This is a genomic window from Corynebacterium urinipleomorphum (assembly GCF_900155535.1).
In the GTDB taxonomy this organism is placed as follows: domain Bacteria; phylum Actinomycetota; class Actinomycetes; order Mycobacteriales; family Mycobacteriaceae; genus Corynebacterium; species Corynebacterium urinipleomorphum.
The window spans coordinates 1-111906 of record NZ_LT706961.1 but is presented as its reverse complement, the minus strand read 5'-3'; the positions used below and the strand labels follow the sequence as shown (position 1 = coordinate 111906).

The window sequence follows — 111906 nt, the reverse complement described above, 5'->3', positions numbered from 1 at the left end:
CAGACTGGTCAGACCAGCCAGACTGCTTCGGCACAGCAGGTCCCGCAGACTGCACAGACGGGCCAGCAGCCGGTGTTCGGCGACCAGTACGGACAGCAGCCGTACGGCCAGGCACCGGCGGCAGGTGCTCCGGCGCCGCAGTTCGGTCAGTACGGCCAGGCTCAGGGCTTCGGTGCGCCGGGCTTCCCGCAGGGCGCACCGGCCCAGAAGAAGTCGTTCTTCTCGTCCTTGTTCGACTTCTCCTTCCGCCACTTCATCACCGATGACTTTGCTAAGGCGCTGTACATCATCCACATCGTCACCCAGATCGTCCTTTGGGTGATGGGTCTGCTCGGCGCAATCTTCGGCACGGTCGCAACCTTCGGACTGGGTGTCTTCGCCGTCTTCGCTTGGCTGATCTTTGGCACCCTGTGGACGCTGCTGAACATCATCATCGGTCGTGTGACCCTCGAGTTCGTCATCTCGATCGTCCGCCTGTACCAGAACTCGGACAAGTTGGTTGAGCAGGGCGAAAACAAGTAGCGCCCAATAAGCTCAATTCCGCTCCGTCACCCAGCGAGAAAGCTCTGGGGACGGGGCGGTTTTTGCATGGCGGTCATACTCCCCGGGCGATATCGAGACCGGCTCGGATGAGCGGAATCTGCAGCGGGAGGCGGCCCAGCGAGATGATCTGTTTGTGCCAGGGTTCATCCCGCCACAGGTAGGCCATGTAGAAATTTCCCGGCCAGACGAGCGTGAATAGCGTGGCGGCAGCAAAGCCGCCGGCAGGGCGTGTCTTCGGGGAGGCAAGCAGCGCAGCGGTGGCCAGCTCGGCTGCGCCGGAGACGTAGGTGTAGGTGCGTTGACTGCCGGGCAGCTGCGGCGGCACGATGCCGTCGAAGGGTTCGGGTTTGAGGAAGTGGAGGGCGCCCGCGCCGGCGAGCAAGGGGACGAGCGACTTCTTCACAATGCGATCGAGGCTGTTGGAACTCATAGCACCCAGCGTAGGCGCGCCTAGCGCCACAGGTCCGAAGCATTGATGCCGAAGGAGTACAAAGCCCGGCGCAGCAGAGGTAGAGACAGGCCAATGACGCTGGTCTGGTCGCCTTCGATGGAGTCGATGAACCAGCCGCCCAGGGCCTCGAGGGTGAATGCACCCGCGCATTCAAGCGGTTCGCCGGAACGGGCGTAGGCCTCGATGTCCGCGTCGGTGGCGTCGCCGAAGTGGATGCGGGTGGACACGGTGTCCACCACCCACTGGCCGCGGTAGCCGATCGCGTGGCCGGTGACCAGCTCGGCGGTCTGGCCGCGCTGCGCCTGCCAGCGGCGGATGGTTTCCTCCACAGTGTGAGGCTTGCCCTGCAGTTCGCCGTTCAGCAGCAGCATGGAATCGCAGCCGACCACGATGTCGTCGGGGTAGGAGGGGGCGACGGCGTCGGCTTTCGCGCGGGCGAGGGTGGTCACGACGGTGTGAGGTGCGACGCGGTCAAGCCGTGCAATGATCGCGTCCTCGTCGACGTGCGCGGGGTGCTGGACGGGGTCTACACCGGCGTTGTTCAGGATCATCCGCCGGGACGGGGACTGGGAGGCGAGGATGAGGCGCATGGGGAGTGAACTAGAAGAGCGTCTGAGAGTTGAACGCAGAGGGGTTGAACACCACCGGGCCGTGGTCGCGCGGGGTGGGGCGACCCCACAGGTTGCGGTGGCCGCCGGAGGTGCGCGCTTTCGCCTCTTGCTGCAGGTCGGTGAGCACCTGGGTCAGCGCGGCGAGCTCCGCCTCGGTGGGGTTGCCTTTGACAACGGTGAACAGCGGTTGAGAAGGCTGGGACATTGCGGGGGAGACCTCCTTACACGGGGAAGACACAGGGAAGGAATTAGAACGGGATGTTGCCGTGCTTCTTCGGCAGGGAGTAGACCACCTTGCGCTCCAAGAGACGCAGGGCCTCGAGAATCTGGGTGCGGGTCTGTGACGGCTCGATCACCACGTCAACCAGTCCGCGTTCGGTGGCCACGTACGGGGTGAGGTTGGCGGCGGCGTACTCGTCGGCGTCGATGGAGAGGAGCTCGGCGGCAGTGGCGGCATCTGCCAGTGCGATCTGCGCGGTCGGCCACGCCAGCACGATGTCGGCGCCCAGGTCCTTCGAACCCATGGTCACATACGACGGGCCGATGGCGCGGCGGGTGATCACAGTTACCTTGCCCACCTGCGCCTCGGCGTAGGCGAAGGCGAGGGCGGCACCGTAGTTGGCGCTACCTAGGTGCTCTTCCTCCTCGGAAGGGAAGAAGCCGGGGGAGTCCACGAATTCGACGATCGGGATGTTGAAGGAATCGCAGATCCGGATGAAACGCGCGGCCTTCTTCGCCGCGGCGTGGTCGATGCAGCCGGCGAGAACACTTGGCTGGTTGGCCACAATGCCCACGGCGCGGCCGGAGATGTGCGCAAAACCGGTGACGATGTTGTCGGCGTAGCCCCGGCTCAGCTCGGTGAGTCCCTTGTCGGTGACGCGGGTGATGATCTCGCGGACGTCGTAGGACTCCGCGTCCGAGTTGGGGATGAAGGTGTCCAGGTCGGTGGTTTCGGGCTCGGTGGAGCTCTCGTTGATGGGGGAGGCCGCGCGGTTGTTCTCCGGCAGGAAGGCGATGAGGTCGCGGACTGTCGACATCGCCTCCACGTCAGTCGGGGCGGTCAACTGCGCGATGCCCGTGACCTTGGAGTGCACGTCCGAGCTGCCCAGAGACTTCGCGGTGGCCACGCGGCGGGTCACCTTGGTCACGGCGCTGACGGAGGTCAGGTGCATCGTCGCGTCTTTGACCATCACGGTGATGTCGCTGACGGGGACCAGCAAGGCGGCGAGAGATGCGACTTCACCAGCCACGACGGAGATCTGCGGCACCACGCCGGATGCCTCGGTTGCCTTGCACAGGATGCGCGCGGACATCGCGGCGGTGACCACGCCCTCCTGCAGGCGCCCACCGGTGGAGTCGTGGATGGCAATCACGGGAACGCCGGTCTTGATGGCCAAGTCGTAGATCTTCAGGATCTTCTCCGCGTAGACCTCGCCCATCTGGCCGTCGAAGATGGAGGAGTCGTGGGAGTAGACGGTGACACGTCGGCCGTCGATAAGCCCGTAGCCCGTGACCACACCGTCGGTTGCGGGCTTGGTGCGCCCCATGCCGTGCTCTTCAACGCGGTGGCGTGCGAGCGCGTCCGTTTCCACGAAGCTGTCGTTGTCCAACAATGCCTCGACGCGCTGACGTGCGGTGGAGATTCCCGCTTCGCCCGCCGCCCTCGTGGCTTCGCTGCCCATCGGCTCGCGCGATTCAGCGAGCCTGTTACGCAGGTCCTCGATCTTGCCGGCGGTGGTGGTCAGGTCGGGCTTCTTGTCGGTCATAGCGCTCCACTTTACGGGCTCACAGCCTCTTCATCAGGTTCCACACCGCCTATCGGCCCGCGCGTCCCCGATGTTTCGCGCGCACGCTTATCGACGCCCCATCGTGCGGCCCCGCCCCTAGTCGTAATGGCCGAGCATGTACTCGTCGCGGCTGTGCCAGTACTGGTTGAAAGCATCGACATCCCCGCCGACCGCCTCGATCCGCCCGTTGCTGTAGCTGAGCGTGACCCGGTTCTGCAGCTTCACGCTGCCCATGAGGTCCTGCTGGCGCTCGCTCCATTCGAAGTTGATGGTGTCGCCGTCGAGCGAGACATCGTTGATGCCGCGGAAGGTGCGCATCTCACCGTCCGGTTCGCCGTTGATGTAGAACGCGATGCCGCTGGAAATCGACGCGCCTGTGTTCGCCGGGCCTTCCATTCCGCCGCGTCCGCCGTGGAAAATGATCCAGCTGACCGGCGCGCACGGGTCGTAGTAGTTCTCGATGTCCTCGATCCAGTACTGCGTGTCACTGCCCGTGGTGTTGGGCATCCGTCCCGGCGCACTTCCGTCCGGGTACTGGTCCCGCGGGTCCTTGGGCAGCGACGCGCAGGATTCCTTCTTCTTCGGAGCGTCCTTCCTCGGCTTCTCCTCGGCGGGCGCCTCCTTGGTCACCACCTCGGTGACCACTTCTTCTGCGGCGTCCTCTTGCGTTGGTGCCGCAACGGTGCTCATTGCGGGCTCGTCGAGGCTTTCGGAAGGGGAGCAGCCCGCAGCGAATGCGGCGACAGCGGCCAGGGCAGCGATGACGGGGGCACGGTGGGGTTTCATGGGCTGAAGTGTAGCCCGGCGGTGCGAGCACTTCAGGTCAAAGCTCAGTGTCGTGCCAATCAGCTGGGGCGGGGAGGTGCCACTGAGGACCGGGGACCTGGGGTTCGTGTACCCGCCAGCGGAACGCTATGGCGAAACCTGAATTCGTCATTTGAGAAACCCGACTTATGTCGGGGAAGGGCAACCGCGATTTGAATGGGGTGAACGCACGATTGGGCGGGGTGTGCCCCTAGTGTTTAAACCATTCAGCCATCCACGGCGCTTATCGACGAAAGGTCGCTCATGTCCACTGCCTCCGGCACACCAATTCCGAATACACCTGACAGCAGTGCCGACGACCTGCCGGAGCTGCACAGCGAGGAGCACCTCGAACAGGCCCGCGAGGAATTCGAGCTGGATCACCTTTCGGACGCCGACCGGGAGTACATCGAGGAGCAGGCAGCGAGTAGCGACGTTCCCGACGGCTCCGTGATGTCCTGGGCGTTGACTCTCTTCGGTACCGCCGTCGGCGCGGGCATCCTGTTCCTGCCGTTGGATGCCGGCACGTTCGGCTTCTGGCCGCTCGTTGCTGCCACTTTGTTCATCGGCCCGTTGGTGTTCTTCTCCCACCGCACCTACGCGCGCATCGTGTCTGGCTCGCCTATGCCGGGCATGGATGTGCTGCAGGTGGTCACCGCGCTCACCGGAAGGACGCGGGGACTTCTCACCGCCCTGGTGTACTGGCTGGCTGTTTATCCCACGGTGCTGATCTACGGCGTGTCCATCACCAACACCATCGACAGTTTCATCGCCAACCAGTTCGGCGGACCGGAGATCAGCCGGTGGGTTCTAGCGCCGATCTGTGTGGGCATTCTCACCGGCGCATTCGCATTCGGGCAGAAGGCCACGTTGGCTATGGCGAATTTCCTCGTCTACCCGCTGATCGTGGCGCTGGCGGGAGTGTCGCTGTACCTGATTCCACGGTGGGACATCCAAAGCTTCATGTCGTACGAATCTGACACCCCGATTTGGCAGTCGCTTCTGCTGATCCTGCCGGTCCTGGTGTTCTCCTTCAGCCACATGGCGGCGCTGTCGCAGTTCGTTCTGGACGTGCAGAAGAAGCATGATGGCGACGTGGCCAAGACGGAGAAAGATGTGACCAAGATCGAGCTCATCGCCGCGACCGCGCTGGTGCTGTTCACGATGTTCTTCGTCTGGTCCTGCGCGTTTGCGCTCGGCGCCGACGGCCTCGACGCCGCGGCGGAGCAGAACATCCCGGTGCTGTCCTACCTGGCCAATGAGACCGGCACTCCGATCATGGCGTGGTTGAGCCCCATCGTGGCCATCTGCGCGATCGCGTCCTCCTACTTCGGGCACATGATGGGCACCGAGGAAGGCACGACGTACCTGCTGCGCGTCGCTGCCCCCAACTTCGCGCAGCGCGTCAGTGAGACCACCCTGCGCTGGGTGATCAACATCTTCGTCTTTGTCACCGCCACGCTAGTCGCTGTGTTCAACCCGTCGATCATGACGCTGATCTCTGTCGTCGGTGGCGTCTTCGTCGCGATCCTCGTCTACCTGGTGCCCACGCTGCTGTTCCGCAAAGCCACCGCGTACAAGCACTACGCCAACCGCCCCGACACCATCTTCGTGGGCGTCATGGGTGTGATCATCGTCGGCGTGACCATCTGGGACATGGTGCGGTAGCCCGCGCCCAACCGGAAGAGCCGCTCAACAGGTCACAGCTCCCAGTCGGTAAAGGCTTCCTTCACTGCCGGGTGGCCGGCGAACTCCTGCTTCAACGCGCTGACTTCCGTCTTCCAATCGGTGCGGATGGACGTTGAGCCGGCGGCTTCCTCCGCCTCCTTGCGCAGCACGACGATCTCTTCCATCACCCGCGCCAGCTCCGCTTTCCGTGCGGCCGCGGACTGAATCGTGACTGTCTGCGACAGCTGCTTACGTATCCGCACGAACACCACGCCCATCGCCCACACCGGGTCGTATGCCATGCCGACGGATGAGGCGAAATCTGCTGCCATCCGCGCACTCGGGCTGCCCGTGTTGATCACGTCGAAGCCGATATCGAAACGCTCGAACTCCTTCGCCGCGAGCAACATGTAGTCCGGATCTGAAGCGACGGACTCCACCGACTGAAGCACGAAGACAGCCTCCGCGAAATCGACAGCCGGCACGCGGATGAAGTCCAGGTAATTGGCCAGCGAGGGATCCTTCTGGAACCAGTAGCGGTGGTACATGCGCGGACCATCGTCACCGAAGTACTGGTTGGCCGCCAGGTACAGCATCTCGGAGGAGACCGTCACGGGATCATTGGCATCAAGTGCCGCCGTGACCAGCTTCTCCGCACCGAGATCCATCCCGTTGTGCACGTAGAACATCAGTAGGCCGTCGTGAAGCCCGCGAGCATCGCAAAGACGCTCCAGCTCATGCATGTCGTTGCGGATCAGAGCCACATCGATCTCCAGCGGCAGCACGACTTCCGGGTGCAGCGGTCTGCGTTCGTGGGCGCGCTTGATCAACAGCTCCAGGGCGTCGTCGTCAAGTAAATCCGCGTACTCCTTGATCCGCACGGGCAGGTACCCGCCTGGCGCGAAGTAGGTGTCCAGCAGCCAGTCGATGGTATGGAGTGCACTTGGCTGCTCCCAGTGTGCCATCACCACATGGTGCTGGTGGAGCTGCTCCAGTGCGTGCACGATCGGACCCACGGGAAGAGCAATTGCTTGCGCCCACCTACATGCGTCGAACATCAATTTCTCCAAGGCGACGAGCAGCTGCATATTGAACTGCCCGCCGGCATTGCTGCGAATCAGGTTGCCCGTGTACAGCAGCTGCTCCGCGGCATCTTCGACGAGGCTGTCGGTGTGCGCGATCTCGAACATGATGCGCGTGTTCTCAATTTCGTACTGAACTTGCTCCAATCCCGGGAACGGCTGGGAGGAGAACGGCAGCACGAGCTTGCTCACCTGTGGTTCGATCAACGGCTGCTTCTCCCGCAGCTCGTTGACCACCCGCACCAAGTCCTGCTTGTTCATGATGCCGAGCGTTGAGGTGACCACGTCCTTGGTGCTCACCTCAATATCGCCGTAGCGCCGCACCGGGTCGACATCGTCCACAACCACATCTCCCGTCGGTGCCGATAGTGCCCACTCCGGGTCCTTCATCATCCGCCGCGCGACCGCCACCGCATGCTTGCACCACGCTTCAGGCACCGGGCATGTGCAGTACACATTCAGCCGATCCGCCTCCCTGGCACCGTCATCGAGCACCAGCTCGAACCGCACCACCCACACATCCGTGCCCACCACCTGGGCTGTGAAGGTGTCACCTGTATTCACCAGCGCCGTGAGATCCGAATCCATGATCTCGTCCGCCCGCATGAAGCTCTTCAGATCCGCCCGCGCCGCCACGCCCGCTTTGCCCAGGGCCTGGACGAATTCCACAACGTTGTTGCCCATAGAAACTGCTACAAGCTCCGCACTACATCCGCGAGTTGGTCTTGGCCGCGGTGGCGGAAGACGGCGACGGTGCGGCGACGCGGCGCGTTCCCTTCCAGCCCAAAGGCAACGTTGATGGCGTTGAGCGCCTGCGCCGGATCATCCGCCAGGGCAGGGTCCAGCGCCATGTAGTCGAGGACGTGCGGCAGGTCGAGGGACTCCACCTCGGCATCGCCGTCACTGCGGAACTGCACCGCGGGAGCCCGCCGCACGTCAAAACGGGTCGGTTCGTACCGCAACCACACGCGGTCGCCCTCTTGCACCTCGAGCTCCTGAAGGAACCGTCGGATTGTGGAGGTGGAGCACTGCTTGAGCTTGTTTGCGCGGACGAACTGATCCCCAAGTCGGCTTGGCACTGCCACCTCTCCGCCGACGGGGACACCATAAATTCCGGTGACGCCGCGCGGGATCTGAAATCCAGAGCCGCGGAGGTGGTCGTTCGTTACCGTGACCAGCAACTCCCACGCCCCGTCCCGGTAGTACAGGTCGCGGTAGTCCTGTGGGGCATCGGTGAGGATCTCGCGCTGACCGGAAGAGAGGGTGACGGTGCCGTCGATAAGCTGGAAGTCGCTTCCTGCGGCGTAGGCGCGCACGGAATTCTCGCTGACGTTGAATGCGGGTGCGTCGGCGATGAGCTCGTCGAGCGAGACACTTCCGGTTTCTGATTCCGCGATCCGGCTCGCAATCCACGAGTTGATGGAGGTGAATTCTTCCAGGCCCCACGCGGACAGTGCGTATTTGTTGTTGCCCACCCGGGTGATCCGCTCGTCCACGGCGAGCTGGTTGGCAACGGACCGCGGGTTGGAGTCTACCCCGAGCGCGGCGACGATGTCCTCGACGCTGAGCGGTGCGCCAGCCAAGGAGAGCACACCTACCGCACGGTCCTGGTGGTTGCTCGCGGCAATGATGTGCTCTTCGTCGGGCAGCAGAACGATGCCCGTTCGGTCACGCATCCACTCCACGAGCAGAGCTTCGTCGACACCGAGTTCATTGGAGATCTCGGCGAGCGAAGCCACGTTATACTCGTCCGTGCTCTCCTGAAGTACACGTTGGAACGCATCCGCGAAGTCAGCCGCGGCAAACCATTCCCCGTCTACCTTCCACAGATCCCACATGCCAAAGTACTGCTCATAGGTGCCGGTGAAAGGCTCCGCGGTATGCGTGAGTTGCGGCCACTCTGCCAGCACATCAGCCCGCCGGGCAAGAGGGAGCATCCGTCCGGCGAGCGCATTCACCACTGCCGCGCTCGTTGAGGAGGGCGCGTCAAAGTCCTTCTTCAGCTGAGATTCAAGCTGGCGGACGCGCTCACGGCTGACCCCGTAGACTTGCCCGATCTCATCCAACGTCGCCTTCCCCATGTAGCGCGAAGACACGATCGCCCGCTTACGCTCATCATCGCCGCACGCTGCGGCGAGTTCCCCCACACAGTGCGCGAAGAGCGGCTCGAGGGGATCACTGTTGTCGCACCGCTTGACGACGCCCGGCATTGCCCCCTTCACCCCCTCCGGCACCCCGTTGAACCCGTTGAGGGCTAGCCAGCCACGAAGGATGTCGACTTCTTCGGCGGGTACCGTTTCTGCTGAATCGGGCAGCGGTTCAGCGTTGTAGGGGTCCGTGAAGTCCACCGCGTAGTCCCCGCCCGAGGCTTCGTGCGCGGGTGCGAATTCTGTCTCCTCCATCTCTTCGGCGTCGAGCACCGCGAGGATCACCGCTTCGACCAGATTCTCCAAACGTTTTGCACCCACTCCGGGGAGATCGCGCAGGTCCTCGACGGTGGCGGTGAGCATTGGGTCGAAACGGTCGGCCCACAGCGCACCTGCCTTGCGGGCGCTCGAACCCGCCAAGTCGATCACCACGTCCTGCGCGAGCAGCGGGGAGATCTCCCGCAGCGGTGCAGTGGGGTAGTGGCGGATCCACAGCGAGGCGAGCTCCCCATTTCCCAGACCGGCTTCACTCACACCCGGAGCTACATCGCCGACCCATGTGAACCGTACGACCTGGCCATCGGTGCTCGGAGCGGTGCCGTATTGCTCGTCGCCCGCGGTGCCCGCGACGTCTTTAGCCACCGAAGCCACCGTCTCCATTGCGGAGAGCAGGGTGGCGAAGTGCTTTTCGCTGACAATCGGAATTCCCAACTCGTTGGCCCGGCGCGCCTTGCCGCTGCGCGAATTCGGATCTGCCGCCACAACGAGCACTGTTTTCTTACTCACGCCGCCAGTGAGCAACCCGTAGGACACTGCCCGCTCCTCCCACGTCTCACGCGGCAGGTCCATCGAGCCCGTCAGCGCGATCCGGTCACCCGGCTTGAGCGTGAATGCCTCGTCGAGAGATTCCGCGCCGGGGTCCTGCAGCGCCGCATTGAGCACCACCGGCGCAACGTCGAGCTGATCCGCGAGTGCAACCAACTCATCCTTTTCTTCCCGGGTGAGCACACCGTCCATCCACGCCTCAACGGTGAATTGCCGGAAGAAATCCTCGTGAATCTCGGCGACATCTTCAGCGGTGAGCTCCGACTCTGAGGCGAACTCTGCCAAATGTGCGCGCTCCGCGTCCGTGAGCAGACGGTCCGCCAGCGCTGCACGCAGCATCTCCCTGTAGCGTGCGGATGCTGTCGTGCCGCCCTGCGGCATTCCCTGCGCAACGCGTGCGATCCACTGCGCGACCCCGTCTGTCTCGCCCCGTTTGACCAGACGCGGCCGCTCGCTGCTCTCGCTGCACACTGTGAATACCAGCGGTGCACCCTGGAACCGCGCACCCCAGGTGTCATGCAATTCACGCAACAGCTCCGCCGTTGCCAACGCATCCGGCAGCGCCGCGTGAGGCATGTCGTTGGCAATGCCGGCAACTGCAAGCGCATCCGATAACTTGCCGCGGCCCAAATGGTGCGAAGCGTGCACACGCGTATCCACCCACTGGACGTCGGCGACGTTGTTTCCGATCCCGACGCGTCGGAACTCCTTGGTCAGGAACCGCTGCTCGAACGACGCATTGTGCGCCACTCCGATCCGCCCCTGCAGCAGTCGAGCCACCTCCGGCGCAACCTCTTCCCACGTTGGCGCATCCCGCAGATCCGTCGGCGTCAACTTGTGCACAAAGCTGTTGGACACGTCCCGATTCGGCTGGACCAGCGTCTCCCACGTGCCCTCGAGCTCCAAGCTGGGGCTGAGAAAAGCGATTCCGACCTCGATGATCCGGTCAGCCCCACCGAAGCCGGTGGTCTCCAGATCAATGACTGCATATCCGTTGTGCGGGCTCATGCCGCCCAAGGCTAATTCACGCCCCGGACACCGGCAGGGGTAGCGGTCGAGCGGGTGTGCGAAAGGGCCACCAGGGAAAGCAACTTGGGGTCCTTCTCTAGAGCCCGGGTCCCCTATTTTCTTGGAACAGATTCCGGGGCTTCGATCTCGTGATCGCGGGAAGTAGCCGATTCCACTGGTAAATTGGGCTTTCGTGAAGCTCCAAGGTCGGCCGAAAACAGTCATCGAGTCGTTCCACTACTCCGTCGAGAGTCTGGAGCAGTTCTTGACGGAGGTTGCCCAAGCAGACGATGAGACGTCCAAACTGCTGCTGAAGTACCCGACGGTCTACGTTATCTACCAGGTCGCAGATGGTGGCTACCGCGTGTACGTGGGCGAAACGAACAACATTGCTCAGCGCACTAGGACACATCTTGAAGCGGATCCGGAGAAGATCGACCTCGTTAGCCGGGATCTCGACGCAGTCTTGGACCCGGTTGAAGACAATCCCGGCCTTCAACCGTCGCACTGGAACGTCTTTCGGGACAGTGATTCGACCATTCTCGTCATCGGACATTCACTGTTCAATAAGTCTTTGACGCTCGATATCGAGGACCGTTTGATGCTGTACCTTTCCAGCGCGGACGGGGTGAAAGGGGCCAGTTCAGTTCGCTTGGCTAATGCCCGGCGTAACACACAAACCGATTACTTCACCAAGCAGTACGTCGATGAGACTTTTCAATCGATCTGGCGCGGCCTACGGAAGCACGATCGCATTTTGTTTCCACTCGAGCGACTTATCCGTGAGTCCGCGCTATTCAAGGCATCTCCGTTCCACCAATTGAACGAGCAACAGGTCAGTGCGAAGGACCAAATTCTTCGTGCTGTTGACCGTGCGTTAACACCCGGTGAATTTGACCGTAGGCGCGAACAATCGCAACTCATCTTGGTGCAGGGTGAAGCGTCCTGGTTTTCGTTCCGCTTATTGAACGCCCAACGGCTGGGCGTGTGATTGTTGATAGTAGGCATCTTCCATCTCTTGTGGGGTGATGTATCCCAATGACTCGTGCAGGCGGTGGTTGTTCCACCAGTACACCCAGCGAAGGGTCGCGATTTCGACTTCCCCAACCGACGTCCACGGCCGGTGGGGATAGATCAGCTCGGTCTTGTAGAGACCGTTGACCGTTTCCGCCAACGCGTTGTCGTAGGAATCGCCGACGGTGCCAACGGACGGATCGATCCCAGCTTGAGCGAGTGCCTCACCGTAGCGGATGGACACGTACTGCGAGCCGCGATCGCTGTGGTGGACTAGTCCTGCAGCACGAAGATCACCTGCGTGATAAAGAGCGTGCTCAAAAGCCTCAAGAGGCAGCTCATCGGTGCGCATGCTCGCCCTGGTGGCAACCCCGACAATCTTGCGGGAGTACACATCGGTGATGAACGCGGTGTATGCAAACCCCGACAGGGTACGCACGTAGGTGATGTCAGCGACCCACAGCCGGTGCGGCGCTGACGCGGTGAAGTCACGATTGACCAGATCAGGACGACGATCCGGGACATCAGCCCGAAGCGTTGTGATCGGAGTGCGGCCCCTTCTGCGGCCTTGGATGCCGGCGAGTTTCATCAACCGTGCCGTCTGATCACGACCGATGTCCCAGCCGGCGCGCTGCATGGCCTTCCACATCTTGCGTACCCCGTAGACGCTGAAGTTGTCCTCGAAGACTCTCACCAATTCGGGGATCAGCAGCGCGTCTGACAAGCTCCTGGCCGACGGGGCTCGTGTTTTAGCTGCTCGGTAGCCGCGAGAGGTGATAAACCCACATTCTGTCTGCCTTAACGTGCGACAGATGGCCTCGACCCCGAAGCGATCGCGATACGTGTCGATGTATTCGATCATCTTCTGGTGGGACGGTCGAGTTCCGCTGCGAAAAAAGCTGACGCGGTCTTTAAGATCTCGTTCGCCCTGCGCAGCTCTTTGTTCTCCTGCCGCAGACGCTTCAGTTCGTCGTCAACCGACTCGCCAGTGCTCCGCTGAACGTCGGGGGACGCTTTGACAGGTTTCAACCAGTTGTTGAGCGTGTGCGCCGAGACGCCGAGCTTCTCGCCGATCTCCTCCGCCGCCGCCCACTTCGAACACCCCTCAAGCTCAACGAGCTCCTCGGCTAACCTCACCGCCTTGTCCTTGAACTCGTCACTGAACTTCCTAGGCATGATCCAATCCTCCTCTAGAAACGATCGGAACTAAACCCAGGACGCCTCAGGGCGGGGCAGGAACTGGAAAGACTGTTCTTCTTAGCAGTGTGTTCTATGACTTGATCCAGGACCGGAACGAGGGTTTCGACTTCGGCTCTGAGGTTGATTTCGATGCTTACTTATTGGTCAATCACGATGAGCAGGTGACCGTTTACGAGCAGATCGCAGAGAAGCTCGGGCTTCACGACAAGAAACGACCGCACGTGATGAAGCCGACCAAGTTCATTACGGAGCATCAGGACTCGGGATCAAAAGCAGATGTCGTGCTTATCGACGAAGCCCATCTCCTCTGGACCCAGGGCAAGCAGTCATATAGGGGAAAGAACCAGCTCAAGGACATCCTCGAACTGGCTGAAGTAGTGGTGGCAGTATTTGATCCGCTTCAGGTGCTTGCTGGCAACCAGTACTGGAGCAAAGACCAGCTCCGAGAATTGAAAGAGCGGGCGGGTAAAGAGAATGTCATTAACTTGAGCCAGCAGATGCGCATTGATTCGGATGGTCCTGCTGAGGAATGGATCCGCACACTCGTTGACGAAGGGCGGGTGGATCCGATCCCGTCTAACGACCGGTATTCGATAGATATCTTCGATTCGCCCCAAGCTCTTCATGAGGTCATCCGCTCGAAATCAACCCCTGATGATGATTCCGTAGTGGAGAAGGGGCTGAGTCGCCTCATCGCGACTTACGACTGGAAGTTCTCCTCCGGCAAGACCCGCCCACAGGATAGCGACACATGGGATGTCACTATTGGGGACTTTCGCTTGCCCTGGAACAACCAAGCAAAGTACTCCCGGGCAGAGCGTCACCTGTCCTGGGCGGAAAGAGATTCAACCGTCGATGAGGTCGGGTCTATCTTCACCATCCAGGGATTCGACCTCAACTATGCGGGCGTGATCCTCGGCCCTTCCGTCAAACTGCGCAACGGAAGAATCGTGTTTGATTCCTCAGCGAGCCAGAATCCGAATGTCATCAATAAACGCACCATGATCGTCGATGGCGAGACCGAAAAGATCGACGTTAGCGAGGATCTCCTGCGCAATCAGCTCAACGTCCTACTAACTCGGGGTGTCCGCGGAATGGGTATCTACGCGGTGGACGATGAGCTACGTACGGCACTACGTGAAGCTGCCAGTCAGCGGTAACTCGAAAACTCATGAAACCGAGCTAAGACGAAAAACTGGCTCGAACGACATTGCGAAATAGCAACTATTTGTGGTGGTCGTGTTTTGTAACGTGCATCGTTAAGTCACAACTTTGGATAAAGGAGAACCATGAAACGTGGCATTGGCGCGGCATTGGCTGCCGGAGCACTTTTCCTAGCGGGGTGCTCGAACTCGTCGAATCTGGAAGAGGCGGAAGATACACAGGTAACCACGACTGGGGTTGCGACTGAGGCAACTGAGGCCAAGTTTGCTCAAGTCGGCGACATGATCCCAGTGGATTGCATCGGCAACGAATGCTCGGGAGAGTTCAAAGTCGAGAAGATTCAATTGGGCGGAGAGTGCGAAGTGCCGCTCATCTCAGAGGAAGCACCAGATGGTATGCAGCTGATTCAGCTTAGCGGCGTGCTGACTGCCAGCAAGGAAGTGACCGACAACCAGGGGGCCGAAATCGGTGTTTTTCCGGAGACACCGGTCGCTTGGGACTCAGAAAAGTTCAAGACAACAGGTGAATGGTCTGGATCCTGCGACATCCCCCAGCAGTACGAGCAATGGAGCACTATTCCCGCCAAGATGGGCGAAAAGATTCGTATGTACGGAGCGTATTTGATTCCGAAGGATGCGAAGGAACTAGGAATCGCCAACTCAAAGTTCGACCTTTCGAAGTTGGAGACCTCTTCAGAACAATCACCACCTGAATTGACTGTGAAGAAGCCTGTTGAAGAACAGGAACAACCCGCTCGAATGACGACTATCGAAGAGGTACCCGCCGCTCCCGCTGAACAGGAGGATGAGCCTGTTGTTGGCTACACCGAGGCGCCTGGACAGGAAGCGCCGCATGTGATGGAGAAGCAGATTGCTTCTTGTGGTGACCCGGCCATTCACGAGACCGGAACTACATTCTTTACTGATGGCACAAGCGGTTGGACTCAAAACTGTGCTTCGCAGATGATGTAGCTGACGGCACTAGTGCCAGCGGTGCTGGTGCTCGGCGTGGGTGGACAGGTACGCGCCGGGGTCGAAGATCTCGTTGTAATAATCGGTGTCGAGGTGCTGGGCCTGGAGGTAATTCATGATCCAGACCGTGGGGATGGTGCCGGGGAATTTGCCGAAGGTCTCCCAGATGTAGGTGGCCTGGAGCTTCATCAGTTCGGTAAAGCGTTCGTCGGGTTTGGCGGCCTGGGAGCGGATGGCGCGGCTCTCGGTCCACGGACCCGGGGTGTCCGGGTGGAAGGGGCCGCCGGGGCCGTACTTGCGCTCGAAGAAAGCGTCGACGGCATCTGCCATCGTGTCGTAATAGGGCGGGCGGTAGGTCTCGAAGACGTCCTTCTTGCCGATGGCGTTCGGGAGTGACCAGCGCTCGTCTTCTTCGATGTCGAAGCCGAGGCCGGGGACTTCCTCACGCCCGGAGCCGCCGAGGAATGTGAGGCGGTCGATGCCGTCGAAGCTCCACCCGCCGAGCCCCAGCGCGCCGAGGACGAGGTGGCCGAGCAGGGTAGACGACATGAGCTCAGCGGTGGCCTCGGTCTGCGAGTACTGCTCGAGGAAGGTGAGAGGCAAGGGATCGTCGACACGCGCGATGTCGCCGAATTCCTTGATGCCGGGGATCTCGCGGCCGTTGATGTCGTCGTAAATGACGTATTTGTTGCGGGTGAAGAAGGCGAGGTTGGCCAAGGTGTGCTGCGCCAAGTCGGAGACCGGCGCGATGAGCAATGAGCCGGGGTGGTTGGCGATCCACGTGTTGTGTCCCTCGAGGTAGGGCTCTTCGCGGGGGATCCAGAGGCGGTCGTCGCTAAGCTTTCGCACTCGACGTAGGACGGAGTTGAGACGGGCTTCGGTGAAGCCCTCGTTCTCGTTGAAAGGGACCTCCGGCGTCGCGTCGCGCGTGGACAGAGCGTAGGTGCCGGACTCGTCGGTGAAGAAGAAGTCAGCGATGTGGAAGCCAGCCGCTGACGGGAATGTGCGGCCGGCGGCGCTACCCGAATAGTCCGGCAGTTTCGGCGCGTAGCCCGGGTGGTGCGTGATGCTGTGGTGCCATCCCGTCACGCCAGCGACGGTCGCCAGAACGATTGCTCGCTCGAGATCGCTGAGCGGCTGGATGTCGTGCTTGCTCTGATATGCCAGTGGTCCGGCCGGCACGTGGCCGCCGAGAGGGAAGCGGCGGGAGCGGCGGCCGTTGATGGCGTCTAAAAGAGGGAACTGGGCTAAGCGGTCGAGGTTTTCGCGGTCTTTGTCGGTCAGTGTGATCAGGGGGATGTCAGCCATGAAAGTAGACCTTTCAGTCTGCGTCGGGTTCGGTTGGGTGAATTCCACGCTATGTGCGCTGGTCTTTCATGGCTAGGGTTTAAATTCAGTTGCGGTCTTGGTGTATAGACTGATCGGTCCGCTATGTGATCGGCGGGAATGCGGTGCCCATGCGCAAAACCCCAGGAACTCCGCAGTGCGGAGTCCCCGGGATCGTGGTGGTCCGTGTGGAAGTGGTCGGTCGGGTGGCTGGCTAGTCCATCTGCAGGACCGTTCGGAGCTCGGCGAAGGGTTCGGGGCAGACGATGTGGGTGACGGTTTTCCCGCGGCGGGCTTTGTGGAGGAGGCCGGCGTCGGTGAGCTTTTTCAGGTGGTGGGAGACCGTGGGCTGGCTCAGGCCGGATTGTTCGGCGAGTTCGGACACGCTGATGGGGCCGCATCCGTCCTCAGCGAGTTGGGAGAGTAGGTGCAGGCGTGCGGGGTCGGCGAGGACTTTGAAGAGCTGGGCGTAGCGGTCGGCTTCCTCGCCAGAAAGCACGCCGGCACCGAGGGAGCAGCAGGTGGATGTGTCTGCTGTCGGAGGGGTATTCGGGGCGGCCATGATTCTCACTCTCTCATATTGACAGTGATCAATAAAAGTTCTAGTTTTCATATTGATAGTCGTCGATACGAAAGGTGTCCTATGTCCGAGCCGGTTGCGGAGCAGGAACCTGCGCGCATGTCATTCCTCGACCGCTTTCTGCCCGTGTGGATCATTCTGGCAATGGCGCTGGGGCTCGGATTGGGGAACTGGTTTCCCGATTTGAGCGCCGGGCTGCAGGGCATGGAGGTCGGCGGGATTTCGCTGCCGATCGCGCTGGGCCTGCTGGTGATGATGTACCCGCCGCTGGCGAAAGTCCGGTACGACAAAACCAAGGAAATCGCCACCGATAAACGGCTTATGACGGTCTCAATCCTCCTGAACTGGGTCGTCGGCCCGGCGTTCATGTTTGCGCTCGCCTGGATTTTTCTTGCCGACGAACCCGAGCTCCGCACCGGGCTGATCATCGTGGGGTTGGCGCGCTGCATCGCCATGGTGCTCGTGTGGTCGGACCTGTCGTGCGCGGATCGTGAAGCCACCGCTGTGCTGGTGGCCATCAACTCGGTCTTCCAGGTGCTGATGTTCGGTGTGCTGGGGTGGTTCTACTTGCAGATCCTCCCCAACTGGCTGGGGCTGTCCACCACGTCGGTGAACCTCTCCTTCTGGGCGATAGTGACGTCTGTCTTGGTCTTCCTGGGGATCCCGCTGCTTGCCGGGGTTCTTTCACGGATCATCGGCGAGAAGACCAAGGGGCGGAGCTGGTACGAGGAGAAGTTCCTCCCGGCGATCTCCCCGCTGGCCCTGGTGGGGTTGCTGTACACAATCGTCCTCCTGTTCTCCCTGCAGGGCGAGCAGATCATCGCCCGCCCTTGGACAGTGGCGCGGGTGGCGGTGCCCTTGCTTATCTATTTCGTGGGCATGTTCGCGCTGGGCCTCATCGTGTCCAAGATCTCGGGAATGGGCTACGCGCAGTCCGCGTCGGTGGCGTTCACCGCGGCGGGCAATAACTTCGAGCTGGCTATCGCTGTGGCCATCGGAACATTCGGCGCCGAGTCAGCCGAGGCGCTCGCCGGTACGATCGGGCCGCTCATCGAGATCCCAATCTTGGTGGGCCTTGTCTACGTCATGCGGGGCATCGGCCCGAAACTCTTCCCCGGTGACCCGACCCTGCCTGAGCGGCAGGAGTCGCCCGCACGTGCATCAGTATTGAAGTGATCGGCATAGAAAGGAAGCATGATGTCATCTACTCCCAAGGTCCTGTTCGTCTGCGTCCGCAATGGTGGGAAATCCCAAATGGCTGCTGCTTTGGCGGAAAAGCACGCGGGGGAGCGACTTGAAATCCACTCGGCCGGCACCGAACCGGGAACGTCGATCAACGCGGAATCTGCTGCCTCGCTGGAAGAAGTCGGCGCGGACATGTCCGACGGACACCCGAAGGCGATTGACCCGGAGATCCTCCGCACTGCAGACCGTGTTGTGGTCATCGGTGAGGAAGCGCAGTTGGACCTGCCCGATGATGCCCGCGGGACAATGGAGCGGTGGGTGACGGATGAGCCGTCGATACGCGGAATTGAGGGCATGGAGCGGATGCGGCTGGTTCGCGACGACATTGACGCGAAGGTGCGTGGGCTGATCGCTGATGTGCTCGGAGAGTGACGGAGCTGCCCGTTAGCAGTCCGCTATAGATGCACGACCTCCACCCCGGACCACTTGTCGGCTAGATACTCGGCGGCGACGAGGCGGTGGCAGGTGGAGGGATCGGCCTCGGAGCACAACAGGGCGGCGTGATCGAAGGCGGCCTTGGTGGGCATGTCGCGGCCGTCGAATTGCGCGCGGAGTTTATCGGCGAACTCGTCGAATGGCAGGCCGTCTTTGCGGTAGGCGTGCATGAGCTCTTCGCTTGGGGCGAGTTCCAGTACGTGCTCGTATTCAATGCCGGCGATGACGTCAAGGAACCACGCGAGGTCGTCCTTTTTGGTGAAGCCGGCGAGCTGGTTCGTGTTGTGGCGTCGGATGTCCACGACGCGCTTCACGCCGTTTTCGCGAAGCAGGTTGAAGAATTCCTCGGCGCTCTTCTTTGAATATCCAATGGTGAACAGCTTCAGGTCCGACATGGTGCCCAGTGTAGGTCCCGCGATGAGGTTGCGGAGTGAGAGGAAAACCGCGGGAACTCCGCAGTGCGGAGTGGGTGTAAAACCGCAGGGACTCCGCAGTGCGGAGTCCTGGGGCGGGGTTGGATGGGGCCGGGTGCTGGTTATAGGGCAATGAAGGCGATGACGCAGGCGGCGATGAGCACGGCTGAAACCGCCGACAGCACCAGCAGATGTTTCCGGTCCTTCGGTCCGGCGGCGAAGCAGCTGATGGTGTAGATGGCGGCGAGTAGCGCGAGGAACTTCAGGCCGTACGCCCAGTAGGGGACGTGGTCGTCGCTGAACAGCGCCGGGTCGAGGGTGAAAATCGCTGCGATGAGAATGGACAGGATCCAGCTCATGCCGGTGTGCTCCTGTGCTGAATTGGTGTGTGTTTGTGTCATGTCAGCAGCTCGCAGCCGTAACTAGACCGGAACCGGCGGTGTGGCACGCGGTGGCCGTCACGCCTTGGGCAAGAGGACTTCCCGGGGCAGCGGCAACGGTGGCGGGGAGGCACACCAGCCCGTCCCACGCGCCCTGGATACCCCACTTCACCCACTTGTTATCGGTGCAGCCGCGGAACGCGATGCCGGACTTCACTGCGAAGACTTCGTTGGTCTCCTCGTCGAGCCAGAGGGTCATGTCGCTGGGAAGCTCAGGGGCGACGGTCAGAAGCGTGTCGCCTTTGTCGTCGACAACGTTGACCGTGTCGCCGTCGAGCGCGAGTGCGTCACCGCGCTCGAGCGAGAACGCGAGTCCGTTGGCGTCGGGGATTGCTTCCACCTTGCGTGCGTGCTCGCCCGGTTTGCCGAAGAGCATGGCGTTGGAATCGGAATTGGGCGCGTGCTGCTGTGCGGGTTCCGCATTCGCAACGGGCAGTGCCCCTGACAACGCGATTGCGGCGGCGAGGCCGATCGCGCTGAGACGGCGTGGGGTCATTGTGTTCTCCTTGGATGTGAACGGGTGGAACACTCCGAGAAATTACGACCGATCTGCTGTCGTGTTCGGCCGTTAAAGCAGGCAAGGAACGTTCGTACCGTCATTGGAGACCTTCGTGCACACCCGTGGCAGCGCCCTGTTCGCGGGCGGGCGGATACTCTGGAGCGCATGACAGTTCAGGACATTGCCCGCATTGAATCCGAGGTTGCCGAGTACTGGGGCGACGTGCGCCATGTTGAGTCCGCGTCGTCGACGAATACGGAGCTGCTGGCATCGGGGGAGCCCGGCCATGTGCTCATCGCTGACACGCAGACGAGCGGCAAGGGGCGCCTCGGTCGCGAGTGGGAGGCGCCAGCGGGGGCGAGCCTGCTCATGAGCGTGGCGACGGAGCTGGTGCACACGGACGACCTGGGGCTGGTGTCGCTGGCGGCGGGGCTCGCCGTGACGGACGTGATCCCGAACGCGCAGTTGAAGTGGCCGAACGACGTGCTGCTGAACGGCAAGAAATTCGTGGGCATCTTAGGGGAGATCGACACCACCGCGGACATCCCGCTCATCGTCGTGGGGCTGGGCGTCAACGTGGCATGGCGCGAGGAAGAGCTGCCCACGGACTGGTCGACGGCGCTCAACCTCGAGGGCATCGACATCGACTGGGACGAATTCACCATCGATCTCCTACAGGCGCTCGGCCGCAGGCTCGAGCAGTGGCAAGACAGGGATGAGTCGCTTCTCGACGACTACCGTGCCGTCTCCGCCACCATCGGCCGAACCGTGCGGCTGGACACGGTGGGGGGAGAGGTAGAAGGGGTGGCGGGGGACGTCGATAAGCAAGGCGCGATCGTCGTCGATGGAATCAGTTACTCGACTGGCGACGTGACTCACTTGCGCCCCACCGATTAATCTGAGGCCCTGTGGCAAAGATCAAGCTCGGTAGGGGAGAGGTCGTCCTGGCGGACATGGCGCCGCCCATGCGCGGACTGATCTTCCCGTTCCTTGAGCTGATCATCGCGACTGCCCTGTCCTGGATGCTCGTCGGGTGGATGGATGCTTCCGGCATGGATACCGGAATCCGCAACGCCGTGGTGTGTATCTGGTTCCTGATCGTGCTGTGGCGCTTTGTCCTCCCGCTGATCCGGATGCGGCGGCAGCGGTTCGTGGTGACCAACAAGCGCGTCATCTTCGTGCCCGGCGGACGCGGGCGGACCGAATCGATCCCGCTCATGCAGATCCGCGGTGTGCGCCGGCGGCGCGGCGGGATCGATGTCGGTGTCCTCGGGTACGGCGAGGCCGTGCACTTCCCCGACGTGGGGCGCGCGAAGCGTGTGCAAGCCCTGATCGAGGGACAGCTGCCTTAGAGCTCGAGTATTTTTCGTGCCACCTACCGCTCGGCTGGTGGCACGAAAAATGTCTATTTGATATGTTTTGTGCCATGGAGAGTGGCGAGGCGACTGAACTGTTGGGGGATCTGGCGTCTCAACAGTGGGGGTTGTTTACGTCTGCTCAGGCGCGCGATCTGGACATCAAGACACCGGATTTGCTGCGGCTTGAGAAAGCAGGAGTACTAGAGCGGGTTCGTCACGGCGTCTACGCCATAACGGGCACCGCATTGTCGGCAGTGATTGAACTCAAAGCCCAATGGCTGGCGATCCGGCCCGACATGATGGCAGCCGATCGGTTGCGTGATGAGGCGCTTGCTAAAGAAGCAGTCGTTTCCCACACCACTGCCGCAGATCTTTGGGGGATTGGTGACTTGTGGCCGGACGGGTACCACTTCACGGTTGAGAAAAGGCGTCGTAGCCGCCAGCCGGAGGTTCATTTCCACCGAGCCGATTTAGAGGACGGCGCGTGGGCGATCCATAAAGGAACCGGGCTGCCAATCACTACTGTTCCGCGAACAATCGCCGATCTCGCAGATGCTGGCCACGAAGCGGAGCACTTGACGAGTTTGGTCTCTGATGCGGGGAACAAGAATCTGGTTACTCGCACGGAGCTGTTCGAAGCACTTTACGGAAAAGAGACGGCACTAGGTTTGAACACGGGAGATGAGGACGGTCTGCGCACACTTCTCGCCGACCGTCTTGGCACTTATGACTTCGATCCTCGAATCGCGCAAGCCATTGACCTTAGTCTCCAGCCGATTAGGGAATCGTTCAGTGGAATCGCGCAAGCCATCTGGAGTGACACAATGATGTCTAACGAACTGAAATTGGCTATGAAGCATGCAACAAAAGCAATGAACCAGTCTTTCTCCACGGGGAAAAATGCTGATCAAATCCTCCGTCAGGCGTTGCGGAACACCCCAAGGGCAGCTGAGGAAAATGACTGATCGGCCCGCTAAGGTCAGGCGCACGCACAATCAGATCACCAGCGCGCTGAAGAAAGAGGCGAAGTCAAGGGGGTTACAACCGAACACCGCTTACAACCAGTTCTTTCGGGAGGTCTTTCCCAACGAGCTGATGCAAGCAGAAGCCGGATGGGTGTTGAAGGGCGGGACCAATGTCTATTGCCGAATCCCAGGGGCTCGACAGACGAAGGATCTGGACCTCTATCGACACGTAGATCCGACCTCAGCATTGAGCGCAGCAGAGTTTCTGGTGAAAGTCATGGATGGCCATCAAGCAGGGCCGTACACCTTTGTCTTAGAGCGGACCTTTAGGAAAACGATGGCGGGCCCTGTCGAGAACGAGCGGGTAAAAGTGGCTGTTCGGCTCGGTGCGGGGAACGAATTCGCAGAATTCAATATCGATGTCAGCGGTGACCTTGAAGTCAGCGGCTCTGTTGAAGAGGTGACAGTGAAGTCCAGCTTTCACCTCGTCACTGATTTCTTTCCTATTGCTTTCAAAGTCACTTCTTACCCAGTGGAAAACCAGATCGCGGACAAGGTCGCTGCAATGTATGACCGCTATGGAGAAACACCACCGGGGAAAGCGTCAACCCGCTACCACGATTTCTTCGACATCGCCCTGATGGCATCGAAGCTCTCGGTTGCAGCAGATTCGCTGAGACGCGCGTTGGAACAACAATGCAAACTGCGCGGGGTGGACCTCCCAAACGAAATGAGGGAGCCTGAGCCGGGGTGGGGAGCCGTATACGAGCAAAAGGCGACCGAGCTCGGCTGGGGGAGCGAAGAGCTTTGCGCCTTCGAAGGGGCGCTGGCGGTTTCTGGTCGGCTTCTCAACCCGCTGTTAGCTGCAGACTCGGGCCCTCACAGCGCGACCTGGGATCCCGTTAGCTCATCGTGGAAGGTTGACGGTTAGCTCTTCACTTCCGTGGTGTGGATCTGGTCGTCGATGTCGTCGGGGGACAGGTTGCCGGCAGCGAAGTCCGCGGTGAGCGGCAGGTGCAGCTCCATGTCGGTGCCGGGGCACAGCTCGATCTTCGCGTCGTCCACCGTGTAGTCGAGGACGTGACCGCCAGACGTGCGCTCCTCGTCGATGAAGTGCACGTGGCAGCCCGGGATGCCGATGCCCTTGGCGTACTTCGGCGTGCGGAAGCCGCCGATGATGCCGCGGACGTTCTCGAACGTGATCTCCTTGTCGTCGCCCACCGCATCACGCATCGGCGGGTACGGCTTGGACTGCTTCGTCACCGTGCGCGTGACCACATTGGTGAACGTGCCAGTGATCCGCACCGCGTGGAAATAGTTGCCCGACGGCTCCAGGTCGTCGATGAATTTGGACAGCTCTGCGCGCTTCATGCCCTTCGGCGCGTCGGCGACGATCTTTGGCACGAAGTTGGTCACCTGCGCGAACGGGCTCTTCTGCTCCAGGTCGGCGATGGTGGCGGTGCCGTCGCTACGCAGCTGGTAGCAGGTGCCGTCGAGAATGATCATCTCGCCGTCCAGCCCGTCGAACGTGCCCAAGCCGAAGTTACCCTTGGACAGGATCTGCCCGATGGTCATCTCCCCGTCATAAATCCCGTCGAGGAGCGCGGACATCAGCGAGTTCTGGAAAACAGTGTGGCGGCCAAGAGCAGTCATACGGCCGATGGTAGCTATCTCCGCGGCGGGTGGGGGCTGCGCTGGTTGTGCGGTGCTTGTTTCGCGGATCGGGTGGCCTCTGGTTTCAGTGAGTGCGCCATGGTGGCTGAGGCAGGTTTGCCTTTTGTGGTTTGCCTTTTGCGCTCGCGCACTAAGAAAACCGCAGGTCGCGTTGTGGGGGATTGGCCAAAAGTCAAACCACAAAAGGCAAACCAGGCCCCCTAAGAGGGAGTCGAGCTCGCGGATGAGATCTTCGAGGGGCCTGCCCCAGCGTTGGCCATGATGCACGCCCTACTCCGCCCGACCGGTGATTCGCCGTCTGCGGCGCATGCGTGACCGCTGTTTTCCGCGGAGCTCATATCCGGCGCAGACGGGCAGCTGATGGCATGCGATACCTGCTTGTTCACTACAGTGGGCAAGCGTGAGTAACGCACAAAGAGATGCACAGGGAATGCCGATCATCGCGGTGATCGGGGACGGCCAGTTGGCCCGCATGATGCACACGGAGGCGATCGAGCTGGGGCTCGCGCCGCGGGTGCTGGCCGGCTCGGAGGATGCGTCGGCGGCGCAGGTCTTCGGCGATGTGCGCATCGGGGACTACAAGAACTTGGACGACCTCAAGGCGGTAGTTGACGGTGCCGCTGCTGCCACGTTCGACCACGAGCACGTGCCTAACGAGTACTTGGACGAGCTGATCGCCGCTGGTGTGAGCGTGCAGCCGCAGCCGCGTGCGCTGATCTACGCCCAGGACAAGCTGGAGCAGCGGCGCAAGATGAAGGAGATCGGTGCGCCGGTGCCCGAGTTCGCGCCGATCGAATCAGCGGATGATGCGGGGGCGTTCTTCGATTCTGTCGACGGCGAGATGTGCCTCAAGGCCACCCGCGGCGGTTACGACGGCCACGGTGTCTGGTTCCCCGGCACCCGCGAGGAGGCGGAGAGCCTTGTCGCCGAACTGCTGGAGAAAGGCACGCCGCTCTACGCCGAGCGGAAGGTCGACTTTGACCGGGAGCTGTCCGCCATGGTGGCGCGCACCCCGTCCGGCGAGGTCCGGGCATGGCCGGTGGTGGAGTCCCGCCAGCGCGACGGTATCTGCGTCGAGGCGATCGCTCCCGCGCCGGGCATGACCGACGAGCAGGCGGCGCAGTGCCAGGAGCTGGCCACGAAGATCGCCACGGAGCTGAATGTCACGGGCGTGCTGGCAGTGGAGCTCTTCGCCAAAGACGGTGAGGTCACCGTCAACGAGCTGGCTATGCGCCCGCACAACACCGGGCACTGGACGCAGGACGGCTGCGTGACCAGCCAGTTCGAGCAGCACCTCCGCGCGGTGCTGGACTGGCCGCTCGGTTCCGTGGACACCACCGCGCCCTACACCGTCATGGTGAACACCCTCGGCGCCGACGTCGAGCCGGAGCAGCCGATGGAGGAGCGCGTCGTGGAGGTCATGCGCCAGTACCCGGACGCGAAGGTCCACCTGTACGGCAAGGGCCACCGCCCAGGACGCAAGATGGGGCATGTCAACGTGTCCGGCGCGGACCTGGACACCGTACTAGAGCGGGCGAAGGCCGCGGCGGACATCATCGTCAACGGCACCGGCGCAGGCACTGGCGCCGCGAAGAACTAGGAAACCAAAGGAGCGCACATGGAACCGCAGGTAGGAATCATCATGGGGTCCGACTCGGACTGGGACACTGTCGCACCGGCGGCGGAGATCCTCGCGGAGTTCGGCATCCGCTTCGAAGTCGGGGTTGTCTCCGCGCACCGCACGCCGGAGAAAATGCTGGCCTATGCCAAGGGCGCGCACGAGCGCGGCCTACAGGTCATCATCGCCTGCGCGGGCGGCGCAGCGCACCTGCCGGGAATGGTGGCGGCGGCGACTCCGCTGCCGGTCATCGGCATCCCCCGTGCGCTGAAGGACCTGGACGGCCTGGATTCGCTGCTGTCCATCGTGCAGATGCCGGGCGGCGTCCCCGTGGCCACCGTCTCCATCGGCGGCGCGAAGAACGCGGGCTTGCTCGCCGCGCGCATCCTGGGTGCCTCGGATCCGGCAATCCAGCAAAAAATGGTCGATTACCAGACCAACATGGCCGCAGAGGTCGAGCGTAAGGACGAGGCGCTGCGCCAGCGTCTGCTCGGCGGCGGTGAGTAACAGCCCGGACCCCGTGGTGGTCCTCGGCGCGCGCATCAAGGAGGGCCAACCGTCGCGCATGCTCGAGGCACGCTTATCGACGGCTCTAATCCTCTCCTCCTCCCACCCCGATTCGCCCCTCGTGGTGACGGGGAAGGGGGAGTCCGGCGTCATGGCGCGTTGGTTTGTCGAGCACGGCGTGCCAGCCGAGCGCATTGTGGAGGAGCCGCGCGCCACCTCCACCAACGAGAATCTGGAGAATTCCCGGGCACTGTTCCCGGATGCTTCGCGTCTGGTTGTGGTCACCAACGGTTTTCACGTTGCGCGGACCAGAGTGTGGGCTGCGCACCTCGGAGTGCCTATCACGGTCGTGGCTGCGCCGACCCCGAGGAAGTCGCGGTTGAAGAATTATGCCCGCGAGCTCATCGCAGTCCCGCACTCCGCGGCGCGCGTGGTGTGGCGCAAGCTGGTCCGCCGGTGGTCCAGCCGGTAACGGCTCGCGTGGCCGGGGGCTGCGGCTACGCCAGCCGCCGTGTCACTTTCTCGGCCTCGGCGATCTGCTCGAGGCGCTCGGCGGATGCCATTCCCGCCACGGCCACGACGGAGCCGCCCGCGGCCAAGGGCGACATGACGGAAGCGTCGAATTCCTCGCGGGTGGTCCAGGCGGGAATGAGCANAACCAGCGAGGTGGGTATAAGAGAAGGGGGCGATCTGCGCGGGGCGCTCGGCGGATGCCATCCCCGCCACGGCCACGACGGAGCCGCCCGCGGCCAAGGGCGACATGACGGAAGCGTCGAATTCCTCGCGGGTGGTCCAGGCGGGAATGAGCACACGCTCGGCGCCGGTATCCCCGGCGCGCCACTGCGCCAGGTCGGGGGACGCACCGTAGTACTGGTCGCCGTAGAAGCGGACGGTGGGGCCGAAGTCGACGATGCCGGGCGGCAAAGTTCCACCGGTTTCCGTCACACCGCGGCCGAACGGGTCGTCGGACACCGCGACCACGTCGGTGGATTTCGGCCAGTTCTCCACGGCGGCTGGGGTAGTGAACACCAGCTGGGGGCCGTCCTGGCCCGGGTTCGGCTCGCCGTGCTGCCCGGTGCCAACGGTGAAGGAGAGACCGGCGTTGTAGATGCCGATGGGCAGCACCGCAGCCTGCCAGGACACAGGCAGGTCCACGAGGATGCGGGGTTCGGCGGACGGGTCGTCGAGCTCAAATTCCTCGACGAGCATGTTGGCGATCTTGTTGGCCCAGTTATCCAGAGTCACGCCGGAGAACTCCATGCGCGTGCCGGCCGCTTCGTCGTAGACGGTCAGCCGGGGGCTAGCGGGGTCGGTGGACAGGATCGGGGCGAGCAAGCTCATGCCGTCCCATCGTAGGGAAAACGCGGGGGCCAGGTGAAGGGGAGCCCGGCCCCCGCGAGAATTAGTTCACAGGATCAGTTCACGCAGCGCGGGCCGGTGCCGCCGGCGTTGAACTCGGGAGCGACCTCGGCTGCGCCGAAGTCCTCGCCCGGTGTGCCCACGGTATTCTCCTCGCTGGTGTCCAGAGCCTGGTCGGCTCCGGGGCCGGTGTAATCGTCGGCGGTGACAACGATGAGGGAACCGGGCTCCAAAGACTCATTGACAGTCACAGGCAAGTCGCCGAGCATCTTAGCCAGCTCCTTCGCCGCCGGGTCGTCGGCGCTGGGGGCAACGATTTGCGAGGAATCGTAGATGCCCGGGGTGGCGTTGCCGATGCTCTCAATGGTGAGCTTCTTCTCCTTCAGCACGTCGCCCACTGCGCCCGCCAGACCGGAAGTGTCGCCGGCGTTGAGCAGGGTCACGGACGTGCCCGAAAGCGCATCGGCCTCGGAGGCGGCGCCGGCATCGGTGTCCTGGCCGTCTGCGCTGTCCTCGGCAGTTTGCTCAGCCTCTTCCTGCTCCTTCGCAAGATCCTGCATGAAGTCGCGGACCTGCTGCGGGTCGACGGTGACAATGGACTCGCCGTAATCGCCCACACCGTTGACCGATGTGACCGGGATGGTGGAGAAGGTGACATTACCGGCTGCCAGATCGGACATCTGGCTGGCCAGGGACATGATGTTCCAGCCGGAGTCCACGTTCACCGAGCGCTCCACGGCGTTGGACAGCTCGCGCATTTTCGCCGGGTTCGACAGCGTGCCGGCGGAGATCGCCTCGTTGACCAAGGAAGCCATGAACACTTGCTGGCGGACGATACGGTCCAAGTCGCCGCGGGGGAGGTCGTGGCGCTGGCGGACAAACGCGAGGGCCTGTGCGCCGTCGAGGGTGGAGCGGCCGGCGGGGAATTTCGCACCGGACATCGGCTCGTCCACCGCCTCGTTCAGGCACACTTCCACACCGCCGACAGCGTCGGTGAGAAGCACGAAGCCGAGCAGGCCCACCTGCGCGTAGTGGTCGACTTCGACGCCGGTGAGGTCCGCCACAGCGTCGATAAGCCCCTGTTGCCCTGCTTGCGCTACTTTCTCCTCGAGAGCCTTGCCCTCTTTCTCCCCGTCCTCGAGCAATTCGTCGCGCTTGGCGTTCGCGTACTGGCCGTACACGCCGTTGATCTTGGTGTTGCCGAACGTGGAATCGTGGATATACGTGTCGCGCGGGATGGACACGGCTGTGGCGCGGGAACCGTCGTTGGGCACGCGGATCACCATAATCGTGTCCGTGTTCAGCTCGCCGTCCGCTTCGCCCGCGTTCAGGCGCCGCAACTCGTCCTCGCTCAGCGGGTTGCCCTGCGCGTCGGTGCGGGAATCCGAGCCGACGAGGAGAATGTCCACCGCGCCGTCCTCGCCGTCCAGCTTGTCGTCCGAAAGCGCCAAATCCGTGGAAGAAAGCTTTCCGCCCAGACGGCCCACGGAGTAATAACCCAGCCCAGAGAGGAGAATGATGAGAGCGGACACCGCGGCCAGGGCTGTCTTCAACGCCGGGTGGCCGGACTGGCTGATATCCCGCACGCGCGACGGGGCCGGCTGGATGTCGCGCACCTGCCGGTAGTTCTCGCTCACGAAACGCTGCCCCTTTAATCGTCCACCTGCTGCCCGCCGCACGGTCGAACGAGCTGCGGAGAACAGCCCCGACACCTCCCGCGCGGAGGGTTGATCACAATAGGTGGAAAGTATAGTGCACGCCTCCGCGCGCGCCGGGATCCCGCAGCAGCTGCGGGCGGTAAGCTGCCGGACTGTGAGTACGACTTTCGGACGCGACACCGCCGCCGCTGACCCAGCAGTTCCACTCGCTGTAGTCACTGTGACGTTCTCGCCGGGGCGGCACCTTGCGGGGCTCGCGGATTCGCTTTCGCGCGCGACTGAACGCCCAACGCGGTTGATCTGCGCCGACAACGGCTCCACCGATGGCGTGCCGCAGACCATGGCCGCCGAACGCGAGGACGTGGACTTCCTGCCCACAGGGGGAAACATCGGTTACGGTGCCGCGATCAATGCGGCTGCCAGGCACCTCTCTCCGGCGCGTGAGGCGGGGGAGATTGACGGAGAGTACTTCCTCATTGTCAACCCCGACGTGGAATTCAGCCCCGGCTCCCTCGATGCGCTTCTGACGTGCGCCGCGGATCACCCGCGCGCCGGGGCGGTGGGCCCGCGGATCGAGGAGTTGGACGGATCCGCGTACCCCTCGGCGCGCGAGGTTCCTACCTTGCTCACCGGTATCGGCCACGCCGTGCTGTACCCGGTGTGGCCGGGCAACCCGTTCAGCAAGGCTTACCGGGCGGGGGAGAACCTCAGCGACGTGCGCCCCGCCGGTTGGTTGTCCGGCTCGTGCCTGCTCGTGCGGTGGGACGCTTTCGATGCCATCGGGGGCTTCGACGAGCGCTACTTCATGTACTTCGAGGACATCGATTTCGGCGACCGGCTCTCCCGTGCCGGGTGGGACAATATCTTCTGCCCGGATTCCGTGATCTTCCACGACCAGGGCCATTCCGCCAAGAAGCATTCGCGCGTGACGGTGCCCGCGCACCATGATTCCGCGTACCGCTTCCAGGCGGACCGCCACCCGCACCTGTGGCAGGCGCCGGTGCGCGCCGCGTTGTGGCTCGGGCTCAAAGGTCGAGCCGCGCTGGCACGGGTGCTGGGTTAGATTCCGGCGGCCTCATGCCTTAGGCAGCGGATTTCCGATGAGTTCTACGACACTCTCCAGCCGTGCCTGCCCTGTCAAACCGCGGTTTCCCGTGCGTGAGGGGATAGGTTAAGGCGCACACCCTTTAGCGGGTGCAGGCAATACTGCTTGCGCCGACTAGCTAGAAACCGACAGAAAGGCTGCGCCACCATGGCATCCACGGTAGACCCCGCCCAGATCGACGCAGTTGTGCTCGTGGGAGGCCAGGGGACGCGGCTGCGTCCGCTGACTGTATCCACGCCGAAGCCGATGCTGCCCACCGCTGGCTATCCTTTCCTTGCGCACTTGCTGGCGCGCATTAAGGCAGCGGGCATCCAGCACGTGGTCATGGGTACCTCGTACAAGGCGGAGGTCTTCGAGGAGTACTTCGGCGACGGTTCCGAGATGGGCTTGGACATCGAGTACGTCGTGGAGGAAGAAGCCCTCGGTACAGGCGGGGCGATCCGCAACGTGGAGTCGCACCTGCGCTTTGACACGGCCATGATCTTCAACGGCGACGTGCTCTCCGGCGCGGATCTGAGCGGCATTTTGCAGACGCACGCCGACAATGACGCGGATGTGACGTTGCACCTCGTACGCGTCCCGGACCCTAGCCAGTTCGGTTCCGTGCCCACCGCCGCCGACGGCCGTGTGGAGGCGTTCCTGGAAAAGACGGAAGCTCCACCGACAGATCAGATCAACGCCGGCTGCTATGTCTTCGAACGCGACGTCATCCGTTCCATTCCGGCGGGCCGCGTCGTCTCCGTCGAACGTGAGACGTTCCCGGGCCTGCTCAAGTCCGGCGCGCGAGTCTACGGCCATGTGGACACTACTTATTGGCGGGACATGGGCCGCCCGTCGGACTTCGTGCAGGGCTCGTCGGACCTCGTCCGCGGCATCGCGCCCTCCCCGCTGTTGGAGGGGCGCACGGGAGAGTCGCTTGTCGACGATTCCGTTGGCGTAGCCGGCGGCGCCATCCTGGTCGGCGGCACTTCTGTGGGGAGGGGATCCACCATCGGTGCTGGCTGCCGCTTGGATGACTGCGTTGTCTTCGACGGTGTGACCATTGAGCCGGGCGCCGTGATCCGGGATTCCATCATCGCCTCCGGAACGACCATCGGTGCGAATGCCCGCATCCAGGATTGCGTCATCGGAGACGGCGTGAGCATCGGTGCCCGCTGCGAGCTGCAAGCGGGCATGCGTGTGTGGCCGGGCGTGACTATCCCGGATCTGGGAATCCGTTTTTCGCCGGACGCGTAGCGACACGCCGGGGGAGCAGCCGATTAGTTGTCAGCAGGGGAGCCACCTACTAGATGTAGTGCCCCCGCTATCTACCCCCGGACCGGGTGGCATGTGACTCGTGTGACTGGTGTTGCGCGCCACGGCCCAAACGGGCGCTAATCCCCAGCGGGCGGATAGTTTTGCCGTGCTTCGTGTTGACGCTATTTAGTGCGCGAGGGTCTAATCACATTAGTGTAATCAGCACCCCGCGAGCGGGGCAGTGTTGACGGCATTGCTTCATGGCGGGCTTTGGCTATAGGTGCCACGGCAGCAACACGGCGACAGACGAGACTCAGAAAGGGGACGGCGTGGAAGACATGGTTTCAGGCGCCACTCTCCGCGGCGCGGCCGCGGGCGGAATGACCCTCGACGAACTGTTCGGCACCGTCGAGCAGGAGTGGCAGGACCAAGCCCTGTGCGCTCAGACCGACCCGGAGGCGTTCTTCCCGGAAAAGGGTGGCTCCACACGTGAAGCGAAGCGCATCTGCCAGGCATGCGCCGTGCGCGACGAATGCCTCGAGTATGCGCTCGAGCACGATGAGCGCTTCGGTATCTGGGGCGGGCTCTCCGACCGTGAGCGCCGTCGTCTGCGCAAGCAGATCGGCTAGACGCACCGGCCGCGTTGGGCCGGGGAGATCCACGAGAATTATTGACCGCAGGCGTGCGCCTGTGGTTTTTTCGTTCAGGGGTCAGGCCTGATTGGGGGGCGCCGGCCTTTATCTTTTGGCGGTCAGAGCCACTGGAACCGGGGGTTGATGTCCCGCGGGTCGAGGTTCAAGTAGTGCGCGACGAGCGCGGTGAGGGTGGTGTCTAGTAGTTCGGCGCGCTCAATCGCGTTCGTGGTGCGCTGCTCGATGGGCATGCGGAAAAGCACGATCCGGGCGCGCGTCGGGTTGCCGGCGCGGTCTACACCTGCCTGCAGTACTCGGGCGAGGGGGACGGGTCCGTCGGCGAAGATCTCGTCGGGGATGATCATGTCGGAGCTCAGCCGCATGCGGGGGATCGTGTCCACGGCTAGGTCCACCCCGGTGAGCTGCTCAAAGAACCGGTTTTGCAGCGGGGCGTACGCTTCCAGCACTGCCTGGTCGAAGTCCGTGGAGCGGGTGCGGTAGCGGGGCACTGCGACGGGAAGGATAGGTCCGCGCACGCCGCGCTCGTGGCGGTCGCGCCGTATAGGCAGGCGCGTGGAGTCAGCGCTGGCGGGAGTCATGCCTTCCAATCTAGGGCGGCTCGCGCGGCTGGTGAGGCGGGCGCGCCGCGTGGCACGAGCCAAAATTTAAAGCTTGGGTTTAGACTATGGGCCCGTGAGTACCTTCCGCCGTTGTTGCCGCCCCGGGTGTGGCCGCCCTGCCATCGCCACCCTCGTGTACGCGTACTCCGAGAAAACCGCCATCGTCGGACCGCTCGCTCCGTCGCCGGACCCGCACGCGTGGGACCTGTGCCAGCGGCACTCTGAGCACATCACGGCGCCTGTCGGGTGGGAGATGGTGCGCATCGACAACATCGAGCTTTCGGACGAAGAAGAGATCACCGCGCTGGCCCAAGCCGTCAGCGAGGCCGGTCGCGTCACCACGGGCCTGGTGGACACCACGCAGGACCCGATTGAATTCGACAGCGAGCGAGACTTCACCAACCCCGACACATCCAATCACCCCGTCTACCGCACCAAGCGGGTGGGGGAGCACCTCGCTGAGCATAAGGCGGCTCGCCGCGCGCATCTGACCGTCGTTCCGGACCCAGATGCCGAAGACACCGGTGACCCCGGTAGCCCTGCTGAGCAGGACTGATTCCCCGCCGATCTGCAGCTTCGGCTCTGGCCGGACCTCGATGGTCGCGCACAGGTTTAAGATTGGTTGGCATGACTGAACAACCGTCGAACCCCCGCACCCGCTCCCGCGAGAACGTCGAAGCGGCGATCAAGGCCTATGACATCCGCGGTGTCGTCGAGCCGGCTGACAAAGCCACCGTGGACGAGGACTTCGTCTTCGATGCTGGCGCCGCCTTCGCGTCGATCCTGCGCGGGGAAGGAGAGACCACCGTCGCTGTCGGCCACGACATGCGCCCCTCCTCACCGGCCTTGGCCGCGGCATTCGGCCGCGGTGTGGTCAGCCAGGGGCTCGACGTGCTCGAGCTCGGTCTGACCTCCACCGACGAGCTGTACTTCGCGGCCGGTGTGATTGGTTGCGCCGGAGCAATGTTCACCGCATCCCACAACCCGGCCCAGTACAACGGCATCAAGCTGTGCCGTACCGGTGCAACCCCGGTTTCTCAGGACACGGGTTTGGCTGAAATCACTGACATGCTTGTCGGCGGTGTTCCTGCCTACGACGGCGATGCAGGAACTGTCACCCAGCGCGACATCCTCGGCGACTACGCGGACTTTCTCCGGGACCTCGTGCCGGTGCCGAGCGACCGGAAGCTCGTCGTCGCGGTCGACGCCGCCAACGGCATGGCCGGCCACACCGTCCCGGCGGTGCTGGGCGAAGAAGACAACTTGGATATTCGCCCGCTCTACTTCGAGCTCGACGGCACGTTCCCCAACCACGAGGCCAACCCCCTGGATCCGAAGAATTTGGTGGACTTGCAGGGGTTCGTCGTCAAGCAAGGCGCTGATATCGGCCTGGCCTTCGACGGCGACGCGGACCGCTGCTTTGTCGTGGACGAAAAGGGCGAGCCGGTCTCCCCGTCGGCGATCACGGCGCTGATAGCCGAGCGCACGCTGGAGAAATCCCCCGGAGCGACGATCATCTACAACGCCATCACCTCTCAGGCAGTGCCCGAGCTGATTGAAGCCCAGGGCGGCACCGCTGTGCGCACGCGCGTGGGCCACTCCTACATTAAGGCGCAAATGGCGGACAAGGGCGCGCTGTTCGGTGGTGAGCACTCCGCACACTACTACTTCGCCGAGTTCTTCAACGCGGACTCCGGCATGGTCGCGGCACTCCACGTCTTGGCGGCTCTGGCTGAGCAGGACAAGCCGCTGTCGGAACTGATGGCCAGCTACAACCGTTACGCGGCGTCCGGCGAGATCAACTCCGAGGTCGCTGACCAGCAGGGCACGATGGACAAGGTCGTGGAAGCGTTCGCGGACCGCACCGAGAGCGTCGACCGGCTCGACGGTGTGACTGTCTCTCTGGCTGGCACCAAGGCGTGGTTCAACGTCCGCGCGTCCAACACCGAGCCGCTGCTGCGCCTTAACGTGGAGGCGGAGACCCAAGAAGAGGTCGACGCTCTTGTGGACGAGGTGCTGGGCATCATCCGCGGTTAAGGTGCGGGGTATGAGCCCACAGACGGATCCGGACCGCAGCTACTACGACGGTGCCGCCGAGTACGACCGCGAAACGGTGCGGTTCTTCGACGTCGCGCACGAGGGCGCGCATGTCCGCGCTGTCGCTGAAGCCGCCGGCATGCTGGCCGGGCTACGCGGGTCCTCACCGCGCAGCGTGGTGCTACTGGTCACCGATGCGGTGTCCGAAGCCGCGGCGGAATGCGCAGCCGCGCTCAACGCCTTCGGCCGTGCCCCAGTGATGATAACGCGGACACTGCCGGAATTCGTGGGTGCGCTCGACGTGGTCGTGGTGGTCGGGGACGCCCCAGACGCGGAGACTGTCACCCGGCAGGTGGTTGCGGCTGCCGGCCGCGGCGCCGAGGTGATTCTCGCGGGGCCGGTGGACGGGCCCGTGGTAGAGGGTGCCCCGCGCGGCGTCATTCTTCTTCCGGCCCCGCCGACCGCGGACGGTGCATCCCCCATGCGGACAATCGCCGCTGTCACTGCGGTATGCGCCGAACTGTCTCACTCGCCCTGCGGTCTCAACGTCATGGCTGATGCCGTCGACGAGGAGCTCCGCCAGCTCTCCCCGGAACGCGACACGACTGTGAACCTGGCGCGACAACTGCGCGAGTATGCAGAGGGCGCCCGCATCCTGCACACCGGCTACACCGCCACCGGCGCGGCGGTGGCGCGGCTCGTCGCTGCACTGTGGTCTGCCCGGGGTCTGCCCAGTGGCTTCGTCGGGCAAGAGGATCTGGCCGCGGCGCTGGAATACAGCGGGGAGACGGATGGTTCCGCTCCATCCGGCGGCTCGGGCGGTGTGGACGATATCTTCTACGACCCATTCATCGACGGCCCGCCCGCGCATGTGCCGGTGAAGGTCGTTGTGTGGGCGCAGCGCGAACCGCACCTGCTCGGGGCACGAGCTGAGTACATCGAGGACAGTGCTGATGACGGTGAGATCGTCGGGGCGCTCCGGCTCATCGTGCGGGGGCTGGCGGCCACCGCGATGCAGGCCGCCAGCTGAATGAGAACCTGAAAGGCAAGAAAGTGGAGCTGCTCACCCCAGCGCTGCAGACGTACCCGTGGGGCTCACGCACACTGTTGGCTCAGCTGCGCGGGGAAGACTCACCTGCGGCCTCGCCCCAGGCGGAGCTGTGGTTCGGGGCGCACCCGGCGGCACCCGCCACGGTCGGTGAAGTGGGGCTCGACGACGTCATCGCTGATGATCCGGTGGACGCTCTTGGGCCGGCTGTTCGGGGTGAATTCGGCGACTCTTTGCCGTTCCTGCTCAAAATCCTCGCGGCAGATTCACCTTTGTCCATCCAGGCGCACCCCACTGCGGCTCAAGCGCGCGCAGGCTTCGAAGCGGAAAACGCCGCCGGGATCCCGCTGGACGCACCTCAACGGAATTACAAGGACCCCAACCACAAACCGGAGCTGCTTGTCGCGCTCACGCCGTTCCGCGCCTTAGCTGGGTTGCGGGCGGTGGAGCGAACCCTCGCACTCTTCGATCACCTCGACTGCCCAGAATTGTCCCGCTACTCCGCCATGCTGCACACGGCAGACCAAGAAGAGGGGCTCCGCGCCCTGTTCACCACATGGATCTCCCTGCCGCGGGTGAAGAGGGTGGAGGTGATTGAGGGGGTGAGGGGGTGCGTCGATAAGCGGAGCTTTGCTCATGCTCCGTTGTGGATGCGCGAGGCCGTGCGGTGCTTTGACCAGCTTGCCCATGCATACCCGGGCGATGTCGGAGTGTTGGCGTCGTTGCTGCTCAACTACATCGAGCTCGCGCCGGGCGAGGCACTGTACCTCGGTGCCGGGCGGCTTCACGCTTATGTGGAAGGCATGGCCGTGGAAATCATGGCTAACTCCGATAATGTCCTGCGCGGCGGGCTGACCACGAAGCATGTGGATGTGCCGGAACTAGTGCGCATCACGGACTTCACGCCGTTGGATGACCCACGAGTGGGGGACAGCGCCGCTGGTGGCGCACACGACTTCGATGTACCCGTGCGGGATTTCAGGCTCACGCGTTACGAACTGGCTCCCGGTGACGGCTTCGATGTAGCCACATCCGGTCCCGCGATTGTGCTGTGCACCGGTGGTACCGCGAACTGCGGCCCGTTGGAACTGACGCCGGGCAGCGCGGCATGGATCCCGGCGAGCGACCCGGATGCGCGGGTGACGGCGCGCGGCAATGAGAACGCCGAGGTCTTCTACGCCCGGGTGACGCGCTAGTTATTCGCTTCCGCCCCGTTTTCGGTGCCGGCATTCTCGGCAGGGGCGAGTGGCACGCGCGTGGATGCGGAGAATGGGTCCTCCGGCCGCTTCGGACTGTCTCCGTCCTGATTCCTGGAGCCTACTGCTGCTTGGCCGGCGTTCAGGGCCTTCTCGGCGATCTCGGAGGTGACCTGGGCGCCAGCTGAGTTCTCTTCTTCCTCTGAAGCCTTCTGCGGCTCGGTGTTCGCCGGTGATGTGCCCTCCGCGTCGCCTTCGCTGGGTTGCTGCGGCTCCTCCGGCTGCTCCGGCACGACGGTCGTGGAATTCGGCCGGACAGTGGTCCGCGTCGGTTCTCCCCGCTCCGCCGGGACGTACCCGCCGCTGTTCGGCTGTTGTGTCTGCTCCGGGGCCGACGTGCGCGTGGTCTGCGGGGCCGGTGCCGCATTCGTCGGGCGGTAGTAAGAGATCTCCTCCGAGCCGCCGCGGGCACCATCAAGGTTGGCGTTGCGTGGAGCAAGAGGATCGAAGCCCTCGCCCGCCTGGGTATCTCCGTTGTTTCCGTTTCCGGTGCCAGCGGTGTCGGTGTTGGCGCTTTCGCCGTTCTCGTCGCGGCGGCGGTCCGTCGTGGAGCTCGTTTCCGAGGACACAGCCGTTTTCTTCGTGCTCCGCTCGTCCGCATCAGCGGCTGCGACCGGCTGGCCAGCGATCTCTGTTTGCTGGCCAGTCAGGTTCACACCTGCATCGGAGACCTTCCACACCAAAACACCGACGATGACGGCCAGCGACAGACCGGATGCGAGAAAGATGGCGAAGCGGCGGCTGGTCAGTTCCATGTCCGGCATCTCCTTCCTCTGCGCGAGGCCCCCGCTGGTCCGGGGTGTTCGTGTGTCTTGTTTGTCTCTCGATTTCTCAGCTCGGATAACAACTCGGTAACAAGCTATCAAGGAATCGGCAACGAATCTAGCCCCGCCGCGGAAAATAGTGCGGGGAATTAGCCGCGGTTCATGGTGGACAGACGGTCGAAGAGCCAGTAGAAGTGGACGTGACTGATCAACCCCACTGATACGGACTATTGCGGCGGCGGGGAAACGAGCCGGAAGGAGAGCGGCGTGAGCACTTGGGACTTGGCCATTTTCAACGAGGACGCGAACGTCGACTTTCTCGACGACCTCGCTGACATGGACCACGAGGAGACAGTGGAGGCGGTGCGCGACGCGTGTCTGCTCGCCCTGGACAAGGACAACGCTACGGATGAGGAGCTGCTCAACGGCCAGGCCGCAGCCACCATCGCAGCGATTTGGGCGGGTGCACCGTACAGTGCCGGGGAAATCGCGGACACACATTCTTTCATCCGCGCGTCCTCGGTCGAGCTCGACGAGAAGCTTGTCGACGCAGCAGTGGCCATCCTCGAAGACATCGACTCCGAGCAGGACGTGGACCAGTTCATCGAGGCTCTGTCCTAATCCCCGCGGCGCACGACCTAAGCTAGCCACGGTAGCTAGCCACAGTCAGTAACAAATTCGAAGCGATTCACGCGTTCCAACCAAGGAGAACATGTCAATGAACCAGGATCTCAGCCAGGACTTCAAGGTCGCCGACCTGTCGCTGCACGAGGCGGGCCGCAAGCAGATCGACCTGGCCGAGCACGAAATGCCGGGCCTGATGCAGCTGCGCCGCGAGTATGCGGAGGAGCAGCCGCTCGCTGGTGCCCGCATTGCTGGCGCGATCCACATGACCACCCAGACGGCGGTGCTCATTGAGACGCTGACGGCCCTGGGGGCGGAGGTCCGCTGGGCGTCCTGCAACATCTTCTCCACGGAGGACGCAGCTGCCGCCGCCATCGTTGTGGGCAAGGACGGCACCCCGGAGGATCCGAAGGGCGTGCCCGTCTTCGCGTGGAAGGGCGAGACTCTCGAAGAGTACTGGTGGTGCATGAACCAGATCTTCAGCTGGGGTGAGGGCGTGTACCCGAACATGATTCTCGACGACGGCGGCGACGCCACCATGGCCGTGATCAAGGGCGCCGAATTCGAAAACGCCGGTGCTGTTCCGGCTGCCGCTGGCACCGATTCCGACGAGCAGGTCGCCTTCTTCAACATGCTCCGCGAGACGTTGGCTGACCAGCCGCAGAAGTGGACGGAGACCGCGAAGTCCGTCAAGGGCGTGACGGAGGAGACCACCACCGGTGTCCACCGCCTCTACCACTTCGCCAACGAGGGCACCCTGCCGTTCCCGGCGATGAACGTCAACGACGCGGTGACCAAGTCCAAGTTCGACAACCGCTACGGCACCCGGCACTCCGTCATCGACGGCATCAACCGTGGCACCGACATGCTCATCGGCGGCAAGAAGGCTCTCGTCTGCGGCTACGGCGATGTGGGCAAGGGCGTTGCCGAGGCTCTCGACGGCCAGGGTGCGATCGTGTCGGTCACCGAGGTCGACCCGATCAACGCCCTGCAGGCGCTCATGGACGGCTACCGTGTGGTCACCGTCGACGAAGCCATCGCGGACGCCGACATCATCATCACCGCCACGGGCAACCTCGGCATCATCACATTCGACGACATGCTGAAGATGAAGGACCACGCCGTGTTGGGCAACATCGGCCACTTCGACAACGAGATCGACATGGCTTCCCTGCTGCACCGCGAGGACGTCACCCGCCTGAACATCAAGCCGCAGGTGGACCAGTTCACCCTGCCGTCCGGCAACTCGATCATCGTCCTGTCCGAAGGCCGCCTGCTCAACCTGGGCAACGCCACGGGCCACCCGTCGTTCGTGATGTCCAACTCTTTCGCCGACCAGACCATCGCGCAGATCGAATTGTTCACCAACAACGGCCAGTACGAGAACCAGGTGTACCGCCTGCCCAAGATCCTCGACGAGAAGGTCGCCCGCATCCACGTCGAAGCCCTCGGCGGCACGCTCACCGAGCTGTCCAAAGAGCAGGCCGAATACATCGGTGTCGACGTCGCCGGCCCGTTCAAGCCGGAGCACTACCGCTACTAATGATCATCGCTCTCGAAGGCATTGACGGCGCCGGCAAGAACACGCTCGTTCAAAAACTGATCCGCGAACTCGCGGCCACCGACGGGATCGATAGCGCGGCGACCATGTCGTTCCCGCGCTACAACGAATCTCTCCACGCACAGCTCGCGGCCGACGCGCTGCACGGCAAGATGGGCGACCTCACCGACTCCGCCCACGGTATGGCGACACTGTTCGCCCTCGACCGGTACGGGGTGGTCGGGGAGCTGCGGCAGTGGGCGTCGTCGCCAAGCGATGTGCTCTTGCTCGACCGCTACGTCGCCTCGAATGCGGCGTACACATCGGCGCGCACGGGGCGTATCGACGACCGCGCATGGGTCGCCGAGTTCGAATTCGATCGCCTCGGGCTCCCGCGGCCGGACCTGCAGGTGCTCGTTGGCACCTCGCCGGACACCGCGCGGGAGCGGGCCGCGAAGCGCGAGCAGGAGGACGCGACGCGCACCCGCGACCGCTACGAGCGCGATACGGCGCTCCAAGACGCGACGTACGCCGCATACGTGGAGATGGCGGAGACTGGCTGGGAGGGTCGCTGGATTCGCGCGACAGATGCGGTGCCTATTATTGAAGCGATTGGGCACCTGCGCGTTTAAGGAGTATTGATGACGCCGAAGATTCTCGTTGTCGACGACGACCCCGCCATCTCCGAGATGCTCACCATCGTGCTGGAGGCCGAAGGCTTTGAAGCCAAGCCCGTCACCGACGGGTTGGAGGCCATCCCGGCATTCCACAGCTACCAGCCGGACCTGATCTTGCTGGACCTCATGCTCCCAGGCATGAGCGGCGTGGACATCTGCAAAGAGATCCGCAAGGAATCGGCGGTACCGATTGTCATGCTCACCGCCAAGACCGACACCGTCGACGTGGTGCTGGGCCTCGAATCAGGCGCGGACGATTACATCACCAAACCCTTCAAGCCCCGCGAGCTGGTCGCGCGCATCCGCGCCCGTCTGCGCCAGAACACCGAGGAACCGTCGGAGGTGCTGGAAATCGGGGACTTGACTATCGATGTGCCCCAGCACATCGTCACCCGCGGCGACACCGAGATCAATCTCACCCCGCTGGAATTCGATTTGCTTGTGGAGCTCGCCCGCAAACCGCACCAGGTGCACAGCCGTGAAGAGCTCCTGGAGAGTGTGTGGGGCTACCGCAATGCCTCCGACACCCGTCTGGTCAACGTCCATGTGCAGCGCCTGCGCGCCAAGATCGAGCACGACCCGGAGAACCCCGAGATTGTCCTCACCGTGCGCGGCGTGGGCTACAAGACTGGACGGTCGGGGGTGTAACAGACCCTGGCTACCAATCTGAAACGGGCCAGGGAAAGCCTCGCCCACCGGTGGCGGACCTCGTTGCAGGTCCGGTTTGTGGGCACGGTGCTCATCGTTTCGGCGATTGTCATGGGCGTGCTCGCCCTTGCTCTTGCGTCTGTGGTGACGGAGCGTCTTGTCAGCCTCAAGATCGAGAACGCCCAATACGACTTGGAGCGTGTCCGCGGCACGGTGGAAGAGCAATTGCGCAATACCTCCGCCACGGGCGCATCCACGCAGAGCCGCCTGAACACCGCGCGTGCGGCGCTGGCTCAGCGTTCCCAGCAAGATCAGCCTGCCACCGGTGCGTATGAGCCGGTGTTGGTGGTGCCGCAGAACAACGGCGTGATCACCTCGCCGGAGGATTTCACTGTGCCGGAGCGGTTGATCGACTTCGTCTCCCAAAGCCAGGTGGCCTACCAGTTCAACCCGGTGAATAACGGGGGCCGGCAGTATGACGCCTTGATCATCGGCACCCCCACAGACTCCGATATCCCGGGGCTGCAGCTCTACCTGGTCATGGACATGGCCAGCGAACGCCAGACATTAGCGCTCATGCGCGGTCTGCTCACCTCCGCCGGCATCGTGGTCGTTGTTCTCTTGGTGGGCATTGCCTGGCTGTCGTCCCAACAGCTGGTTGCGCCGGTGCGTTCCGCGTCCCGCATCGCGGAGCGCCTTGCCGGCGGCCACCTGCGCGAGCGCATGGCTGTCGAAGGGGAAGACGAGATGGCCCGCCTGGCGTTGTCGTTCAACGACATGGCCGACAACCTGTCAAGCAAGATCACCCAGCTGGAGGAGTACGGCGACCTGCAGCGGCAGTTCACCTCCGACGTGTCGCACGAGCTCCGCACCCCGCTGACCACGGTGCGCATGGCCGCCGACATGATCGCGGCGGACGAGGAAAGCCTTGAGCCGCACACGCGCCGCGCTTCCCAGCTCATGATCCGCGAGCTGGACCGCTTCGAAGCTCTTCTCGCCGATTTGCTGGAGATTTCGCGTCACGACGCCGGCGTGGCCGACCTCTCCACCGCCACCATCGACGCACGCTCGCCGATCGAGTCCGCGTGGTCCCAGACATCTGTGCTGGCCGAAGAACTCGACGTGGCAGTCGAGTTCGACATCCCCGAAGAGCCTGTGCAGATGGTCGGCGACTCCCGCCGCATCGAACGCATCGTGCGCAACCTGCTCGCGAATGCGATTGACCACTCTGAGGGCAACCCCGTGTGCGTGGAGCTGGCCGCTAACGACGAAGCCGTGGCAATCACCGTCACCGACGGTGGTGTGGGTTTGAAGCCGGGGCAGGAGGAGCTGGTTTTCAACCGCTTCTGGCGCGCGGATTCCTCCCGCAAACGCCACTCCGGCGGTACGGGCCTGGGCCTGGCCATCGCGCGGGAGGATGCCCTGCTACACCACGGGACTCTTGATGCCGCAGGCACCGCCGGTGTGGGGTCCCAGTTCCGTCTTGTGCTGCCGCGCGACCCGGAGGTGGGCTTCACCGATGCGCCGCTGCAGCTGCACGCCCCCGGCGCGCCCGAGAAGAATGACGCGTCCGAGCCTGAGGGCACCGCCCGCGCCGATGCGGGAATTGATTCAGCAGCCCCTGCCGCCACCCCAGTCGAGGAGCGTGAGCAGTGATGGCCGCACACACTCCGCTCAAGAAACCAGCCCTGAAGGCAACCGCGGCAGCCTGCTCCGCTGTAGCTCTCTTCGCGGTCGGAGGGTGCGCGACGCTGCCGACCACCACGGAGCCGCACGTCCTGCACGAGTTTGAGGGGCGCCCGGACCCGCAACTGGAGATGGAGCCGACCAAGAACGCCGAACCGGACCTGCTGCTGCGCGAATTCTTCACCGCTTCCGCCAACCCGTCCGGCCAGTACGAAGCCGCGCGCCGCTATCTGACGGGGCCAATGCAGGAGGTGTGGGAACCCCGCGAGGAGATCCTGATCCTGGACACTTTCGAGCTCACCTCTCGGCCCCTGACGGACCAGACGAAGCGCTCGTATGCGGTGGAGGGCCGCATCGTCGGCTCCCTGGGCCCCGGTGGTGTTTTCCGGCCCCAGAACCAGCAGTACCAGGCCACGATGGAACTGGCGCAGGAAGACGGCGAGTGGCGCATCGCTGGCTTGCCTAACGACGTCGTGGTGGACCGCGTCGAGCTGCGCAACCACTACGAGCCACGCAACGTCTACTTCTACGACTCGACCGATCAAGCGCTCACCCCCGACCGCCGTTGGGTGTATTCCGGATCTGCGTCCCGGGAGGACGCGTTGTTGAACTTGCTTGTGGAGGGCCCCTCGTCCGTGATCGCCCCTGCTGTGTCCACTGCTGCGGCAGATGACGCGGCTTTCACCGGCTCCAACGACGGTGTGTACCGCTTCACGGGGTTGGCTGATGCGGATGAGAAGACTCGTGCCCGTTTTGCCGCGCAGGTGGTGTGGACGCTCGCATCCGCAGGTGTTCCGGGCCCATACCCCGTCACGCTCAACGGCGTGCCCATGGTGGGGGAGACGCAGGAGCTGACCACCGAGCAATTCCGCGAACTCGACCCGATCAAAGAGATCGACGGGGGCCCGGACCTGTACACGTTGCGTGACGGGGGAGTGACCAGTGTGGACAAGCTCGGCGACGGTGAGGAGCCGGTGGTCGAGCCAGTAGAGTCCTTGAACAAGCTGGGCAGCGTGTCCTCCGTGGACATCGGCGATGACGGCAATTACGCCGCGGTGGTGAACGTCAGCGATAACGAGCAGGCGCTTGTCGCCGGCAACGTGGACGGACCCAGCAAAGAGGTTCAGCGCGCCGGGAGCTTCACCCGCCCCACCTTGGAGCCGGGACACAATGCTGCCTGGGTCGTCGCCGACGGTAAAGGCGTCATCCGCGCAGACCGTTCCGCGGCGACGGGGGAGGTGGACGTGTCTAGCGTCCAGGTGCAGCTGCCGCCGAATGTGGATGGTGAAATCACCTTCCTGCGCCTGTCCGACAGCGGTTCGCGCGTGGCCATGATCGTTGACGGGCACCTCATCGTCGGAGTGGTGGAGCGGCGCGAGAACGGGCAGCGAGCGGTGGTCAACACCGCGAAGTACGCCGACGTGGAGCTGGATGGTTCCGCCGTCAGCGTCGACTGGCAGCCAGATGGTTCCCTGCTGGTGGGCACCTCAGCGAACCAGCGCCCTGTGATGCGGGTGGAACAGGACGGGTCCTCCCTCACCGCTCTGCCCTCCGGCAACGTCGGCGGACCTGTTGTCGCAGTTGGCGCAACGGCGGAGACGATGTACATCACCGATTCCAAGGTGCTCATGCGCATGCCGCTGCCCACCAAGGACTCGCTGAACTGGCGCGAAGTGCCCGGCCAGCAGGGCGTGCGTGCTGCCCCGGTGGTGCCGCGGCCGTGATCGGCGAGCTGCTCCTCCCGCGGCGGTGCGCCGGGTGCCGGACACCCGGACACCTGCTCTGCCCGCGGTGCCGGACGCAGCTCGCATCTCCCCCGTTCCGGCATACCCCCGGCGCGCCTGTCCATGTGCCAGTGTTCGCGCTCGGCCCTTACGCGGACCCGCACCGCGGGGTGATCCTGGCCATGAAGGAGCACAACAACATGACCGTGCGGCGGCATGTCGGCGCGGTGCTCGCCGCTGCTCTGCGTCACTTGGAAGCGCAGGGAGAAATCCCATCCGGCGCGCACCTAGTGCCGGCGCCCACTCGCGCCACGTCCGCCCGATCCCGAGGCGGCGACCCGGTCACCGCGATCTGCCGGGCGGCGCAGTACCCGACGCACCCGGTGCTGCGTCTCGCGGAGGACACCCCCGATCAAGGCTCGCTCGATGAATCGGGCAGGCGGCGGAACCTCCAAGGCATGGTGTCCATCTCCGCTGTGCCCACCCGCCCCGTCATCGTGGTGGATGATGTGGTGACAACGGGGGCGACGCTTCAAGCGAGCGTCGAAAAGCTGCTTGCCTGTGGTGGCGATGTACGCGCGTGCCTTGTTCTGGCGGCTGCCTAGAAGCAGCGTTACAAACACGTGAACTCATGGAAACCGCGGGGTGGCGGGCGGTATAATTCTAAGTAGAGCGAGCGATTGCGTTCGACGTTCCCGACCAGAAGGAGGAAAGCAGATGACCTCTGCAAACGAGAACAACAACGAAGCCCTGGCCCCCGAAGCACAGGTGACCATCACGGGCCGAAACGTCGAGGTTCCGGAGCACTTCCAGGAGCGCGTGAACAGCAAGCTGGCCAAGATCGAGAAACTCGATCCGTCCCTGACCTTCTTCCACGTCGAGCTGCAGCACGAGCCCAACCCGCGCCGTGAAGCGCAGGCCAACCGCATCCAGATCACCGCGACCGGCAAAGGGCACCTCGCCCGAGCAGAGGCCAAGGAAGACAGCTTCTACGCCGCGCTCGAGTCCGCTGTGGGCAAGATGGAGCGCTCCCTCCGCAAGGTCAAGGTCCGCCGCGAGATCTCCATGGGCGGCCACCGCGCACCGAAGTCCACCGGCCAGATCGCCGCTGAACTCGCTGCCGAGGCTGAGCAGGCGCGCTCCCAGCAGGAGGAGCAGGCCAATGTCGACCCGTACGCGGTTGAAGAACAGCTGCCCGGCCAGGTCGTGCGCACCAAGGAACACCCGGCCACCCCGATGAGCGTGGACGATGCCCTGTCCGAGATGGAGCTGGTGGGCCACGACTTCTACCTGTTCATCAACTCCGAGACCAACCGCCCGTCCGTGGTGTACCGCCGCCACGCGTACGACTACGGTCTGATCACCCTCGTGCCCGAGGAGGAAGCTGGCGAATAAGCACAGCTGACATGTGACAGGCCCTGCCCGTTTCCTCGCTGCGCGCGCCGGGGGAGCGGGCGGAAGCATTTTCACAGTCGACTACCAGCACTTCGTGTGCGCCTCAGAGTGGTCCGGATTTCGTGCGTGCGTACAATAGCGGTTTGAACAGCGAGCAAGGCCGTCGCGTTTACGGCGCCCTGGTCGCGCAAAATGTATCCAACCCCGAAAAGGAAGCACAACGTGTTCGGACTGTCCAAGCTGTTGCGTGCCGGTGAAGGCCGCACAGTCAAGCGCCTTTCCAAGATCGCGGACGACGTTCTCGCTCTGGAGGACGAATACGCCGCGTTGACCGATGATGAGCTCAAGGCGAAGACCGACGAGTTCAAGGAGGCGCTGGCAAACGGCCAGTCCATGGACGACATTCTGCTGGAGGCTTTCGCCACCGCCCGCGAGGCATCCTGGCGCGTGCTGGGGCAGAAGCACTACAAGGTGCAGATCATGGGTGGCGCCGCCCTGCACTTCGGCTCTGTCGCCGAGATGAAGACCGGTGAAGGCAAGACCCTGACCTCTGTGCTGCCGGCGTACCTCAACGGGCTGGAGGGCAAGGGCGTCCACATTGTCACGGTGAATGATTACTTGGCTAAGCGCGACGCGGAGATGATGGGCCGCGTCCACCGCTTCTTGGGCCTCGAGGTCGGCGTGATCCTTTCCGAGATGCGTCCGCCGGAGCGTAAGCAGGCTTACGCCGCCGACATCACCTACGGCACCAACAACGAATTGGGCTTCGACTACCTGCGCGACAACATGACCAAATCGGTCGACGAGATGGTGCAGCGCGGCCACGACTTCGCCATCGTGGACGAGGTCGACTCGATTCTTATTGACGAAGCTCGTACCCCCCTCATCATTTCCGGCCCCGTCGACGGATCCAGCCAGTTCTACACCGTCTTCGCCCAGCTGGCGCCCCGCATGCGCGAGGGCATCCACTACGAGGTGGACCAGCGCAAGCGCACCGTCGGCGTTTCCGAGGAAGGCGTGGAGTTCGTCGAGGACCAGCTGGGCATCGACAACCTGTACGCCCCCGAGAACTCCCAGCTGGTCAGCTACCTGAACAACGCGCTGAAGGCAAAGGAGCTCTTCGAGCGCGACAAGGACTACATCATCCGCAAGGGCGAGGTTCTCATCGTCGACTCCTTCACCGGCCGTATCCTGCCCGGCCGCCGCTACAACGAGGGCATGCACCAGGCCATCGAGGCCAAAGAGGGCGTGGAGATCAAGAACGAGAACCAGACCCTGGCCACGGTCACGCTGCAGAACTACTTCCGCCTCTACGACAAGCTGGCCGGCATGACCGGTACGGCCGAGACCGAGGCGGCGGAGCTCAACCAGATTTACAAGCTCGGCGTTGTGGCGATCCCGCCGAACAAGCCGAATATCCGCCAGGACAAAGACGACCTGATCTACAAGACGCAGGAAGCCAAGTTCGCCGCGGTCGCCGAGGACATTGCTGAGCACGTGGAGAAAGGCCAGCCTGTGCTGGTGGGCACCACCTCTGTCGAGCGCTCCGAGTACCTATCCCAGCTGCTTGCGCGCAAGGGCGTTAAGCACAATGTGCTCAACGCGAAGCAGCACGAGGAAGAGGGCCGCATCATCGCCGAGGCGGGACTGCCGGGCAACGTCACCGTGTCCACCAACATGGCCGGCCGCGGTACCGACATCGTGCTGGGCGGTAACCCCGAGGTCCTGCTGGACGCCAAGCTCAAGGAGCAGGGCCTGGATCCGTTCGAGGACGAAGAGGCGTACCAGGAAGCATGGGACGAGCAGCTGCCCAAGGCCAAGGAGCGCTCCAAGCAGCTCGGCGACGAAGTGCGCGAGGCCGGCGGCCTCTACGTCATCGGCACTGAGCGCCACGAGTCCCGCCGCATCGACAACCAGCTCCGCGGCCGTTCCGGCCGTCAGGGTGACCCGGGTGAGACCCGCTTCTACCTCTCCATGCGCGACGACCTCATGGTGCGCTTCGTGGGCGCGTCCATGGAGAACATGATGAACCGCCTCAACGTCCCCGATGACGTCCCGATCGAGGCTGGCATGGTCTCCCGCTCCATCAAGGGCGCGCAGTCCCAGGTGGAGAACCAGAACTTCGAGACACGCAAGAACGTGCTCAAGTACGACGAGGTGCTCAACGAGCAGCGCAAGGTCGTCTACCGCGAGCGCCTGGAAATCCTGCAGGCCAAGGACATCAAGGACCAGATCCGCAGCATGATCGATGACACCGTCGGCGCCTACGTCGACGGCGCCACGTACGACGGCTACGTCGAGGACTGGGATCTGGACGAGCTGTGGAATGCGCTCGACTCCCTCTACGGCCCGAATGTCACTCCGCAGGAGCTTATCGACGGCGCTGAGTACGGTTCCCCGGGTGAGCTCACCTCTGCGCAGCTGCGTCAGGCTGTGCTCGATGACGCCCACAAGTCCTACGACGAGCTCGAGGACAAGGTGATTTCCATCGGCGGTGAAGACCAAATGCGCAATGTGGAGCGCATGGTGATTCTGCCGATCATCGACACCAAGTGGCGCGAGCACCTCTACGAGATGGACTACCTCAAGGAAGGCATCGGCCTCCGCGCGATGGCGCAGCGGGATCCTCTGGTGGAGTACCAGAAGGAGGGCGGCGACATGTTCAACGCCATGAACGACGGCGTGAAAGAAGAGACCGTCCGTCAGCTGTTCATGCTGCGTAAGCAGTTCGAGCAGCAGGAGCAGCAGCCGATCGAGCAGGCCTAGGCCGAACCTGGCCTAGAGCACCCGGAAGGACTCGAGCCGGTCCGCTTTGACGCGCGCCACCCAGGCGTAGCGCGTGCCTTCGGACACAGCTGTGCCGAAGAACTCGTGGCCGCGTCGCCGGCTGGTGTCCACGCGCACGTGACCGGGTGGCAGCCCGCCGATCCGCCGCGCCCTCACATAGGTGCGCACCATAGGCGCGAAGGTCCGTTTCTGCAGTGCGCGGATGTCCCGGATGCCGAATGCGGCGTCCAGCGCCACCCGGATCAGCGGGGAGAACGACGGGGACTCGCGCAGGGAAATAGCGGGCCTGCGTAGAGGCGGCGAAGGGTGCGAAGCTGGCGCGGGGAGGAGCACTTTCATGTGCGTGTGGCCAGGAACGGGGTAGTACATTGCTTCAAAACCTCCGTGTGAAGAATGCGGCCGAGAGGTGGTTCTCGGCGCTTCACCCCGGGGGCGGACGCGGCGTGGGCTAGGTAGTATTGTGCCAGGATCCGGGCGGGTTGTCCGGGAAGATCAGCCGCTCAAGGTCTACTGAAGTAGACAATGCGGGGCGGCAGCGAAGCCATTTGAGTCATTAGGACACTACGACACCAGGAAACGGGGACGTTGATGCAGGGTTTGATTGTGGACTACGCCGGAGTGCTCGACGTGGACGGCGAGGACGTGAAACGCTGGCAGGCGCTGCTTGCCGCGCTGAAGGACAACGAGATCAGCACAGCTATTTTGTCCAATGACCCGGGCGGCCCGGAAGCGGACTCCATCCGCGAGTGGGAGTTCCGCGGCCACGTCGACGCTGTGGTGCTCTCCGGCGAGGTCGGGGTGGAAAAGCCGGAGAAGGCTGCGTTCCAGGCCGCAGCCGACGCGATCGGTTTGCCGCTGGAGGAGTGCACGATGATCGACGACGACATTTTGAACGTCCGCGGCGCAGTTGAAGCCGGATTGATCGGCATCCTGCACACCGCATTCGACCGCACGGTTGTGGAAATCCAGTCGCTCTACGGCATTGAGGGCGAGTTCTAGTGCGCGTCTACATTCCCGCCACCTTCGCCATGCTCAAGGAGCTCGACGCGGAGGGCACCGTCCACGCCCGCAGCGGGTGGGGCTTCGCCGCCACGCCGGCGCTGACGGAGTTCTTCACTTCAGGCGACGAAGAGGAGATTGAGGCCGTCGCATTCGATGACGCCGCGCTCGCCTCCCTGCGCCTGTTGGCCATTGGTGACGAGACGGACTTCCCGCACCGCCGCGTGGTCATTTCCGCCGACGTGGATGCCGTGCCTCAGCCCGACATGGGAGAGTCCGTGGTGAAGCTGTCCGTCCCCGTCACCCTCGAGGACGTCGCCGCGATCCACGTGGACATCGCCGACGCGGAGGAAGCAACCAAGCGCGCGACCGAGCTTATCGACGCCGCTGATCTCGGCGACCAAGACGCCGAACTCGCCGTGGGCGATGCCCAGGACAATTACCTGGCCTTCTACGACCCGACTGAGCTGCCCTTCCTCGTCGAACTGCTGTAAGCGCTGTGAGGCGGCCTAGCCGCGACTAGTCGTACGTCGTCTCGTTGATCCGCAGCGCCACCAGCAGGCGCCGCACAGCCTGAACGCGCCGTCCGATGACGGAGTCGGGGTCGAATTCGTCCCACGCGCACTCCGGGTCCGCCGGCGGACCGGCGTGCGTGCAGCCGCGCGGGCAACGCTCCGTCGCCTCAGCCAGATCCGGGAACGGGGCGATCACTTCTTCGGGCGATACGTGAGCCAGGCCGAAGGAGCGGATGCCGGGGGTGTCGATGATCCAACCGCCGCCGGGCAGCTCCAGCGCCACCGACTGGGTGGAGGTGTGGCGGCCCTTGCCCACACCGGAGACCTCCCCGGTCTCGCGGTTGGCGTCAGGCACGATCCGGTTGACCAACGTGGATTTGCCCACGCCGGAGTGGCCGATGACGGCGGAAAGGCGGCCCTCGATACGCTCGAGCAGCGCCGCCACGTCGTCGTCGATGCCAGTGCGCAGGACCTCCACGTCCAAATCCGCGAGCTCCTTTTCGAATTCGCCCGGGTCCGCCAGATCCGACTTGGTCAGGCACACCACGGGGGTGACACCGCCGACGAATGCGGCGACCAGCGCTCGCTCCACGAACCCGGTGCGCGGCGGGGGATCGGCCACAGCGCAGACGATGAGGAGGATCTCCGCGTTGGCCACCACGATGCGCTCGTACGGGTCGGTGTCGTCGGCTGTGCGGCGCAGCTCCGAGGTGCGCTCTTCGCGTTTGACGATGCGCGCCAGCGTGTCCTTGACCCCGCTTGTGTCGCCTACCACCCCGACGCGGTCACCGACCTCGATAGAGGTGCGGCCCAGCTCGCGGGCGCGCATGCACACTACACGCGTGCCGTCTTCCAGCACCACGCCCCAGCGGCCGCGGTCTTTGGTGATCACCAAGCCCACCACCGCATCCTCGTGCTTCGGGCGGTCCTTTGACCGCGGGCGCGAACCCTTGCCCGGCCGGACCTTCACATCCGATTCGTCGTAGCTGGAGAAGTCCCGTCCGCCGCGCCTAGCCATGCAGCATGTCCGTCCACATTGCGTCGAAGCCAGGCAGGGTCTTCGCTGTGGTACCGATGTCCTCGACCTCCACGCCCTCCGTGGTCAGACCGATGATCGCGCCGGCCGTGGCCATGCGGTGGTCGGCGTAGGAGTGCCAGGTGCCGCGGTGCAGGGGAGCGGGGGTGATGCGGAGGCCGTCCGCACGCTCCTCGCATTGGCCGCCGAGCCCTGTGATCTCCGCGGTGAGCGCGGCCAGCCGGTCGGTCTCGTGCCCGCGCAGGTGCGCGATGCCGGTCAGTTCGCTCGGTGTGGACGCCTGCGTGGCCAGCGCCGCGACAGTGGGGGTGAGCTCCCCGATATCGCCCATGTCCAGCTCGATGCCTTTCAGCTCGCCTGGCGCCGGGCCGGTCACGATGAGGGTGCTGTCATCCTCGTCGCCTTCAAAGCGCACCTTACAACCCATGTTTTCGAGGATCTCCCGGATGACGTCGCCGGCCTGCGTCGTCTTCCGCGGCCAGTGGGGGATGCTCACCGTTCCACCCGTCGCGGCTGCGGCCGCGAGGAAGGGTGTGGCATTGGACAGGTCCGGCTCAATCACCCACGTGCCGCCCGCGATGGGGCCCGGGTGCACGGTCCATTCATTGGTACCGGAATCGACCTTCACGCCTGCGGCGCGCACCATATCCACAGTCATTTCGATGTGGGGCGCGGATGGCACACGCTCTCCGGTATGGACGATGTGCAGACCGTCCTTGAAACGCGCACCCGCCAGCAGCAACGCGGAGACGAATTGGGAGCTCTTCGAAGCATCCATTTCAATCCGGCCGCCCTCCGCCACGCCTGTGCCGAGGACAGTGAACGGCAGCGAGTCGCCCTCGATGTCCACGCCAGCATCGCGCAGCGCGTCCAGCACCGTGTCCACGGGACGCACGCGGGCTTGTTCGTCGCCGTCGACATGCACCGAGCCGTCCGCGAATGCGGCGACAGCGGGAACGAAACGCATGACGGTACCCGCCAGACCGCAGTCGATCGTGGCGCCGGTCAGCGTCCCCGGGGTCGCAGTGAGGCGGTCGCCGTCGGCGGTGAACTGGACACCCATCGCCTCAAGTGCGCCCTGCATGAGGTCGGTATCGCGGGAGCGCAGCGCGCCGACGAGAGTGCTCGGTTCGCTCGCGAGAGCAGCGAGCACATACGCCCGGTTCGTGATCGATTTCGAGCCGGGCACCACCACGGTGCTGGTGAACGGCTCAGGATGAAACGGCGCTGGCCACAATTGCGTCATGCGGGCCATCCTACCCAGCCGTCCGCGGGCATAATGGGAAGGCATGTGTGGACGATTCGTTCTCTTCACCACCGGCGATGACCTCATCGACGCTGTCGGCTCATTGCCAGGCATCACGGAGGTCCACGCCCCCGACGGCACCCCGCCGCCGCGCTACAACATCGGGCCCACGCAGCAAGTCCCGCTCATTAGAGTCAACGGCGAGCGAGCGCTTATCGACGCCGCTAGGTGGGGTCTCCTCCCCACCTGGAAGAAAGACGAGACCGGCCCGCCCCTATTCAATGCTCGCGGCGAGACGGTGGCCGAGAAGCCCTCGTTCCGCTCCGCCTTCAAGGACCGCCGCGGCCTGATGGTGCTAGACGGGTATTACGAGTGGAAGCAGGGCGAGTCCACCGCGTCGGGGAAGAAAGAGAAGCAGCCGTATTTCGTGCGCCCGGAACACGGAATGCTGTACGCCGCGGCGCTGTGGGAGACCGGTCTGGACAAACTTTCCACCACGATGGTGACCACCGACGCCGCCGAGAACATGGCGTGGTTGCACCACCGCCTTCCGTTGTTCCTCCGCGAAGATGAGATCGAGCAGTGGGTCCACGGCACGCCGGAGGAAGCCCTCGAGCTCGTGCACCCCTCCCGCGTCGCCGACCAGCTGCAGTGGCGCCCCGCCGCTCAAGAAGTGGGCAATATACGCAACGAGTACGCCGAACTCATCGGCGACGGCTCGATGAGCACGACACCGGTTGGCTGATTACTCAGACGCGATGTCCGCGAACTCTGCACTGCATAGTTCCGCGAGATCCGCTGGCGACATTGCGATGGACAGGCCACGCTGACCCGCGGAGACGGTGATGGTGGGGGAGGGGCGCACCGAGGCGTCGATAAGCGTGGGCAATGCCTGTTTGGTTCCCAGCGGCGAGATGCCTCCCACGATGTACCCGGTGAGGCGCTGCGCGGCCTTCGGGTCCGCCATCTCCGCGTTCTTCCAGCCGAGCGCCTTCGCCGCGTGTTTGAGCGACAAGTGCCCGGCGACCGGGACGCAGCACACCGCATAATCGCGCTCGTGGTGGATGACCAGCGTCTTCAGCGTCTGTGCGGCGTCGAGTCCCAGCTCCTGAACCGCGTGCTCCCCGAAATGGTCCGTGCCCGCGGTGTAGGAGAGGACCTCGTGCTCCACGCCCGCTTCCTGCACTACTTCCAACGCATGAGTCTTCGCTGCCATAGGGCCAAGCCTAGTCCTGCCGCGCGGCCGCTAAGATGGCACCCATGGCCGGAAATGACCTTGAACAGCGCTTCACCGAGGAGGCGATGCCGCTGCTGGACCAGCTCTACGGCGGCGCGCTGCGCATGACGCGCAACCCCCAAGACGCTGAAGACCTGGTGCAGGAGACCTACCTCAAGGCCTTTAACGCGTTCGACTCCTTCAAGGAGGGAACGAACCTCAAGGCATGGCTCTACCGGATCATGACCAACACGTACATCAACTCGTACCGGAAGAAACAGCGCCGCCCGCTAGAGACCTCCGCCGAAGATGTCACCGACCGGCAGCTGTACACCACCAGCTCCCACGACTCGACCGGACTGCAATCCGCCGAGGTCGAAGCGCTGAAGAACCTGCCGGACACCCAGATCGCCGAAGCGATGAACTCGCTCAACGACGACTACCGCATGGTCGTCTACTACGCCGACGTCGAAGGTCTGGCTTATAAAGAAATCGCCGAAGTCATGGACATTCCCCTGGGAACAGTCATGTCGCGCCTCCACCGTGGAAGAAAACAGCTCCGCGAATTGTTGAAGGATGTGGCGAATGAACAAGGCATTGGTCTTTAAGGAGCAGAAATAATGGGCGACTGCAATATCGAGCCAGCACGCGCGCACGCGCTACTCTGCGAATACTTCGACGCAGACACCCCGCAGGTGCGCGTCGCCGAGATCCGCGAGATCATCCAGACCTGCCCCGAGAGCTTCGCGTGGCTCAAGTCCGAGACGGAGATCCGCCAGATGGTTCGCCGCTGCAACTGCCAAGATCAGGCGCCCGAGGCCCTGCGCCAGCGCATCGTGCAGTCTATTTCTATCTCCTACACCCGGTACGAGTAGCTTCCTCTTCCGCCTAGCTCTGGGCTCGTACCAGCGGGTGCTGGCATACGAAACTCCCCTTCACCAGACTAATTCGTGCTGGTGAAGGGGAGTTCCTCATGCTCTCAACGCTCATGCGTTGGGGCGCTTGCCGCGGTTAGCGCTCTTCTTGCGGCGGTCCTTGCGCTTACGACCACGCTTGCTCATAACGACCTCCTTGGGCCAAACATATCGGACTGATCTAACTGTCAGTCCACTTTATCGGGGCCCGCTCCGGTAGCGGTAATTGGTCCACCTTTATACCGGGCAGGGCCGAGCCAGCTCCGGACTGTTCCGGCGCGTTAGGCAGAAATACGCTGACGGTTGCGCTGCTTGTTGCGGCGCTTGAGTGCGCGGCGCTCCTCCTCGGACAGGCCGCCCCAGACACCAGCGTCCTGGCCGGTCTCCAGAGCCCACTTCAGGCACTGGGAGGTCACCGGGCAACGGTGGCAGACCAGCTTGGCCTGTGCGATCTGGGAGAGTGCAGGGCCGGAGTTGCCCACCGGGAAGAACAGTTCGGGGTCTTCGTCGCGGCAAATTGCTTCGTGGCGCCAATCCATGGTGATCATGCTCCTTCTAGGTCTTCGAGTTCGTTGTGCGTTAGATGTCGTGAAATGTCATGAAGCGTGCACACCACTAACAAGCCCGTCCATAAGGCACAGGAACGAGCGCGCGTTGAAGCGCGGGGAACCTGGCTTAGATCAGGGTTTGAGCAAGCAGATGATTTCCGGTGTTGAACGGGCGGTGTTCCCGGTGGCTTCGGGACCCGTCTTCCGTTTACCGGAAGTTAACTCCGTGGTGGCTTGGAGTTAGTGGCTAGGTAACTAGCTCTTTGTTTTTGCTACCCGAGAATAATGACACGTTTACATACATCCCGCTAGGGGTAAACGCCAAATTGTGACGCGAATCATATTCCTGTGTCCGTTTTTTCAGCAGATCGCAATGGCGGACTGTCATTATGTGCATGTTTTTTGCAGAGCAAAAATACTCTGAACTGGGCTGATCGTTCACAATGGTGAGATGCGGCCACATGCACTACGTCAAATCGCCTATTCCTGTTTCGTGCTGGGAGCGGTGCGCTCCATCGGCTTGCCTTGTTCCGGTTCTAATATGAGGGCGTGAATATGACAGGCCCCGAACCGACGAAGCCCGCTGACGCATCTGGCACCGCTCGTGTTGCCGGCGCGAGCGGGGAAGCTCCCGCACCGATGAAGGCGGCCGCTGTGTTGGCGGTGCTCGAAGGCGTCGTGGCCATCGGATACGGCGTGTACTTGGCTGTCAAGCAGGTGAGTACTGGCGCTGACGAGACCCTCGTGCAATCCGACACCTCCGCATTCGCTTTTGTGGGCATCGGCACGGCCTTGTTCATCCTGCTTACGTTCGGCCCGATGGCGTACGGCGGTATCAATATTCTGCGCGGCAACCAGTGGGGCCGCAGCATCATCGTGTTCATGAACGCACTCATGGTCGGCGTCGCCTTCTATATGTTCAGCGGCGGAGCAGCTCTGCTCGGGGCAGCGACCCTTCTCAGCGCGGCAATCACCCTCGTCTGTGCGCTGCATCCGGCCTCCACCGCCTGGGCTACTGCTGCCTTCGATGCGCGGCGGGGTAAGTAGTCGGGGCGTTTCGCTACTGCACGAGGTCGAGCACCGCGATCTCGGTGCCGCGCTTTTCCACCACGGTCGCCCCGGCGGAACTGATAGAGATCGGGCCAGTGTATCCATGGCGGTCAACGGGGATGACACGGTCGATGGACTTGGTGTCCCAATTAGCCACGGCAATGCCCTCCGGAGTGGGATAAAGCAGGCGGTCGCCGGCGCCGAAACCGGTCCCAAGCGCATCCGGGAAGATCGTGGTGACGGCGAGGTTGCCCGGGTCGAGGAGCATGAGATTGTCCCCGTCGAAATAGCTCATGTGGTGGGGCAGATCTGCGACTTGGGGGGCGGCCACACCGGTAGGGGAGTCGGAGAGCAGGTCGGACTGGGGCACCTTGGCATTCGCTAGTTCCTGTCCTTCTTTGTTGAAGGAACTGACCGTGGAGGTGCTGGGATCGTAGACTGCGGCTGCTTCCTCGCCGATCGCCACAAGGTACGAGCCATCGGAGATCTGGACCGATTTGATGATCTCGGGTTTGCGAGAGTCCTCGGGAGTGGCTTCCTGCATGCGTAGCCACGAGCCGTCTTCGCACTTCTCGGTGACAGCGTAGAACTCTTTTCGCGTCAGCGCGGACGTGCGGCTGCACTCGGCGTTCGGTTGGAAGTCCGGCTCTTGCGGTGCTTCCACCTCGCCGTACTCGACGGTGCGCACGAGATCGGAGCGCCAGATCTCCGTCCGGGTCGGGGCGACGTAGCCCACGCGGTCGTTGGAGGAGATGATTTCGACGTCATCCGGTGCGATCGCGGAACGGGTGTGCGAGTACTGGCCCGTTGTCGCCTTGATGGAAACCACGTCACCGCAGCCGATGTTGGTGCGGTACACAGCCACGACATCGTCCCAGGCACCAGCCATGCCGCACAGCTCGGGCTTGCGGGTGTAGGTCCATTTTTCCTCGCCGCTCGAGGTGGAAGCTTTAATCGTTCCGATTTCCTTGTCATAGGTGATGATCAATCCCGCGACGGTGAGGGGGCGGGGGGACGGTGAGTCGTCCTGAAGCTGGACTCCCTCGGTGAGGGCCTGCGGTGCGATGGCGAGAACGCCGGCGTTGGGGATTTCTTCCGCTGCCGGAGTGAGCTTGTCCTGGCGGATCGGTGCCGTGATGAATGCCACTAGCAGAGCGATCGCAGCTATGGCGGCGATGACGCCTGTGGCAATGAGATCGCCGCGGGTGCGGCGCAGCGGTGTTTTCATCGCCGCCTCCTCTTCGAATTGGAACGGTCACGGTTGCGCGGGCGGTTGCGGCCCTGCCCCCGGGTGTTGGGGTGGTTTGAATCTGTGTCGCGCTTCTTCCGCACGCCGTGCACGGATCGGGCAGGGCCGACAGCCGAGCCAGCGTTTTCGGGAATGTCCAAAGCGTCGCGCAACTCAGGTGACGTGGAGAACCAGGTAGGGGGCTCCGGCATGTCCAAGGAGAGTTCGTCGCTGATCAGTTTCCACTTCGCGCCCTCGTCGAACCCGACCAGCGTGACAGCGGTGCCGGTGCGGCCTGCACGACCGGTGCGGCCGATGCGGTGCACGTACGTCATCGGGTCATCCGGGGTCTGGTAGTTGATCACGTGGGTGACATCGTCGACGTCGATGCCGCGGGCGGCGACATCGGTGGCCACGAGAATTTCCACGTCGCCGCGGCGGAACGCGTCGAGGGAGCGCTCCCGGGCCTCCTGGCCCAGGTCGCCATGGACGGAGCCGACGGCGAAACCGCGGCCGGCGAGGTCCTCGGACACTTCGGCTGCAGTGCGTTTCGTGCGGGTGAAGATGATGGTCTTGCCGCGGCCCTCGGCCTGCAGGATACGGGCGGTCACCTCGGGCTTGTCCATCTTGTGGGAGCAGAACACGACCTGCTTGGTGGTGTCGTGCACCTGGGATGACTCCGTGGCCTCTGCGCGAATGTGCAGCGGCTTGTTCATCATTGACCTCGCCAGGGTGAGGATCTGGCCCGGCATGGTGGCAGAGAACAGCATTGTCTGCAGCGGCTGATTCAGTGCGCCCCAGAGCTTCTGGATATCGGGCAGGAACCCCAAGTCCAACATCTCGTCGGCCTCATCGAGGACGAGAATGGCCACCTGGCTCAGATCCAGATCCCCGCGCTGGTGCAGGTCCAACAGGCGGCCGGGGGTGCCCACGACGACATCGACACCGTCGCTTAAGGCGGAGAGTTGCTCGTCGTAGGGGCGGCCGCCATAGATCGTCGATAAGCGGATCGGCGTGTTTTTCGCCGCGAGCGCGAGGTCCTCGCCCACCTGGACAGCGAGCTCGCGCGTGGGAGTGATCACAAGCGCGCGCGGGGTGCCGTCAAGCTCGGCTATGGCTGCGTCGTCAAAAACGCGGTCAAGCAAAGCGACCCCGAACGCCAAGGTCTTACCCATTCCCGTGCGGGCCTGGCCAATCAAATCACGGCCCGTCAATGCGATAGGGAGAGTGAGTTCCTGGATGGAGAAGACCCGTTCGATCCCGTTGTCCGCGAGCGCCCCGACGATCTCCGCGGCGACGCCGAGCTCGGCGAACGTCGGCGGCTGCGTGGGCTGCTGTACAGAACGATCGGGCACGTGAACATCTTAACCGGCCACCGTTACAATATGACCATCGCCGGCTACGGCATGAACAACAGAGCCTGAAAAGCGAAGGACGAATACGCATGGAAATCAAGATCGGTCTGGCGGACTCCCACCGCGAACTGTCCATCACCTCCAGCAAGGGGCAGGACGAGCTCCTTGGGGAGATCACGCAGGCGATCGAGTCCGGCGCTTCCACCGTCACTCTCGACGACGAGCGCGGCATGAAGTACGTCGTGCGCGCAGAGCGCATCCTGTATGTGGAATTGGGTAACTCCGCTCCGCGTGCTGTCGGGTTCGCGCGCTAGAGCCGGGTTACATTTGGGTTTATGACGTATCACCCCGACGGCCGTTTGGACGGCGAACACGGACCCGCCGGCCACCGGGCGGCGGGTTCTCCCGACCAATCGGCGCTGGCCCGCTTCGTGGACACTTACGGGTGGCGCGCCTACGCCATTCCAGTTCTCGTCGTTGTGACGGCATTGCTGATCTGGAGCATCGTGAACACCCCGGCAGGGGAGACAGTTGGGACGACCTCGCGTGCACCCCAGGGGACGGCGGGCCGAGGCGGCGAATCCCGCATGACTGTGCCTGACATGCCGGAAGGCGAAGTGGCCATCACGGAACTGCCTCCGGGCGGGCCGTTCACCGAGCAGGGCAAGGGAACATTCCGCCCGGTCGGTGAGCTGGGCATGACCGCTGGCGAAGGTAAAGAAAAGGTCGTCCGCTTTTCCACTGAGGTGGAAGACGGAGTGGACACCTCCAGCTTTGGCGGCGACGACTCCTTCGCCGCGCTCGTGGACGCCACCTTGTCCGATCCGCGCGGCTGGACAAATGACCCGAAGTTCCGCTTCGAGCACGTTTCAGCTTCCGACAACCCGGACTTGCGCATCCAGCTGACGTCCGTGGGCACTAGCCGTGAGGCCTGCGGCAACGACCTGGGACTCGAGACGTCCTGCAGGTTGTACACGGAAAAAGATGGGGACCGTGTTCTCATCAACGAATCCCGCTGGGTCCGTGGCGCTGCCCCCTACAACGGTGACTTGGGCATGTACCGCCAGTACCTGATCAACCACGAGGTGGGGCACTCCCTCGGGTACGCCGAGCACGAGCCCTGCAACGGCGACGGCAAACTCGCGCCGATCATGATGCAGCAGACGCTGAGCCTGAACAACAAGGAACTGTTCCAGCTGGCTCCGCAGGAGGTCTACCCGGACAACGAGGACACCTGCACCGCGAACCCGTGGCCCTACCCGCGTCCGGCAACAGTCTAGGAGGTGCGCTGGTGGCTATTCCGGGGCATGTGTTGACCTCGTTCCAGGCCGACGAATCCCAGGCTCAGCCGCTGGGGCCGGAGTGGGGGAACGGGGTGCGCTACGGCAGAATCGTCATCGCGCAAGCGCCCTCGCACGCCGCGTGGTCATCCAAGGTGCGTGAGAAAGTCACTGTCCCTGGCGTCCGCGTCGCGCGGCCAGTGCGCGCCACCGACGGTCGCTTCACCGTTGCCGGGTACCACGCCACCGACTTTGTTGAGGGCGAGCCCGGGCACCGCGTGGACGAAGCGATCGCGGCGGCACTGCGTTTCGATGACGCCATGGCCTATTTCCCCGCTCCCTCCCTCGACCGCGACGACGCGTGGGCTGAGGCGGATCGGGCTGCCTGGAAGGGACGCACGGGCCAGGACAAGAAGCTGCAGATTGTGCACGCGGATTTCCTCGCGTGCTGCCTTTTTGCTGGCTCGCTCCCTCCCGCGCTCACAGATTTCGTTCCCGTCGCAGCAGCGCGCCCTCACGGTTACAGCGCAGCGCTGACGCTTATCGACGGCCTCTTGGCCGATGCCGTCGACGATGCCGTGCTGAGCCGGTGGTCCCATGTTTCGGATTTGTACTTCCTCTGCGAGCGCGCTTTGGACTACAGGGAGCACCTGAACTCCGAATTTGGAGGATCTTCGAACATTAGTGCGAAAATTGACCGTGTCCGCGGTCTGCTTGTGTCCGGGGCGGATGCCACACTGTAGGGCATGACCCACACGCATGAACCCGGGCTAATCCTCCCGCCTCACCCGCAGGCCTTTTTGGTAGGCCGTGAACGGACAGTGGAGGAACGGACGTGGCCCGTCGAGTTGCCGTCCACCGGCACGTTCAAGGTGACCGGTGGAGCCGGGTCGGGTGTGACCAGCTTCCTCATCGACACCGCAGTGGAGAGGATTCGCGCCGGGGCCGACCCCGCTGGTGTGGTCTTCCTCACCGCTTCAAAAGAATCGGGTGCGCGCGTGCGGGAGGAGCTGTCGGACAGGCTCGCAGCTTCTGGCTATGTTGCGGACGAGCCGATTGTCCGTTCCATTCACTCGCTTGCCTTCGCACTCATGCGTCTGGGAGGCCCGGCAGCGGAGAATGTGTCCGGTGAAGAACCGATCCGCTTGATCTCGGGCGCCGAGCAAGATTTTGCCATCCGCGAGCTGCTGCAGGGCCACGCCGCCGACGGCGGCGGGACGTGGCCGGCGGAGCTGCGTCCAGCCTTGCCCATGGTAGGCTTCGCACGCCAGCTCCGCGACTTTCTGTTGCGCGCCGTCGAGCGCACCCTGACTCCGGCTGATCTGCGGGAGATGGGGCAACGCCACGGCATCCCGGTGTGGTCCGCCGCGGGTGACTTCCTCGCGGAATACCAAGACGTCATGGCCCTGTACGGGGCGCGGAGCTATTCCGCCTCCGAGCTCGTTGCTCAGGCCGTGCGTGCCCCGCTGCCGCGAACGTGGCACACCGTCATCGTCGACGAGGCCCAGCACCTCGATCCCGCCTCGGGGCAGTTAGTGAGGAAACTTGCTTCCGAGGCGGAACTCACTGTCATTGGCGGCGATGAGGAGCAGTCTGTGTTCCGCTTCCGTGGTGCGTCCCCGCTGTTCTTCAGAAACCTCGCCCGAGGTGATGATGGGGTGGAGACCATTGATCTTGGAGCAACACGCCGCCGTCCTCTAGCTGAAGCAGTGGTCGCTCCGAGCGCCGCAGTGAACAATGCCGTCGTCGTGGACCGCCTGCGCCGCTGGCACCTCGAGGACAGGGTGGCGTGGCGCGACATGGCTGTCATCGTGCGTTCGGTAGGGATGATTGAGCCAGTGCGGCGCGCATTGCTACAGGCCGGTGTACCGGTGGCAGTCAACCCGACTGACGTGGTGCTGGCGGAGCAGCGCATTGTCGCTGCGATGCTGCTGGGTCTGACAGCGCTGACGGAGCCGTTGAGCATGGCGCAGTGGCGGGAATTGCTGCTCGGACCGGTCGGCGGCACCGACCCCGTGACGTTGCGGCGTCTGCTGCGCGGCTTGCGCCGGTGGCGGCAGGACACCCGGGCCGAAGTCACGCTCTCGGAGCTCCTTGCGCTGGAAGGTGAACTGCCCGACTTTGGCTCCACCCTCACGCAGCGTGAGCTGGATATTCTCACCCGCATCCGGAACGTGCTCGAAGCAGGACGCACGGCGATGTCTGACGGCGGCAGCGTCGAGGAAGTGCTCTGGGCAATCTGGTCCACGACGAAGCTGGCGGACAGCCTCATGGCCATTGCGCTGCGCGGCGGCGCGGCCGGGTCGCAGGCGGACCGGGATTTGGATGCGATGATGGCGCTGTTCGATGCTGCTGGTGACTTCACGGAGCGCCGTCCCAGCGCCACTGTGGAATCCTTCATTGCCCACATTCAGGAGCAGGAGTTGCCCACCGGTGTGCGCGACCGGCGCACCGCTACACCCGATGCCGTGCCGCTGCTCACCGCGCACGGTGCCGCAGGGCGCGAATTCGCCCGTGTCATCGTCTCCGGCGTGCAGGAATTGTCCTGGCCGACGCTCAGCGAAACCGGCACGCTCATGCGCCAAGAGGATTTGGTGGACCTTGTCGACGAAGGGATCGATCCCGCCACGCCGGTATCCCACATCGCCGACCGCTTGAAGGAGGAGCGCCACCTGTTCCACCTCGCGGTCAGTCGTGCGACTGACCGTGTCGTGGTCACGGCGGTGCACTCGGAGGAGGGCGACGAGGTGGTCGAACCCTCCAGGTTTCTCAAAGAATTCGCGGCTGAATTCGGGATCGTTCCCCAGGAGATCACTGCCATACCGGTGACTGCTCAGGAGCGCGTCGATCTGGACGGCGTTCAAGCACCGGCGCTGTTCGATTCGATTGAGCAGGGCGATGAGCTGCGCGCGGACCTCAACGCTGTCCGCGTTCTGGCCGTCGAGGACATTGTCGCCGAACTGCGCCGGGCGTTGACCGACGAGCATTCCAGCGAACAGACCCGGTTGCAGGCGGCGCGCCAGCTCGCGCGGCTCGCGGAAGCCGGGATCGCCGCGGCGGAGCCGGGGCAGTGGTGGGGGACCACGGAGACGTCGACAAGCGAGCCCCTGCCCACGCCCACCCGGCTGTCGCCCTCGCGCATTGAGGGGCTGCTGGAATGCCCGATGCGCGGGGTGCTGGAACGCGAGATCGCGCCCGCGGCGAATGACGCGATGACCCGCGGAACGCTCATCCACTACTTCTTCGAAGCTCTGGGAAACGGGGTCGACCCCGAGCTCGCCCGCGCGGACACTGTGGCCGCGTACCGCACGCTGTTCAACGTTCCGCCGTGGAAAGAAGCGAATGACCTGGCGGAGTTCACGGCCGTGCTGGACCGCTGCGAGGCATGGATCGACTCCACGCGCGGGACGTTCTCCCAGCTCGGGGTAGAGGTTCCCGTGCACGTGGAGGTCATGCCCGGCCTGGCCATCGGCGGACGCATTGACCGCCTGGAGCGCGAGGGCGACGCAGACGGGGATGGCCCTGTGCAGATCGTGGACCTGAAGACGGGAAAGACAGCGCCGTCCCAGAAAGATGTGGAGGCGCACCCGCAGCTGCTCAGCTACCAGCTCGCGTTGAGCCGAGGCGTGTGGCGCGAGGGCAGCGTGGTCACCGCGGCCGAAGGCGAGACTCCCCTGGACGTCGGCGGCGGAATGCTGCTCTTTCCTGCGAAGGACGCGAAAAAGCCGACTGTGCGTGCACAAGCACCCAAGGATGAAGAGCAGCTGATGGAATTCGTCGAGCGGATCAGCCCGCTCATCGACGAAATGACTGGTCCCACCCTGCGCGCGGTGACCGGCGATCATTGCACGTTTTGCCAGGTCAGATCCATTTGTCCTGCGCAACCGGAAGGAGAGGTGACTACCCGTGGCTAGCACTCCCGTCCCGCCCACGACGCTGTGGCGTTACATGGGCGAGAAATTCATGCCCACCGACCAGCAAGCTGCAGTCATCGGTGCTGAGCCAGGACCGTTGCTCGTCGTCGCCGGCGCCGGTGCGGGCAAGACAGAGACCATGGCATCGCGTGTGGTGTGGCTGGTGGCCAACGGCTACGTCCGCCCTGAAGAGGTGCTGGGCCTGACCTTCACCAGGAAAGCCGCGCAGGAACTGGGCAAGCGAATCCGCATGCGGCTGGAAAAGCTCGCCGCTGACGAGCAGCTGGTGCGCCGGCTCGACCCGACTGGGGCGCTGGCGGAAAACCTGACCGCGATCGCACCGACGGTGTCCACCTACGACTCCTACGCGGGCAATTTGATCCGCGAATATGGCTTGCTCGTGCCCGTTGAGCCGGACGCCCGTTTGATCACTGACGCGGAACTGCACGCCATCACGTGGGATGTGGTCAGCAACCACGGTGGCGCGCTCCTTGACGGGGTGGGGGAGAACCCTGCGATGGAGACCGTCGTGGACACGCTCTTAGGGCTGGTCACCAACGTGGGCAACGAGCTCTTCCCGTATCCCCGGATTGGGGAGGAGTCTCAAGCGTTCGTGGCCAATGTCGCCGGCCTTCCGCGGGGTAAACGCCAAGGTGAGGCGTATAACCAGACCGTGCAGAAATGGGTGAACCGCCAGCAGTTGCGCCGTGCCTACGCCGATCTGGCGCTTGAGCTCGGCCGCGAGCTGCGGGAGCGGGGAGTAGTCACCTTCAATGAGCAGATGTCCGTCGCCGCACAGATGGCGGCGGACCATCCGGCTGTCGGCGCATCCCAGCGCGACCGTTTCCGCGTGGTCATGCTGGACGAGTACCAGGACACCTCGCACGCCCAACGCGTCCTGTTGCGCAGCTTGTTCGGGGAGAACCGCGACGATGCCAGCCGGCACACCCAGCCGCTCACCGTCACCGCTGTGGGCGACCCGATGCAGGCGATCTACGGCTGGCGCGGTGCGACCGCTGCGAACTTGGCTGCGTTCGTCGAGGACTTCCCGCTGCCGGACGGAACACCAGCCCCCAAAGCGCAGCTGACCACGTCCTGGCGAAACCCGCCTGAAGTGCTCGCGGCCGCTAACTCGGTCTCGGCCGCAGTACTGGGCACCCCTGAGGGCGTCCAACGCGCGGTGGAACCTCTGACATCCAAACCGGACGCCCAGCCAGGCACCGTGGAGCTCGGGTTCTATGCCACGGAGGACGAGGAGATCGCGGTCGTAGCCGACGCTTTGGCGGCGGATTACCGTGAACGGCGCGAGGCCGGCAAGCCAGTGTCGTCGGCGGTGCTCGTGCGCAAGAACAAGCATTCCGCGGCCGTAGCGGAAGCCCTCGAATCGCGCGGCGTGCCCTACGAGATCGTCGGCATCGCCGGACTGCTCACCGTCCCTGAAGTAGCGGATGCTGTCGCCGTTGCACGGATGCTCGTGCACCCGCAGGATTCCGCGGCGGCCCTGCGAATCCTCGCGGGCCCTGCGTGCGGGCTCGGGTTGAAGGACATCTCTGCACTGGCCAGCCGAGCGGTGAACCTGGCCGGAGAGCGGCGCTCGTCCGCCGTCGAAGATTTACCCGCAGACGCGGACCCGCGCGAGCGCCTTCAGGTTCAGCTGGCCGAGTTGATCGAGAATGCGGAGAACGCCGTCGGCGAGAACGAGCGAAGTGTGGGGCTCGGTGACGCGGTCGCCGACTTGGGCGAGCCGGAGCGCTACTCGCCGGAGGGCCTTATTCGCCTCCAGTCCCTGGCGGCGAAGTTGCGTGCTTTGCGCACCCGCAGTCTAGGTAAGCGTCTGCCTGACCTGTTCGACGACATTGTCTCCACCTTTGGCATCCGCACCGAGGTGCTCGCCCGGCCGTCTCAGACAGGCACCGTCCACTTGGACAAATTCGCAGAAACAGTCGCGTCCTACCCGGGCGCGGATATCGAAGGCTTCCTGGCGTACCTCGACCTAGCCGCCGAGCACGAAGACGGTCTCGAGCCGGGCTCCGTGACTATCAGCGACGACCGCGTGCAGATCCTCACGGCGCACAAAGCGAAGGGACTCGAGTGGGACACCGTCGCCGTCATCCACGCCGATACGCAGACCTACAGCGTCACCACCGAGACGTTCCTGACTTACGTCAAGTACGTGCCCGATGACGCATACGACGTCTTCGATGCCGCCGAGGACCGCAGCGAATTCGAGAAACTTTCCAAGGAGTACATCGCTGGGAAGAAGGGGGAGCTCGAGGAGGAAGCGGCGCGCTTGTTCTATGTGGCTGTGACCCGTGCTGCCGAACGCCTGCTGGTCACGGGTTCAGCGATCGTTCCAGAGCGTGAGAAGCACGCCGAGCCGTACGCCCACTTCGTGGCTCTGCGCGACGTGCTCATGCAGCCGGATGCTGTTCCTGCCGCCACTGTCTTGCATTGGTGGGAGGGCGGTGATGCCGGAGAAGACGCTCCGACCGCGACGCGCGAGGGGACCTGGCCGCATTTCTCTGCCGACGCGGCGAGCCTCGCGGCTGCGGAGCAGGTCCGCGCTGCGCGCGAACAGTTGCCGGAGCTTGCAGCGGGCGAACTCTATTCACTGTGGGAGCGCGACACGGAGGCCCTCATCGAGGAACACGTGGCTGCCCAACGCCCCGCAGTCCCCGTTGTCATGCCGGCCACGCTGACAGCTTCAGACATTGTCGCCCTGCGAGCCGACCCCGAGCAGTTCGCCCGCCGCGCCCGCCGCCCGGTTCCGTTCAAACCCAACGCATACGCCAAGCGAGGCACCGCGTTCCACGAATGGATCGAAGGCTTCTTCGGGGCGCGGCCATTGCTTGACGACGACGAACTGCCCGGCAACCTCGAGCCCGACGTCGATGCCGCCACCCTGGCTCGCCTGAAGGAGAACTTCTCTGCCAGTCAGTGGGCTGCGCGAACCCCGGCGCATATCGAGCACCCCTTCGAGATCGACTTAGGCGCATCGACGGTGCGCGGCCGCATTGACGCCGTCTTCGAGGACGAGGACGGCTGGACGATCGTGGACTGGAAGACCGGCAACAAACCCCAGGCCACGGAGATGCGGGCCGCGAAACTCCAGCTGGCGGTGTACCGCGAGGCCTGGCGCCGTATCGCGGGGGACGGGAAGCCCATCCGTGCCGTGTTCTTCTACGTCCGAACGGGCGAAGACTTCGCCCCGAGTGACCTGCCCGAACGCGGGGAGCTGGAGGACCTGCTGCGAAGCGCGGCCCCGGCCGGTCTAGAGTCGTGATATGGCGCTTTCCTTCGGTCCGCGGATCTCGTTCCGCAGCAGACTGCGCAGTGAAGAACTCACTGCGCTTCCTGACCATGCGCTGATCAATGTCATTCGTCTGCCCCAGGAGGCACGCGCCACCCCGTGGGCGCTGATCACCAGGCGTTTCCTGTACGCGATCTTCCTCATGATTCTCGTCGCCCTCATCGTGTGGGCGGACCGGAACGCGTATTCGGAACCGCTGACCTTCATTGATGCCGTCTACTATTCGGCGGTCTCGCTGTCCACCACGGGTTACGGCGACATCACCCCGGTGACGCAGACGGCCCGGCTGGTCAACATCTTCATTGTCACTCCTCTCCGGGTAGCGTTCCTGATGCTGCTCGTCGGCACGACGCTGTCGGTTCTGACGGAGGATTCCCGCAAGACGCTGCAACTTCAACGGTGGAGGAAAAACGTGCGCAACCACACCATCATCATCGGTTACGGCACCAAGGGCAGATCGGCTGTCGAGGCATTGCTTGCCGAGGGCATGTCGCCCTCCAACATCGTCGTCATCGACGCCAACAACGAGTCCCTTGTCCACGCTGAGAACCGTGGTCTCGTGTGCGTTCACGGCAATGCCACCAAGTCGGACGTGTTGAAGATCGCCGGTGTGAGCCGTGCCCGTTCCGTGGTGGTCGCCCCGTCCTCCGACGACACCGCCGTGCTGGTCACCCTGTCGGTGCGCGAGATCAACCCGGGCGTGAACATCGTGGCCTCCGTCCGCGAAGCGGAGAACCAGCACTTGCTTGAGCAGTCCGGTGCCGACTCGGTGGTGATCTCCTCGGAGACCGCCGGCCGCCTTCTCGGCATTGCCACCTCCACCCCGACGGTGGTGGAGATGATGGAGGACCTGCTCAGCCCCAATGCCGGCTTCACCGTCTCCGAGCGCCCGATTCTGGACGACGAAGTGGGTGCAAACCCGCGACACCTCGCCGACATTGTGCTCGGCGTTGTCCGCTCCGGTGAGCTCTACCGCCTCGACTCCCCTGAGGCAGAGACGGTCGAGCCCGGCGATAAGCTCCTGTACATCCGCTATGCCGAGGAGACCCCGGACGATTTGTCCGAGGCCGCCCGCGACCAAGAGGATGATTAGGCGTGATCGATCTCGACCAGCTTGATCCGGACCAACGGGTCGCCGCCACCGCTCCGCGCGGCCCGGTCTGCATTCTCGCCGGCGCCGGTACCGGCAAGACCCGCACCATCACCTACCGCATCGCGCATTTGATTGACCAGGGCTTCGTCGTACCTCAGAAAGTCTTGGCCGTGACCTTCACGTCGCGTGCCGCTGGCGAGATGCGTGACCGCCTTCGCACCATGGGGATCGGGGGAGTGCAGGCCCGCACGTTCCACGCGGCCGCTTTGCGTCAGCTGCGCTACTTTTGGCCGCAGGTGGCGGGCGATCTGCCGTGGACGCTCATTGACAACAAGTTCCCGCTGGTCGCCCGTGCCACCCGCACTGTCGGCCTCGAGCCGGACAAGGAGCTTGTGCGCGACCTCCTCGGGGAGATCGAGTGGGCCAAAGCGTCTCTGGTCACCCCGGAAGGCTACGCCCAAGCCATCGAGGGAACGCACCGCGAGCCGCCGACAGCCGCCGAGAAGGTCGCCGCCGTGTACAAGCGCTACGAGGAGTCCAAGACAAGCCCGGACGGGATGGCCCTGGACTTCGACGACCTGCTCCTCCACGTCGCCGGCGCACTGGAGAATGCCCCGGCGGTGGCCGAGGAATTCCGCAACCAGTACCAGACCTTCGTGGTGGACGAGTACCAGGACGTCACGCCGCTCCAACAGCGTGTGCTCGAGGGCTGGCTGGGCCAGCGCGACGATCTCACCGTGGTGGGAGACGCCAATCAGACCATTTACTCGTTCACCGGTGCGACCCCGGACTACCTGCTCAATTTCTCCCGCACGTACCCGCACGGCACCGTGGTCAAGCTCCAGCGCGACTACCGCTCCACTCCGGAGGTCACGGACCTGGCCAACACGGTGATTTCCAAGGCGACAGGACGGGAAGCGGGCACGCGCCTGGAGCTCGAGGGCATGCGCGCGCCAGGCCCGGAGCCGACCTTCGCGTCTTATCCGGATGAGCCGTCGGAGGCGCGCGACATCGCTGCCCAGATCAAGAAACTCATCGCCGCCGGTACCCCCGCGAGAGAGATCGCGGTGCTCTACCGCATCAACGCCCAGTCGGCCGTGTTCGAGCAGGCGCTTTCTGACGCCGGGATTGTCTACCAAGTCCGCGGCGGCGAGGGCTTTTTCACCCGCCCCGAGATCCGCGAAGCGATCAATGTCTTGGTCACCGCCACTCGTCGCAGCGATCTCCCCGACGACCCGGTGGCGGTGGCTAAAGCCGCCTTCGCCCCGCTCGGCCTGTCCGCCACGGAACCAGAGGGGGCCAGGCAGCGTGAGCGGTGGCAAACACTGAATGCGCTGGTGGAGCTCATCAACGATATTGTCCGCACCGGTGAAGCCACTTCGCTGCCGGGAGTTCTCGCCTCTTTGCGCCAGCGCGCCGAGGCAAAGCAGCCTCCGGCAGTGGACGGTGTGACCCTAGCCAGCCTCCACGCCGCGAAGGGCCTGGAGTGGGACGCGGTCTTCCTCGCCGGACTGGTGGAGAAGACACTGCCGATCTCGCACGCGATCAAGGCAGGAGACGCGCAAATCGAGGAGGAGCGTCGCCTGTTCTACGTGGGCATCACACGCGCCCGTGAGCACCTGCACCTCTCGTGGGCACTTGCCCGCCAGGAAGGGGGCCGCGCTTCCCGCGAGCGTTCCCGTTTCCTCGACGGGATTGCTCCGCAGCTCGATGTCGAGTCCTCACCCGACCGCCTCAAGCGCGCCAAGCGGTGCCGTGTCTGCGGGAACCAGCTGGCCACCCCGGCGGAAAAGAGCCTGGGCCGCCACGAGGATTGTGAGCCGACCTACAACGAGGCCGCTTTCCTGGCTCTGAAGCAGTGGCGCCTTGAGGTCGCCCGCGAGGCTGGCCACCCTCCCTTCATGGTTTTCACCGACGCGACGCTTCTCTCCGTCGTCGAGGCGATGCCTGCTACGCCGGGGGAGATGCTCGACATCTCTGGCATCGGCCCAGCGAAGCTGGAGCAATACGGTGACGATGTTCTCGCCGTCCTCGAGGATTACCGTTGATCAATCCTGTGTGGCGCACACCGGGCACAGGGGGTGCGTTTCCACATCGAGCGAGGTGATCAGACGCGGGCCCAGTGGATCGATGACCGCAGCCCAGCCGGGCTCAGCTGCAGACGAAATCACCCCGGGCGGATCCGGGGCTCCAGCCAGCCGCCTGACCACTAACGCTACCGACGCGGCGCCGGCGGCGGCGACGACCACATCCATGGTGCGCGGACGCTTCGACGCATCTTCCACAGCCTGGGCAAAGTGAGTGTCCCTGTCATGCAAGCGCATGAGTGCGCATGTGGGGCACGGACCCGAACCATTCCGTGCCACCGGACCGACGATCACCCGGGAATCCAACGACAGAACCGGCACCACCCAGTTCGGATGATCTTTCAATGAACGCCCGAGTTTCCAGTATTCATGCGCGCGGTCCACCACCACGAGCGGTGAGTGTGCTTGCCGGTCGAGAAAGGCGGTGGTGTCCTCGTTGATCAGCGGGATTCTCACTGTCACTCCCGAACCGCCAAGCAGCCTCCTGATCTCGCGGGCGAGTGGAGTGGTGCCGAGCACAGCCACCACTACCGGGTCGGGGGAGATGAGGATGCGGTAGGCACATAAGTCGTCGATAAGAGTGCGTGCCTCCGTTGAATCGACACCGCAACCGCTGACTAGCTGTTCCTGTAGTTCGCCGACCTCTAACGGCCAGTCGGCGTCGCTGAGTACCCTGCTCAGCGCCTTCGCGGCACGCGTCTCTATGACCCCGCTTCGTGTCGGGTCCACCCCGAATTGCACTGCATTGTCTCCGCGAACCAGAACGTGCACGCTGTGTGCGAGCGTGACTAGTGTTGAATCGTTCAGCAGCATTCTGCCCACCCCCAAACGCCACTATCCCAGCCGCACGGAGCCGCCGCAGCCATGAACCGTCCACTTCAGTCGACATCCAGCGAGCCGTGGCCGCCGGAGGGGGTGGACGTGTTCCGCTCCGCGCGGCGCACTCGGACTGTGCAGGCGAGGCATGCGGGGGAGAGGATCGAGGTCCGTATTCCCGCGCGGTTCTCCGAAAGAGAGGAGCGCGAGGCTGTCGCGGAAATTCTGGCGAAGTTGAAGCGGCGGTCCACGTCGAATGCCGTGTCCGACGACGACCTCCTTGCCCGCGCGGAGAAACTCAACGCGCAGGTGTTGGACGGCAAAGCTAGGATCGGCTCCGTGCGCTGGGCGAGCAACCACAACACTCAGTGGGGCTCGTGCACGGTCTCCACCGGCGATATCCGCATCAGCGACCGGTTGCGCGACGTGCCTGACTGGGTGGTCGACGCCGTGGTCGTGCACGAGCTGGTACACACCTTCATTCCGGGCCACGGCCCCCGATTTTGGGAATGGGCCGATAAGGTGCCCCGCGCCGAGCGCGCGAAAGGCTTCCTCGAGGCGTACCAGCGCTTCGGACCCAGTTAGTCCTCTTCGTCTCCGTCCTGGTCCTTCGGGCGGTCATCCTCGCTCGGGCCCGGCTCGTTCGCGAGCATCTCCTCCAATTTGGCGATCTCTTCGTCGAACTGCGCGTCCGGTGCGTCGTCGAGCAGCGTGTCGATGAAAGCGGCCGGGTTGTCTAGGTGCTCCGCGGTAGGCAGGAAGTCCGGGTGGTCCCACACCTTGTCGCGGCGGTCCACGCCGACCGCGTTGGTCGCGCGGCGCCACAGATCCGCTGCCTCGTTCGTCTTCGGCGCCCCGAGCTCGATGCCGACGATGTTGTTGAACGCGTGCTCCGCGGAGCCGCCGGTGGCCCGGCGGCGCGCCCACGACTCGGTGAGCGCCGATGTCGACGGGATGCGGTCACCGAGCGCGTCCTCCACGACGACCTCGACCCAGCCCTCCACGAGCGCGAGAAGGGTCTCCAGCCGCGATGCGGCTGCGGCGTTGCGGGAGGTCACGCGCGGGGACATGTCCATATCCTGCATGCCCTGCATCGCTTCCTGGATCTTCGCCGGATCCCCGGACTCCAGATCGAGGTTGCGGATCTGCTCCTCGATGTGGGAGGTGTCCAGCTCCAGCCCCACGGAGTATTCCTCCACGGAGGAGACAATGCGCTCCACCAGCCACGGCACATGGGTGAACAGGCGCTGACGCGCGGCCTCGCGGGCGGAGATGTACACGAGCACTTCCTGGCCCGGAACCGAGAGCTGGTCGGAGATCGGCTCAATATTCTTGGGCACGATGCCGATGACGCCGCTCGGTGCCACCGGCAGCCCGAAGTCGTTGCCAGTCAGTGCCTGGTTGGCCAAGTCGCCCAGCGCCTGGCCCAGGCGGGCACCGAAATTCATGGAGTTGAAGTGGCCGAGCATCTGCGTGATGGGCCCGAAGATCTCCCGGGCCTGTTCCGGCATCGCGTCGAGCTGCGCGCGGTCCATGTGTTCCGCCACTGGGCTGACTAAACGCTTCCACGTGGGCAGGGTGTTGGTCAGCCAGTCGTCGGCGCTCCATGCCTCGGGGCGCGCACCGGAATCCGGCAGCGCCGAGGCGTCGTCAAGCCACAGGTTGGCTAGGCGGGTCGACTCGGTCACCGCAGTGCGGTCGTTCGCCGTCGCGCCTTTCGGATCCTTGATGGAGCGGCGGGCAGTGCGCAGGGCCACGTCGTAATTCACCGGATCCTGCTTCGGCTTGTCGCCCTGCTGGCCCTGTTGACCAGGGGCACCCATGCCGGAGAGCATCTCGCCGAACTGGCCGAGGATATCGCCTAGGTTGCCGCTGAAGTTCGCGCCGCCGCCGTTGCCGAAAGCGAAGCCGAACTGGCCGAACGGGTTCGACTGGTCGTCGCGGCCCCCGCGATCATCACTATCACGGTCGTCGCGGTCGCGATCCCGGTCGTCGCCGTCGTCGTTGGGGAATGAGAACCCGAATCCGTTAACCATGCTGGCTAGCCTACCGGCGGGTATCCGGGCTGGTCCACGATTTGCCGGCTGAGGGAGCAACGCTGTCAGCGAACATGCGCCATGTAGGCTGTACATCCGTGGAAAAGCCCGCAGCAGACAATCCCGAGCCGCAGAGCACGCGCCGCAGCGCGGTGATCTGGGGCGGAATCCCGCTTGCGCTCATGGCGCTCATGCTCGTGCTGGGTGGGATCCCGGGTACGCCCATCAAGCTGACTGTGCCGTTTGCGGCGGAAAGCGCCGGCCCGACCTTCAACACGCTCGCGGACATCGACGGCACTCCCGTCATCCAGATTGACGGAGGCGACATCGACGAGACATCCGGCTCCTTGGACATGACCACAGTCTCCGTGCGCACCAACATGACCATGGGGCAAGCGCTCGGCCGCTGGCTGTTTTCGCACGACACGCTCGTGCCCATCGGCCAGATTCTTCCGCAGAACATGACGGACGAGGAGTTGAAACAGCACAACGAGGCCACCTTCGTCGCATCGGAAGCTGCGGCCACCGTTGCTGCGATGAAGCACCTGGGGGAGCCGACCAAGGTCATCGTTCACGATGTCATGGACGGCACAGCGGCCTCGGGCGCGCTTAACGCCGGCGACGTGATCACCGCGGTCGACGGGGAGGACGTCAGCGAACCTCAGCAGGTTCAAGACAAAGTGCGCACGAAGAAGCCTGGCGACAAAGTGACCGTCACGTACCTGCGCGGGGAAGACGGGGAGAAAGACGCGGAACTCACCCTCGGCGCCAACCCGGAGGACAAAGAACTACCGCTGCTGGGCATCACCATGACCTCCGAACCCGCCGGCGACATCAACGTCACCTACAACCTCAACGATGTCGGTGGGCCCAGTGCCGGAATGATCTTCTCGCTCGCCGTGATCGACAAACTCTCACCCGGCGAGCTCAACGGCGGCCGCAACGTCGCGGGTACCGGCACCATCAACGAGGACGGCACCGTCGGCCCCATCGGAGGCATCACCCACAAGATCGAGGGCGCGCGCGACGGCGGCGCGGAGCTCTTCCTTGCGCCCGAAAAGAATTGCGCCGAAGCACGCAAGGTGGACAGCGGCGACATGGTTGTCGCGAAAGTGGGCACGCTTGACGACGCCATTTCTGCCATGCACGCCTTCTCCTCCGGCCAACCCGTGGAGACGTGCGAGGCTAGCTAGTCTCGCTGGCCGTCGTGGTAGCGGTCGCCGTGCTCGATTCCCCGGTGCTCTTCTCGGCGAGCCCCAGCTCGTAGATCCGGTCGCGGGGATCCTCCACCTCAGACGACATCATCTGCTGGAGGACTTTGCCTTCAGCGACATCGACGACCGTGATCACAGCAGTGCGGCCGATCATGCTCCAACCGACCAGCTTGTCGTCGGTCTCTTCAACGACCGTGGAGCTCTTCAGCCCCTCGAGCACATTCGCGGTGTCCTTAGCCATGGACTCGGACTCGAAGAACTGGAACTGGCCGATGTCCTTGCCGTTGCAGTCGTAGGAGCTGCGGAGGCTGGTCTCGGTGCAGGTATCCAAGGCGTCGAAAAGCGATGCGGGCGCGAGCGACGCGAACGTCTCCCGGACTTCCTCGAGCTTGTCCTCGCCCCCGCCGAGCCAGCGGCTGCTGCTCGTCGTCTCCTCCGTGGACGATGAGGCCGGCTCAGTGGTCGTGGATTGTTGCGTCGACTCTGTTGTCTCAACGGCTTCCGAGGGCTGTGGGGCCGGCTCCTCGTCTTTCGACGAGCAGGCGGGCAGTCCTAGAGCGAGCACGAGCGCGGCGGGCACGCACGCGCGGCGGGTGAAAGTAGCGGAAAGCACGGAAAACGACTCCTTTGATCAGACGCGTCTTAGTCTAGGTCCTCGTTCATGTCCTCGTTGTCCAGGCTGTAACGCAGCGCCCCGAGAACCGCCGGGGCCACCCCCGGGCCGCCGCGGAGCTGGATGTCGTCCTGAGCGAACGGGCCCGCTTCCTCGAGCTCCTCTTCGGTGGGGCGCAACTGCAGCAACGTCTGCTCGACGCCCTCCTCGCGCAGCACGCCCGAGAACAACCGCGCCGGGCGTGCCGCCTCCGCCGCTGCCTCTGCGGTGTCCTTGAACATGATTTCTTGGGCGAGCACTAGCCCCGCGATCTCCTCGGGCCACACCAAACGGGTGAGGTAATCGCCCAGCTCGTCCGAGCCCGGCTGAATGTGCTCCGGGATGTCGTCTTGCACGATGAGCGTCAACGGTGAATCCGCTTCCTCGTCGAGCGACGCCAACTGATCCGCCACCAATTCGGTGGGCACCAGCGCGAACAGGGTGGGGGAGGCATCCCAGCCTTCGGCGTGCACGAACTCGACAGCTTCCATCATGGCCTTGTTCAGAGCCTGCTGGGGGCGTTGTAACTGCGGCAAGGGGGAACCCTTCTGGTCTTTTAGGCGTTAAGCAATTTAGTGTTGAGCTTAATAGTTCACTGCCACAGCTAATTCCATAGACCGTTTAAGGAGCTTCGATTTTGGCCACGCGCCTGAACCGCCCCCGCCCGAAGCCGGGGAAATCCTCAAATAGATTCGCGATTTTCATGGGCATCATCGCTTTGGTGCTCTTCCTCGTTCCGATGTTGGTGGGGCTCTACACCGATTTCCGCTGGTTCGGGGAGCTGGACTACCGCGGGGTGTTCACCACAACCATCCTGGCCCGGATCGTGCTGTTCCTCGCCTTCGCGGCTCTCGGTGCGGCGATCACGTGGGCCGCGGCGTTCTTCGCCTGGCGCGGCCGCGAGCGCGACACAGACTTCACCGTGTTCAGCGACCCGAACTCGCCGATGACACTCAACCGCGCCGCGATCCAGTCCGGTATCCGCCCGCTGGTGCTGTGGGTGCCGCTGGCCGTCGGTCTTGTCAGCGGTGTGCTGGGGCAGGGTGCGTGGCGCACGTTCCTGTTGTGGGTGAACGGTGAATCCTTCGGCAGAACTGATGCGCAATTCGGCCGCGACTTGGGCTTCTACGCGTTCGCGCTACCGGCTCTGAGCACCATTGTCAGTGTCCTGTCCATGCTGCTGGTCATCGCGTTCCTTGTCGGCCTGGTCGGTCACTACCTGCTCGGCGGCATCCGGATCGCCAGCCAGGTGGCAGGCACCAAGGGCCACATCTCGCGCGCTGCGCTGGTGCAGCTCGCAGTCACGGCCGGCCTGTGGATGCTGGTGAAGGCGCTCGATTACTGGCTGCAGCGTTACAGCCTGCTGTTCGGCCACAACGATATCTTCACCGGCGCGTCCTACACCGACATCAACGCACAGCTTCCGGCGCGCATCATCCTCATGGTCATCGCGATCCTGGTTGCTGCTGCCTTCTTCGCCTCCGTGGTGTACAGGGACCTGCGCGTGCCCGTCATGGCGACAGTGCTGATGGTTCTGTCTTCCCTGGTCATCGGACAGGCCTGGCCGGCGCTGCTACAGCAGTTCTCGGTCAACCCGAACCGCCAGGCCCGCGAGTCCGAATACATCGCGCGCAATATCGAAGCCACCCGCGAGGCCTACGGGCTTACCGACGACAAGGTCACCTACGAGAACAACTGGGGCGCGGAAACCACTAACGACGGGGACGTGGCCAACGACTCCGCCACGATCTCCAACATCCGTCTGCTCGACCCGGAGATTCTCGGCCCGACGTTCACCCAGAACCAGCAGCTGAAGAATTTCTACGGCTTCCCCGACAGCCTGGCCATGGACCGCTACACCGTCGACGGGGAGCTGCGCGACTACGTGGTCGCCGCCCGTGAGCTGAACCCGAACGCCCTGCAGGAAAACCAGAAAGACTGGTTGAACCGCCATACGGTGTACACCCACGGCAACGGCTTCGTCGCGGCGCAGGCAAGCATTGTCGACGAGGCGGCGCAGGACGCCGGCTCCACCCGCGGCGGCCTCCCGGTCTTCACTGTGTCCGATTTGCAGGCGAATGAGAACGCCGCGGAGAAGAAGGACGCGGAGGACCTGGGTATTCGCGTGGACCAGCCCCGCGTCTACTACGGCCCAGTCATTGCGTCCGCCGAGGACGGCCTCGACTACGCCGTCGTCGGCGACGTGGGCCAGGGCCCGCTGGAGTACGACACCGACGGCACGCAGTTCACTTACGACGGCGAAGGCGGGGTGGGAATCGGAAATTGGATCGACCGCATCGCCTACGCGATCAAATACCAGGAGCTGAACCTCATCCTGTCCGACCGCGTCGGCAGCGATTCCCGCATCCTGTACGACCGTGACCCGCGTCAGCGCGTGGAAAAGGTCGCGCCGTGGCTCACCACCGACCAGCAGACCTACCCGGCGGTTGTCGACGGCCGCATCAAGTGGGTCGTCGACGGTTACACCACCCTGTCGGCGCTGCCGTACTCCACCCGCACCTCCCTGCAGTCCACCACGGTGGACGCACTCAACCCGGAGGGCACTGACCAGCGACTGGTGAACAACGAGGTCGGCTACATCCGCAACTCCGTCAAGGCCACCGTGGATGCTTACGACGGCAGTGTGGACCTCTACGCCTTCGACGAGGAGGACCCGGTGCTCAAGGCGTGGATGGGCGCGTTCCCGGGCACGGTCCACCCGTCGTCCGAGATCACCGACGATCTGCGTGAGCACCTGCGTTACCCGGAGGACCTGTTCAAGGTCCAGCGTGAGCTTCTGGCCCGCTACCACGTGTCCGACCCGGGTGTGTTCTTCAACAACGACGCATTCTGGTCCGTCCCGAACGACCCAACCGCACCGGAGGGCCGCAACGAGCTGAACCAGCCGCCGTACTACGTGGTCGCCGCCGACCCGAAGACGAAAGAACCGTCCTTCCAGTTGATCACTCCGTACCGCGGCCTCGACCGCGAGTTCCTTGCCGCCCACATGGCGGTGTCCTCGGATCCAGACAACTTCGGCCACATCACCGTCCGCGTTCTGCCCACGAACACGCAGACCCGCGGCCCGAAGCAGGCCCAGGACGCCCTGATGTCCTCCGACCAGGTCGCCCGCGACCGCACCCTGTGGCAGGGCTCAAACGACCTGAAGAACGGTAACCTGCTCACCCTGCCAGTCGCAGACGGCGAGATCCTCTACGTCGAGCCGATCTACTCGCAGCGCAAGGACCAGGCCTCCGCCTTCCCGAAGCTGCTGCGCGTCCTGGTCTTCTACAAGGACCGCGTTGGCTACGCCCCGACCGTCTCCCAGGCACTGAACCAGGTGGGTATTGACGCCAAGGAAGCCCAGGACATCACCATCGCCGGTGAAGGCGAAGCCAAGCCCGAAGGGGGGAACACCGACAGGGAGCAGACCGCCGACAAGGCCGGTGACAGTGCTCCCGCCGGCGACAAAGATGCCGCCCTGAACAGCATCCAGGAAGCACTTCGTGGCCTGGAAGGCGCCCGCGACGGCTCCTTCGAGGAGTACGGCCGTGCCCTGGACAAGCTCGACCGCGCCGTGGAGAACTACCAGAACATTCAGTAGTCCCCACGGTGAACACCGGGTGAACAATCCCCTGGCCCGTAGGCCGAGGACCAGGGGATTTGGCCTTTCATGGTGTCGTGCGTATAGTTAACGCCGTTGCCGATCACGGCAGCAGGCGAGTAGTCGCCCGACGCGGGGTGGAGCAGCTCGGTAGCTCGCTGGGCTCATAACCCAGAGGTCGTTGGTTCGAATCCAGCCCCCGCCACTAAGTTGGAACCCTCGGTTCGCGAAAGCGAATCGGGGGTTTCCTGCGTTTGAGTAACGCGATGGGGGAGAAGGTCGATGATATCGACCTCAAAGAAGTCGGCAACACGATACAAGTCACTAAGTGACCAGGAAATTTCTCCCCGAATCTTACGTCCAGCTGTAGGGCCGGAAATTCCGAGTACTTCCCCGAGCTGTTTCTTGGTAGTTCGGTTAAGAAACATCAGTTCATTCACTTTGATTCCGACACATTCATCGGGTGCTCTTTAGGAGCAATGTGAAAAACACCACAAGAACGGTAAGGCATGTACTGATAGTGACTTGGCGGATATGCTTAAGCACAGATCTTCGAAGTTAGTACACGAGAGAAAGTGCTCAAATGAGGAAAAGACTAGGCATCATTGCTTTGGTCGCATTCGGCGCAATGATGGTTCATGCTCCGATCGCTGAGGCATCTTCGGAGGTAACGGATTTTGGAAGCATTGAAGGACTGCCGGTCTCAGAAGATTCGTTAAGTTCGGAATTACTTCTACGTGGTGCTAAAGCAGCCTTTATGTCAGGCGGGGGAGACGGCTATCGGATTGTCGGAGAGTGGGACGACAAGAATGGCCGACGAGTAGTGATGCGTGAACGTGCTCGGTCAAAGATTCAGTCAAAACACGGGCTTAGTGCTAATGCACCGCGAGTAGTTACCCAGTATGCTCCCAAGATTGAAACCTTTAACGGCGGAGATAGAGTCGAATACCGATTGCCGATGGATCATATTCGATGTGAGGGATGGGGGCCGACCAGGAAATGCCGCAAACTGGAGACTCGGGATGTTCTGGCAGTAGTCGGATTCAACAAGGTCACCGATGGGCGACCATATGGTGTTGTAACAACATACTGCCCATGGGTACAGGGACGCTGTCCTGACTGGGTAGTCAATTCTCCTCAGCTGAAGTAGGTGCTCGATGTACAGGGAAATGTCTGAATCCTCTCGTCGAGAATTACGAGGAAAAGACCTGAGGGGTAAAGATTTCTCAAACTATGATTTATCCGCCGCTGATTTTGAAGGCTCCCAGTGCCAGGGATGCTCCTTCCGAGGAGCAATGCTGGCGTGGTCTAACATGAGGAATGCGAACCTAATTGATGCAGACTTTGAAGGCGCATTCCTTAGCGAGGTTGATTTTCGGGGCGCGGTACTTGATGGAGCGAAGTTTTTCGACGCTTGTCTTCTACCGGTTTATGCTGAACCTGAGCAGTTCAGAAACAGCATAGGACTGGCCACATCCTCCGTTGATATACACCGTCCAGATGGAAATTAGTGAGTGTTAGCGCTTGTTGTGGGGGTAGCGTCTTAACTTTGTTTCTGCGCGGTGTTTTTCTTTGGGCATGGTGACTAAAGACAGAAGAGCACAAGCCCGCCGTCGTGCGCGCGAGCTTCAAAAGGAAGAAGCCGACCGTCTTGCCCGTATGCGGTCAGCGCGTACTGACGCATTCATCGCGTTAGAAGCGTTGGACGACGCGCTTGAGTCATTTGGGCTGGCGCTTGATAAGTTGCTGGGCGAGGGAGAGAAAAAGGGAAAGCTGGCGAAGGACTTCACTGTTCCCATGCGCCGGATTAATGAGGCGCTTGATCTCGTTGGTTCACCGCACGCCCGCAAAGCGGAAACTGAGCAGAAACCGGACAGCGATGATGAGGCAGACGACGATACCGAGGTAGCGGAGTCCAACTCCGAGAAGGTTGCAGACGAGGAGTCGGAAGCCAATGACTCGGCTGCCAGCCACGATTCCTAATCGTGTGGTCGAGGCGTTTTGGGGCAAAGTTGTAAAAAGTCCGTCCCCTGATGGGTGCTGGATTTTTACCGGAGCGATTTCGTCGCCCGATGGATATGGCCGAATCAATTTTCGCGTTGATGGTCGGCAGTATTCGGTGTCGGCACATCGGTTCGCGTTGATGCTGTCTGGCACAGATATTTCAGATTCTGAGGTCGTAGCAGACCATCGTTGCAATGAACCGTTGTGTGTCCGTATTGACTCGCGCCATGTAATCGCGTCGACGCGGGAGGCAAATGCGCGATACGCTTCGCTGACCGGTCGAGCACGTGGCCAGCGCCCAGGGTTGGACACTCAGAATCGGTCTCGGGTGCAGCGCTCGCGTGATGTTCGTGCGGCGTTGGCAGAGGGGTGGAATGAACAGGCCTACGCTCGTGCCGCGCGTAGGCCTGTTAACCCGTTAGAACAGCCACGATTGTTTTAGGTGTTAGGTGCAGCTATCCTCGCCCCAGTTGAAATCAGAATCTGTCACAGGCTTTCCAATTAATTCCTCCACACGCTTCATACTGGCGATCTTTTCCGCGTATTCAGTGTCTGGATTCTGTGCCTCGCGGAGAGGAAACTCACCTGTTGATTCAATGACTTGAGTTAAATCAACAATATCTCCCGTAGCTCCGAACCGTTTCAACACAATGAAGTGAGCACGGTCCGAATCGTATAGTTTTCCTGCGGATTTCTTCATTGAAGCGCATAGAAAGATTTCGTCGCCTGTTGCCACATTTAGATACCTAGCACAGGGAAAATCATGACCCCACGATCGCACAATGGATACCGGAACTGGACTACCATTCGTTGCGACCGTCAAAACTGAGTAGGGAACTGCAGTCTTCCCTTCAACGTAAGTTTCGTCGGCAATCCATCGATCCCAAAATGCCTTTGTGGGAGAGGCCTCGGTCTTATACCATTGAGAATTCTTCAGCATTAGTGCGCTCCTTTTCTCCAGTAGCTCTCATGACGTGATGGAGTATAAAAGGCAGCCGCTTCCCCTAGTTACGCTGTGTTTTTACCTTTGACGATTCTGCGAATCGTGCGATCAGATACTCCCATCAACTCAGCTATCTCCGCTTGAGTAAAATTGCCGCTTTGATACATCTCGTAGACATGGTCCTGCTGTTTCGGTGTTAGTTTTGGCGGTTTGCCTCGTAGCCGCCCTTTTCGCTTTGCAATTGCCATTCCTTCTCTCGTCCTCGCAGAGATAAGGTCAGCTTCAAATTCTGCAACCATCGCCAGCACATTGAAGAGCAATTTTCCAGTCGGTACCGTAGGGTCGTAAACTTCCGCACCTATTTGTAGCGCCACGCCCTGTGCTTGCAGGTGCTCCGATATTTCAGATGCATCATGGACACTGCGTGCTAATCGGTCGAGTTTTGTCACTACTAAGGTGTCGCCGGATCGGCATGCGGCCATGGCCTGTTTTAGGCCTGGTCGTTGTTTGTCTCGTCCAGAGACCCCATGATCAAAGTAGATTCGGCAATCCGCAACGCCTGCATTTGTGAGGATTAAGCGTTGCGCTTCTAGATCTTGCTTCTCAGTTGAGACTCTGGCGTAACCGATTTTCATATTCAATTCGCCTTTGCATCAGTTTCCGCAGTGAGGAGTGCTTGGTAGTTTGCGAAGAGCAATTCCCGGTGTGCTTGGTCATTGGACAGGAGTTTCATCGATCCGAAGGCCCGATCAACTGCTCGGTCAAGTTTTCGGTGCCTGTTTCGTTAGTTCTTCCCCATGGGCCTACTTGAGCTGACCAGTGGGGAGCAAAGTCACGGAGGCGGGCGATGGAAGTGGCGCGGTCGAGATAATCCGGCATGTATTGCGAGGCTGGCATACGTTCTACTTTAGGCGGTTAAGGTACCTAAGTGGCCAGGTTTATCGCCGGGGGTAAACGCCTGTTTGGGGGTGCAGGCCATTGCAATTTGTTGATACAGGCTGAATCCGGCGTTAGGCGACCGGTTTTCGCCGGTGTCTGAGGTTGAACTTTGAGTCCTGTCAAGAAGGAGCTTCTTAGAGATCGACCTCTCCGAAACTGATTGCGGCGTGCTGTCCGTCTATTGTTTTCCGCAATCCGGGGAAACAATCTTGTGCCAAATCGGGCAGGTCGGGGTGGATTGCCTCTAATACGTAATCCAGCTGGGTGAGGTGCTCCTGTTGATTCCTGTTAAAGATTGGTTCGTGATGCGCGATGCGATCTCGTAGTTTCTTTAGGTTGTAGGCGTTGTGGAAGAGCGGGCCGCGTCTGATATCGCTATCGAATTCGTTTTGGAGGCGGTTGCGCCAAAGAGACGGTGCATTCTCGTAGTGTAGAACGGTGGTCCAGACTCCAAACGATGACGCCGCAACTACGTTGTCAGCTGTCGGATTAGGGTCATTGCACTGCACTTTTGCATAGGTTTCTGCAGACTTAATCTTTTCTGCAAGTTTGTCGGATATTCCTAAATTGTCTTCTTCCCACCAATCATCACGCCCCACAGAATCCGCGAGAGCATCATGGAGTTTATTACGCAACGCTACTTCTGTGTACGAGAGGGGACCCCACCACCGAGCTGCCAGGCTTAGGTTCCACATATAAAGGCGTGACGCTTCTAGCGTATTATTTGAGCATCTCAGGTAAGTCGAGAAACGGGGGGGGGTGCCCATCTCGTAGGAAACATCGAGATCGAAAGGCAATTTAGTCATTCTGAAAGAATAGCAAACGCCCCCAGGCAGATGCCGTCGTTTCCTTGACGGCACGTCCCTGGGGGCTAACAAGCTCTATAATACTCGTCGATCTCGGAAAGTCAATTCTAAAGGGGCAGTGCTTCTTTCTCGGGACCCTATGCTTTTGCCAAGCCCACGTTAGAGCTCCTAAGGGAAATGGTGCTGTTGCAAAGTTGGGCGGAGAGCCGAGACGACCCAGTTTCTCATTTCCTGATGGCCGCTGCGTGCCGGCGTTCTCAGGCCGTCTCGAAGACCCGGTTGACGATCACCGCGTCCGGATTGGGGTGCCCATAAGCAAACATCGCGCCCTGGCCTTTCCGTAATGAGTGCATCGCTTCCATCCCTTTCAACGTCCGGTACGCCGAGGTCCGGTTTTTGAACGCCCCCTTCGGTCCGAGGATCCGTTTCAGCCGCCCATGATCTCCTTCAATGACGTTATTGAGGTATTTCACCTGCCGGTGTTCCACGGTCTGCGGGCAGATTCCCTCTGACTTCAACTCGGCGATTGCCCTGGCCAGGGAGGGTGCTTTATCGGTGTTGATCACCCGCGGGAACCCGGTTATCGTGTTCGACCTCAGGGTCTTGGCCAGGAAACGCTTCGCTGCGGCGACGTTACGCTTTGGGGACAGGTAAAAATCCAGGGTCTGCCCACCGGCGGTAATAGCCCGGTAGAGATAGCACCACGTGCCGCCGACCCGGATATAGGTCTCGTCCACCCGCCAGGACCGGGCCTGCCAATCCGGGACTTGTCGGTACCACCGGGTCTGCTTATCCAACTCAGGGGCGTATTTCTGCACCCAGCGGTACATCGTGGTGTGATCGACTGGCACACCCCGCTCGGTCATCATCTCTTCGAGATCGCGGTAGCTCACGCCGTAGCGGCAGTACCACCGCACCGCCCACAGGATGATTTCACGGGGGAAATGCCGACCGGAGAAGATGCCCATGGCCGTGATTATTTCACGCTGGTCTTTCTACTGCCCCAACTTTGCAACAGCACCGTCGGTGCTGCCCTTGCCGCTACCATTGGGCTTCTCATTAGCCGCGCGCTTGAGTGTGAAGGGGTCGAGCTCACCTTCCTCGACGTCGAAGGTGGAGACCTTCAGGCCCGCCGGGGATAAGAATTTCCCTCTCGTTCACGTCGCGTTAAGGCTGAGTTGTCAGTCCACCGTGCCGGGGATAGCGAAGGGACCCGCCGGCACCACCGAATGCTCCTCCTCGATGCCGGTGCACGGGTGAGAGTCGGTGGTCTCCAGCTCGCAAAGCGTCACCGCCGCGGCATCCTCATCGGTCCAGGTGCCCATGACGATGTAGGTGGCGTAGTCGTACATGCTCACACCGTTCTCTTCGTGGGGGAGGGGAAGATCGAATGGTTTCGCTATATCGATCCCGACGGCAGCGAGCTGTGCTGCGAGTTCCGGATGCGCGGCAGCGACGCGGGTGCGGAAGAAGGGACAGTAGGGGCAGGGGCAGTCGTCGATAAGCGAAGGTGCGTCCCGGTCCATGGCTGCGAGATTACTGCGAAGCTCTGGTAATGGTTGAGGTCATGTCCACCACCGCGTCACAGTCCCCATGGGACGTCTTCCGCATCTTCCTGCGTCTCGGCTGCACCTCCTTCGGCGGGCCGACGGCGCACCTGGGGTACTTCCGCGACGAATTCGTGGAGAAGCGCAGGTGGTTCAGCGACAAGCAGTACGCCGACCTCGTGGCGCTCTGCCAGTTCCTGCCCGGCCCGGCGTCGAGCCAGGTGGGCATGGCGATCGGCCTCCAGCGCGCCGGGTACTTGGGCATGTTCCTGGCGTGGGTGGGTTTCACGCTGCCGTCGGTGCTGCTCATGGTTGCGTTCGCCCTCGGGGTTGCGCAGCTCGGCGACATCAGCGAGGCTGGCTGGCTGCTCGGCCTGAAGGCGGCTGCTGTCGCGGTGGTGGCACAGGCCGTTTACGGCATGACAAAGAACCTGATCACAGACAAGATCCGCGCAGCAATCGCGGTGGCGGCGCTCGTCGTGGTACTGCTCGTCCCGCACCCGCTCATCCAAGTCGGGGCGATTGTGCTCGGCATCGCGGTCGGGCTGGCGTTCCTGCGCGACTCGGATCCGGAAACCGAGGAACCTGCCGCGGACAGCGGCTCCCGCACGCTCGGTGCCGTCTGCCTTCTGCTCTTCTTCGCTCTACTTCTGGTCCTCCCTATCGTGGCCCGGCTGATCGGCACTACGGGTGCCGGTATCTTCGACACTTTCTACCGCGCCGGCGCGCTCGTCTTCGGCGGCGGCCACGTGGTGCTGCCGCTGCTGGAGACGGTCACGGTGAGACAGGGGCTAGTCGGCCACGACACTTTCCTCGCCGGTTACGGCGCCGCACAGGCGATGCCGGGACCGTTGTTCACGTTCGCGTCGTTCCTCGGTGCCAGTGCACATGGGGTGAATTGGGTTGCGGGTGCGACGATTGCCACGCTCGCGATCTTCCTGCCGGCCGCGCTTCTTGTCCTCGGCGCGATGCCGTACTGGGAGCGCATCCGCCGGATGCCGCGTGCTGGCGCTGCCCTGGCCGGTGCGAACGCAGCTGTTGTCGGCGTTCTTGGCGCGGCGCTGTACACCCCGGTCTTCACCGCCGGTGTGACTGGTGTGGTCACTCTTTCCATCGCCGTGGTCTGCTACGCGGCCCTCACCTCGTGGAAGGTGCCGCCGTGGGCGGTGGTCATCGGTGCGGCTCTCGTAGGCTGGGTGGCACTATGAATCCGCTCTTCGCTCTATCCGATACCCCGCACTGGGAGCTCCCCGGCTTCCGCCACACCTTCCGGCAGGGTGAGCTCACCGTCGGGCTGACCCTGCCCATCGAGGAGGACGCCGAGGCCAACCCCGTCGACAGCCTGGATAACCAGTTGCGCCTCATCCGCAAGGCCGAGGCCGGGGGAGTGGCCGCCATGTGGGTGCGCGATATTCCGTTGCGCGTCGAGACTTTCGGCGACGTCGGCCAGGTGTACGACCCCTGGATGTACCTGAGTCTCCTCGCCGCGCACACGTCCACGATTGCGTTGGGCACCGCCGCGGTGGTGGTTCCGTTCCAGCACCCGTTGCTCATGGCCAAGCGCGCCGCCACCATCGACCGTCTCAGCGCGGGCCGCTTCCTGTTCGGCGTGGCCACGGGCGACCGCCCGGAGGAGTTCCCCGCGTTCGGCCAAGACAAGGGCAAGCGCGACGAGGAGTTCCGCGAGAGAATCGCCGCTTATCGACGAGCCACCCTCACCACCCACACCCCCATCCGCTGGTCCGGCGGCCGGATGGGCGGCGCCGATGTGGTCCCCAAACCCCAGGCCCGGGAAGTTCCGCTGCTGGCCATCGGCTCTTGCCAGCAGACCCTCGAGTGGCGCGCCGAGCATGCCCACGGCTGGCTGATGTACCACAAGGGATTGGAGATTCAGCGCCAGAACGTGCGCAATTGGAATGCCGCAGTGGCTGACTGGGCTGCACGCGAAGGTGTTGAGGGGACTCCTGCCGCCTACAAGCCGTTCGCCGAGTCCTTGTGGCTCGATCTGCACGAGGACCCCGATGCCCCCGCCGCTGGCGGTAGCTTCGGCTACCGGCTTGGCCGCAACACTCTCATCGAGTTGCTGCGCTCCCAGCGCGCGGTGGGGATCAGTCACGTCATGGTGAACTTCCGCTCAAGCAAGCGCTCGGCGGAGGAGCAGCTCGACGAGCTGATCGAGTACGTGATCCCCGCTCTCACACGCAAATGCAGCTGGTAGCACGCAGCTAAAGCCAGAAAAGGGGATGCGGACGTTTTGTTGGAGTGTTTCCGAGGATTTTGTTCTCGTAGTTACGCGCTTAGTAGTTGTCGGTGTTGGGCGATTGTCGTGTAGCCCGCACCGAGTGTCGACTTAAACCGTTTGTGGATGTAGAAGTCGATGTAGTCGTTAATGTAATCGATCATTTCGGCCTTCGTCATCTGTTTGGTTTGGGGCCGGCCGATGAGTCGTTCTTGTTTCATCGTCCCGAAAAAGCCTTCGACCCGGGCGTTGTCCCCGCTGTTTCCTCGCCGCGACAACGACGGGATATACCGCCAAGACTGAGCGCACCGCCCGTCTGGGGTGCACTGGGGGCATGCGTTTGTGTCGTGTGCTGGGTCTGTGATCATCTCGACCCATTTCGTGCTGCGGTACAACCCGCCGCGATCGGAATGGATAATCGGCCGGGCACCGGCAGGTTTTTGTGCTTCGATAGCGCTGATCATCTCGGCGACAAGATCGTGGTTGGGTGAATCCGACATCGTCACTGCCACGGGCATCCCGTCGTAGAAGTCGATCGCGGCAGAGACGTAGAGCCTGCCGTCGGCGCAGGCGATTTCTGTCACGTCGGTGCCGATCTTTTCCCACGGGGCGTCAGCGTGGAAGTCGTGGGTGAGCCCTAACCGATCGGCATTGCTGGTGAAATAACCCGATACAGCGACCTGGCGTGCCCTATCTGCTGTGTCGGCGGTAACGAGAAGGAGATTGTCCGGCCGGTGAGCTGTTTCCCCGGTGTAGGACGAGTACTTCGAAAACGTTCTTGCCGGCGGGTGCAGCCCAAGTTCTGTCATGCATGCGCGCACGATCTTTTCTGACACCGTGTGCCCGGCACAGGCCAGCCAGTGGTGGATCCTGCGGTAGCCGTAGCTGCGGCCGGTTTCTTCTACCGCTTGAGTGATCAAAACTTTCAACTCCTCGCGGCGTGCTGCGCGCTGTGTGGCCGATGCCGCTCGTCGGCGCTGGTAGTAGTAGGTCGATTCCGGCATCCCGACCTGCCTGCACGCTTTGGCGGTGCTGATGCCAGTAGCGTCCACGAGGGCATCAACAGCGGCAGCTTGCACCGCCGCTGCGGTTTTACCGTCGTGGACGAGGCCTTTTCCCGCCGTGCTGGCCTCCCCGGTGTCCATCAAGGCTTGGATCACGGCGTTTTTGACTTCGTTGCGGTCAAGCTCTTGCCGCAGGAGCCGTTTCAACGCTTCCGGGTCATCGGGAAGATGATCCTTATCCGGCACAGGGCCCGGTCCTGGGATCCACTCGTCGACAGGCCCCACCGGACGCGGAACCGGCTTGGGAGCACTTGAGCATTGTGCTTCTTTGTCGCGTTTTGCTCTGCGCTGTTTTCTCACAGCATCCATTGTCGCCTCATAAACCTGCTCGAAGGTCATAGACGCAGCATCAGCAGGATCCGGGCCGAAGCGATCAACCCATTTGAGAATCGACCCTGCACGCACGCTGCATTCTGCTTCGATAGCGCGCAATGTCCACTCAGACGACATGCGCAACGCCACAGCACGCGCGACAGTCTCAGGCGGATGAGTCTGCGGCACCTCGGCGATGACGATGCCTCGTCGGATGTCGTCATTCCATTTGCATACCGTCAATGGGCTTGGGCGGCGGCCGCATTGCCGCTCAACCCAATCGCAGACCTCTTTGGCAGCAGAACCGTCCCGAAACCGCTTCACAGCGGCCTGACGGATATCGGTAGGAAACCTCGCGGCCATTATGGCCCCTCCCACCCCAGAACACTCCAACCTTTTGTCCGCGCTCCCAAAACGGGATTTAGCTGCAACTTACCAGCTGCATTTAGGGGATGATGGAGCGTTAGACCTGCTCCAGCGCCTCAGCGAACCGTGCGACGGTGCCGTCGACGTCAGCCCACTTGTCTAGGCCGAACAGACCGATGCGGAAGGTGGAGAAGCTCTCCGGCTCGCCGACCTGCAGCGGAACACCGCCGGCGATCTGGATGCCGGCCTGCTTGAAAGCGGACCCGTTGGCCTGCTCCGGTGCGGTGGCGTGCATGACCACGATGGAGGTGGCCTCGTAGCCCGGGGCCGCGACAGAGACGTAACCCTTCTCCGCCAGTAGCTCGCGGACCTTGGTGCCCAGCTCCACCTGGCGCTTGGTCAGCTCTTCCAGTCCGACCTCCTTGGCTTCCTTCATCAGCTCGAGGTTGTGCGCGATGGTGTCGGTGGGCACGGTGGCGTGGTAGGCGGCGGTGCCGTTCACGTAGCCCTCGGAGATGGTGGTCCACTTGGCCAGGTCCATGGCGAAGCTGTCGGAGGTGGTCTCATCCAGCTGTGCCCGCCCGGCCTCGGAGAACATGATGTAGCCGGTGGCCGGGGAGCCGGACCAGCCCTTCTGCGGCGCGGTGATGAGGATGTCCACGCCGGTGGCTTCCATGTTGATCCACTTGGTGCCGGCTGCGACACAGTCGAGGACCATCAGGCCGCCGACCTCGTGTGCGGCGTCAGCGAGTTGGGAAATGTAGTCGACGGGCAGCTCGAGTCCGGCAGCAGTCTCGACGTGCGCCGCGAACACCAGGTTGGGTCGCTCGGCGCGGATGCGCTCCACAGCGTCCTCGATCGCCGGCGGGGCGTAGGAGGCGCGCTCGTCGCCAGAAGTCGGCTCGGCGTTCAAGACGGTGACATTGTTGGCCACGCCTGACGCATCGAAAATCTGCGTCCAGCGGTAGGAGAAGTTGCCGGTGCGGATGACCAGGGCGTCCTTGCCGCGCGCGAACTGTCGCGCCACGGACTCCATTGCGAATGTGCCGCCGCCGGGAACCACAGCCGCGGATGCCGCGTGGTACGTCTCGCGCAGGATGGCCTGAAGCTCCTGCATGATGCCAATGAACTTGGCGGACATGTGGTTCAGCGAGCGGTCGCTGAACACTGCCGAATATTCCAGCAGGCCGTCTGGGTCGATTTCAGGGCGGGGGAGAGTGTTGTCAGTCATGCCCCAACGCTATCGGTTTTCTCTTACGATGGTGGACGCTTATCGCGAAAAAGGAGAAAACTATGGGTCGCTGGATTATCGCCATCATCGGCGCCGTTGTCGGCGCGCTGCTCACCGGGTTCATTCTTGGCCAGCTCGGCGTCACCGGGATTCTTTACACCATCTTGGTGCTCGTCGGTTCCGCCATCTGTTCGTCGCTCGCGGGCACGTTGGCCAACCGCGTGAACCGCTAGAGCGCGTTCACGCCGCCAGGCAGGCTCGTCAGCGAGATTCCGCGTTCCGCCGCATGCGCAGCATGCTTATCGACGAACCCCTGCGACCTCTTCCCCGACGCGCAGTACACCACCACATCGGTGCCTTCGGGGAGAGTGTCGATGAACTCGTCCACGATCGCGGGATTCCCCTCGAGCTGCGAGGTGGGGATGTGCCCGCTTCGCGCCGCTGAAATGTCCTTCAGCGCTTTCTCGTGTTCCTCGCGCACGTCGAGGGCGACGGCGGCGCCCGTCGCAACGGCGTCCAGCAGCTCCTCGTTATCGTGCACCGGCACTGCGCATGCCGTGCCGTCGTAATCGCCGAATGCGGTGACCAGTTCTCGGCCGGGGTCGCGGCGCACTGCGAAGCTGCGGATCTGGGTGGTTAGCGCGTCGTACATCCGAAGCGTGCCCACCGGAGCCTCACCAACGCCGGTAAGGAACTTGATTACCTCGGTGGCCATGAGTCCGCCGACCACACTTGTGGTCACGCCCAGCACGCCGGCGGTGGCGCAGTCGGGCACCGAGTTCGCGTCGGGCTGGTCGGGGTAGAGGTCCCGCATGCCCACGCCGTCCTCCGGCGCGCCGGGGCCGGACCACCACAGCGCCACGTCGCCGCGGTACCGCAGCACCGATCCCCACACCAGGGGAGTGCCGGTGATCTCCGCTGCGTCGGCGGCCATGAATTTCGTGGTGAAGGTGTCTGAGCCGTCAATGAGCACATCCACGCCGTCGAGGAGTTCCACGGCATTCGAGGAATCCATGCGCCCCTCGATCGCCGTCACCTCGATGCCGGGCTGCAGTTCCCGCAGCCGCTCCGCCGCCACTTCGCTCTTCTTCCGGCCGACATCGGAGGCCCCGAAGAGAATTTGGCGGTGAATATTGGTGAGGTCGACCACGTCGTCGTCGATAAGCGAAATGTGCCCGACGCCTGTTGCCGCGAGCGTCTGCATGATGGGACAACCGAGTCCTCCCGCCCCGATGACCAGCACATGCGCGTTGTGGAGCGCCTCTTGCTGGTCGGGCCCGAAGCCGGGCAGGTTCATTTGGCGGGCGGTGCGGCGGAGTTCTTCGTCGGGAAGGTTGATCACCCTCGCCACCTTAATGCCCTAAAATTTTCCGGGACATTATCCACTAGCCCACCAAGGATTCGGGGCCGATTACTATGCGCAAACTTCGCGCTGATCCGCTGATCTTCTTCTCTGCCGTCGGATTCATCGTCGCTTTCGTGGCGCTCACCATTGGCTTTGGTGACAGTGCCCGCGACCTTTACTCGAATGTCTCCGGCTGGATGATGGACAACTTCGCCTGGCTGTACATCGGCGGGGTGTCCACTGTGTTCATCTTCCTGATTGTCTTGTTCGTGTCCAAGTACGGCAATTACCGGCTTGGCGACGACGATGATGACCCCGAGTACTCCCTCCCCGTCTGGTTCTCGATGCTCTTTGCCGCCGGCATGGGCGCGACCCTGTTGTTCTGGGGTGCCGCTGAACCGTTGCACCACGCGTACAACCCCCCGCGCGGCGATTATGAACCAATGAGCCGCGAGGCGATCCGCCAAGCGTTTGAGTTCACCTACTACCACTTCGGTATTCACATGTGGGTGATCTTCACACTCCCGGGCCTGGCCATGGGCTACTTCATCTACAAGCGCAAGATGCCGGCCCGTTACTCCTCGATGTTTGCGCCGCTGCTGGGCTCGAAGGTGTACGAGTGGCCCGGCAAGCTTCTCGATGCCATCGGCATCATCGGTACCGTCTTCGGCCTCGCTGTCTCTGTCGGCTTGGGCGTCCTGCAGATCAGCGCCGGCCTGAACATTCTCTGGGGTGTTCCGCTGGTGACGTGGGTGGAGCTGGCAGTGATCATCTTCATCACTGTCTGCGCTTCCATTTCGGTGGCGACCGGCCTGGATAAGGGCGTGAAGTTTCTGTCGAACCTGAACATCATCGGTTCAATCCTGTTGCTCGTCTTCCTGTTTGCAGTGGGCCCGACCCTGAAGATCATCGAGCACCTCACCGAATCCTTCGGCATTTACGCGTCATCGCTGCCCGAGCTGATGTTTTGGGTCGACTCCTACAACGACAACCCGGGCTGGCACGCCACCTGGACCGCGTTCTACTGGGCGTGGACGATTTGTTGGTCGCCGTACGTGGGCATGTTCTTCGCCCGCATTTCCCGCGGCCGCACGGTGCGCCAGTTCATCGCCGGCACCATTCTTCTGCCCACGGTCTTCGACATCATTTGGTTCGCCGCCTTCGGCCGCTCCGCGATCTCGGTCGAGCTCGAGAACCCGGGTGTGCTCACTGGCCCCGTGGTCGAGGACGGTGAGACCCCGCAGGCGCTGTTCACCCTGCTGGCCCAGTACCCGCTGTATTTCGTCAGCGGCACCGTCGCACTGATCGTGATCGTGCTGTACTTTGTCACCTCGATCGACTCTGCCGCCATGGTGATGGACATGTTCACCACCGGTGAAGAGGAAGCGACACCGAAGTACTACCGCGTCTCGTGGGCGGTGGCCGTCGGCGTGGTCACTGCAGCGCTGCTGTTCATCAACGATTCCGGCATCGAAGCGCTGCAGGAGGTGGTGATCATCATCGCCCTGCCGTTCTTCATCGTCTACTTCATCATGATGTTCTCCTTGGTGAAGGCGATGAGCGACGACGCCGCAGCTGAGCGCCGGTTCCGATCCCGCCAGTGGGAGAAGACCGACACCGCCGAGAAGTACGAGAAAGCCGACGCGAAGCCCGCTCCGGGCTACGACGAGGAAGGCAACGAGATAGATCGCCCCGAGCTCGAGTACGACTACAACAATGAGACATGGCGCCTTACCGAGGCCCTCGTCATCGAGGGAGAAGCCGAGGCCGAAGAGGACGGCGAAGATGTCGTTGAAGTGGTCGAGGTCGAAGTGCCGGAGGGCACGCCGGTGGAGATTGAGGGCGAGCGCAAATAAGCGCTGGGCTTAGAGCGACGAACCAGCGGGGATCGATGACCCGCGCAGCGGCGAATTGAACGCGATCACACGGCCGCGGTCGGCGTAGATGTCGCCGATCGTGCCCACGCGGATGGCGCGGTTGAACTGGCGGTCGCCGATGAGGAAGTTGCCGGCGTGGTCGCTGAACACGAGCGTGTTGTTGATGCGTCGGAACTGCAGCGGCCCCATCACGGGCGCGCCAGCGAAGTCGTTGCGGTCGGCGCAGTTCCAGGCATCGCCGGTGCCGAGCATCATGGAGTTGACTTGGCCGCGGCGGTGGCATTGGTGGCCGGGCATGGTGTCCACGAAGCTCAGGCACTTCACAAAGTCCTGCCCGCCGATGGTGTAGACGCCGCAGCGGACGGTGTTCTGGTGGTTGGAAAACGTCGCCACCGGAGCCTGGGCGGGGAGTTTTCCGTAAGCGGCGGGCCACTCCACGCCGGGGCGGGCTTGGGCGTTGGCGGCGGGGGTGGCCGTGCCCGCGAGGGCGAGGACGGCCATGAGCATGGCGGTCAGGTATTTACGCATTATCGGGATCCTTCAATGAGAGTCGCAGGGGACGCAGCCGTTGCGGCGGGTCGGCGAAGCCCAAGCTCCAGCAGCCCCAATAGCAGGGATCATAGAACCTGATCTGCCCAGCTTGCCAGACCCTCGAAACTTGACGACGCCACGGCGTGCTCCCGTTTAGGAATCCTCCCCGCGCCACGGGCGGCCAAACCGGCTTCGACCGCCAGGCGCATTGCGTTGGCCATGGCGACTGGGTCTTGGCAACGGTTGACCGCGCTGGCCAACAGCACGCCTGAGCAGCCCAGTTCCATGGCGAGGGCGGCGTCGGAGGCGGTGCCCACGCCCGCGTCAATGAGAATGGGTACTTCCGCACGGGAGCAAATCAGCTCGATATTGTGCGGGTTCAAAATGCCCAGCCCGGTGCCGATCGGCGAGCCCAGCGGCATGACCGCGGCCGCACCGAGGTCCTCGAGTTTCTTCGCCGCCACCGGGTCGTCGGAGGTGTAGGCGAGGACGGTGAAGCCTTCGTCGATAAGCATCTCGCACGCGTCCACGGTTTCCACCACATCGGGCAGCAGCGTGTGGTCGTCGGCGATGACTTCGAGCTTCACCCAGTCAGTGCCCAGTGCCTCGCGCGCGAGCTTGGCCGTGATCACCGCGTCGCGGGCAGTGCGGCACCCGGCGGTGTTCGGCAGTGGGGCGATGTCCAGGCGGTTGAGCAGGTCGAAAACAGATTCGTCGCCCGACTGCTTCTGTGCGGCGAAGCGCCGCATGGCCACCGTGGTCAGTTCCGTGCCCGACGCAATCAGAGCGCGCTCGAGCATGTCCTGCGAGCTGGCCCCGCCTGTGCCCATGATGAGGTGCGAGTTGAACTGTTTTCCAGCGATTTCCAGCACGGCTAGCCTCCCTGGACGGCGGTGAGGATGTCTACCTGAGCACCGGTAGCCAGCTGTGTGGATTCCCACTCGGACTTGGGTACGACCTCGCCGTCGACCGCGACGGCTGTTCCCGCCGGAACCTCGCCGAGACGATCGCGAAGAAGCTTGTCGACGCTTCCCGCCTTCGTCTCAACCTTCTCACCGTTGATGACCAGCTGCATTAGCTCCTCCTTGAATGACGCAGGGGATCACAGGCCCCCAACTCTACGGGTGGTTCAGCTCCTTCGACCAGCGCGGCCCCGCACTTCGAGCCCATCGCCGCGAGCAGGATGCCGTGACGGAAGTAGCCCGTGGAGACCACCACGCGGTCATTGACTCGGCCGAGGTACGGCAGGTCATCCGGCGACCCGGGGCGTGCACCGACGTGAACCTCGACGAGGTCGGAGTCCTCGATACCGGGCACGACCTCGCTCGCGTCGCGCAGCAGTTGCAGCACCCCGCCGGCCTGTGGCTCGGCTCGGTCGTCCTCGCGGGAGGTAGCACCGATAGTGAGGGTGCCGTCCTCACGCGGAATGAGGTAAATCGGCCGGTCCTCCACAAAGCCGCGGATCACATGCTCGATCAGCGGACGCTGGTGCTCCGGCACCCTCAGCTCCACCATGTCGCCGTACACAGGCCGCAGCTTGAGCGGATTTTCGTCGTCGTACCAGCCCGTCGTCTCACGGGCGCCGAGTCCGTTCGCCAGCACCACCTGGTCCGCGTCGACCTCACCCACGTCCTTCACAGCTTCTGCCACGAATTCGACCCCCGCGTTCGCGCACGCGTCTTGCAGCGCCGCCGCGAACAGCCGTGGGCGGACCTGGTGGTCGCCGGGAATATGCACTGCACCGCTTATCGACGGCGCCAGCGCCCCCTCCAACCTCCTTGCCTCCCGCGTGGTGATCCGCTCCGTAGTCATCCCGTGGAGTTCCTGGTACTCGCGCAGTTCGTCCAAGTGTGTCTTGTCGGCGCGGTCCTTGGCCACCACCAGCGTGCCCTCAGTGCGGTAGCCGGTGGGCTCCTCTGTGTATTTGCCAGTCAGCTCGATTAGTTCCGGGTACCACTGGCCAGCAGCAATCATCAGCGGAAACAGCGGATCCTGCTGGTACACCACCTCGGCTGCCGGTGCGAGCATGCCGCCCGCGTGCCACGTCGCACCGCTGACAGGCTCCGGGTCGTACACCGTGACGGAGTGGCCGCCGTCGGCGAGCCGAAGCGCCGTCGATAAGCCGATAATGCCCCCGCCGATCACTGCTACCTTCATGCTTTCCGACCGTACACCCGCACCCGGACACACAATTTTCGTTAGCGTGGAGGGCACACATTACCGAACTGAAGGAGTTAGATATGTTCACCCGTTCACGTGAGGATGTTGAAACTGTCGAGTGGGGCGGCGGCACCTCCGAGCGCCTGCTCACCGCTAAGGACAACATGGGCTACGCCGTGGCGCACACCGTTGTCCGCGCTGGTACCGAGTCCAAACTGCAGTACCGCAACCACCTCGAGGCCTGCTACTGCATCGGCGGCTCCGGCGAGGTCGAGGACACCGAGGGCAACGTGTACCCGATCACCCCGGGCACCATCTACGTGCTCGACGAGCACGATGCCCACTACCTGCGCGGCGGTAAGGACGAGGACCTGATTCTGGTCTCCGTGTTCAACCCGGCGATCACCGGCGACGAGAAGCACTCGCTGTCCGAGGACGGATTCAGCAGCTACTAAGCTCTGTAGGTTATGACTGAACAGCGTATTCGTCGCGCCGTTCTGATCGTGGCGCTGCTGAATTTCGGCTATTTCTTTGTCGAGTTCGCTGCGGCCGTCGCGATCGGATCGGCGTCTCTCTTTGCTGACTCCGCGGACTTTCTCGAGGACACCGCGATCAACATGCTGGTGTTCTTCGCCGTGGCGTGGCCCGCTTCTCGACGCCGCGCGGCCGGCTCCGTCCTCGCCGCCCTGATCCTCATTCCCGCAATCGCCGCGATTGTGACGGTGGTGATGAAGATCATCAACCCGGAGCCGCCCTCACCAGAGGGTCTGACCGGTGTCGCACTCGGCGCGCTGGTGGTCAACGTGATCTGCGCCGTCATCCTGCTGCGCCTGCGCAATGAGGGATCATCGCTTGCGACCGGCGCCTGGCTGGCTGCACGCAATGATGCGTTGGCCAACATTCTCATCATCGTTGCTGGGCTGCTCACTTTCGTGTGGTCGACCGCATGGTTCGACATCATTGTCGGCGCGATCATCGCGGTCGTGAATCTTTCTGCCGCCAAGGAAGTGTGGGAAGAATCGCGCGAGGAGCACGACTCCGTCGAGGACGCGTTCGCCGATATGGATGAGTGCTGACTGGCCGCCAGGTCTTCCGTAAAACCCCAGGGACTCCGCAGTGCGGAGTCCTTTTCGCGTGTCTGGGGGCGTTGAGGTGCGGTTGTGTCGCGCCAGCCGGCGCATGTGAGCGCCTCGCAAAACCGCAGGAACTCCGCAGTGCGGAGTGGGCCGTTCGCGGCGTCGATGAGCGCTTTGCAAAACCGCAGGGACTCCGCAGTGCGGAGTATGCGACCAGGCATGTTCGAAAGAATGAGCGAGTGTGTCTGGGCCGTTTTGTATGGTTCATGCATCGAATCAAACAACGGCTTGAGGGGGAGAAATGGCAGTTTTAGAAATGGAAGAAGAACTCAATCTGGTCATCTTGGCGGAAGATATAGTCGCCGAATACGTGTCGCTGATGCGTTCGAAAGCGAGATTTCTGAAGATGATCGCCGAGTTTGACCGGCGGAACCTCGCGGAAGAATGCGGTGCTTCGAGCACGGCGACGTGGATGATTCGGCGGCTGGGGATGTCCGAATCGACTGCTCATGAACACGTCCATGTCGCGCGCCAGTTAGAGAATTTTCCGTACCTGTCAGAGATGTTCGAGGCCGGGAACCTCAGTTACTCGGCCCTGCGATTGCTGCTCAAGTACCTCACCCCGGAGAACGAGGTTGAGCTGGTGGAAATGGGCATGCAGTTGGGGTACGCCGGTCTCGAATCTGCCTTGGCAGGGCGGGAGAAAGCCGGTGAGGAAAACGGGATCAAGGACTGTTACCTGAGGGTGAAGAAAGACGAGGAGGGCTACCTGAAATTCTGGGCCCGACTCAACCCGGTGGATGGGGAGAGCTTCTGTGCAGCACTAAAGATCGGGCATCTGGCGTTCGCCGCCACGGAAGACGAGTTGGCTGAGCTCGCCGGTGAAGACGGCATCGTTGATGAGGCCAAGTTGACCGCGCTCATGCAGTCGAAGGAGGAAATAGAAGAGAAACGGCAGGCCAGGAAGGATGTCTCGGGCTTCGGCTTGCCGACGGGACGTGCGATGGTCCACTCGCTGATGGGCATGGTCAATATGGTCAGATCGAAACCGAAAAGCACATTGCGCGCGCCGGGAGCGCAGGTGGCCGTGATGATGACTGTGGACGGCCGGGCCTATCTGCCTAACAACGCTGGGGCTGCATCGAAGGGGTTGGAGAACCTCGTTGCTAACGCTCTGGTCCGCCTCGACACCGTGGATAACCGCGGCATGATCATCAACGCGGGACGCTCATCCCGGCTTGCCACTGACGGCCAGATCCGGTCCTTGTTGGCCATGTGGGGCGGCCAGTGTGCGATGCCGGGGTGTACCCACACCCGGTTCATGGAGTTCCATCACATGGAGGAATGGGCGAACGGTGGTCTGACGGACATGGACAACCTGATTCCGCTGTGCTCCGCGTGCCATTCGCTCGTCACCGAAGGCTACGCCCAGGTCACACGGCAGGGCAATGAGATCGTGTTCGACTTCGGCGACGGCAGCCGATACGTCTCTTACAACCACTCGCTGCCGGTGCGCAACGACGACTACGAGGTACGGAAGGTGGAAGACCGCGGATGGTCCGACAACTTCGCCAGTTAGTTGCGGCCGCGGTCGAAGCCGTGCACAACGCGCTCAACATAGTCGCGCGGATCGTCGGCATTCATGATCCCGCGGACGATGGCCACGCCGTCGACGCCGGTGCGGGCGAGATTCTCGGTGTCGTCGACAGTGACATCGCCGATGGCGACGACGGGGAGTTGCGAGGCCTCGACGAGTGCGGGATAGCCCTCCAGCCCCAGGGGAGTGCGGCCGGAATTCTTCGTGGGCGTGTCGCGGAACGGGCCGGCACCGATGTAGTCGAGGACATCGGCATAGTCGTTGGCTGCTTCAACCAGCTCCAAAGTGCCGGTAGTCAGGCCGATGATTGCGTCAGGGCCGAGAAGATTGCGGGCGACGCGCGGGTTCAAGTCGTCCTGGCCAATGTGCACACCGGCGACGCCGTGGGGTTTGAGGGCGAGGGCGACGTCGACGCGGTCGTCGATAAGCACACGCGTGTCGGGGTTGACTTCGTGCACAGCGGTGACAACGGACAGGCCCAAGTCGTACAGGTCGCGCGCGCTAATCGGTTTACTGCGCACCTGGATGATGCCAGCGCCTCCTTGGGCGGCGGCGCGTGCAGTTTCGACGATGATGTCGGGTTCGCCAGCGCCGGTGACGAAGTAGCAGCGGAGATCCAAATCAGTCATTGCGCAGCGCCTCAATTAACTCGTCCTTGGTCATGTCGGAACGGCCCTGAATGTCTAGCTCCTGGGCGCGAGAGTAGAGCTCGTCTCGGGTCCAATCGTCGTAGGAACCGGATTCGCCGCCTTTCTCGCCGATCTTCTCGCGGGAGGTTTTCGCGGCGGCGTTGGCGATGGCGGCAGCCTTCGATTTGGAGTTGCCTTCTTCGCGCAGGCGTTCGTAGAGCTCGCCATCCTTCACCGACGCTCCGCCGGGAGTGTTTTCTGGATGCTGATCCTTGGCCATGTGCGCCATTGTAGAGATACCGGGCTGGGGTACGGTTTGTCTATTGATATCCACTGGGGAGAAAGGGATGCCCTTATGAAGCTCCGTGCTCTTGCCGCTGCCGCTTTGGCGGCGCTGACGTTGGTTGCCGCGCCGCAAGCGCAGGCTCAAACCGACCCGAACTACCAGTGGCGCACGGATCCGGCTTCCAAGGTGCTGGCGGGCAAGCCGTTCGCGGACGGCGTGTTGCACCGCGTGCCGGGATCGTGGTTTGACGCGCAGCGGGCGAATCCGGCTGCGAAGAGCGCTGCGGCGCGGGGACGCGCTTTGCTCGGTGCGGGCGCTCCGATCTACGTCGGTATGTACGGCATGTGCACTGTCGCGGCGGTTGGTACGGATGGCTCCGGGCGCAAGGTGGCTCTCACTGCTGGGCACTGCGGAAACGTGGGTGATCCAGTCGTGGCCGCTGATTCGTTCGCGGCGGGTCCGATCGGTCGGATTGCGCGAAAGAACGGTGCGCTGGACTACGCGGTGGTCGAGCTCGGGCCGCGGGCGGATCTGACCGCAAGCTACAACGGCACCACGATCCGGTCCACGGGCGGCGCAACGCGGACGGGCGACACCCTGTGCAAGAACGGATACGCCACGGGCGTGACGTGCGGTATGACGTGGACTGCAGATGGGGTGCGCAACCAATCGCAGGTGTGCGCGATGGCGGGGGATTCCGGCGCACCCGTGTACTCCGGCACGCGGCTTGTGGGCATGATCAACGGCAGCTCGATCCCGCAGTTCGCTAACCTCGCGTGCTCGACGCCGCTGCAGGGGCCGATTCACGCGCCGACTGTGTCGACGAATATCGACACGATCATCCGCGACCTGAACGCCGCGCCGGGCGTGGGCAACGGCTTCCGGTTGGCGCGCTAATTAGCTCAGGCGGCTGAGTACCTCGTCGTGCAGCAGACCGTTGGTGGCCACAGCATCGCCGCCGTGGGGGCCGTCCTCGCCCGCGAGCGAGGTGAACCGGCCGCCAGCTTCACTTACTAGGACTGACAGCGCAGCCAGATCCCAGAGCGACACTTCGGGCTCGGCGGCGATATCCACCGCGCCCTCCGCGACCAGGCAGTAGGAGAAGAAGTCGCCGTAACCGCGGAGGCGCCAGGCATCGTCGGTGAGAGAAATGAGCTGGTCGCGCAAGCCACGGTCCCGCCAACCGGTCAAGGACGAGATGCTTATTGACGCATCCTGAAGCCCCTTCACCCCCGAGACTCCCAACCGGGTGACGCTGCCGTCGCCGAACGTGCGCCACGCGCCTGCCCCCTCGCTGGCGTACCAGCGGCGGGCGAGTGCTGGGGCGCTCACAACGCCGACGACGGGTTTGCCGTCCTCGAGCAGGGAGATCAGTGTGGCCCAAACCGGCACGCCGCGCACGTAGTTCTTCGTGCCGTCGATCGGGTCGATGACCCACTGGCGTCCGGAAAACTGCACGTCGCCGCCGAACTCTTCGCCGAGGACGGCGTCGGCGGGGCGGGTGGTTCCCAGCTTGTCACGTAGGGCACCCTCGACGGCGACGTCAGCGTCGGAGACGGGGGTCATGTCGGGCTTGGTGTCCACTTTGAGGTCGGCGGACTCGAAACGCTCCAAGGTGATGGCGTCGGCGAGGTCCGCGAGCTCGAGAGCGAGAGCGAGGTCGTCTGAGTAGTTAGCCATGCTGCTCAAGCTTAGCCAGCACCTCGTCGACGAGCTGGTGGTTTCCGGCGACGCACCACGTGACGCCGCCGGCATCAATCTTCACGGCCTTTCCACCGGCACCTTCGACGAGCGCCTTCCCGGGCAACCAGTCCCAGTCGGCCACGGAGTGCTGGAGCCAGCCGCCCATGCCGCCGGATGCGACTGTGGCCAAATCCACGGAGCCAGCCCCGAACATGCGGACGGTGGCGGCGCTGTTCGTCGCGTCCAGCCACGCGTTCCGGATTCCGTCATTCTTCATCGAGGTGGGGTGGAGGTAGGTGGCGAGGGCAAGGTGGGAAAGTGGGGCGTCGATAAGCTGCTCGAGCTGGCGGCCGTTGCGTTCCGCAACACCGTCGTGCGTGACCCACGTTGTGGCGAGCGCCGGGCGGTGAACAGCACTGACAACGATTCGTGCGGGGTTGCTGACTTCCCCTTCAACGAGTGCGAGTGCGGAGCAAAAGTAGTCGGAGCCGGACGCGAAGTTGTAGGTGCCGTCGACGGGGTCGATCACCCATGTTCGCCCGCTTGCGGAGGCCTTCGCGGCTCCCTCCTCGCCCAGGATCCCGTCGTCGGGGCGCAGTGCCTCGAGGGCTCCCGCGACGAACTCCTCGGCGGCCATGTCGGCGTTGGTGACCACATCGGACACAGAGGTTTTCCGGCCTGTCTTCAGACCTTCGTCGCGCATGGCCAGAGCCAAACCCCCGGCGGTTTCAACGAGAGCTTTGGCTAGCTCGGCGTCGGTGGCGTCGCGGTGGGAATCGATGAAAGCTGCGGTAGACACAACCGCCATTATTCCTGAATGTAGACATTTGAGCCGAGCTCGCGGAACTCCATCGCCATCTCGCGCTCGCCGCGACGGAAGTCGGTGCCTCCGGCGAAACTGGGGATACCCAGGTCGGCGATGAGCTTCTTGTTCTTGTCGTCGAGGGCTTCGTCGATCGCGTCGCCGAATTCGTCGCGGATGTCTTGGCTGATGCGCATGGAGCAGAACTTCGGGCCGCACATGGAGCAGAAGTGGGCGGTCTTAGCGGGCTCTGCCGGCAGCGTTTCGTCGTGGTATGCCTGCGCGGTCTCGGGGTCGAGGGAGAGCGCGAATTGGTCGTTCCAGCGGAACTCGAAGCGGGCCTTGCTCATCGCGTCGTCCCAGTCGCGTGCACCTGGATGGCCCTTCGCCACATCGGCGGCGTGGGCCGCGACTTTATATGTGATCACACCAGTCTTCACATCGTCCTTGTTTGGCAGGCCGAGGTGCTCCTTCGGGGTGACGTAGCAGAGCATCGCGGTGCCGCCCATGGCGATGTTGGCGGCGCCGATCGCAGAGGTGATGTGGTCGTAACCAGGAGCGATATCGGTGACCAGGGGGCCGAGGGTGTAGAACGGGGCGCCACCGCACCATTCTTCTTCCTTCTCGTTGTTCACCTGGATCATGTTCAGTGGGACGTGGCCGGGGCCCTCGATCATCACCTGGACATCGTGGTTCCAGGCGCGCTTGCACAGTTCGCCAATGGTTTTCAGCTCCGCGAACTGGGCGGCATCGTTGGCGTCGGCGACGGAGCCGGGGCGGAGGCCGTCGCCAAGCGAGAATGCGATGTCGTACTGCGCAAAGATTTCGCATAGCTCGTCGAAATTCTCGTAGAGGAACGACTCTTTGTGGTGCGCCAGGCACCAGCCGGCCATGATGGAGCCGCCGCGGGAAACGATGCCGGTGACGCGTTTCGACGTCAGCGGGATGTACGGCAGACGCACGCCCGCGTGGACCGTCATGTAGTCCACGCCCTGCTCGGCTTGCTCGATGACGGTGTCGCGGAAAATCTCCCAGGTCAGGTCCTCGGCGACCCCGTTCACTTTCTCCAGCGCCTGGTAGATCGGCACGGTGCCGATGGGCACGGGGGAGTTGCGCAGGATCCACTCGCGGGTGGTGTGGATGTCGTTGCCGGTGGACAGGTCCATGACGGTGTCCGCACCCCACCGGGTAGCCCAGCGCAGCTTATCCACCTCCTCGCGGATAGAGGAGGTGACGGCGGAGTTTCCGATATTCGCGTTGATCTTGGTCAAGAATGCGTTGCCGATGATCATCGGCTCGGACTCCGGGTGGTTGATGTTGTTCGGGATGATGGCGCGGCCAGCGGCGACCTCGTCGCGTACTTTCTCCGGGGTGCAGTGTTCGCGCAAGGCCACGAAACGCATCTCGGGTGTGATCTCGCCGCGGCGCGCGTAGGCCATCTGGGTGACGCGCTGACCGTTCTTTGCGCGCAGGGGTGCCCGCTTCGCCCCCCGCCATTCCTCGCTGGCGGCACCGCGCTTCATCGCGCGTGTGCCGTCGTCTTCCAAGTTGCGCTCGCGGCCCTCGTACTCCTCAACGTCCGCGCGGTCCTGAATCCATTTTGTGCGCAGGTCCGGCAGACCTTCCTCCGGTTCCGCCCACGGACCGCGGGTGCGGTAGACGCGGAACGGTTCATTCGGGCCGGTAGGAGAATCGTCGAGCTGGATCTGGGTTTCCGGAACCTCGAGCCCGTCTTGGACGATCGGTGCGTATGAGTGTTTCGGGTGGATTTCTGCAGCGTAAATATCGGCCATGAGCCGCTCCTTACTTCCTTCGCTGGTGCTAACCAGACAGGTTCAGACGGTGCTCGCACGGCTAGATGTGTCAGTGCGATCTCAGCCCGCTGCCGCGGGCGCCCGTGTGGGTGCGTCTCACAGTGTAGGTGGTGCGACGGGCGTTGGAAGGGGATTGGGAAAGTCCACTAGACTGCGCACCTATGCAGCCAGAGACCAGCAACCGGATCCAGTCCCTCGACTCCACCTTGACCACGATCGAGTCGGTCATGGATTTGGACGAGATGGATTCGCGGGCACGTGAGCTGGAGCAGCAGGCAGCGGACCCGAGCTTGTGGGACGACCCCGACCACGCGCAGCAGGTGACCACGGAACTGTCCAACGTGCAGGCGCGGTTGCGCAAGGTCACGGGCCTGCGCCAGCGGCTCGACGACCTGCCGGTCATGTACGAGCTCGCGGAAGAAGAGGGCGACGCATCGCTTGCCGACGACGAATTGGCCGATCTGGAATCCCAGATCTCCTCGCTGGAGGTCACGACGATGCTGTCGGGTGAGTACGACGAGCGCGAGGCCGTAGTGAATATCCGCTCCGGTGCCGGCGGTGTCGACGCGGCGGATTGGGCGGAGATGCTCATGCGCATGTACACGCGGTGGGCGGAGAAGAGCGGCCACAAGGTGGATGTCTACGACATTTCCTATGCGGAGGAAGCCGGCATCAAGTCGGCAACCTTTGTCGTGCACGGCGAATACATGTACGGCCAGCTCTCTGTCGAGCAGGGCGCGCACCGTCTCGTGCGTATCTCGCCCTTCGACAACCAGGGGCGCCGCCAAACCTCGTTCGCCGAAGTGGAGGTCCTGCCGGTGGTGGAACAGACCGATCACATCGACATTCCGGACTCCGAGATCCGCGTCGATGTCTACCGCTCCTCGGGCCCGGGTGGCCAGTCCGTGAACACCACCGACTCCGCTGTACGCATCACCCACGAGCCCACTGGCATCGTGGTGACCTGCCAGAACGAGAAGTCCCAGATTCAAAACAAGGCATCTGCCATGAATGTCTTGCAGTCCAAGCTGCTGGAGCGCAAGCGCCAAGAGGAGAAGGCCGAACTGGACGCGCTCGGCGCCGGCGGCAACGCTAGCTGGGGCAACCAGATGCGCTCCTATGTCCTGCACCCGTACCAAATGGTGAAGGACCTGCGCACCAACTACGAGGTCGGTGACCCGCAGAAGGTGCTCGACGGCGACATCGACGGGTTCCTGGAATCCGGCATCCGGTGGCGGATGGCGGAGCAGCAGGAGTCCTAGCGCTCGGCCAAGAAGTGCTCCTTCGCCATTTCGCGGAGGCGCGGTTTATCCACTTTGCCCACGGGGTTGCGGGGTAGATCTTCCACTATCTGGATATGCACGGGCCACTTCACTTTGGCCAGCTGAGGCCGGATGTGGTCCATCAGCGCCGCGGTGTCCACCGATTCGGGCGCGGAATTGCTGATGTAGGCGACTGGCACTTCGCCGAGAACCTCGTGGGGGAGACCCACGACGGCTGATTCGACGACGGCGTCAGAGGTGTTGAGAGCGGCTTCGATTTCCGAGGGGTACAGGTTCTCGCCGCCGCGGATGATCATGTCCTTGATCCGGTCGACGAGGAAGAGGAACCCGTTCTCATCGAGGTACCCGACGTCACCGGTGTGCAACCACCCGTCAACGATCGTTTTCGCTGTTTCTTCTGGGCGGTTGAGATACCCGACCATGACGTTCTCCCCTTTGATTACCACTTCGCCGGACTCACCGGCTGGGAGGAACCCTCCCTCGCCGTCGCTGATGCGCACTTCCTGGTGGGGGAGAGCGCGGCCAACGGTGCCGGACGGAGGATCGTCATCGATCCGCACGGCGGTCGAGCCGACGGTTCCTTCGGTGAGGCCGTAGGCTCCCCGGATCTTCACTCCGTATTTGCTCTGGAATGCCTCGATAAGCTGAATCGATGCCGGCGCGGCTCCGCAGACGGCGTACCTGAGGCTGGAGAAGTCCACGCCTGAATCGGGCGGGAGTTGAAGCAGGTAGGCGAAGATCGCAGGCACGGCGGAGAAGTAAGTCGGGCGATATTCGGCTACCGCGTCGATGAATTCAATGGGATCGAAACGGTCGAGGATGGAGACGGAGCCGCCCCGGCTGTAGGGCGCGAGGAAGCTGACCAAAATGGCGTTGCTGTGGAACAGCGGCAACGGCATGAGAGCGTGGAAGCTGCTGTCCATCGAGAAAGCTTCGGAGATGCTTGTGACCATCGCGTTGACGTTCTTGTGGCTGAGAAGAACGCCCTTCGGCCGGCCTGTTGACCCCGATGTGTACACGATCAAGGCGATGTCTTCGGGCTGGGGGAAGTCGGGCAGCTCGCTGGAGATTGCCGCAGCGTTGTGGGCCGGATGTTCCGCGGACGTGGCAAGTTCCGCAAGCGGCAGGACGCGGGCACCAGGGAAGTACTTCTCTGGATCCCGTGCCGCGAATTCATTCGTGGTCACGACGACTTTCGCTCCCGAGTCCTCGATCTGGTAGGCCGATTCCGGCGGTGCGAATGTCGGGTTCATCGGCGTGACGGCGGCACGGATGCGCCATGCTGCGCACATGGTGGTGATGAGCTCGAGGCGGTTGGGCAGAAACGTCGCCACGACATCGCCAGCCTCCACTCCGAGCGAGCTCAGCTGGCGCGCGAGGATTTCAACTTCTTCAGCGAATTCTTGCCCCGTCAGACTGCGGAACGAGTCGCGCAGCCGGGTGCCGTCCACCTCGTCGTGGAGCGGGTGCCAGGGTTGGTAACTGTAGTCGGTCATTCAAGCCTCCCATATGTGACGTGAGTTACACACAGGGTAGATGCTTAGGCTTGGGAAAGTGGGGAATTCGCGGACCGTCTTTCACTACAGCAACCGCTGTAACTAGAGTGGCGCGTGTGATCACTTTCTCCAATGTGACAAAGGTCTACCCGACGTCGACGCGGCCGGCTCTCGACGACATCTCGCTGACCATCGACAACGGCGAGTTCGTCTTCCTGATCGGCCCGTCGGGCTCGGGCAAGTCGTCCTTTCTGGAACTGCTCATCCGCGAAGAGAACGTGACAAGCGGCGATATCCACTTCGACGACTTCCACGTCAACGCGCTGAAGGGCAAGGAGGTGAACAAGCTCCGCCAGTCCATCGGCTACGTCTTCCAGGATTTCCGTTTGCTGCCCAAGCTGAACGTGTACGACAACGTTGCGTTCGCGCTGGAAGTGATCGGAAAACCCAAAGCGAAGATCAAGAAGCTGGTTCCGGAGGCGCTGGAGATCGTCGGGCTGGACGCTAAGGCGAACCGTATGCCGAACGAGCTGTCCGGCGGCGAGCAGCAGCGCGTGGCCATCGCCCGCGCATTCGTGGACCGTCCGCATCTTCTGCTTGCCGACGAACCCACGGGCAACCTCGACCCCTCCACCGCCGACGACATCATGGCGCTGCTTGCCCGCATCAACCGCATGGGCACGACCGTGATCATGTCCACCCACAACGCGCGTGCCGTCAACGACATGCGCCAACGGGTCATTGAGCTTCACCTGGGCAAACTCGTCCGCGACGAGAGCCACGGTGTGTACGGAACGATGGGGGCTTAAAACATGAACTGGAACTTCATTTTCCGCGAAGGATTCCGCGGTTTGGGCCGGAACCTCACTATGACGATCGCGCTGATCATCACCACGGCGCTCTCGCTCGCCCTCGTCGGCGCGGGCGTGCTCATGTCGAAAGTGACCAGCGACACCAAGGAGCTCTACCTCGACCGCGTGGAGGTCATGGTGGAGCTGGACGAGAAGATCTCGGAGGGGGACAAGGATTGTTCGTCGACAAGCTGCGCTGAAGTGCGCGACAAGCTGCAGGCGGATGACCGCGTCGAATCCGTGACCTTCCGCAACCGCGAGCAGTCCTACGAGCGCTTCGTGGAGCTGTTCAAGGAATCTGACCCTGTGCTGGTGCAGGAGACCTCGAAGGATTCGATGCCGGCGGCGCTGCATGTGCGGTTGGAGGATCCGACGAACACCGAGCCGATTGACGCTGTGCGTGACATGCCGCAGGTCACCTACGTCGCCGACCAAGCGAGCGACGTCCGGGGCGTGGCCGATTCGTTGGACTCGTTCCGTAACGCGACGTTCCTCATCGCTGCCGCGCAGGCTCTGGCTGCCGCGTTCCTCATCGCGAACATGGTGCAGCTCGCCGCGTACAGCCGCCGCGAAGAAATCGGAATCATGCGAATGGTGGGTGCGACCCGCTGGTTCACGCAGGCCCCGTTCATTCTCGAGGCCTTGATTTCCGTGCTCATCGGCGCCGTTATTTCCACCATCGGCGTGTGGCTGATCAAGTCCCAGATCGTCGACCCGATGCTGTCGGGCGTGTACGAGAACCTGCTCATAGCCAAGCTTCCGGATAGTGCTGTGTGGACTGTCATGCCGCTTATCGGCCTCGTCGCGCTTGTTGCATCGGGCCTGGTCGCTCAGGTAGCGTTGCGCTCTTACGTGCGAAAGTAGGAGGTCACATCATGGCGAAGAAAAAGAAGAAGGACGGCCCGGGCGTCATCGCGTCCAACCGCAAAGCTCGCCATGACTACACCATCCTGGATACGTACGAGGCGGGAGTTGTCCTGCAGGGAACGGAAATCAAGTCCCTGCGGGACGGCAAGGCGTCGCTCGTCGAGGCGTACGCGACTATCGACGACGGGGAGGTCTGGCTCCGCAACCTCCACATCCCCGAATACTCCATGGGTTCGTGGACGAACCACTCGCCGCGCCGCACCCGCAAACTGCTCCTGCACCGCCGCGAGATCGACACCCTCGAAGGCAAGGTCCGCGACGGCAACCGCACCCTCGTGCCGCTGAAGCTCTACCTCAAAGACGGCCGCGTCAAAGTGGAACTCGGGCTCGCTCAGGGTAAGCAGGACTATGATCGCCGCCAGGACATCAAGAAACGCACCGAGGACCGAGAGATCGCACGCGACCTCGGCCGTAAATTCAAGGGGATCAAGGCGTGAAAACTGCGCTGATCACAGGAGCTTCCCGCGGCATCGGCCGCGCAATTGCGGAGGAATTGGGCAAAGACCACCACATCATCGCGGGCGCGACCTCGGATGCGTCGGGGATCGTCGATAAGCTGCCGAGCGCCGAGCCGTTCGAGGTCGACTTGTCCGACACGGACGCGATTGTCGCCGCCGCGCGCAAGATCCAGGACGTGGACATTCTGATCCACGCCGCGGGTGTGCTGCACAAGGCGCCCTTCGGCGAGCTCGATGCGCAGCAGTGGCGCGAGACCATGGACATCAACGTGCTCGCACCCGTCACCCTCACGCGCGAGCTTTTGCCCGCTTTACGACGTTCCCGTGGCCTCATCATCACCATCAACTCCGGTGCCGGCTTCCACGGTGTGGAGGAAAACACCGCGTACTGCGCCTCCAAGTTCGCGCTGCGAGGCTTCACCGATGCTCTCCGTCTGGAGGAGAAGGGGCAGGTCCGCGTGACCTCCATTCACCCGGGCCGCACGGACACCGATATGCTCGCCGACCCCAAGCACGGCGACCGTCCGAAGATGCACCCGGACAACGTCGCCCGGGCCGTCCGTCTCGCGGTGGATGCCGGCCCCGATGCCGTCGTGGAATTCCTGCGAGTCGCACCTGCTTGACGCCCGCGCGTGAACGGCGCTACAGTAGTTTCTCCTGCGGTTGTAACGCATGTTCCCGCCGCAGGAAGCGAAGGGGATGATTTTGGTTTCGACTTCGCTGACTAAACCAGGGGAAGCGTGCCGGTGCAGGCTGGAGACCACCGATTTAAGCGTCGCAGCACTTTATAAACGCAGAGAAGAACTCTCAGCGTGACTACGCCCTCGCTGCCTAAGTAGCGACTTGCGTGTCTGTCAGGCCGGGCTTGCTCCCGTCCCGGATCCTGGCATCGACTAGGGAGCTTGCCCTCCCGCCGTGTCAGTGAGGCGACTGGAGGGGACTCTTTTCACTGACTGGGCCCGTCATCCGGACATGTTCGCCTGATCCGGAGGGCCGAGCAGAGATTCTGTGCGAACTGCGCACGGAGAAGCCCTGGTGCAGTGGCGAAGGACCCGGGTTCAATTCCCGGCATCTCCACTAACGGTGAAACCGCTGGTCAGTAATGATCAGCGGTTTTTCTTTTTGCGCTAGTATTCGGAGCCGATGAGAAGTGGAAGAATCACGGCGGCCGCGATCGCCGTTGCGGGGCTAGCTACTGCGTGCGCCCCGACTGAGCAAGCAGCGGTTGATGGGGTTACCGGGACCGCAGTAGTGACTCACGGAACGATTGACATCGACGACAACGAAGGCGTGAAAACGGTTCCTTTTGCTCCGGAGCGAGTTGCTGCGCTCGACGACCGGGCACGCGAGCTGCTTGCAGCTCTAGGCGTTGAGCCGCAGAGTCCGGACAGTTCCGCCGATCTCATGGTCGCCACTACTGCTGAAGGCTCCTCCGGACATCGCCCCGAAGGAGCATACGTAGATCTGTCCCCGCGGGAGGGGATCCCCCTTGACTGGGAGATGGTGAGGCAAGTGCAGGTCCTCGGGCAAATTCTGGGAACCGAAGAGGAAGCGGCGCGCCTGGATGACCAGTTCTCGGAAGCCCGGGAGCGCGCTTTGGAAGCGCGGGAAAAGGCGTGGACATTTGCTGCAGTGACTGCTGATCAGCCTGAGTTGACGGTGCAGCCGCCCACCGGGGATGCGCTGTGGGAACCGGTGTTCACCATGCTCGAACTGAAGCCCGCCCTTACACCTGACAAAGCGGTTGATGTCCAGTCCCTCAGGGAAGTACAGCCGACTTTTCTCCTAGTGTCGGAGCATGGAATCGAACCAGGCGACGCCGCTTACGTAGCCCCGATGCGATGGTTAGCTACGGAACCGGAATTTGATGAACTGAAAGCGGTGCAGAAGGGAAATGTATACGTTCCGCCGCTAAATACCCAGGACAACGCGTCAATCGTGACCTACACGAAGATATTCAATGAGCTGGCAGACCAATGGTCTGCACTTGATTAACGCTTGCGCAAAGACAAATATTTGTGCAGGTCAAGGGCTGCATTTGCGTTGTTCATGTACTTAGGGTTAATGTTTCCAAACGTCGCCGAGAGACGTTAAGAGCCGGTTAACGGTTCTGAACAGAAGGTGGCGGCGAGAAAAAATAGATATTGCGGCGGAGTTGACACGAAATGTCAACGCGATGTAATGTCGAACAAGTCGCTTCAGAGAGATCGCGGAAACGAGATCTTGAAGAGTGTGCGTGTGTTGTGTGAGAACTCGATAGTGTGCCAATGATTTTTTGTTTGGTTGGTTTGTGTGACTGTTTGCGCATCTTTTTTGTGGTGTGTGCTGGTCGAATGACATCTGAACCATTGATGGGGTGTTGTTTGTCTGGTTGGTTGCATGGCTGATTGGATTTT

General features: G+C 63.0%; 111 protein-coding genes, 1 tRNA gene and 1 other RNA gene (1 of these 113 only partly in view). 64 read left to right on the top strand and 49 right to left on the bottom strand.

Annotated elements, in window-relative coordinates:
* On the top strand, positions 1-522 hold the 3' portion of the coding sequence (locus CZ338_RS00615; RefSeq protein ID WP_087116139.1) for a DUF4282 domain-containing protein. Its footprint begins 405 nt before the window's first position; only the last 522 of its 927 coding nucleotides appear in the window; its start codon lies off the left edge, out of view; its stop codon occupies positions 520-522.
* Positions 523-595: 73 nt separating this feature from the next.
* Here the strand turns inward: CZ338_RS00615 and CZ338_RS00610 are convergent, their stop codons facing one another.
* The 5 genes from CZ338_RS00610 to CZ338_RS00590 form a co-directional block, all read right to left on the bottom strand.
* Positions 596-973, bottom strand: a complete 378-nt coding sequence (locus CZ338_RS00610; protein ID WP_087116137.1) for a DoxX family protein — start codon at positions 971-973, stop codon at positions 596-598.
* A 20-nt stretch (positions 974-993) separates the two neighbouring features.
* Entirely contained in the window at positions 994-1584 is a 591-nt protein-coding gene (locus CZ338_RS00605; RefSeq protein WP_087116135.1) for a Maf family protein, read from the bottom strand.
* A gap of 10 nt (positions 1585-1594) precedes the next feature.
* Positions 1595-1810: an acyl-CoA carboxylase subunit epsilon gene (locus tag CZ338_RS00600; RefSeq protein ID WP_087116133.1), complete on the bottom strand. Its 216-nt coding sequence runs from the start codon at positions 1808-1810 to the stop codon at positions 1595-1597.
* A gap of 43 nt (positions 1811-1853) precedes the next feature.
* Complete coding sequence (locus CZ338_RS00595) at positions 1854-3371, bottom strand: acyl-CoA carboxylase subunit beta (protein WP_087116131.1); 1518 nt, start codon at positions 3369-3371, stop codon at positions 1854-1856.
* Between the two features lie 117 nt (positions 3372-3488).
* A complete protein-coding gene (locus CZ338_RS00590; protein WP_087116129.1) occupies positions 3489-4178 on the bottom strand; it encodes a hypothetical protein in 690 nt (229 codons plus the stop codon).
* Between the two features lie 282 nt (positions 4179-4460).
* On the opposite strand from CZ338_RS00590, the gene CZ338_RS00585 reads away from it, so the two are divergent.
* Positions 4461-5864 (top strand): SLC5/6 family protein, encoded by a 1404-nt coding sequence (locus CZ338_RS00585; RefSeq protein ID WP_087116127.1) that lies wholly within the window; start codon positions 4461-4463, stop codon positions 5862-5864.
* 32 nt (positions 5865-5896) lie between these two features.
* Here CZ338_RS00585 and CZ338_RS00580 read toward each other — a convergent pair whose 3' ends face one another.
* A complete protein-coding gene (locus tag CZ338_RS00580) occupies positions 5897-7630 on the bottom strand; it encodes a hypothetical protein (protein WP_087116125.1) in 1734 nt (577 codons plus the stop codon).
* An 8-nt stretch (positions 7631-7638) separates the two neighbouring features.
* Positions 7639-10926: an exonuclease domain-containing protein gene (locus CZ338_RS00575; protein ID WP_162287281.1), complete on the bottom strand. Its 3288-nt coding sequence runs from the start codon at positions 10924-10926 to the stop codon at positions 7639-7641.
* A 193-nt stretch (positions 10927-11119) separates the two neighbouring features.
* On the opposite strand from CZ338_RS00575, the gene CZ338_RS00570 reads away from it, so the two are divergent.
* Entirely contained in the window at positions 11120-11917 is a 798-nt protein-coding gene (locus CZ338_RS00570; protein ID WP_087116121.1) for a GIY-YIG nuclease family protein, read from the top strand.
* Here CZ338_RS00570 and CZ338_RS00565 read toward each other — a convergent pair.
* Positions 11888-13116 (bottom strand): IS3 family transposase gene (locus tag CZ338_RS00565; RefSeq protein WP_235839365.1). Its coding sequence is split into 2 segments (ribosomal slippage): positions 11888-12840 and positions 12840-13116, totalling 1230 coding nucleotides; the frame shifts between segments, so codons are not numbered across the junction. The two genes, CZ338_RS00570 and CZ338_RS00565, sit on opposite strands and share 30 nt — an antisense overlap.
* Positions 13117-13139: 23 nt before the next feature.
* Between CZ338_RS00565 and CZ338_RS00560 the strand changes: the two genes are divergently transcribed.
* Both CZ338_RS00560 and CZ338_RS00555 read left to right on the top strand, forming a co-directional pair.
* Positions 13140-14300 (top strand): DUF2075 domain-containing protein, encoded by a 1161-nt coding sequence (locus CZ338_RS00560; protein WP_087116119.1) that lies wholly within the window; start codon positions 13140-13142, stop codon positions 14298-14300.
* A 129-nt stretch (positions 14301-14429) separates the two neighbouring features.
* Positions 14430-15275: a hypothetical protein gene (locus CZ338_RS00555; RefSeq protein WP_087116117.1), complete on the top strand. Its 846-nt coding sequence runs from the start codon at positions 14430-14432 to the stop codon at positions 15273-15275.
* 9 nt (positions 15276-15284) lie between these two features.
* On the opposite strand, the gene CZ338_RS00550 is transcribed toward CZ338_RS00555, so the two are convergent.
* Both CZ338_RS00550 and CZ338_RS00545 read right to left on the bottom strand, forming a co-directional pair.
* The gene (locus CZ338_RS00550) at positions 15285-16574 is read right to left on the bottom strand and encodes a hypothetical protein (RefSeq protein WP_162287282.1); all 1290 of its coding nucleotides are present in this window, start codon (positions 16572-16574) and stop codon (positions 15285-15287) included.
* Between the two features lie 241 nt (positions 16575-16815).
* Positions 16816-17163, bottom strand: coding sequence for an ArsR/SmtB family transcription factor (locus tag CZ338_RS00545; RefSeq protein ID WP_087116113.1), 348 nt, complete (start codon positions 17161-17163; stop codon positions 16816-16818).
* Positions 17164-17244: 81 nt separating this feature from the next.
* Here CZ338_RS00545 and arsB point away from each other — a divergent pair, with 81 nt between their 5' ends.
* Together arsB and CZ338_RS00535 are read left to right on the top strand one after the other, a co-directional pair.
* The gene (gene arsB, locus CZ338_RS00540) at positions 17245-18357 is read left to right on the top strand and encodes an ACR3 family arsenite efflux transporter (protein ID WP_162287280.1); all 1113 of its coding nucleotides are present in this window, start codon (positions 17245-17247) and stop codon (positions 18355-18357) included.
* 21 nt (positions 18358-18378) lie between these two features.
* Complete coding sequence (locus CZ338_RS00535) at positions 18379-18798, top strand: arsenate-mycothiol transferase ArsC (protein WP_087116109.1); 420 nt, start codon at positions 18379-18381, stop codon at positions 18796-18798.
* A 23-nt stretch (positions 18799-18821) separates the two neighbouring features.
* On the opposite strand, the gene CZ338_RS00530 is transcribed toward CZ338_RS00535, so the two are convergent.
* The 3 genes from CZ338_RS00530 to CZ338_RS00520 form a co-directional block, all read right to left on the bottom strand.
* Entirely contained in the window at positions 18822-19256 is a 435-nt protein-coding gene (locus CZ338_RS00530; protein ID WP_204211791.1) for a DUF488 domain-containing protein, read from the bottom strand.
* Between the two features lie 140 nt (positions 19257-19396).
* Positions 19397-19675: a hypothetical protein gene (locus tag CZ338_RS00525; protein ID WP_235839371.1), complete on the bottom strand. Its 279-nt coding sequence runs from the start codon at positions 19673-19675 to the stop codon at positions 19397-19399.
* 1 nt (position 19676) lies between these two features.
* Positions 19677-20210: a hypothetical protein gene (locus tag CZ338_RS00520; protein ID WP_087116105.1), complete on the bottom strand. Its 534-nt coding sequence runs from the start codon at positions 20208-20210 to the stop codon at positions 19677-19679.
* A 168-nt stretch (positions 20211-20378) separates the two neighbouring features.
* Between CZ338_RS00520 and CZ338_RS00515 the strand changes: the two genes are divergently transcribed.
* From CZ338_RS00515 to CZ338_RS00500, 4 genes are all read left to right on the top strand, one after another.
* Positions 20379-21110, top strand: coding sequence for a biotin--[acetyl-CoA-carboxylase] ligase (locus CZ338_RS00515; protein ID WP_087116103.1), 732 nt, complete (start codon positions 20379-20381; stop codon positions 21108-21110).
* A gap of 11 nt (positions 21111-21121) precedes the next feature.
* On the top strand, positions 21122-21565 hold the full coding sequence (locus tag CZ338_RS00510; protein WP_087116101.1) for a hypothetical protein: 444 nt from the start codon (positions 21122-21124) through the stop codon (positions 21563-21565).
* Positions 21566-21639: 74 nt separating this feature from the next.
* Positions 21640-22536 (top strand): type IV toxin-antitoxin system AbiEi family antitoxin domain-containing protein, encoded by an 897-nt coding sequence (locus CZ338_RS00505; RefSeq protein WP_087116165.1) that lies wholly within the window; start codon positions 21640-21642, stop codon positions 22534-22536.
* Complete coding sequence (locus CZ338_RS00500; protein ID WP_087116099.1) at positions 22529-23467, top strand: nucleotidyl transferase AbiEii/AbiGii toxin family protein; 939 nt, start codon at positions 22529-22531, stop codon at positions 23465-23467. Before CZ338_RS00505 ends, CZ338_RS00500 begins: the two co-directional genes overlap by 8 nt.
* Here the strand turns inward: CZ338_RS00500 and budA are convergent.
* Entirely contained in the window at positions 23464-24189 is a 726-nt protein-coding gene (gene budA, locus CZ338_RS00495; RefSeq protein ID WP_087116097.1) for an acetolactate decarboxylase, read from the bottom strand. The two genes, CZ338_RS00500 and budA, sit on opposite strands and share 4 nt — an antisense overlap.
* A 421-nt stretch (positions 24190-24610) precedes the next feature.
* On the opposite strand from budA, the gene CZ338_RS00490 reads away from it, so the two are divergent.
* From CZ338_RS00490 to CZ338_RS00480, 3 genes are read left to right on the top strand one after another with little or no spacing between them, the layout of a single operon-like run.
* Positions 24611-25810, top strand: coding sequence for a 5-(carboxyamino)imidazole ribonucleotide synthase (locus tag CZ338_RS00490; protein ID WP_268875416.1), 1200 nt, complete (start codon positions 24611-24613; stop codon positions 25808-25810).
* An 18-nt stretch (positions 25811-25828) separates the two neighbouring features.
* Positions 25829-26335, top strand: coding sequence for a 5-(carboxyamino)imidazole ribonucleotide mutase (gene purE, locus CZ338_RS00485; protein ID WP_087116093.1), 507 nt, complete (start codon positions 25829-25831; stop codon positions 26333-26335).
* Between the two features lie 58 nt (positions 26336-26393).
* On the top strand, positions 26394-26807 hold the full coding sequence (locus CZ338_RS00480) for a YdcF family protein (RefSeq protein ID WP_407919349.1): 414 nt from the start codon (positions 26394-26396) through the stop codon (positions 26805-26807).
* Here CZ338_RS00480 and CZ338_RS00475 read toward each other — a convergent pair.
* Complete coding sequence (locus tag CZ338_RS00475; RefSeq protein ID WP_407919347.1) at positions 26723-27676, bottom strand: TIGR03089 family protein; 954 nt, start codon at positions 27674-27676, stop codon at positions 26723-26725. The genes CZ338_RS00480 and CZ338_RS00475 overlap by 85 nt on opposite strands.
* A gap of 74 nt (positions 27677-27750) precedes the next feature.
* A complete protein-coding gene (locus tag CZ338_RS00470; protein ID WP_087116089.1) occupies positions 27751-29331 on the bottom strand; it encodes an LCP family protein in 1581 nt (526 codons plus the stop codon).
* A gap of 175 nt (positions 29332-29506) precedes the next feature.
* Between CZ338_RS00470 and CZ338_RS00465 the strand changes: the two genes are divergently transcribed.
* From CZ338_RS00465 to CZ338_RS00455, 3 genes are all read left to right on the top strand, one after another.
* Entirely contained in the window at positions 29507-30415 is a 909-nt protein-coding gene (locus CZ338_RS00465; protein ID WP_087116163.1) for a glycosyltransferase family 2 protein, read from the top strand.
* 189 nt (positions 30416-30604) lie between these two features.
* A complete protein-coding gene (gene manB, locus CZ338_RS00460; RefSeq protein ID WP_087116087.1) occupies positions 30605-31693 on the top strand; it encodes a mannose-1-phosphate guanylyltransferase in 1089 nt (362 codons plus the stop codon).
* 338 nt (positions 31694-32031) lie between these two features.
* Positions 32032-32322 carry a WhiB family transcriptional regulator gene (locus tag CZ338_RS00455; protein WP_282597884.1) on the top strand — a complete coding sequence of 97 codons (291 nt, stop codon included), beginning with the start codon at positions 32032-32034 and terminating at the stop codon, positions 32320-32322.
* A 122-nt stretch (positions 32323-32444) separates the two neighbouring features.
* Here the strand turns inward: CZ338_RS00455 and CZ338_RS00450 are convergent, their stop codons facing one another.
* Complete coding sequence (locus CZ338_RS00450) at positions 32445-32924, bottom strand: metallopeptidase family protein (protein WP_087116085.1); 480 nt, start codon at positions 32922-32924, stop codon at positions 32445-32447.
* 94 nt (positions 32925-33018) lie between these two features.
* On the opposite strand from CZ338_RS00450, the gene CZ338_RS00445 reads away from it, so the two are divergent.
* The 4 genes from CZ338_RS00445 to manA all read left to right on the top strand — a co-directional run bounded on the left by CZ338_RS00445 (position 33019) and on the right by manA (position 37226).
* On the top strand, positions 33019-33501 hold the full coding sequence (locus tag CZ338_RS00445; RefSeq protein ID WP_087116083.1) for a DUF3499 domain-containing protein: 483 nt from the start codon (positions 33019-33021) through the stop codon (positions 33499-33501).
* Positions 33502-33572: 71 nt separating this feature from the next.
* On the top strand, positions 33573-34982 hold the full coding sequence (locus CZ338_RS00440; RefSeq protein ID WP_087116082.1) for a phosphomannomutase/phosphoglucomutase: 1410 nt from the start codon (positions 33573-33575) through the stop codon (positions 34980-34982).
* Between the two features lie 10 nt (positions 34983-34992).
* Positions 34993-36012 carry a hypothetical protein gene (locus CZ338_RS00435; protein WP_087116080.1) on the top strand — a complete coding sequence of 340 codons (1020 nt, stop codon included), beginning with the start codon at positions 34993-34995 and terminating at the stop codon, positions 36010-36012.
* A gap of 23 nt (positions 36013-36035) precedes the next feature.
* Positions 36036-37226 carry a mannose-6-phosphate isomerase, class I gene (gene manA, locus CZ338_RS00430; protein ID WP_087116078.1) on the top strand — a complete coding sequence of 397 codons (1191 nt, stop codon included), beginning with the start codon at positions 36036-36038 and terminating at the stop codon, positions 37224-37226.
* Here manA and CZ338_RS00425 read toward each other — a convergent pair.
* The gene (locus CZ338_RS00425) at positions 37223-38041 is read right to left on the bottom strand and encodes a hypothetical protein (RefSeq protein WP_143341218.1); all 819 of its coding nucleotides are present in this window, start codon (positions 38039-38041) and stop codon (positions 37223-37225) included. The two genes, manA and CZ338_RS00425, sit on opposite strands and share 4 nt — an antisense overlap.
* A 276-nt stretch (positions 38042-38317) precedes the next feature.
* Between CZ338_RS00425 and CZ338_RS00420 the strand changes: the two genes are divergently transcribed.
* The 9 genes from CZ338_RS00420 (at position 38318) to secA (ending at position 49110) form a co-directional block, all read left to right on the top strand.
* Positions 38318-38671, top strand: coding sequence for a DUF4259 domain-containing protein (locus CZ338_RS00420; RefSeq protein WP_087116074.1), 354 nt, complete (start codon positions 38318-38320; stop codon positions 38669-38671).
* Between the two features lie 97 nt (positions 38672-38768).
* Positions 38769-40217 (top strand): adenosylhomocysteinase, encoded by a 1449-nt coding sequence (gene ahcY / locus CZ338_RS00415; protein ID WP_087116073.1) that lies wholly within the window; start codon positions 38769-38771, stop codon positions 40215-40217.
* Positions 40217-40846 carry a dTMP kinase gene (locus CZ338_RS00410; protein ID WP_087116071.1) on the top strand — a complete coding sequence of 210 codons (630 nt, stop codon included), beginning with the start codon at positions 40217-40219 and terminating at the stop codon, positions 40844-40846. Before ahcY ends, CZ338_RS00410 begins: the two co-directional genes overlap by 1 nt.
* Before the next feature lie 9 nt (positions 40847-40855).
* Entirely contained in the window at positions 40856-41539 is a 684-nt protein-coding gene (gene mtrA, locus CZ338_RS00405; protein ID WP_087116069.1) for an MtrAB system response regulator MtrA, read from the top strand.
* 63 nt (positions 41540-41602) lie between these two features.
* On the top strand, positions 41603-43195 hold the full coding sequence (mtrB, locus tag CZ338_RS00400; protein ID WP_328588344.1) for an MtrAB system histidine kinase MtrB: 1593 nt from the start codon (positions 41603-41605) through the stop codon (positions 43193-43195).
* Positions 43195-44949 carry an LpqB family beta-propeller domain-containing protein gene (locus tag CZ338_RS00395; RefSeq protein WP_087116067.1) on the top strand — a complete coding sequence of 585 codons (1755 nt, stop codon included), beginning with the start codon at positions 43195-43197 and terminating at the stop codon, positions 44947-44949. Before mtrB ends, CZ338_RS00395 begins: the two co-directional genes overlap by 1 nt.
* Before the next feature lie 125 nt (positions 44950-45074).
* Positions 45075-45554: a ComF family protein gene (locus CZ338_RS00390; protein ID WP_235839370.1), complete on the top strand. Its 480-nt coding sequence runs from the start codon at positions 45075-45077 to the stop codon at positions 45552-45554.
* A 112-nt stretch (positions 45555-45666) separates the two neighbouring features.
* Complete coding sequence (gene hpf, locus CZ338_RS00385; RefSeq protein WP_087116063.1) at positions 45667-46344, top strand: ribosome hibernation-promoting factor, HPF/YfiA family; 678 nt, start codon at positions 45667-45669, stop codon at positions 46342-46344.
* Between the two features lie 222 nt (positions 46345-46566).
* Positions 46567-49110 (top strand): preprotein translocase subunit SecA, encoded by a 2544-nt coding sequence (gene secA, locus CZ338_RS00380; protein WP_087116061.1) that lies wholly within the window; start codon positions 46567-46569, stop codon positions 49108-49110.
* Positions 49111-49122: 12 nt separating this feature from the next.
* On the opposite strand, the gene CZ338_RS00375 is transcribed toward secA, so the two are convergent.
* The gene (locus CZ338_RS00375; protein ID WP_087116059.1) at positions 49123-49500 is read right to left on the bottom strand and encodes a hypothetical protein; all 378 of its coding nucleotides are present in this window, start codon (positions 49498-49500) and stop codon (positions 49123-49125) included.
* Positions 49501-49719: 219 nt separating this feature from the next.
* On the opposite strand from CZ338_RS00375, the gene CZ338_RS00370 reads away from it, so the two are divergent.
* Together CZ338_RS00370 and CZ338_RS00365 are read left to right on the top strand one after the other, a co-directional pair.
* On the top strand, positions 49720-50130 hold the full coding sequence (locus CZ338_RS00370; RefSeq protein WP_087116057.1) for an HAD-IA family hydrolase: 411 nt from the start codon (positions 49720-49722) through the stop codon (positions 50128-50130).
* Entirely contained in the window at positions 50130-50624 is a 495-nt protein-coding gene (locus tag CZ338_RS00365; RefSeq protein ID WP_204211790.1) for a DUF6912 family protein, read from the top strand. Before CZ338_RS00370 ends, CZ338_RS00365 begins: the two co-directional genes overlap by 1 nt.
* A gap of 25 nt (positions 50625-50649) precedes the next feature.
* Here the strand turns inward: CZ338_RS00365 and rsgA are convergent, their stop codons facing one another.
* Together rsgA and aroA are read right to left on the bottom strand one after the other, a co-directional pair.
* Positions 50650-51663, bottom strand: a complete 1014-nt coding sequence (gene rsgA, locus CZ338_RS00360) for a ribosome small subunit-dependent GTPase A (RefSeq protein WP_087116055.1) — start codon at positions 51661-51663, stop codon at positions 50650-50652.
* Positions 51656-52927, bottom strand: coding sequence for a 3-phosphoshikimate 1-carboxyvinyltransferase (gene aroA, locus CZ338_RS00355; protein ID WP_162287279.1), 1272 nt, complete (start codon positions 52925-52927; stop codon positions 51656-51658). Before aroA ends, rsgA begins: the two co-directional genes overlap by 8 nt.
* A gap of 43 nt (positions 52928-52970) precedes the next feature.
* On the opposite strand from aroA, the gene CZ338_RS00350 reads away from it, so the two are divergent.
* On the top strand, positions 52971-53672 hold the full coding sequence (locus tag CZ338_RS00350) for an SOS response-associated peptidase (RefSeq protein WP_087116051.1): 702 nt from the start codon (positions 52971-52973) through the stop codon (positions 53670-53672).
* Here the strand turns inward: CZ338_RS00350 and ybaK are convergent, their stop codons facing one another.
* A complete protein-coding gene (gene ybaK, locus CZ338_RS00345; RefSeq protein ID WP_087116049.1) occupies positions 53673-54143 on the bottom strand; it encodes a Cys-tRNA(Pro) deacylase in 471 nt (156 codons plus the stop codon). It abuts the gene before it with no gap.
* A gap of 44 nt (positions 54144-54187) precedes the next feature.
* Here ybaK and CZ338_RS00340 point away from each other — a divergent pair, with 44 nt between their 5' ends.
* A complete protein-coding gene (locus CZ338_RS00340; RefSeq protein WP_087116047.1) occupies positions 54188-54751 on the top strand; it encodes a sigma-70 family RNA polymerase sigma factor in 564 nt (187 codons plus the stop codon).
* A 12-nt stretch (positions 54752-54763) separates the two neighbouring features.
* Positions 54764-55018, top strand: a complete 255-nt coding sequence (locus tag CZ338_RS00335) for a hypothetical protein (RefSeq protein ID WP_087116045.1) — start codon at positions 54764-54766, stop codon at positions 55016-55018.
* A gap of 111 nt (positions 55019-55129) precedes the next feature.
* On the opposite strand, the gene CZ338_RS11335 is transcribed toward CZ338_RS00335, so the two are convergent.
* Together CZ338_RS11335 and CZ338_RS00330 are read right to left on the bottom strand one after the other, a co-directional pair.
* Positions 55130-55204, bottom strand: coding sequence for a 50S ribosomal protein bL37 (locus CZ338_RS11335; RefSeq protein WP_100227335.1), 75 nt, complete (start codon positions 55202-55204; stop codon positions 55130-55132).
* Positions 55205-55338: 134 nt separating this feature from the next.
* The gene (locus CZ338_RS00330) at positions 55339-55596 is read right to left on the bottom strand and encodes a WhiB family transcriptional regulator (RefSeq protein ID WP_087116157.1); all 258 of its coding nucleotides are present in this window, start codon (positions 55594-55596) and stop codon (positions 55339-55341) included.
* Between the two features lie 558 nt (positions 55597-56154).
* Here CZ338_RS00330 and CZ338_RS00325 point away from each other — a divergent pair.
* Entirely contained in the window at positions 56155-56652 is a 498-nt protein-coding gene (locus CZ338_RS00325; protein ID WP_143341217.1) for a hypothetical protein, read from the top strand.
* Between the two features lie 13 nt (positions 56653-56665).
* On the opposite strand, the gene CZ338_RS00320 is transcribed toward CZ338_RS00325, so the two are convergent.
* The gene (locus tag CZ338_RS00320; protein WP_087116041.1) at positions 56666-57883 is read right to left on the bottom strand and encodes an Rv3212 family protein; all 1218 of its coding nucleotides are present in this window, start codon (positions 57881-57883) and stop codon (positions 56666-56668) included.
* Positions 57880-59238, bottom strand: coding sequence for a DEAD/DEAH box helicase (locus CZ338_RS00315; protein ID WP_087116039.1), 1359 nt, complete (start codon positions 59236-59238; stop codon positions 57880-57882). Before CZ338_RS00315 ends, CZ338_RS00320 begins: the two co-directional genes overlap by 4 nt.
* A gap of 89 nt (positions 59239-59327) precedes the next feature.
* Here CZ338_RS00315 and CZ338_RS00310 point away from each other — a divergent pair, with 89 nt between their 5' ends.
* The 7 genes from CZ338_RS00310 to CZ338_RS00280 all read left to right on the top strand — a co-directional run bounded on the left by CZ338_RS00310 (position 59328) and on the right by CZ338_RS00280 (position 70883).
* Positions 59328-59552, top strand: coding sequence for a DUF3107 domain-containing protein (locus CZ338_RS00310; RefSeq protein WP_087116037.1), 225 nt, complete (start codon positions 59328-59330; stop codon positions 59550-59552).
* Between the two features lie 105 nt (positions 59553-59657).
* Entirely contained in the window at positions 59658-60518 is an 861-nt protein-coding gene (locus tag CZ338_RS00305; protein WP_407919348.1) for a DUF3152 domain-containing protein, read from the top strand.
* 11 nt (positions 60519-60529) lie between these two features.
* Positions 60530-61261, top strand: a complete 732-nt coding sequence (locus tag CZ338_RS00300; RefSeq protein ID WP_087116033.1) for a hypothetical protein — start codon at positions 60530-60532, stop codon at positions 61259-61261.
* Between the two features lie 3 nt (positions 61262-61264).
* Positions 61265-64432, top strand: a complete 3168-nt coding sequence (locus CZ338_RS00295) for an ATP-dependent DNA helicase (protein WP_087116031.1) — start codon at positions 61265-61267, stop codon at positions 64430-64432.
* A gap of 34 nt (positions 64433-64466) precedes the next feature.
* Positions 64467-67715: an ATP-dependent helicase gene (locus CZ338_RS00290; protein ID WP_087116155.1), complete on the top strand. Its 3249-nt coding sequence runs from the start codon at positions 64467-64469 to the stop codon at positions 67713-67715.
* A gap of 1 nt (position 67716) precedes the next feature.
* A complete protein-coding gene (locus tag CZ338_RS00285) occupies positions 67717-68835 on the top strand; it encodes a potassium channel family protein (RefSeq protein ID WP_087116029.1) in 1119 nt (372 codons plus the stop codon).
* A 2-nt stretch (positions 68836-68837) separates the two neighbouring features.
* Positions 68838-70883, top strand: coding sequence for an ATP-dependent DNA helicase UvrD2 (locus CZ338_RS00280; RefSeq protein ID WP_087116027.1), 2046 nt, complete (start codon positions 68838-68840; stop codon positions 70881-70883).
* On the opposite strand, the gene CZ338_RS00275 is transcribed toward CZ338_RS00280, so the two are convergent.
* Complete coding sequence (locus CZ338_RS00275; protein WP_143341216.1) at positions 70884-71735, bottom strand: hypothetical protein; 852 nt, start codon at positions 71733-71735, stop codon at positions 70884-70886.
* A gap of 51 nt (positions 71736-71786) precedes the next feature.
* Between CZ338_RS00275 and CZ338_RS00270 the strand changes: the two genes are divergently transcribed.
* The gene (locus tag CZ338_RS00270) at positions 71787-72323 is read left to right on the top strand and encodes a M48 metallopeptidase family protein (protein WP_087116024.1); all 537 of its coding nucleotides are present in this window, start codon (positions 71787-71789) and stop codon (positions 72321-72323) included.
* On the opposite strand, the gene CZ338_RS00265 is transcribed toward CZ338_RS00270, so the two are convergent.
* The gene (locus CZ338_RS00265) at positions 72320-73774 is read right to left on the bottom strand and encodes a zinc-dependent metalloprotease (protein WP_087116022.1); all 1455 of its coding nucleotides are present in this window, start codon (positions 73772-73774) and stop codon (positions 72320-72322) included. The genes CZ338_RS00270 and CZ338_RS00265 overlap by 4 nt on opposite strands.
* A 182-nt stretch (positions 73775-73956) precedes the next feature.
* Between CZ338_RS00265 and CZ338_RS00260 the strand changes: the two genes are divergently transcribed.
* Positions 73957-74967: a YlbL family protein gene (locus CZ338_RS00260; protein WP_235839373.1), complete on the top strand. Its 1011-nt coding sequence runs from the start codon at positions 73957-73959 to the stop codon at positions 74965-74967.
* Here the strand turns inward: CZ338_RS00260 and CZ338_RS00255 are convergent.
* Complete coding sequence (locus CZ338_RS00255; protein WP_087116018.1) at positions 74960-75601, bottom strand: hypothetical protein; 642 nt, start codon at positions 75599-75601, stop codon at positions 74960-74962. The genes CZ338_RS00260 and CZ338_RS00255 overlap by 8 nt on opposite strands.
* 29 nt (positions 75602-75630) lie before the next feature.
* Complete coding sequence (locus CZ338_RS00250; protein ID WP_235839369.1) at positions 75631-76176, bottom strand: PPA1309 family protein; 546 nt, start codon at positions 76174-76176, stop codon at positions 75631-75633.
* A 101-nt stretch (positions 76177-76277) separates the two neighbouring features.
* Between CZ338_RS00250 and CZ338_RS00245 the strand changes: the two genes are divergently transcribed.
* Positions 76278-79244, top strand: a complete 2967-nt coding sequence (locus CZ338_RS00245; protein ID WP_087116017.1) for a UPF0182 family protein — start codon at positions 76278-76280, stop codon at positions 79242-79244.
* A 131-nt stretch (positions 79245-79375) separates the two neighbouring features.
* Positions 79376-79449 (top strand) — tRNA-Met (locus tag CZ338_RS00240).
* Here CZ338_RS00240 and CZ338_RS11200 read toward each other — a convergent pair.
* Complete coding sequence (locus CZ338_RS11200) at positions 79409-79672, bottom strand: helix-turn-helix domain-containing protein (protein ID WP_087116151.1); 264 nt, start codon at positions 79670-79672, stop codon at positions 79409-79411. The genes CZ338_RS00240 and CZ338_RS11200 overlap by 41 nt on opposite strands.
* Positions 79673-80413: 741 nt before the next feature.
* Between CZ338_RS11200 and CZ338_RS00230 the strand changes: the two genes are divergently transcribed.
* Entirely contained in the window at positions 80414-80755 is a 342-nt protein-coding gene (locus CZ338_RS00230) for a pentapeptide repeat-containing protein (protein ID WP_162287278.1), read from the top strand.
* 67 nt (positions 80756-80822) lie between these two features.
* Positions 80823-81227, top strand: a complete 405-nt coding sequence (locus CZ338_RS00225; RefSeq protein ID WP_143341215.1) for a hypothetical protein — start codon at positions 80823-80825, stop codon at positions 81225-81227.
* Positions 81228-81693: 466 nt separating this feature from the next.
* Here the strand turns inward: CZ338_RS00225 and CZ338_RS10765 are convergent, their stop codons facing one another.
* The 5 genes from CZ338_RS10765 to CZ338_RS00195 all read right to left on the bottom strand — a co-directional run bounded on the left by CZ338_RS10765 (position 81694) and on the right by CZ338_RS00195 (position 85462).
* Entirely contained in the window at positions 81694-82188 is a 495-nt protein-coding gene (locus tag CZ338_RS10765) for a hypothetical protein (protein WP_143341214.1), read from the bottom strand.
* Between the two features lie 68 nt (positions 82189-82256).
* On the bottom strand, positions 82257-82826 hold the full coding sequence (locus CZ338_RS00215; RefSeq protein ID WP_087116011.1) for a recombinase family protein: 570 nt from the start codon (positions 82824-82826) through the stop codon (positions 82257-82259).
* Positions 82827-83264: 438 nt separating this feature from the next.
* A complete protein-coding gene (locus tag CZ338_RS10760; RefSeq protein ID WP_143341213.1) occupies positions 83265-83936 on the bottom strand; it encodes an Abi family protein in 672 nt (223 codons plus the stop codon).
* A gap of 257 nt (positions 83937-84193) precedes the next feature.
* Positions 84194-84904 (bottom strand): IS6 family transposase, encoded by a 711-nt coding sequence (locus CZ338_RS00205; RefSeq protein ID WP_143341212.1) that lies wholly within the window; start codon positions 84902-84904, stop codon positions 84194-84196.
* Positions 84905-85117: 213 nt separating this feature from the next.
* The gene (locus CZ338_RS00195) at positions 85118-85462 is read right to left on the bottom strand and encodes a hypothetical protein (RefSeq protein WP_087116008.1); all 345 of its coding nucleotides are present in this window, start codon (positions 85460-85462) and stop codon (positions 85118-85120) included.
* Between the two features lie 29 nt (positions 85463-85491).
* Between CZ338_RS00195 and chrA the strand changes: the two genes are divergently transcribed.
* Together chrA and CZ338_RS00185 are read left to right on the top strand one after the other, a co-directional pair.
* Positions 85492-86691, top strand: a complete 1200-nt coding sequence (gene chrA, locus CZ338_RS00190) for a chromate efflux transporter (protein WP_235839367.1) — start codon at positions 85492-85494, stop codon at positions 86689-86691.
* Positions 86688-87701, top strand: coding sequence for an LLM class oxidoreductase (locus CZ338_RS00185; RefSeq protein WP_087116004.1), 1014 nt, complete (start codon positions 86688-86690; stop codon positions 87699-87701). The genes chrA and CZ338_RS00185 overlap by 4 nt, the downstream gene beginning before the upstream one ends.
* A gap of 71 nt (positions 87702-87772) precedes the next feature.
* Here CZ338_RS00185 and CZ338_RS00180 read toward each other — a convergent pair whose 3' ends face one another.
* Complete coding sequence (locus CZ338_RS00180; RefSeq protein WP_143341211.1) at positions 87773-89461, bottom strand: DDE-type integrase/transposase/recombinase; 1689 nt, start codon at positions 89459-89461, stop codon at positions 87773-87775.
* Positions 89462-89561: 100 nt separating this feature from the next.
* A complete protein-coding gene (locus CZ338_RS00175) occupies positions 89562-90695 on the bottom strand; it encodes an aminotransferase class V-fold PLP-dependent enzyme (RefSeq protein ID WP_087116000.1) in 1134 nt (377 codons plus the stop codon).
* 62 nt (positions 90696-90757) lie between these two features.
* On the opposite strand from CZ338_RS00175, the gene CZ338_RS00170 reads away from it, so the two are divergent.
* The gene (locus CZ338_RS00170) at positions 90758-90928 is read left to right on the top strand and encodes a glycerol dehydrogenase (RefSeq protein ID WP_087115998.1); all 171 of its coding nucleotides are present in this window, start codon (positions 90758-90760) and stop codon (positions 90926-90928) included.
* On the opposite strand, the gene CZ338_RS00165 is transcribed toward CZ338_RS00170, so the two are convergent.
* Complete coding sequence (locus tag CZ338_RS00165) at positions 90925-92037, bottom strand: ThiF family adenylyltransferase (protein ID WP_087115996.1); 1113 nt, start codon at positions 92035-92037, stop codon at positions 90925-90927. The two genes, CZ338_RS00170 and CZ338_RS00165, sit on opposite strands and share 4 nt — an antisense overlap.
* 74 nt (positions 92038-92111) lie before the next feature.
* Here CZ338_RS00165 and CZ338_RS00160 point away from each other — a divergent pair, with 74 nt between their 5' ends.
* A complete protein-coding gene (locus tag CZ338_RS00160) occupies positions 92112-93896 on the top strand; it encodes a BCCT family transporter (RefSeq protein WP_087115994.1) in 1785 nt (594 codons plus the stop codon).
* A 9-nt stretch (positions 93897-93905) separates the two neighbouring features.
* On the opposite strand, the gene CZ338_RS00155 is transcribed toward CZ338_RS00160, so the two are convergent.
* From CZ338_RS00155 to thiO, 4 genes are all read right to left on the bottom strand, one after another.
* On the bottom strand, positions 93906-94445 hold the full coding sequence (locus tag CZ338_RS00155) for a hypothetical protein (RefSeq protein WP_087115992.1): 540 nt from the start codon (positions 94443-94445) through the stop codon (positions 93906-93908).
* Positions 94446-94534: 89 nt separating this feature from the next.
* Complete coding sequence (locus CZ338_RS00150; protein WP_087115990.1) at positions 94535-95320, bottom strand: thiazole synthase; 786 nt, start codon at positions 95318-95320, stop codon at positions 94535-94537.
* Positions 95321-95322: 2 nt separating this feature from the next.
* Positions 95323-95523, bottom strand: coding sequence for a sulfur carrier protein ThiS (gene thiS / locus CZ338_RS00145; protein ID WP_087115988.1), 201 nt, complete (start codon positions 95521-95523; stop codon positions 95323-95325).
* Entirely contained in the window at positions 95523-96605 is a 1083-nt protein-coding gene (gene thiO / locus CZ338_RS00140) for a glycine oxidase ThiO (RefSeq protein ID WP_087115986.1), read from the bottom strand. The genes thiS and thiO overlap by 1 nt, the downstream gene beginning before the upstream one ends.
* Positions 96606-96688: 83 nt before the next feature.
* Here thiO and CZ338_RS00135 point away from each other — a divergent pair, with 83 nt between their 5' ends.
* From CZ338_RS00135 to CZ338_RS00125, 3 genes are all read left to right on the top strand, one after another.
* On the top strand, positions 96689-97063 hold the full coding sequence (locus tag CZ338_RS00135) for an ectoine synthase (protein WP_087115984.1): 375 nt from the start codon (positions 96689-96691) through the stop codon (positions 97061-97063).
* A 12-nt stretch (positions 97064-97075) separates the two neighbouring features.
* The gene (locus tag CZ338_RS00130; RefSeq protein ID WP_087115982.1) at positions 97076-97684 is read left to right on the top strand and encodes a cation transporter; all 609 of its coding nucleotides are present in this window, start codon (positions 97076-97078) and stop codon (positions 97682-97684) included.
* 301 nt (positions 97685-97985) lie between these two features.
* Positions 97986-99263, top strand: coding sequence for an HNH endonuclease signature motif containing protein (locus CZ338_RS00125; protein WP_087115980.1), 1278 nt, complete (start codon positions 97986-97988; stop codon positions 99261-99263).
* Here CZ338_RS00125 and CZ338_RS00120 read toward each other — a convergent pair.
* Together CZ338_RS00120 and CZ338_RS00115 are read right to left on the bottom strand one after the other, a co-directional pair.
* On the bottom strand, positions 99260-99910 hold the full coding sequence (locus CZ338_RS00120; protein WP_087115979.1) for a thiamine phosphate synthase: 651 nt from the start codon (positions 99908-99910) through the stop codon (positions 99260-99262). The genes CZ338_RS00125 and CZ338_RS00120 overlap by 4 nt on opposite strands.
* Positions 99903-100190 (bottom strand): DUF7218 family protein, encoded by a 288-nt coding sequence (locus CZ338_RS00115; RefSeq protein WP_087116147.1) that lies wholly within the window; start codon positions 100188-100190, stop codon positions 99903-99905. Before CZ338_RS00115 ends, CZ338_RS00120 begins: the two co-directional genes overlap by 8 nt.
* Positions 100191-100265: 75 nt before the next feature.
* On the opposite strand from CZ338_RS00115, the gene CZ338_RS00110 reads away from it, so the two are divergent.
* Positions 100266-101093: a S1 family peptidase gene (locus tag CZ338_RS00110; RefSeq protein ID WP_087115977.1), complete on the top strand. Its 828-nt coding sequence runs from the start codon at positions 100266-100268 to the stop codon at positions 101091-101093.
* Here CZ338_RS00110 and hisN read toward each other — a convergent pair whose 3' ends face one another.
* Genes hisN through thiC form a run of 3 tightly spaced genes read right to left on the bottom strand, consistent with a single transcriptional unit; the run spans position 101094 to position 104474 of the window.
* Positions 101094-101876 carry a histidinol-phosphatase gene (gene hisN / locus CZ338_RS00105; RefSeq protein WP_087115975.1) on the bottom strand — a complete coding sequence of 261 codons (783 nt, stop codon included), beginning with the start codon at positions 101874-101876 and terminating at the stop codon, positions 101094-101096.
* Positions 101869-102687: an inositol monophosphatase family protein gene (locus tag CZ338_RS00100; RefSeq protein ID WP_087115973.1), complete on the bottom strand. Its 819-nt coding sequence runs from the start codon at positions 102685-102687 to the stop codon at positions 101869-101871. Before CZ338_RS00100 ends, hisN begins: the two co-directional genes overlap by 8 nt.
* Entirely contained in the window at positions 102687-104474 is a 1788-nt protein-coding gene (thiC, locus tag CZ338_RS00095) for a phosphomethylpyrimidine synthase ThiC (protein WP_087115971.1), read from the bottom strand. The genes CZ338_RS00100 and thiC overlap by 1 nt, the downstream gene beginning before the upstream one ends.
* Positions 104475-104656: 182 nt before the next feature.
* Between thiC and prfB the strand changes: the two genes are divergently transcribed.
* Complete coding sequence (gene prfB, locus CZ338_RS00090; RefSeq protein ID WP_087115969.1) at positions 104657-105757, top strand: peptide chain release factor 2; 1101 nt, start codon at positions 104657-104659, stop codon at positions 105755-105757.
* Here prfB and CZ338_RS00085 read toward each other — a convergent pair.
* Positions 105754-107274, bottom strand: a complete 1521-nt coding sequence (locus CZ338_RS00085; RefSeq protein WP_087115967.1) for a class I adenylate-forming enzyme family protein — start codon at positions 107272-107274, stop codon at positions 105754-105756. The two genes, prfB and CZ338_RS00085, sit on opposite strands and share 4 nt — an antisense overlap.
* Positions 107275-107390: 116 nt before the next feature.
* Between CZ338_RS00085 and ftsE the strand changes: the two genes are divergently transcribed.
* The 6 genes from ftsE (at position 107391) to CZ338_RS00055 (ending at position 111505) form a co-directional block, all read left to right on the top strand.
* On the top strand, positions 107391-108083 hold the full coding sequence (gene ftsE, locus CZ338_RS00080) for a cell division ATP-binding protein FtsE (protein WP_087116145.1): 693 nt from the start codon (positions 107391-107393) through the stop codon (positions 108081-108083).
* Positions 108084-108086: 3 nt separating this feature from the next.
* Positions 108087-108989 carry a permease-like cell division protein FtsX gene (ftsX, locus tag CZ338_RS00075; protein WP_087115966.1) on the top strand — a complete coding sequence of 301 codons (903 nt, stop codon included), beginning with the start codon at positions 108087-108089 and terminating at the stop codon, positions 108987-108989.
* Positions 108990-109000: 11 nt separating this feature from the next.
* Positions 109001-109489: an SsrA-binding protein SmpB gene (gene smpB, locus CZ338_RS00070; RefSeq protein ID WP_087115964.1), complete on the top strand. Its 489-nt coding sequence runs from the start codon at positions 109001-109003 to the stop codon at positions 109487-109489.
* The gene (locus CZ338_RS00065) at positions 109486-110133 is read left to right on the top strand and encodes an SDR family oxidoreductase (protein WP_087115962.1); all 648 of its coding nucleotides are present in this window, start codon (positions 109486-109488) and stop codon (positions 110131-110133) included. The genes smpB and CZ338_RS00065 overlap by 4 nt, the downstream gene beginning before the upstream one ends.
* Positions 110134-110205: 72 nt before the next feature.
* Positions 110206-110590: a transfer-messenger RNA gene (ssrA, locus tag CZ338_RS00060) on the top strand.
* A gap of 171 nt (positions 110591-110761) precedes the next feature.
* Positions 110762-111505: a substrate-binding domain-containing protein gene (locus tag CZ338_RS00055; protein WP_143341210.1), complete on the top strand. Its 744-nt coding sequence runs from the start codon at positions 110762-110764 to the stop codon at positions 111503-111505.
* Positions 111506-111906: the final 401 nt, after the last annotated feature.

What these genes read in the sequence shown, in the direction of transcription:
- CZ338_RS00275 (WP_143341216.1), bottom strand. Translation starts at nt 71,735, where the DNA reads ATGCTGCTGAACGATTCAACACTAGTCACGCTCGCACACAGCGTGCAC.
- CZ338_RS00270 (WP_087116024.1), top strand. Translation starts at nt 71,787, where the DNA reads ATGAACCGTCCACTTCAGTCGACATCCAGCGAGCCGTGGCCGCCGGAG.
- hpf (WP_087116063.1), top strand. Translation starts at nt 45,667, where the DNA reads ATGACCTCTGCAAACGAGAACAACAACGAAGCCCTGGCCCCCGAAGCA.
- CZ338_RS00395 (WP_087116067.1), top strand. Translation starts at nt 43,195, where the DNA reads ATGGCCGCACACACTCCGCTCAAGAAACCAGCCCTGAAGGCAACCGCG.
- CZ338_RS00575 (WP_162287281.1), bottom strand. Translation starts at nt 10,926, where the DNA reads ATGAGCCCGCACAACGGATATGCAGTCATTGATCTGGAGACCACCGGC.
- CZ338_RS11200 (WP_087116151.1), bottom strand. Translation starts at nt 79,672, where the DNA reads ATGTTTCTTAACCGAACTACCAAGAAACAGCTCGGGGAAGTACTCGGA.
- CZ338_RS00605 (WP_087116135.1), bottom strand. Translation starts at nt 1,584, where the DNA reads ATGCGCCTCATCCTCGCCTCCCAGTCCCCGTCCCGGCGGATGATCCTG.
- CZ338_RS00115 (WP_087116147.1), bottom strand. Translation starts at nt 100,190, where the DNA reads ATGGCCAAGGATCAGCATCCAGAAAACACTCCCGGCGGAGCGTCGGTG.
- CZ338_RS00320 (WP_087116041.1), bottom strand. Translation starts at nt 57,883, where the DNA reads ATGAAAACACCGCTGCGCCGCACCCGCGGCGATCTCATTGCCACAGGC.
- CZ338_RS00450 (WP_087116085.1), bottom strand. Translation starts at nt 32,924, where the DNA reads ATGACTCCCGCCAGCGCTGACTCCACGCGCCTGCCTATACGGCGCGAC.
- CZ338_RS10765 (WP_143341214.1), bottom strand. Translation starts at nt 82,188, where the DNA reads ATGCTGAAGAATTCTCAATGGTATAAGACCGAGGCCTCTCCCACAAAG.
- CZ338_RS00350 (WP_087116051.1), top strand. Translation starts at nt 52,971, where the DNA reads ATGTGTGGACGATTCGTTCTCTTCACCACCGGCGATGACCTCATCGAC.
- CZ338_RS00375 (WP_087116059.1), bottom strand. Translation starts at nt 49,500, where the DNA reads ATGTACTACCCCGTTCCTGGCCACACGCACATGAAAGTGCTCCTCCCC.
- CZ338_RS00530 (WP_204211791.1), bottom strand. Translation starts at nt 19,256, where the DNA reads ATGTCGGACCTGAAGCTGTTCACCATTGGATATTCAAAGAAGAGCGCC.
- CZ338_RS00205 (WP_143341212.1), bottom strand. Translation starts at nt 84,904, where the DNA reads ATGGGCATCTTCTCCGGTCGGCATTTCCCCCGTGAAATCATCCTGTGG.
- CZ338_RS00330 (WP_087116157.1), bottom strand. Translation starts at nt 55,596, where the DNA reads ATGGATTGGCGCCACGAAGCAATTTGCCGCGACGAAGACCCCGAACTG.
- CZ338_RS00440 (WP_087116082.1), top strand. Translation starts at nt 33,573, where the DNA reads ATGACTGAACAACCGTCGAACCCCCGCACCCGCTCCCGCGAGAACGTC.
- CZ338_RS00135 (WP_087115984.1), top strand. Translation starts at nt 96,689, where the DNA reads ATGTTCACCCGTTCACGTGAGGATGTTGAAACTGTCGAGTGGGGCGGC.
- ybaK (WP_087116049.1), bottom strand. Translation starts at nt 54,143, where the DNA reads ATGGCAGCGAAGACTCATGCGTTGGAAGTAGTGCAGGAAGCGGGCGTG.
- CZ338_RS00435 (WP_087116080.1), top strand. Translation starts at nt 34,993, where the DNA reads ATGAGCCCACAGACGGATCCGGACCGCAGCTACTACGACGGTGCCGCC.
- CZ338_RS00260 (WP_235839373.1), top strand. Translation starts at nt 73,957, where the DNA reads ATGGCGCTCATGCTCGTGCTGGGTGGGATCCCGGGTACGCCCATCAAG.
- CZ338_RS00525 (WP_235839371.1), bottom strand. Translation starts at nt 19,675, where the DNA reads ATGACACAAACACACACCAATTCAGCACAGGAGCACACCGGCATGAGC.
- CZ338_RS00230 (WP_162287278.1), top strand. Translation starts at nt 80,414, where the DNA reads ATGTCTGAATCCTCTCGTCGAGAATTACGAGGAAAAGACCTGAGGGGT.
- CZ338_RS00340 (WP_087116047.1), top strand. Translation starts at nt 54,188, where the DNA reads ATGGCCGGAAATGACCTTGAACAGCGCTTCACCGAGGAGGCGATGCCG.
- CZ338_RS00085 (WP_087115967.1), bottom strand. Translation starts at nt 107,274, where the DNA reads ATGACCGACTACAGTTACCAACCCTGGCACCCGCTCCACGACGAGGTG.
- CZ338_RS00505 (WP_087116165.1), top strand. Translation starts at nt 21,640, where the DNA reads ATGGAGAGTGGCGAGGCGACTGAACTGTTGGGGGATCTGGCGTCTCAA.
- CZ338_RS00600 (WP_087116133.1), bottom strand. Translation starts at nt 1,810, where the DNA reads ATGTCCCAGCCTTCTCAACCGCTGTTCACCGTTGTCAAAGGCAACCCC.
- CZ338_RS00100 (WP_087115973.1), bottom strand. Translation starts at nt 102,687, where the DNA reads ATGGCGGTTGTGTCTACCGCAGCTTTCATCGATTCCCACCGCGACGCC.
- CZ338_RS00225 (WP_143341215.1), top strand. Translation starts at nt 80,823, where the DNA reads ATGGTGACTAAAGACAGAAGAGCACAAGCCCGCCGTCGTGCGCGCGAG.
- CZ338_RS00180 (WP_143341211.1), bottom strand. Translation starts at nt 89,461, where the DNA reads ATGGCCGCGAGGTTTCCTACCGATATCCGTCAGGCCGCTGTGAAGCGG.
- CZ338_RS00545 (WP_087116113.1), bottom strand. Translation starts at nt 17,163, where the DNA reads ATGGCCGCCCCGAATACCCCTCCGACAGCAGACACATCCACCTGCTGC.
- CZ338_RS00310 (WP_087116037.1), top strand. Translation starts at nt 59,328, where the DNA reads ATGGAAATCAAGATCGGTCTGGCGGACTCCCACCGCGAACTGTCCATC.
- CZ338_RS00285 (WP_087116029.1), top strand. Translation starts at nt 67,717, where the DNA reads ATGGCGCTTTCCTTCGGTCCGCGGATCTCGTTCCGCAGCAGACTGCGC.
- CZ338_RS00555 (WP_087116117.1), top strand. Translation starts at nt 14,430, where the DNA reads ATGAAACGTGGCATTGGCGCGGCATTGGCTGCCGGAGCACTTTTCCTA.
- CZ338_RS00110 (WP_087115977.1), top strand. Translation starts at nt 100,266, where the DNA reads ATGAAGCTCCGTGCTCTTGCCGCTGCCGCTTTGGCGGCGCTGACGTTG.
- CZ338_RS00585 (WP_087116127.1), top strand. Translation starts at nt 4,461, where the DNA reads ATGTCCACTGCCTCCGGCACACCAATTCCGAATACACCTGACAGCAGT.
- CZ338_RS00335 (WP_087116045.1), top strand. Translation starts at nt 54,764, where the DNA reads ATGGGCGACTGCAATATCGAGCCAGCACGCGCGCACGCGCTACTCTGC.
- purE (WP_087116093.1), top strand. Translation starts at nt 25,829, where the DNA reads ATGGAACCGCAGGTAGGAATCATCATGGGGTCCGACTCGGACTGGGAC.
- CZ338_RS00535 (WP_087116109.1), top strand. Translation starts at nt 18,379, where the DNA reads ATGTCATCTACTCCCAAGGTCCTGTTCGTCTGCGTCCGCAATGGTGGG.
- CZ338_RS00175 (WP_087116000.1), bottom strand. Translation starts at nt 90,695, where the DNA reads ATGACTGACAACACTCTCCCCCGCCCTGAAATCGACCCAGACGGCCTG.
- CZ338_RS00595 (WP_087116131.1), bottom strand. Translation starts at nt 3,371, where the DNA reads ATGACCGACAAGAAGCCCGACCTGACCACCACCGCCGGCAAGATCGAG.
- CZ338_RS00290 (WP_087116155.1), top strand. Translation starts at nt 64,467, where the DNA reads ATGGGCGAGAAATTCATGCCCACCGACCAGCAAGCTGCAGTCATCGGT.
- mtrA (WP_087116069.1), top strand. Translation starts at nt 40,856, where the DNA reads ATGACGCCGAAGATTCTCGTTGTCGACGACGACCCCGCCATCTCCGAG.
- chrA (WP_235839367.1), top strand. Translation starts at nt 85,492, where the DNA reads ATGGTTGAGGTCATGTCCACCACCGCGTCACAGTCCCCATGGGACGTC.
- CZ338_RS00425 (WP_143341218.1), bottom strand. Translation starts at nt 38,041, where the DNA reads ATGGAACTGACCAGCCGCCGCTTCGCCATCTTTCTCGCATCCGGTCTG.
- CZ338_RS00590 (WP_087116129.1), bottom strand. Translation starts at nt 4,178, where the DNA reads ATGAAACCCCACCGTGCCCCCGTCATCGCTGCCCTGGCCGCTGTCGCC.
- manB (WP_087116087.1), top strand. Translation starts at nt 30,605, where the DNA reads ATGGCATCCACGGTAGACCCCGCCCAGATCGACGCAGTTGTGCTCGTG.
- CZ338_RS00185 (WP_087116004.1), top strand. Translation starts at nt 86,688, where the DNA reads ATGAATCCGCTCTTCGCTCTATCCGATACCCCGCACTGGGAGCTCCCC.
- CZ338_RS00215 (WP_087116011.1), bottom strand. Translation starts at nt 82,826, where the DNA reads ATGAAAATCGGTTACGCCAGAGTCTCAACTGAGAAGCAAGATCTAGAA.
- CZ338_RS00500 (WP_087116099.1), top strand. Translation starts at nt 22,529, where the DNA reads ATGACTGATCGGCCCGCTAAGGTCAGGCGCACGCACAATCAGATCACC.
- smpB (WP_087115964.1), top strand. Translation starts at nt 109,001, where the DNA reads ATGGCGAAGAAAAAGAAGAAGGACGGCCCGGGCGTCATCGCGTCCAAC.
- ftsX (WP_087115966.1), top strand. Translation starts at nt 108,087, where the DNA reads ATGAACTGGAACTTCATTTTCCGCGAAGGATTCCGCGGTTTGGGCCGG.
- rsgA (WP_087116055.1), bottom strand. Translation starts at nt 51,663, where the DNA reads ATGGCTAGGCGCGGCGGACGGGACTTCTCCAGCTACGACGAATCGGAT.
- prfB (WP_087115969.1), top strand. Translation starts at nt 104,657, where the DNA reads ATGCAGCCAGAGACCAGCAACCGGATCCAGTCCCTCGACTCCACCTTG.
- thiO (WP_087115986.1), bottom strand. Translation starts at nt 96,605, where the DNA reads ATGAAGGTAGCAGTGATCGGCGGGGGCATTATCGGCTTATCGACGGCG.
- ahcY (WP_087116073.1), top strand. Translation starts at nt 38,769, where the DNA reads ATGAACCAGGATCTCAGCCAGGACTTCAAGGTCGCCGACCTGTCGCTG.
- CZ338_RS00370 (WP_087116057.1), top strand. Translation starts at nt 49,720, where the DNA reads ATGCAGGGTTTGATTGTGGACTACGCCGGAGTGCTCGACGTGGACGGC.
- CZ338_RS00295 (WP_087116031.1), top strand. Translation starts at nt 61,265, where the DNA reads ATGACCCACACGCATGAACCCGGGCTAATCCTCCCGCCTCACCCGCAG.
- CZ338_RS00130 (WP_087115982.1), top strand. Translation starts at nt 97,076, where the DNA reads ATGACTGAACAGCGTATTCGTCGCGCCGTTCTGATCGTGGCGCTGCTG.
- thiS (WP_087115988.1), bottom strand. Translation starts at nt 95,523, where the DNA reads ATGCAGCTGGTCATCAACGGTGAGAAGGTTGAGACGAAGGCGGGAAGC.
- CZ338_RS00155 (WP_087115992.1), bottom strand. Translation starts at nt 94,445, where the DNA reads ATGCGTAAATACCTGACCGCCATGCTCATGGCCGTCCTCGCCCTCGCG.
- CZ338_RS10760 (WP_143341213.1), bottom strand. Translation starts at nt 83,936, where the DNA reads ATGACTAAATTGCCTTTCGATCTCGATGTTTCCTACGAGATGGGCACC.
- CZ338_RS00265 (WP_087116022.1), bottom strand. Translation starts at nt 73,774, where the DNA reads ATGGTTAACGGATTCGGGTTCTCATTCCCCAACGACGACGGCGACGAC.
- CZ338_RS00610 (WP_087116137.1), bottom strand. Translation starts at nt 973, where the DNA reads ATGAGTTCCAACAGCCTCGATCGCATTGTGAAGAAGTCGCTCGTCCCC.
- thiC (WP_087115971.1), bottom strand. Translation starts at nt 104,474, where the DNA reads ATGGCCGATATTTACGCTGCAGAAATCCACCCGAAACACTCATACGCA.
- CZ338_RS00160 (WP_087115994.1), top strand. Translation starts at nt 92,112, where the DNA reads ATGCGCAAACTTCGCGCTGATCCGCTGATCTTCTTCTCTGCCGTCGGA.
- CZ338_RS00170 (WP_087115998.1), top strand. Translation starts at nt 90,758, where the DNA reads ATGGGTCGCTGGATTATCGCCATCATCGGCGCCGTTGTCGGCGCGCTG.
- CZ338_RS00120 (WP_087115979.1), bottom strand. Translation starts at nt 99,910, where the DNA reads ATGACTGATTTGGATCTCCGCTGCTACTTCGTCACCGGCGCTGGCGAA.
- CZ338_RS00455 (WP_282597884.1), top strand. Translation starts at nt 32,032, where the DNA reads ATGGTTTCAGGCGCCACTCTCCGCGGCGCGGCCGCGGGCGGAATGACC.
- CZ338_RS00515 (WP_087116103.1), top strand. Translation starts at nt 20,379, where the DNA reads ATGACAGTTCAGGACATTGCCCGCATTGAATCCGAGGTTGCCGAGTAC.
- CZ338_RS00580 (WP_087116125.1), bottom strand. Translation starts at nt 7,630, where the DNA reads ATGGGCAACAACGTTGTGGAATTCGTCCAGGCCCTGGGCAAAGCGGGC.
- budA (WP_087116097.1), bottom strand. Translation starts at nt 24,189, where the DNA reads ATGACTGCTCTTGGCCGCCACACTGTTTTCCAGAACTCGCTGATGTCC.
- hisN (WP_087115975.1), bottom strand. Translation starts at nt 101,876, where the DNA reads ATGGCTAACTACTCAGACGACCTCGCTCTCGCTCTCGAGCTCGCGGAC.
- CZ338_RS00410 (WP_087116071.1), top strand. Translation starts at nt 40,217, where the DNA reads ATGATCATCGCTCTCGAAGGCATTGACGGCGCCGGCAAGAACACGCTC.
- CZ338_RS00125 (WP_087115980.1), top strand. Translation starts at nt 97,986, where the DNA reads ATGGCAGTTTTAGAAATGGAAGAAGAACTCAATCTGGTCATCTTGGCG.
- CZ338_RS00520 (WP_087116105.1), bottom strand. Translation starts at nt 20,210, where the DNA reads ATGACCCCACGCCGTCTCAGCGCGATCGGCCTCGCCGCCGCAATCGCG.
- arsB (WP_162287280.1), top strand. Translation starts at nt 17,245, where the DNA reads ATGTCCGAGCCGGTTGCGGAGCAGGAACCTGCGCGCATGTCATTCCTC.
- CZ338_RS00195 (WP_087116008.1), bottom strand. Translation starts at nt 85,462, where the DNA reads ATGGACCGGGACGCACCTTCGCTTATCGACGACTGCCCCTGCCCCTAC.
- aroA (WP_162287279.1), bottom strand. Translation starts at nt 52,927, where the DNA reads ATGACGCAATTGTGGCCAGCGCCGTTTCATCCTGAGCCGTTCACCAGC.
- CZ338_RS00480 (WP_407919349.1), top strand. Translation starts at nt 26,394, where the DNA reads ATGCTCGAGGCACGCTTATCGACGGCTCTAATCCTCTCCTCCTCCCAC.